Source organism: Sulfitobacter litoralis (assembly GCF_900103185.1).
In the GTDB taxonomy this organism is placed as follows: domain Bacteria; phylum Pseudomonadota; class Alphaproteobacteria; order Rhodobacterales; family Rhodobacteraceae; genus Sulfitobacter; species Sulfitobacter litoralis.
Map to the genome: position 1 here is coordinate 57,672 of NZ_FNJD01000007.1, position 98,745 is coordinate 156,416.

99 protein-coding genes and 1 pseudogene (1 of these 100 cut by a window edge) are annotated in these 98,745 nt (G+C 57.9%); 37 read left to right on the forward strand and 63 right to left on the reverse strand.

The genetic code is table 11. The features are described 5' to 3' along the window. A protein-coding gene (locus tag BLQ98_RS07590; protein WP_093732741.1) for a diacylglycerol/lipid kinase family protein crosses the window boundary here: on the forward strand, positions 1 to 158 show its final stretch. 766 nt of this gene lie to the left of the window's left edge; only the last 158 of its 924 coding nucleotides appear in the window; the start codon falls outside the window, past its left edge; its stop codon occupies positions 156 to 158. Next, positions 155 to 961: a metallophosphoesterase family protein gene (locus BLQ98_RS07595; RefSeq protein WP_093732742.1), complete on the forward strand. Its 807-nt coding sequence runs from the start codon at positions 155 to 157 to the stop codon at positions 959 to 961. The genes BLQ98_RS07590 and BLQ98_RS07595 overlap by 4 nt, the downstream gene beginning before the upstream one ends. A 1-nt stretch (position 962) precedes the next feature. Here BLQ98_RS07595 and infB read toward each other — a convergent pair whose 3' ends face one another. The 6 genes from infB to pip all read right to left on the reverse strand — a co-directional run bounded on the left by infB (position 963) and on the right by pip (position 8,286). Further along, entirely contained in the window at positions 963 to 3,446 is a 2,484-nt protein-coding gene (gene infB / locus BLQ98_RS07600; RefSeq protein WP_093732743.1) for a translation initiation factor IF-2, read from the reverse strand. 9 nt (positions 3,447 to 3,455) lie between these two features. Then, complete coding sequence (locus BLQ98_RS07605; protein ID WP_093732744.1) at positions 3,456 to 4,076, reverse strand: RNA-binding protein; 621 nt, start codon at positions 4,074 to 4,076, stop codon at positions 3,456 to 3,458. Positions 4,077 to 4,098: 22 nt separating this feature from the next. After that, positions 4,099 to 5,727, reverse strand: a complete 1,629-nt coding sequence (gene nusA / locus BLQ98_RS07610) for a transcription termination factor NusA (RefSeq protein WP_093732745.1) — start codon at positions 5,725 to 5,727, stop codon at positions 4,099 to 4,101. Further along, on the reverse strand, positions 5,728 to 6,306 hold the full coding sequence (gene rimP / locus BLQ98_RS07615; RefSeq protein WP_093732746.1) for a ribosome maturation factor RimP: 579 nt from the start codon (positions 6,304 to 6,306) through the stop codon (positions 5,728 to 5,730). It lies immediately after the preceding gene. Positions 6,307 to 6,469: 163 nt separating this feature from the next. Beyond that, entirely contained in the window at positions 6,470 to 7,318 is an 849-nt protein-coding gene (locus BLQ98_RS07620; protein ID WP_093732747.1) for an ABC transporter substrate-binding protein, read from the reverse strand. Continuing rightward, positions 7,315 to 8,286, reverse strand: a complete 972-nt coding sequence (pip, locus tag BLQ98_RS07625; protein WP_093732748.1) for a prolyl aminopeptidase — start codon at positions 8,284 to 8,286, stop codon at positions 7,315 to 7,317. The genes BLQ98_RS07620 and pip overlap by 4 nt, the downstream gene beginning before the upstream one ends. A 48-nt stretch (positions 8,287 to 8,334) precedes the next feature. Here pip and ubiG point away from each other — a divergent pair, with 48 nt between their 5' ends. Further along, complete coding sequence (ubiG, locus tag BLQ98_RS07630) at positions 8,335 to 9,081, forward strand: bifunctional 2-polyprenyl-6-hydroxyphenol methylase/3-demethylubiquinol 3-O-methyltransferase UbiG (RefSeq protein ID WP_093732749.1); 747 nt, start codon at positions 8,335 to 8,337, stop codon at positions 9,079 to 9,081. Positions 9,082 to 9,093: 12 nt separating this feature from the next. On the opposite strand, the gene BLQ98_RS07635 is transcribed toward ubiG, so the two are convergent. Genes BLQ98_RS07635 through BLQ98_RS07650 form a run of 4 tightly spaced genes read right to left on the reverse strand, consistent with a single transcriptional unit; the run spans position 9,094 to position 11,394 of the window. After that, a complete protein-coding gene (locus tag BLQ98_RS07635; RefSeq protein ID WP_093732750.1) occupies positions 9,094 to 9,531 on the reverse strand; it encodes a MarR family winged helix-turn-helix transcriptional regulator in 438 nt (145 codons plus the stop codon). A gap of 9 nt (positions 9,532 to 9,540) precedes the next feature. Continuing rightward, complete coding sequence (locus BLQ98_RS07640) at positions 9,541 to 10,371, reverse strand: carbon-nitrogen hydrolase family protein (RefSeq protein WP_093732751.1); 831 nt, start codon at positions 10,369 to 10,371, stop codon at positions 9,541 to 9,543. Beyond that, positions 10,371 to 10,628 carry a glutaredoxin 3 gene (gene grxC, locus BLQ98_RS07645; protein ID WP_093732752.1) on the reverse strand — a complete coding sequence of 86 codons (258 nt, stop codon included), beginning with the start codon at positions 10,626 to 10,628 and terminating at the stop codon, positions 10,371 to 10,373. The genes BLQ98_RS07640 and grxC overlap by 1 nt, the downstream gene beginning before the upstream one ends. Positions 10,629 to 10,665: 37 nt before the next feature. Then, a complete protein-coding gene (locus BLQ98_RS07650) occupies positions 10,666 to 11,394 on the reverse strand; it encodes a ComF family protein (protein WP_093732753.1) in 729 nt (242 codons plus the stop codon). Positions 11,395 to 11,411: 17 nt separating this feature from the next. On the opposite strand from BLQ98_RS07650, the gene BLQ98_RS07655 reads away from it, so the two are divergent. Both BLQ98_RS07655 and hemH read left to right on the forward strand, forming a co-directional pair. Then, on the forward strand, positions 11,412 to 12,230 hold the full coding sequence (locus tag BLQ98_RS07655) for a methyltransferase domain-containing protein (protein ID WP_093732754.1): 819 nt from the start codon (positions 11,412 to 11,414) through the stop codon (positions 12,228 to 12,230). 52 nt (positions 12,231 to 12,282) lie between these two features. Beyond that, positions 12,283 to 13,329 (forward strand): ferrochelatase, encoded by a 1,047-nt coding sequence (gene hemH / locus BLQ98_RS07660; RefSeq protein WP_093732755.1) that lies wholly within the window; start codon positions 12,283 to 12,285, stop codon positions 13,327 to 13,329. A 156-nt stretch (positions 13,330 to 13,485) separates the two neighbouring features. Here hemH and BLQ98_RS07665 read toward each other — a convergent pair whose 3' ends face one another. Together BLQ98_RS07665 and BLQ98_RS07670 are read right to left on the reverse strand one after the other, a co-directional pair. Continuing rightward, a complete protein-coding gene (locus tag BLQ98_RS07665; protein WP_093732756.1) occupies positions 13,486 to 13,668 on the reverse strand; it encodes a hypothetical protein in 183 nt (60 codons plus the stop codon). Positions 13,669 to 13,808: 140 nt separating this feature from the next. Further along, on the reverse strand, positions 13,809 to 14,414 hold the full coding sequence (locus BLQ98_RS07670; protein WP_093732757.1) for a L,D-transpeptidase: 606 nt from the start codon (positions 14,412 to 14,414) through the stop codon (positions 13,809 to 13,811). A 171-nt stretch (positions 14,415 to 14,585) separates the two neighbouring features. Here BLQ98_RS07670 and dalA point away from each other — a divergent pair, with 171 nt between their 5' ends. After that, complete coding sequence (gene dalA / locus BLQ98_RS07675; protein WP_093732758.1) at positions 14,586 to 15,095, forward strand: divisome-associated lipoprotein DalA; 510 nt, start codon at positions 14,586 to 14,588, stop codon at positions 15,093 to 15,095. Between the two features lie 32 nt (positions 15,096 to 15,127). Here the strand turns inward: dalA and BLQ98_RS07680 are convergent, their stop codons facing one another. The 8 genes from BLQ98_RS07680 to hslO all read right to left on the reverse strand — a co-directional run bounded on the left by BLQ98_RS07680 (position 15,128) and on the right by hslO (position 24,262). Then, positions 15,128 to 15,625: a L,D-transpeptidase family protein gene (locus tag BLQ98_RS07680; RefSeq protein ID WP_093732759.1), complete on the reverse strand. Its 498-nt coding sequence runs from the start codon at positions 15,623 to 15,625 to the stop codon at positions 15,128 to 15,130. Positions 15,626 to 15,711: 86 nt separating this feature from the next. After that, positions 15,712 to 16,485, reverse strand: a complete 774-nt coding sequence (locus tag BLQ98_RS07685) for an ion transporter (RefSeq protein WP_093732760.1) — start codon at positions 16,483 to 16,485, stop codon at positions 15,712 to 15,714. A 27-nt stretch (positions 16,486 to 16,512) separates the two neighbouring features. Further along, complete coding sequence (locus BLQ98_RS07690; protein ID WP_093732761.1) at positions 16,513 to 17,751, reverse strand: class I SAM-dependent RNA methyltransferase; 1,239 nt, start codon at positions 17,749 to 17,751, stop codon at positions 16,513 to 16,515. A gap of 38 nt (positions 17,752 to 17,789) precedes the next feature. Beyond that, on the reverse strand, positions 17,790 to 19,616 hold the full coding sequence (locus BLQ98_RS07695) for an ABC transporter ATP-binding protein (protein WP_093732762.1): 1,827 nt from the start codon (positions 19,614 to 19,616) through the stop codon (positions 17,790 to 17,792). Continuing rightward, positions 19,616 to 21,457 carry an ABC transporter ATP-binding protein gene (locus BLQ98_RS07700; protein WP_093732763.1) on the reverse strand — a complete coding sequence of 614 codons (1,842 nt, stop codon included), beginning with the start codon at positions 21,455 to 21,457 and terminating at the stop codon, positions 19,616 to 19,618. The genes BLQ98_RS07695 and BLQ98_RS07700 overlap by 1 nt, the downstream gene beginning before the upstream one ends. 69 nt (positions 21,458 to 21,526) lie before the next feature. Further along, positions 21,527 to 22,711 (reverse strand): CCA tRNA nucleotidyltransferase, encoded by a 1,185-nt coding sequence (locus tag BLQ98_RS07705; RefSeq protein WP_093732764.1) that lies wholly within the window; start codon positions 22,709 to 22,711, stop codon positions 21,527 to 21,529. Next, complete coding sequence (locus tag BLQ98_RS07710) at positions 22,690 to 23,286, reverse strand: CoA pyrophosphatase (RefSeq protein ID WP_093732765.1); 597 nt, start codon at positions 23,284 to 23,286, stop codon at positions 22,690 to 22,692. The genes BLQ98_RS07705 and BLQ98_RS07710 overlap by 22 nt, the downstream gene beginning before the upstream one ends. Beyond that, positions 23,276 to 24,262, reverse strand: a complete 987-nt coding sequence (gene hslO, locus BLQ98_RS07715) for an Hsp33 family molecular chaperone HslO (protein ID WP_093732766.1) — start codon at positions 24,260 to 24,262, stop codon at positions 23,276 to 23,278. The genes BLQ98_RS07710 and hslO overlap by 11 nt, the downstream gene beginning before the upstream one ends. A gap of 78 nt (positions 24,263 to 24,340) precedes the next feature. On the opposite strand from hslO, the gene BLQ98_RS07720 reads away from it, so the two are divergent. Then, on the forward strand, positions 24,341 to 24,787 hold the full coding sequence (locus tag BLQ98_RS07720; protein WP_093732767.1) for an NUDIX domain-containing protein: 447 nt from the start codon (positions 24,341 to 24,343) through the stop codon (positions 24,785 to 24,787). Positions 24,788 to 24,801: 14 nt separating this feature from the next. Here BLQ98_RS07720 and BLQ98_RS07725 read toward each other — a convergent pair. Continuing rightward, positions 24,802 to 26,046: pseudogene (locus BLQ98_RS07725) on the reverse strand (SpoIIE family protein phosphatase); the annotation flags it as partial. Positions 26,047 to 26,112: 66 nt separating this feature from the next. Between BLQ98_RS07725 and BLQ98_RS07730 the strand changes: the two are divergent. Beyond that, positions 26,113 to 26,679, forward strand: coding sequence for an Hpt domain-containing protein (locus BLQ98_RS07730; protein ID WP_141135310.1), 567 nt, complete (start codon positions 26,113 to 26,115; stop codon positions 26,677 to 26,679). Here the strand turns inward: BLQ98_RS07730 and ilvA are convergent. Next, positions 26,642 to 27,874: a threonine ammonia-lyase IlvA gene (gene ilvA / locus BLQ98_RS07735; protein WP_167354524.1), complete on the reverse strand. Its 1,233-nt coding sequence runs from the start codon at positions 27,872 to 27,874 to the stop codon at positions 26,642 to 26,644. The genes BLQ98_RS07730 and ilvA overlap by 38 nt on opposite strands. Positions 27,875 to 27,999: 125 nt before the next feature. Between ilvA and BLQ98_RS07740 the strand changes: the two genes are divergently transcribed. Beyond that, positions 28,000 to 29,220, forward strand: a complete 1,221-nt coding sequence (locus tag BLQ98_RS07740; RefSeq protein WP_093732770.1) for an argininosuccinate synthase — start codon at positions 28,000 to 28,002, stop codon at positions 29,218 to 29,220. 59 nt (positions 29,221 to 29,279) lie between these two features. Here the strand turns inward: BLQ98_RS07740 and BLQ98_RS07745 are convergent, their stop codons facing one another. The 3 genes from BLQ98_RS07745 to BLQ98_RS07755 all read right to left on the reverse strand — a co-directional run bounded on the left by BLQ98_RS07745 (position 29,280) and on the right by BLQ98_RS07755 (position 31,385). After that, the gene (locus BLQ98_RS07745) at positions 29,280 to 29,693 is read right to left on the reverse strand and encodes a DUF7282 domain-containing protein (RefSeq protein WP_093732771.1); all 414 of its coding nucleotides are present in this window, start codon (positions 29,691 to 29,693) and stop codon (positions 29,280 to 29,282) included. 91 nt (positions 29,694 to 29,784) lie between these two features. Beyond that, a complete protein-coding gene (locus BLQ98_RS07750; protein WP_093732772.1) occupies positions 29,785 to 30,477 on the reverse strand; it encodes a sulfotransferase-like domain-containing protein in 693 nt (230 codons plus the stop codon). Then, positions 30,477 to 31,385, reverse strand: a complete 909-nt coding sequence (locus BLQ98_RS07755; RefSeq protein ID WP_093732773.1) for a D-amino acid aminotransferase — start codon at positions 31,383 to 31,385, stop codon at positions 30,477 to 30,479. The genes BLQ98_RS07750 and BLQ98_RS07755 overlap by 1 nt, the downstream gene beginning before the upstream one ends. 151 nt (positions 31,386 to 31,536) lie before the next feature. On the opposite strand from BLQ98_RS07755, the gene msrA reads away from it, so the two are divergent. Next, positions 31,537 to 32,202: a peptide-methionine (S)-S-oxide reductase MsrA gene (msrA, locus tag BLQ98_RS07760; protein WP_093732774.1), complete on the forward strand. Its 666-nt coding sequence runs from the start codon at positions 31,537 to 31,539 to the stop codon at positions 32,200 to 32,202. A gap of 27 nt (positions 32,203 to 32,229) precedes the next feature. On the opposite strand, the gene BLQ98_RS07765 is transcribed toward msrA, so the two are convergent. Both BLQ98_RS07765 and BLQ98_RS07770 read right to left on the reverse strand, forming a co-directional pair. Then, positions 32,230 to 33,108: a ribokinase gene (locus BLQ98_RS07765; protein ID WP_093732775.1), complete on the reverse strand. Its 879-nt coding sequence runs from the start codon at positions 33,106 to 33,108 to the stop codon at positions 32,230 to 32,232. Continuing rightward, on the reverse strand, positions 33,105 to 35,363 hold the full coding sequence (locus tag BLQ98_RS07770) for an NADP-dependent malic enzyme (RefSeq protein WP_093732776.1): 2,259 nt from the start codon (positions 35,361 to 35,363) through the stop codon (positions 33,105 to 33,107). Before BLQ98_RS07770 ends, BLQ98_RS07765 begins: the two co-directional genes overlap by 4 nt. A 201-nt stretch (positions 35,364 to 35,564) precedes the next feature. Between BLQ98_RS07770 and mutS the strand changes: the two genes are divergently transcribed. Then, complete coding sequence (gene mutS / locus BLQ98_RS07775; protein WP_093732838.1) at positions 35,565 to 38,186, forward strand: DNA mismatch repair protein MutS; 2,622 nt, start codon at positions 35,565 to 35,567, stop codon at positions 38,184 to 38,186. 61 nt (positions 38,187 to 38,247) lie between these two features. Here the strand turns inward: mutS and BLQ98_RS07780 are convergent, their stop codons facing one another. Further along, positions 38,248 to 38,811, reverse strand: a complete 564-nt coding sequence (locus BLQ98_RS07780) for a nucleotide exchange factor GrpE (RefSeq protein ID WP_093732777.1) — start codon at positions 38,809 to 38,811, stop codon at positions 38,248 to 38,250. A gap of 9 nt (positions 38,812 to 38,820) precedes the next feature. Next, entirely contained in the window at positions 38,821 to 39,885 is a 1,065-nt protein-coding gene (hrcA, locus tag BLQ98_RS07785) for a heat-inducible transcriptional repressor HrcA (protein ID WP_208596033.1), read from the reverse strand. Positions 39,886 to 39,985: 100 nt separating this feature from the next. Between hrcA and rph the strand changes: the two genes are divergently transcribed. The 3 genes from rph to hemW are packed head-to-tail and all read left to right on the forward strand — an operon-like array spanning position 39,986 to position 42,457. Beyond that, positions 39,986 to 40,699 carry a ribonuclease PH gene (gene rph, locus BLQ98_RS07790; protein ID WP_093732779.1) on the forward strand — a complete coding sequence of 238 codons (714 nt, stop codon included), beginning with the start codon at positions 39,986 to 39,988 and terminating at the stop codon, positions 40,697 to 40,699. Continuing rightward, positions 40,696 to 41,307 (forward strand): RdgB/HAM1 family non-canonical purine NTP pyrophosphatase, encoded by a 612-nt coding sequence (rdgB, locus tag BLQ98_RS07795; RefSeq protein ID WP_093732780.1) that lies wholly within the window; start codon positions 40,696 to 40,698, stop codon positions 41,305 to 41,307. Before rph ends, rdgB begins: the two co-directional genes overlap by 4 nt. After that, positions 41,300 to 42,457: a radical SAM family heme chaperone HemW gene (gene hemW, locus BLQ98_RS07800; RefSeq protein WP_093732781.1), complete on the forward strand. Its 1,158-nt coding sequence runs from the start codon at positions 41,300 to 41,302 to the stop codon at positions 42,455 to 42,457. Before rdgB ends, hemW begins: the two co-directional genes overlap by 8 nt. Here hemW and BLQ98_RS07805 read toward each other — a convergent pair. From BLQ98_RS07805 to BLQ98_RS07835, 7 genes are all read right to left on the reverse strand, one after another. Beyond that, positions 42,454 to 43,341: a ParB/RepB/Spo0J family partition protein gene (locus BLQ98_RS07805; protein WP_093732782.1), complete on the reverse strand. Its 888-nt coding sequence runs from the start codon at positions 43,339 to 43,341 to the stop codon at positions 42,454 to 42,456. The genes hemW and BLQ98_RS07805 overlap by 4 nt on opposite strands. Before the next feature lie 15 nt (positions 43,342 to 43,356). Continuing rightward, positions 43,357 to 44,157: a ParA family protein gene (locus BLQ98_RS07810; RefSeq protein WP_093732783.1), complete on the reverse strand. Its 801-nt coding sequence runs from the start codon at positions 44,155 to 44,157 to the stop codon at positions 43,357 to 43,359. Further along, positions 44,150 to 44,755, reverse strand: coding sequence for a 16S rRNA (guanine(527)-N(7))-methyltransferase RsmG (gene rsmG, locus BLQ98_RS07815; RefSeq protein WP_093732784.1), 606 nt, complete (start codon positions 44,753 to 44,755; stop codon positions 44,150 to 44,152). The genes BLQ98_RS07810 and rsmG overlap by 8 nt, the downstream gene beginning before the upstream one ends. After that, on the reverse strand, positions 44,755 to 46,617 hold the full coding sequence (gene mnmG / locus BLQ98_RS07820) for a tRNA uridine-5-carboxymethylaminomethyl(34) synthesis enzyme MnmG (RefSeq protein WP_093732785.1): 1,863 nt from the start codon (positions 46,615 to 46,617) through the stop codon (positions 44,755 to 44,757). The genes rsmG and mnmG overlap by 1 nt, the downstream gene beginning before the upstream one ends. Positions 46,618 to 46,631: 14 nt before the next feature. Then, positions 46,632 to 47,918: a tRNA uridine-5-carboxymethylaminomethyl(34) synthesis GTPase MnmE gene (gene mnmE, locus BLQ98_RS07825; RefSeq protein WP_093732786.1), complete on the reverse strand. Its 1,287-nt coding sequence runs from the start codon at positions 47,916 to 47,918 to the stop codon at positions 46,632 to 46,634. Positions 47,919 to 47,948: 30 nt separating this feature from the next. After that, a complete protein-coding gene (rho, locus tag BLQ98_RS07830) occupies positions 47,949 to 49,220 on the reverse strand; it encodes a transcription termination factor Rho (RefSeq protein ID WP_093732787.1) in 1,272 nt (423 codons plus the stop codon). 123 nt (positions 49,221 to 49,343) lie between these two features. Beyond that, positions 49,344 to 49,793, reverse strand: a complete 450-nt coding sequence (locus tag BLQ98_RS07835) for a CopD family protein (RefSeq protein WP_093732788.1) — start codon at positions 49,791 to 49,793, stop codon at positions 49,344 to 49,346. A 404-nt stretch (positions 49,794 to 50,197) separates the two neighbouring features. On the opposite strand from BLQ98_RS07835, the gene BLQ98_RS07840 reads away from it, so the two are divergent. The 4 genes from BLQ98_RS07840 to dnaQ are packed head-to-tail and all read left to right on the forward strand — an operon-like array spanning position 50,198 to position 52,896. Further along, on the forward strand, positions 50,198 to 50,797 hold the full coding sequence (locus BLQ98_RS07840; protein WP_093732789.1) for a Maf family protein: 600 nt from the start codon (positions 50,198 to 50,200) through the stop codon (positions 50,795 to 50,797). Next, positions 50,794 to 51,627 carry a shikimate dehydrogenase gene (locus tag BLQ98_RS07845; protein ID WP_093732790.1) on the forward strand — a complete coding sequence of 278 codons (834 nt, stop codon included), beginning with the start codon at positions 50,794 to 50,796 and terminating at the stop codon, positions 51,625 to 51,627. The genes BLQ98_RS07840 and BLQ98_RS07845 overlap by 4 nt, the downstream gene beginning before the upstream one ends. Beyond that, a complete protein-coding gene (gene coaE / locus BLQ98_RS07850) occupies positions 51,627 to 52,217 on the forward strand; it encodes a dephospho-CoA kinase (RefSeq protein ID WP_093732791.1) in 591 nt (196 codons plus the stop codon). Before BLQ98_RS07845 ends, coaE begins: the two co-directional genes overlap by 1 nt. After that, a complete protein-coding gene (gene dnaQ, locus BLQ98_RS07855; RefSeq protein ID WP_093732792.1) occupies positions 52,210 to 52,896 on the forward strand; it encodes a DNA polymerase III subunit epsilon in 687 nt (228 codons plus the stop codon). The genes coaE and dnaQ overlap by 8 nt, the downstream gene beginning before the upstream one ends. Here dnaQ and secB read toward each other — a convergent pair. After that, positions 52,893 to 53,384 (reverse strand): protein-export chaperone SecB, encoded by a 492-nt coding sequence (gene secB / locus BLQ98_RS07860; protein WP_093732793.1) that lies wholly within the window; start codon positions 53,382 to 53,384, stop codon positions 52,893 to 52,895. The two genes, dnaQ and secB, sit on opposite strands and share 4 nt — an antisense overlap. Positions 53,385 to 53,458: 74 nt before the next feature. Then, a complete protein-coding gene (locus BLQ98_RS07865; RefSeq protein WP_093732794.1) occupies positions 53,459 to 53,953 on the reverse strand; it encodes an FxsA family protein in 495 nt (164 codons plus the stop codon). Between the two features lie 102 nt (positions 53,954 to 54,055). Here BLQ98_RS07865 and BLQ98_RS07870 point away from each other — a divergent pair, with 102 nt between their 5' ends. The 3 genes from BLQ98_RS07870 to BLQ98_RS07880 are packed head-to-tail and all read left to right on the forward strand — an operon-like array spanning position 54,056 to position 56,345. Next, positions 54,056 to 54,715, forward strand: a complete 660-nt coding sequence (locus tag BLQ98_RS07870) for a Tim44/TimA family putative adaptor protein (protein WP_093732795.1) — start codon at positions 54,056 to 54,058, stop codon at positions 54,713 to 54,715. A 38-nt stretch (positions 54,716 to 54,753) separates the two neighbouring features. Next, the gene (gene mltA / locus BLQ98_RS07875; protein ID WP_093732796.1) at positions 54,754 to 55,749 is read left to right on the forward strand and encodes a murein transglycosylase A; all 996 of its coding nucleotides are present in this window, start codon (positions 54,754 to 54,756) and stop codon (positions 55,747 to 55,749) included. Next, positions 55,746 to 56,345: a Smr/MutS family protein gene (locus tag BLQ98_RS07880; protein WP_093732797.1), complete on the forward strand. Its 600-nt coding sequence runs from the start codon at positions 55,746 to 55,748 to the stop codon at positions 56,343 to 56,345. Before mltA ends, BLQ98_RS07880 begins: the two co-directional genes overlap by 4 nt. Positions 56,346 to 56,351: 6 nt before the next feature. Here BLQ98_RS07880 and BLQ98_RS07885 read toward each other — a convergent pair whose 3' ends face one another. From BLQ98_RS07885 to hslV, 3 genes are read right to left on the reverse strand one after another with little or no spacing between them, the layout of a single operon-like run. Further along, a complete protein-coding gene (locus tag BLQ98_RS07885) occupies positions 56,352 to 57,572 on the reverse strand; it encodes an MFS transporter (RefSeq protein ID WP_093732798.1) in 1,221 nt (406 codons plus the stop codon). Positions 57,573 to 57,610: 38 nt separating this feature from the next. Beyond that, positions 57,611 to 58,918, reverse strand: a complete 1,308-nt coding sequence (gene hslU / locus BLQ98_RS07890; RefSeq protein ID WP_093732799.1) for an ATP-dependent protease ATPase subunit HslU — start codon at positions 58,916 to 58,918, stop codon at positions 57,611 to 57,613. Further along, positions 58,915 to 59,472, reverse strand: a complete 558-nt coding sequence (gene hslV, locus BLQ98_RS07895) for an ATP-dependent protease subunit HslV (RefSeq protein WP_093732800.1) — start codon at positions 59,470 to 59,472, stop codon at positions 58,915 to 58,917. The genes hslU and hslV overlap by 4 nt, the downstream gene beginning before the upstream one ends. A 113-nt stretch (positions 59,473 to 59,585) precedes the next feature. Here hslV and BLQ98_RS07900 point away from each other — a divergent pair, with 113 nt between their 5' ends. Next, positions 59,586 to 60,512, forward strand: a complete 927-nt coding sequence (locus BLQ98_RS07900) for a phosphotransferase (protein ID WP_237272538.1) — start codon at positions 59,586 to 59,588, stop codon at positions 60,510 to 60,512. A gap of 36 nt (positions 60,513 to 60,548) precedes the next feature. Here BLQ98_RS07900 and trxA read toward each other — a convergent pair whose 3' ends face one another. The 8 genes from trxA to regB form a co-directional block, all read right to left on the reverse strand. Next, positions 60,549 to 60,869: a thioredoxin gene (gene trxA, locus BLQ98_RS07905; protein ID WP_093732802.1), complete on the reverse strand. Its 321-nt coding sequence runs from the start codon at positions 60,867 to 60,869 to the stop codon at positions 60,549 to 60,551. Positions 60,870 to 60,907: 38 nt separating this feature from the next. Continuing rightward, a complete protein-coding gene (gene addA, locus BLQ98_RS07910; protein WP_093732803.1) occupies positions 60,908 to 64,285 on the reverse strand; it encodes a double-strand break repair helicase AddA in 3,378 nt (1,125 codons plus the stop codon). After that, entirely contained in the window at positions 64,282 to 67,245 is a 2,964-nt protein-coding gene (gene addB, locus BLQ98_RS07915; RefSeq protein WP_093732839.1) for a double-strand break repair protein AddB, read from the reverse strand. The genes addA and addB overlap by 4 nt, the downstream gene beginning before the upstream one ends. Further along, on the reverse strand, positions 67,238 to 67,930 hold the full coding sequence (locus tag BLQ98_RS07920) for a nucleotidyltransferase family protein (protein ID WP_093732804.1): 693 nt from the start codon (positions 67,928 to 67,930) through the stop codon (positions 67,238 to 67,240). The genes addB and BLQ98_RS07920 overlap by 8 nt, the downstream gene beginning before the upstream one ends. Then, positions 67,906 to 68,919, reverse strand: a complete 1,014-nt coding sequence (locus BLQ98_RS07925; RefSeq protein WP_093732805.1) for an aminoglycoside phosphotransferase family protein — start codon at positions 68,917 to 68,919, stop codon at positions 67,906 to 67,908. Before BLQ98_RS07925 ends, BLQ98_RS07920 begins: the two co-directional genes overlap by 25 nt. After that, positions 68,907 to 69,377: a tRNA (adenosine(37)-N6)-threonylcarbamoyltransferase complex ATPase subunit type 1 TsaE gene (gene tsaE, locus BLQ98_RS07930; protein ID WP_093732806.1), complete on the reverse strand. Its 471-nt coding sequence runs from the start codon at positions 69,375 to 69,377 to the stop codon at positions 68,907 to 68,909. Before tsaE ends, BLQ98_RS07925 begins: the two co-directional genes overlap by 13 nt. Positions 69,378 to 69,427: 50 nt before the next feature. Then, complete coding sequence (locus BLQ98_RS07935) at positions 69,428 to 70,939, reverse strand: PAS-domain containing protein (RefSeq protein ID WP_093732840.1); 1,512 nt, start codon at positions 70,937 to 70,939, stop codon at positions 69,428 to 69,430. Positions 70,940 to 71,062: 123 nt separating this feature from the next. Then, a complete protein-coding gene (gene regB / locus BLQ98_RS07940; RefSeq protein ID WP_093732807.1) occupies positions 71,063 to 72,463 on the reverse strand; it encodes a sensor histidine kinase RegB in 1,401 nt (466 codons plus the stop codon). A gap of 99 nt (positions 72,464 to 72,562) precedes the next feature. On the opposite strand from regB, the gene BLQ98_RS07945 reads away from it, so the two are divergent. Together BLQ98_RS07945 and BLQ98_RS07950 are read left to right on the forward strand one after the other, a co-directional pair. Beyond that, positions 72,563 to 73,183 carry an SCO family protein gene (locus BLQ98_RS07945; RefSeq protein WP_208596034.1) on the forward strand — a complete coding sequence of 207 codons (621 nt, stop codon included), beginning with the start codon at positions 72,563 to 72,565 and terminating at the stop codon, positions 73,181 to 73,183. Positions 73,184 to 73,258: 75 nt separating this feature from the next. Then, positions 73,259 to 73,813, forward strand: coding sequence for an ActR/PrrA/RegA family redox response regulator transcription factor (locus tag BLQ98_RS07950; RefSeq protein WP_093732809.1), 555 nt, complete (start codon positions 73,259 to 73,261; stop codon positions 73,811 to 73,813). Between the two features lie 4 nt (positions 73,814 to 73,817). On the opposite strand, the gene BLQ98_RS07955 is transcribed toward BLQ98_RS07950, so the two are convergent. Both BLQ98_RS07955 and BLQ98_RS07960 read right to left on the reverse strand, forming a co-directional pair. Next, complete coding sequence (locus BLQ98_RS07955) at positions 73,818 to 74,303, reverse strand: GNAT family N-acetyltransferase (protein WP_093732810.1); 486 nt, start codon at positions 74,301 to 74,303, stop codon at positions 73,818 to 73,820. Beyond that, entirely contained in the window at positions 74,303 to 74,896 is a 594-nt protein-coding gene (locus BLQ98_RS07960) for an HD domain-containing protein (RefSeq protein WP_093732811.1), read from the reverse strand. The genes BLQ98_RS07955 and BLQ98_RS07960 overlap by 1 nt, the downstream gene beginning before the upstream one ends. A 71-nt stretch (positions 74,897 to 74,967) precedes the next feature. On the opposite strand from BLQ98_RS07960, the gene BLQ98_RS07965 reads away from it, so the two are divergent. Both BLQ98_RS07965 and ahcY read left to right on the forward strand, forming a co-directional pair. Further along, positions 74,968 to 75,270 (forward strand): S-adenosyl-L-homocysteine hydrolase, encoded by a 303-nt coding sequence (locus BLQ98_RS07965; RefSeq protein ID WP_167354523.1) that lies wholly within the window; start codon positions 74,968 to 74,970, stop codon positions 75,268 to 75,270. Positions 75,271 to 75,378: 108 nt separating this feature from the next. Beyond that, positions 75,379 to 76,767: an adenosylhomocysteinase gene (ahcY, locus tag BLQ98_RS07970; protein WP_093732812.1), complete on the forward strand. Its 1,389-nt coding sequence runs from the start codon at positions 75,379 to 75,381 to the stop codon at positions 76,765 to 76,767. A 63-nt stretch (positions 76,768 to 76,830) separates the two neighbouring features. Here ahcY and BLQ98_RS07975 read toward each other — a convergent pair whose 3' ends face one another. Beyond that, on the reverse strand, positions 76,831 to 77,508 hold the full coding sequence (locus BLQ98_RS07975; RefSeq protein ID WP_093732813.1) for a DUF1045 domain-containing protein: 678 nt from the start codon (positions 77,506 to 77,508) through the stop codon (positions 76,831 to 76,833). Between the two features lie 249 nt (positions 77,509 to 77,757). On the opposite strand from BLQ98_RS07975, the gene BLQ98_RS07980 reads away from it, so the two are divergent. Further along, positions 77,758 to 78,099: a DUF2853 family protein gene (locus tag BLQ98_RS07980; RefSeq protein WP_093732814.1), complete on the forward strand. Its 342-nt coding sequence runs from the start codon at positions 77,758 to 77,760 to the stop codon at positions 78,097 to 78,099. Positions 78,100 to 78,174: 75 nt separating this feature from the next. On the opposite strand, the gene BLQ98_RS07985 is transcribed toward BLQ98_RS07980, so the two are convergent. Genes BLQ98_RS07985 through tsaD form a run of 4 tightly spaced genes read right to left on the reverse strand, consistent with a single transcriptional unit; the run spans position 78,175 to position 80,915 of the window. Continuing rightward, a complete protein-coding gene (locus BLQ98_RS07985; RefSeq protein ID WP_093732815.1) occupies positions 78,175 to 78,594 on the reverse strand; it encodes an EVE domain-containing protein in 420 nt (139 codons plus the stop codon). Further along, positions 78,594 to 78,866 carry a YciI family protein gene (locus tag BLQ98_RS07990; protein ID WP_093732816.1) on the reverse strand — a complete coding sequence of 91 codons (273 nt, stop codon included), beginning with the start codon at positions 78,864 to 78,866 and terminating at the stop codon, positions 78,594 to 78,596. The genes BLQ98_RS07985 and BLQ98_RS07990 overlap by 1 nt, the downstream gene beginning before the upstream one ends. 1 nt (position 78,867) lies before the next feature. Continuing rightward, complete coding sequence (locus tag BLQ98_RS07995) at positions 78,868 to 79,821, reverse strand: NAD(P)H-dependent glycerol-3-phosphate dehydrogenase (RefSeq protein ID WP_093732817.1); 954 nt, start codon at positions 79,819 to 79,821, stop codon at positions 78,868 to 78,870. Then, positions 79,818 to 80,915 carry a tRNA (adenosine(37)-N6)-threonylcarbamoyltransferase complex transferase subunit TsaD gene (gene tsaD / locus BLQ98_RS08000; RefSeq protein ID WP_093732842.1) on the reverse strand — a complete coding sequence of 366 codons (1,098 nt, stop codon included), beginning with the start codon at positions 80,913 to 80,915 and terminating at the stop codon, positions 79,818 to 79,820. The genes BLQ98_RS07995 and tsaD overlap by 4 nt, the downstream gene beginning before the upstream one ends. Positions 80,916 to 80,983: 68 nt before the next feature. On the opposite strand from tsaD, the gene BLQ98_RS08005 reads away from it, so the two are divergent. Then, positions 80,984 to 81,688, forward strand: coding sequence for a uroporphyrinogen-III synthase (locus BLQ98_RS08005; RefSeq protein ID WP_093732818.1), 705 nt, complete (start codon positions 80,984 to 80,986; stop codon positions 81,686 to 81,688). On the opposite strand, the gene BLQ98_RS08010 is transcribed toward BLQ98_RS08005, so the two are convergent. Further along, positions 81,680 to 82,432 carry a hypothetical protein gene (locus BLQ98_RS08010; RefSeq protein WP_093732819.1) on the reverse strand — a complete coding sequence of 251 codons (753 nt, stop codon included), beginning with the start codon at positions 82,430 to 82,432 and terminating at the stop codon, positions 81,680 to 81,682. The genes BLQ98_RS08005 and BLQ98_RS08010 overlap by 9 nt on opposite strands. Here BLQ98_RS08010 and BLQ98_RS08015 point away from each other — a divergent pair. From BLQ98_RS08015 to BLQ98_RS08030, 4 genes are all read left to right on the forward strand, one after another. After that, positions 82,431 to 83,330 carry a COG4223 family protein gene (locus BLQ98_RS08015; protein WP_093732820.1) on the forward strand — a complete coding sequence of 300 codons (900 nt, stop codon included), beginning with the start codon at positions 82,431 to 82,433 and terminating at the stop codon, positions 83,328 to 83,330. The two genes, BLQ98_RS08010 and BLQ98_RS08015, sit on opposite strands and share 2 nt — an antisense overlap. A 12-nt stretch (positions 83,331 to 83,342) precedes the next feature. After that, the gene (locus BLQ98_RS08020; RefSeq protein ID WP_093732821.1) at positions 83,343 to 84,854 is read left to right on the forward strand and encodes a heme biosynthesis protein HemY; all 1,512 of its coding nucleotides are present in this window, start codon (positions 83,343 to 83,345) and stop codon (positions 84,852 to 84,854) included. 160 nt (positions 84,855 to 85,014) lie between these two features. Continuing rightward, entirely contained in the window at positions 85,015 to 85,719 is a 705-nt protein-coding gene (locus BLQ98_RS08025) for a fumarylacetoacetate hydrolase family protein (RefSeq protein ID WP_093732822.1), read from the forward strand. A gap of 92 nt (positions 85,720 to 85,811) precedes the next feature. Further along, entirely contained in the window at positions 85,812 to 86,300 is a 489-nt protein-coding gene (locus BLQ98_RS08030; protein WP_093732823.1) for a c-type cytochrome, read from the forward strand. A 63-nt stretch (positions 86,301 to 86,363) separates the two neighbouring features. On the opposite strand, the gene BLQ98_RS08035 is transcribed toward BLQ98_RS08030, so the two are convergent. The 4 genes from BLQ98_RS08035 to BLQ98_RS08050 form a co-directional block, all read right to left on the reverse strand. Next, entirely contained in the window at positions 86,364 to 87,359 is a 996-nt protein-coding gene (locus tag BLQ98_RS08035) for a P1 family peptidase (protein WP_093732824.1), read from the reverse strand. Between the two features lie 68 nt (positions 87,360 to 87,427). Then, complete coding sequence (locus tag BLQ98_RS08040; RefSeq protein ID WP_093732825.1) at positions 87,428 to 89,014, reverse strand: ABC transporter ATP-binding protein; 1,587 nt, start codon at positions 89,012 to 89,014, stop codon at positions 87,428 to 87,430. Next, positions 89,011 to 89,826 carry an ABC transporter permease gene (locus BLQ98_RS08045; RefSeq protein ID WP_093732826.1) on the reverse strand — a complete coding sequence of 272 codons (816 nt, stop codon included), beginning with the start codon at positions 89,824 to 89,826 and terminating at the stop codon, positions 89,011 to 89,013. Before BLQ98_RS08045 ends, BLQ98_RS08040 begins: the two co-directional genes overlap by 4 nt. Continuing rightward, positions 89,823 to 90,770, reverse strand: a complete 948-nt coding sequence (locus BLQ98_RS08050; RefSeq protein ID WP_093732827.1) for an ABC transporter permease — start codon at positions 90,768 to 90,770, stop codon at positions 89,823 to 89,825. The genes BLQ98_RS08045 and BLQ98_RS08050 overlap by 4 nt, the downstream gene beginning before the upstream one ends. 172 nt (positions 90,771 to 90,942) lie before the next feature. On the opposite strand from BLQ98_RS08050, the gene BLQ98_RS08055 reads away from it, so the two are divergent. From BLQ98_RS08055 to BLQ98_RS08075, 5 genes are all read left to right on the forward strand, one after another. After that, a complete protein-coding gene (locus tag BLQ98_RS08055) occupies positions 90,943 to 91,395 on the forward strand; it encodes a hypothetical protein (RefSeq protein ID WP_093732828.1) in 453 nt (150 codons plus the stop codon). 620 nt (positions 91,396 to 92,015) lie between these two features. After that, the gene (locus tag BLQ98_RS08060) at positions 92,016 to 93,329 is read left to right on the forward strand and encodes an HlyD family type I secretion periplasmic adaptor subunit (RefSeq protein WP_093732829.1); all 1,314 of its coding nucleotides are present in this window, start codon (positions 92,016 to 92,018) and stop codon (positions 93,327 to 93,329) included. A gap of 51 nt (positions 93,330 to 93,380) precedes the next feature. Continuing rightward, complete coding sequence (locus BLQ98_RS08065; RefSeq protein WP_093732830.1) at positions 93,381 to 94,301, forward strand: glycosyltransferase family 2 protein; 921 nt, start codon at positions 93,381 to 93,383, stop codon at positions 94,299 to 94,301. Between the two features lie 28 nt (positions 94,302 to 94,329). Then, positions 94,330 to 95,787 carry an oligosaccharide flippase family protein gene (locus tag BLQ98_RS08070; RefSeq protein ID WP_093732831.1) on the forward strand — a complete coding sequence of 486 codons (1,458 nt, stop codon included), beginning with the start codon at positions 94,330 to 94,332 and terminating at the stop codon, positions 95,785 to 95,787. Between the two features lie 9 nt (positions 95,788 to 95,796). Then, a complete protein-coding gene (locus BLQ98_RS08075; RefSeq protein WP_093732832.1) occupies positions 95,797 to 96,975 on the forward strand; it encodes an acyltransferase family protein in 1,179 nt (392 codons plus the stop codon). Here the strand turns inward: BLQ98_RS08075 and BLQ98_RS08080 are convergent. Further along, positions 96,862 to 98,415, reverse strand: coding sequence for a hypothetical protein (locus BLQ98_RS08080; RefSeq protein ID WP_244148391.1), 1,554 nt, complete (start codon positions 98,413 to 98,415; stop codon positions 96,862 to 96,864). The genes BLQ98_RS08075 and BLQ98_RS08080 overlap by 114 nt on opposite strands. A gap of 52 nt (positions 98,416 to 98,467) precedes the next feature. Then, positions 98,468 to 98,745, reverse strand: a 278-nt coding sequence (locus BLQ98_RS08085) for an integrase core domain-containing protein (protein ID WP_141135311.1), incomplete at its 5' end; no start/stop codon positions are given.

The following is a 98,745-nucleotide window of genomic DNA, read 5'->3' on the forward strand; positions in this document are numbered from 1 at the left end:
ACTGCGGGAACGAGATCACGCTTGAGATGGCACATAAGTCACGCCCTGTCGCCCGCGACGGAGAGCTGAGCCGCATGAAAGGTCCGTTCAAGCTAGAGATGCAGCGCGAGGCGTTGCAATTGATCGTGCCCGCCGAATTCAACGAGGTTGTAAGATGAGCACATTGGTGCACCTATCCGATTTACACTTTGGCAAAGACCGACCGGATCTGCTGGAACCGCTGGTGTCCTGCGTAAACGCGCTTGAGCCGGATATCGTCGCCATTTCGGGCGATTTCACGCAACGCGCCCGGCGTAGCCAGTTTGAAGAAGCCCAAGACTTTATCCAGCGCCTCAATGCCCCCGTTCTAGGCGTGCCGGGTAACCATGATGTGCTGCTGGACCGCCCCTTTCAACGGTTCTTTATGCCGTGGCGCCGGTATCGCAAGTGGATCAACACCGACCTTACCCCACGGTTCGAGGATGACGATATGGTGGTGATCGGTATCAATTCGGTCGACCGGTTTTCGTGGCAGACAGGGAAGTTGACGGCGGGTCGGATTGCCCATGCCTGTAAAGCGATGGATGATACCGCCGCGCGCAAGGCACGCATTTTGGTGGTTCACCATCCGCTACAGCATCCCAACCACACCAAAAAGAAACCGATCCCCGGCGCGGACATTGCATTGGAAAAGCTGCTGTCTTGCGGGGCGAACCTGATCCTCTCGGGGCACTTACACACGTGGCACGCGGAAAACTTCACCGTCGAATCCGGCGGCACCACTGCGATCCAGTTGCACGCCGGGACAAGCTTGTCGTCGCGGGTCCGCGGAGAGCCGAATGACTTTAACCTCGTCAAAATCACGGACGACCAAGTCTGTGTCGACCGGCTGAGCTTTAATGAGGATAAACGGGCGTTTGAAACGACAGAAGCCCGGACATTTAACCGGGCTTCTGATCATCAAATATCGAACGAGGTTTAACTCACTCAAGCGTGCGGACGACTTCTTCACGTGTGAAGATCTCGATAACGTCGCCGGGACGGATGTCTTCGTAGTTCTCGAACGCCATACCACATTCCTGGCCTGACGGCACTTCGGAAACTTCGTCCTTGAAGCGCTTGAGCGTTTTCAGCGTGCCTTCGTGGATCACAACGTTCTCGCGAAGCAAGCGAACACCAGCAGCGCGGCTTGCTTTGCCTTCGGTCACAAGACAGCCCGCAACCTTGCCAACGCCGGTCACTTTGAACACTTCTTTGATCGACGCATAGCCGATGAAATGTTCGCGGATCTCGTTGCTCAGCAGGCCGCTCGCCGCCGCTTTCACATCATCAATCATGTCATAGATGACAGAGTAATAACGGATCTCGACGCCTTTTTGGTTCGCCGAGGCACGGGCAGACGCGTTTGCACGGACGTTGAAGCCAATGATCGGCGCGTTCGATGCTTCGGCAAGGCCGACATCGGTGTCTGTGATCGCACCGACACCCGAATGCAGAACCCGTACGCGTACTTCGTCGTTGCCGATTTTCTCCATCGCTTGCACGATCGCTTCGGCAGAGCCACGCACGTCTGCTTTGATCAACAAAGGCAGCTCGCTTACTGTCTCGTTCACCTTGGCATTCGCCATCAGCTGTTCCAGCGTCGTCGCCGCACCGGCGGCTGCGCGTTTATCCTTAGCGGCTTTTTCGCGATATTCTGCGATCTCACGCGCCTGCGCTTCGGTTTCGGTCACGTTCAACACGTCGCCCGCACCTGGTGTCCCGTTGAGGCCAAGCACCTCGACAGGCACCGACGGGCCGGCTTCTGTGACGCGTTCACCCATGTCGTTGATCAGCGCACGAACCTTACCGTACTGCTCGCCCACGACAAAGATGTCGCCTTGGCGCAGGGTACCATTCTGAATAAGCACAGTTGCGACAGGACCACGGCCCACGTCAAGCTGCGCTTCGATCACGGCACCAACCGCGGCACGGTTCGGGTTCGCTTTCAGTTCCAACAGTTCCGCCTGCAGCGCGATTGCTTCCAGCAGTTCGTCCAGACCTTGACCCGTTGCAGCCGACACTTCGACGTCCTGCGTTTCACCGGACATCTTTTCGACGATGACCTCGTGTTGCAGCAGATCGGTACGAACTTTGTCAGGGTTGGCTTCGTATTTGTCGATCTTGTTGATCGCCACGATCATCGGCACTTTTGCCGCTTTCGCGTGGTGGATCGCTTCGATCGTCTGAGGCATCACAGCGTCATCCGCAGCGACGACCAGCACAACGATGTCGGTGACTTGCGCACCGCGCGACCGCATCGAGGTAAAGGCAGCGTGGCCCGGTGTATCGAGGAAGCTCAGAACCTGACCGTTGTCGGTTGTGACCTGATAGGCACCGATGTGCTGCGTGATACCGCCCGCTTCACCAGTCTGAACCTTGGCCTTGCGGATCGCATCAAGCAGCGATGTTTTACCGTGGTCAACGTGGCCCATGATTGTGATGACCGGAGGACGCGAGACCAGATCTTTCGGATCGTCTTCGGCTTCTTTGATCACATCTTCGACGTCGGCGTCAGAGACGCGTACGACTTTGTGGCCGAATTCCTCGATGATCAGTTCGGCAGTATCCGCATCAATGGTTTCATTCTGCGTCACCATCATGCCGTTGGTCATCAAAGCTTTGACAACCGCGCCGACGCGTTCCGCCATACGGTTGGCCAGTTCAGATACAACAATCGCCGGGGGCAGATTGACATTGCGCACAATCTTTTCACGCTCGACCGAACCGCCCATGGCCTTCTGGCGCTGACGTTCCTGCTTGCGCTTCATCTGCGCCATAGAGCGCTGACGGCCACCTTCGCCACCGGACAGAGCCTGGTTCAGCGTCAGTTTGCCAGAACGGCGGCTGTCGTCGCCACCCTTGTTGCGCTTGTTGGTTTCCTCGCGGTCGCCTTCTTTCTTGCGTGCCACAGGTGTTGGCGCGCCAGATTTTACGTTTGGCGTACGCGGTGCGGCAGGAGCCGCTGCGGGTGCTGATGCAGCGACTGCCGCGGCTTCCGCTTCTTTTTTGCGACGCTCGTCCTCTTCGGCTTTCGCCTTCAGGCTTTCGATGCGCTCGCGTTCTTCGGCTTCTTTCGCGTCGATTTCGGCACGACGGCGCTCGCGGTCTTCCGCGCGGGCCTTTTCCTCGGCAGCACGTGCTTCGGCTTCTTCTGCCTCGCGGGCACGGGCAGCCTGAACCGCCTTCAGCCGGCGTTCCATTTCGGAATCCGTGATGCCTGCCGGACGCTTGGAGGGATCCCCGAGCGATGGATTGCTACCGCCGCCGGCTTTTGCGCCAGCAGGTTTGGGCACCACAACGCGCTTGCGCTTGGTCTCGACCACGACGTTTTTAGTCCGTCCGTGGCTAAAGCTTTGCTTTACGTTACCAGGGCGCGAAGGCGCACCCCGCAGGCCCAATGTCTTTTTGCCGTCACTATCGCTCATGAAGCTCGTCTATCCTTTCGGGTGACCGTTGCCACCCTCGTTTATGCGCACGCCTTTTAACCGCTGAGCTTCCTCTACAACACGAGAGGTAAGACCACCAGAGGCGAGCGCCCCATGTATCACAGTTTGGCGTCCGAATGCCAAACCCAATTCGTCTGCCGTCAGCCAGCCAATGTAATGACCGAAATGCGGCGTACTTAGTTTCGATTTGCCGCGGCCTGATCCATCTACTGCTTGGATCAACACTTCGGCTTCTTCCATTTGCAGCCAACCTTTGACTTTTTCGTAGCCCGCAACGGCCTTACCGGCCTTGCGTTGCAACGAAATCAGGTCAACCACACGGCGAACAAGCTGCTTTTCAACTTCTTCCACCAAATCATCGGCAACCTTTACAGGTTGCTTGGCCGAGCGGGCGAACAAGCCCTTCTTGGCCGCTTTTTCCAACGCATCCCGATCTGCCGACACATACATCCCCCGACCGGGCAGTTTTCCCAGAATATCCGGGAAAACATGCATGTCGGGACCAACAACAAAGCGGATCAGCCCGTTTTTGGGCTGCGCCTCGCCAGTGGCGATACACTTTCGTTCGGGACCGTCTTCCCGGTCTTTAGAAACGCCACCACGTGTCATATCGTTCCCCAAAGCCCCGCGATCAGGCCTCGGCCTCCTCGTCCGTGTCGATATCGGCATCAAGGTCTTCTTCAACCTCGTCCGCCTCAAGCTCTGCGGGATCGACCCAGCCCAGCAAGACGCGCGCCGTCATGATCAACTTTTGCGCATCTTCCAGCGAAAGGTCGAAAGGTTCAAGTGTCCCGTCATCCTTGGTGCGTTCGCCATTCACGGTCGTCCAGCCGCCAGCCAGTTCCCAATCCGCGCAAGTCGCGAAATCTTCGAGCGTTTTGACGTCGTCCTTGGCAAGTGCCTCAATCATTTGGGGCGTCAGGCCGTCGAATTCAATAAGCGTGTCGTCCACGCCCAAGGCACGGGCCGCATCAATCGCCGCTTTGTTCTGCGCTTCGATCACATCACGGGCACGGGCCTGCAGTTCGCTGGCCGTGTCTTCGTCAACGCCGTCGATGACCAACAGCTCGTCTACTTCGACATAAGCAACTTCTTCGAGGTTGCTGAACCCTTCGGAAACCAGAAGCTGGGCAAAGAATTCATCCAGATCCAGATTGTCCATGAACAGCTTGGTGCGCAGTTCGAACTCGGCCTGACGGCGCTGGCTCTCTTGCTCTTCTGTCATGATGTCGATGGCCAGACCGGTCAGCTGCGATGCCAGACGTACGTTCTGACCACGACGGCCAATCGCCAGCGACAGTTGCTCTTCGGGCACGACGACTTCGATTTTGCCGGCTTCTTCGTCCAGAACAACCTTGGAGACTTCAGCAGGCTGAAGCGCGTTGACCAAGAATGTTGGCTGGTCTTCGTTCCATGGAATAATGTCGATCTTCTCGCCCTGAAGCTCGTTCACGACGGCCTGAACACGGCTGCCGCGCATACCAACGCAGGCACCAACCGGATCGATCGAGTTATCATAGCTGATCACGGCAATCTTGGCACGCGAACCGGGGTCACGGGCAACGGCCTTAATCTCGATGATGCCGTCATAGATTTCGGGCACTTCCATTTTGAACAGTTCGGCCATGAATTCAGGCGCGGTACGGCTCAGGAAGATTTGCGGGCCACGCTGTTCGCGGCGCACGTCTTTGATGTACACGCGGATACGGTCGTTCGGACGGTAGCTTTCGCGGCCGATCTTTTCGTTACGACGCAGGATCGCTTCGCCAGCACCCACATCGACGATGACGTTGCCGTATTCCTCGCGCTTGACCAGACCATTGATGATTGTACCGGCGCGGTCTTTGAATTCTTCGTACTGGCGGTCACGCTCAGCTTCGCGGACCTTTTGCAAGATCACCTGTTTGGCGGATTGCGCCGCGATGCGACCCATCTCAACCGGTGGGACTTCTTCGCTGAATTCCTGACCGACTTCGGGGTTGGCCATATACTGCTTGGCCTGCTCAACCGTGAATTCTGCCTGATAGTTTTCAAACTCGTCGTCGGACACAACCGTACGGACACGGGTAAAGGTCGCGCGACCGGTCTTGCGGTCGATCGCGACGCGAATGTCCATTTCAGCGCCGTAGCGCGACTTGGCCGCCCGAGCGAGCGATTCTTCCATCGCTTCAACCACCAGATTGGGGTCGATCATCTTTTCGCGGGCCACAGCCTCGGCGGTTTGCAGCAGTTCCAGCTGGTTGGCAGATGTAATGGCCATTTAGTCGTCTCCCTCGGTGGACCCTTCGGTCTCGATGTCATCGAATTTGGTTTCGTCAATCGCACCAGACGCTTTACGCTGGCGCAGCATTTCTTTGATCAGGTCGTCGGTCAGAACCAGTTTCGCGTCGGTCAGCCAGTCGAACTTGAGCCCGATGGTGCCTTCTTCAACGTTGATGAGCACCTCGTCGCCCTCAACGCCCGCCAGTTCGCCCTTAAAGCGACGACGCCCATCGATCAGGTCTGCGGTTTCGATCTTGGCCTCATAGCCCTCGAACATCTCGAAGTCCTTGAGGCGCGTCAGCGGGCGGTCGATGCCGGGGCTGGAAACCTCAAGAGTATACTCTTCGATGATCGGGTCCTCGACGTCGAGAACGGCGCTGACAGACTGGCTGATCAAGGCCAGCTCGTCCACTTCGATGCCGCCGTCAGGACGGTCCGCCATAAGCTGTAAGGTGGTCGTTTTGCCTGACATCAGGCGCACGCGCACAAGTTCAAACCCCAGATCCTCGATCACCGGTGTGATGATCTCGGCCATGCGGCGATCAATGGCTGCTTTTGCAATCAGGTCGTTGTTCATATTCTCACTATCATCCTGCAGTTTTGAGCAGGCACAAAAAAACGGGCGCGCGGCCCGTGTTCAAGATCGGTGGAGCCTCAGGTGTGGACCCCGGTGCGCCGCTGTTATGACGTCATATACGCCTGTATATGTGAAACTGCAAGCCCCCGTCTGCCTGCCCCGCCTAGGCCAGCCACCATCGCTCGGCCGCACGCAGGTTATCCAGCGGTCGGTGTTGGCCGGTACGCAGGGGCATGGCGATGCTGCGCGACACCGCGTGCGTCACCCCCCGGGCATGGGGCAACAGGGCAATATCATCATAGGATTGAAGGGCTTCGCCATCGTTCAGGTCGGCAGCCTCGACCAGATATTCGGCCATCGCCTGAGCACGGACCTGCTGCGCGGGGATGGAAACCAGTTCCACCGTATCGAACCATCCGGCGCTGCGCCCTTTGTAATGATCTGCCACACGTTCGGCCAAAACCTGCTGACCCGGCGTAAATCTTCGCAGACGGTACAGGCCGGTGCCGATGCCGTCGTCCATCGCATGGGCCGCGCGAATAACATGGCGCGGGTCCGCCAGCGTAAAGGGCAAATCCATCGCAGGCATAGTCATCGTGATGCGCACCTGATGCGTTCCGGTCGCCTCCACCACACCGTCCAATGCCAAGGACGCGACAATATCGCGCGCAGTCATGGGACGTTGATCGTGAAACAGCACATCCTTGCGCAGATCAACCAGCCAGACGCGCCCGTTGTCGCTGCCCTGCCACGCGGTTGCCAGCTCTCCGCGCAATGTCCCGTCTGCAGCGATTTCGGTCAACGTGTCAAAGATCAGCCCCTGCCGCGCCACCTGCATGAACAGGCCATCGCCCTGCCCCCATGTATCGCTGCGCGCCGCCCCCGAGAGCGCCATCCGCAACCGTCCGCCCGCTTTGGGCATCGACGCCGCCGACACACCCGTCGCAGCCAACAAGGCAGCAGCGGCACCCGAGGCAAATAAAGCACGACGGTCCATCAAAGAGCGGGTCATTGCGCTGCAATCCGGTCCATCGTGCGCACCAGTTCGGCGCTGATCCCGGGTTCGGACAGCGCATGGCCCGCATTACGCACCATCTTGAGCTCGGCATTAGGCCAAGCCTGCGCCAGCTCATACGCGCTTGAAGGGGGGCAAATCATATCGTAGCGGCCTTGCACAATCACGCCAGGAATATGGGCAATGCGATCCACATGCGCAAGGATCTGGCCGTCAAACTCAAGAAAACCCGCGTTGGTGAAATAGTGATTCTCAAGCCGGGCAAAGGTGCGCGAATACTCTCCGGGTCCCTCATACGACCCGCCCGATGAATGGATCGACGCCAGCCCGTTTTCCCACGCGGCCCAGGCCTTGCCGTATTTCACTTCGGTCATGCGGTCGCCACAGAACAAGCGCCGGTGATAGGCCGCGATCAGATCGCCGTGCTCTGCCTCGGGGATCAGGCCGGTGAACCGCGCCCAAAGGTCAGGCCAGAACTTGCCCGCGCCACCGCCATAGAACCAGTCAAGCTCGGCCTGCGTCATCATAAAGACGCCGCGCAGGATGATGTTGCGGACCCGATCAGGGTGCGCTTCGGCATAGATCAACGCCAGCGTCGCCCCCCAGCTGCCGCCAAAGGCGATCCATTTCTCGATGCCAAGCGCTTCGCGGATATGTTCGATATCCGATACCAGATCCCACGTCGTGTTGTTGATGACCGACGCAAAAGGTTTGGACCGCCCGCACCCGCGTTGGTCAAACAGGATCACATGATACTTTGCCGGGTCGAAATAGCGCCGCATCGACGGGCTGCACCCGCCGCCGGGGCCACCATGCAGGACCACCACGGGGATGCCATCAGGGTTGCCGCATTGCTCGACATAGATCGAATGACCATCGCCTACGTCCATCATCCGCTGATCGAACGGATCGATCGGTGGGTGAAGATATTGCACTGCGCGCTTTTGGTCCGGGATTTTGTCCATTACAGCCCTATATAGTCATTGGACCCAAAAGAGCACAGAGAGATCAGAATGCAAGCGCCTCAAAGCACAGTTGACCCCGCCGAGATCGAAAAGTTTCAGGCCATGGCCGCTGAATGGTGGGACGAGAACGGCAAGTTCAAGCCGCTGCATATGCTCAACCCATGCCGATTGGATTACATCACCACCCAGATCGCCGGAGAGTTCGACCGCGATCTGAAATCGCCCGAACCGTTTCGTGGGCTGCGGATTCTGGACATCGGCTGCGGCGGCGGGCTGCTGTCTGAACCGATGGCGCGTTTGGGCGCGACTGTGATCGGTGCCGATGCCGCCGCGGGCAACATTCCGGTGGCGCAAGTCCATGCCCAGCAATCGGGGCTCGAGATCGACTATCGCCACACCACAGCCGAGGCACTGGCTGAAGCGGGTGAACAGTTCGACGTGGTGCTGAACATGGAGGTGGTCGAGCACGTCGCCTCGCCCATCGACTATCTGATCGCCTGCCGCACGCTGCTGAAACCCGGCGGGCTGCACCTTTGTTCGACACTGAACCGCAACCCAAAGTCGTTCATGATGGCGATTGTCGGCGCAGAGCATGTCATGCGCTGGCTGCCCAAAGGCACACATGACTGGTCAAAGTTCATCACACCTGACGAACTCTTTGACCTGCTGCATAAGGCAGGGCTAACGGCGGTAGATCGCAAGGGGTTCGTGTTTAACCCGATCGCATGGTCTTGGCGTCTGTCCGATCGTGACCTGAGCGTGAATTACGTCACCGCCAGCCTTAAGCCAGAGTGACCCAACCCGGCGTCAGCCTTCCAGCTGGCGCCGCAGAGCGCGTAGGGTTTCGAGCGTGGCACGCACCTGCGCCTCGCCCAGATCATCGGCCACGTCATTGATCAACGGCGAGATTTGCCGGATCGCATGGTCCCGCGCATTCCGGCCCGCAGGGCTGATCGCCACCATCTTGCGCCGTGCATCGTCCCAATCCGGGCGGATATGCACATAGCCCGCCCAAACCAGTTTGTTCAGCGTATTCGTCATCGCGCCGCGGGTCACGTTGAACGTTTCGGCCAGTTGCGCGGGGGTCTTTTCGCCGTCATGCCATGCCAGATTGTTCAGCACCGAAAAATGCGAAATCTCCATCCCTTTAGGCAGCGCCCGGGTCAGCCGGGTGCGCATCCGTTGATCAGCCGACAGCAATTCGCTGATCAAGGTGATCGCAAGTGAGTTTCGATTTTCCGTCATAGTCGTCTTCTAAGGTGCCCCAAATTCCCGCCGGTTGGCAAGACTGGGTACGCGGGTACGTGCCTCATGTACACGCGCCATGTCCAGCGTGAACGGGTAAATGCCCGGCGCGGTGCCGGCATCCAAAAGCACCTCTCCCCACGGGGCGACGACCAGCGAATGGCCAAAGGTGTCGCGGGTCTTGTGACGATCGCTGGGATGGGTGCCGGTTTGCGCGGGGGCCAACACGAAACACCCTGTCTCGATCGCGCGGGCGCGCAGCAGCGTATGCCAATGGGCCGCACCGGTCACGGGCGAGAACGCGGCAGGCATGGTCAGGATCGTGGCCCCTGCATCCGCCAGCGCCTGATAAAGCTTGGGAAAGCGCATATCGTAACAGATGCTCATCCCGATTTTGGCAAAAGGGGTCTGCGCCACAACGGCTTGATCGCCGGGACGGTAGCCAGCCGATTCGCGGTAGCTTTCGCCTTCGTCGATATCCACGTCGAACATGTGGATCTTGTCATAGCGGGCTTTGATCTGGCCCTGCGGATCAATCACAAACGACCGGTTGGCAAAGCGCCCGTCCGCATCCCCCGTCTTGAACCCCAGCGATCCGATCAACAACCAGATGCCAGCCTCTCGCGCCGCGTCGCGCAGCGCGGCTAGAGTGATGTCGTCTTCCTCGTACTGCAAGACGCTGCGCTGATGATCGCGGCTGGTGGACACGCAGTTCGTCACCTCGGGCGTAAGAATAAACTCCGCCCCCTGCGCTGCGGCATCCCGCACCATCTTTACCGTGCCCGCCAGATTGCGCGCCGGTGTGTCGCTGACATTCAGCTGGATCAGGGCCGCCTGCATCAGGCTGCCAACAACGCGTCCAGCTTGCCCGCACGTTCCAGTGCATACAGATCGTCACAGCCGCCGACATGGGTATCCCCGATAAAGATTTGCGGCACCGTGCGTCCGCCATTGGCACGCGTGATCATCTCGGACTTGCGCTCTGGCTGGGCCAACACGTCGACTTCGGCAAAGCTGATGCCTTTTTCATTCAGCAGACGTTTGGCAGCATGGCAAAAACCGCAAAGCGGCGATGTATAAATCTCGACAGGTTGCATGTTGCATGTCCTTTCAACAATTGGGTTGGATCAAGACTTAAGTATCTTTTGCCACTCTTGCCAGTGTCACAATGCAGATTGGACCTGCCCCGACCGCCAGACAGGCAGACGCTGCCGCCTGCAACGTCGCACCAGAGGTCATCACGTCATCCACCAACAGCACAGGTCGCCCCGCCATTACGTGGGCGCGGCGCGGGTGGGCCGTGATCGCACCGTCCAGATGGGCAAAGCGTTCGCCCCGCCCTTTGCCGTCCAGCGATTGCGTACGCCTGACCCTGCGCAGCGCATCGGGGCACCACCCGAGCCCCCGCTCGCGGGCAATCGCCTTGGCGAGCAGGGCCGACTGGTTGAACCGCCGTTTCCACAGCCGCGACCAATGTAGCGGTACCGGTATGACCAGCGTCGTGGGGGTGACGAACGGCACAATCACGCGTGCCATCCAGCGCCCTGCGGGTTTGGCGATGTCCTGACGGTCGCCATGCTTGAGCGCCAGAACCAGACGGCGGCCCGTCTCGCGGTATAGCAGCGCCGCCCGCCCATGATCCCACAAAGGCGGATGGGCCAGACAGGCATCGCATAAAGCATCCCCGTCGGCACCGTCGCCCAGCAATGGCACACCGCAGGTTTCACAAACAACGCCGTCAATAAACGCCGTATCCCGCCAGCACGGCCCGCATAGCCCGCCATCCCCGTCCACAGGTGCGCCGCACGCCAGACAGGACGGCGGGTAAATCAACGCAACAGCGGTTTGTAACTGGCCTCGCATGACCTTAGTATCCTCTCATGAACGCTTCACACACCCTGACAGATCGCGCGGCCCTGACCCGCAACCGCAGCCGCGCCACAGATGACGCCCTGTTTCTGCACCATGCCGCCTTTGAAGAAGTCGATGATCGGCTGGCTCTGGTTAACAGAGTCTTTAAATCTGCGGCGATTGTCACAGGTTTTCCGCAGGTCTGGGGCGCATTGCACCCGAATGCGACGCTGGTCAGCGATACGGACACGCTGGCGCTGACCCAAGGCGCGCATGATCTGGTGGTACATGCCATGGGGATGCATTGGGCGAATGATCCGGTGGGGCAGATCATCCAGTCGCGCCGTGCATTGCAACCTGACGGGCTGTTCCTCAGCGTCGGGTTCGGGGGGCAAACCCTGCATGAACTGCGCGCCTGTCTGGGGCAAGCCGAAGCCGCAATCACCGGCGGCCTGTCGCCGCGCATCGCCCCTATGGCCGAGTTGCGTGATATCGGCGGGCTGCTGCAACGCGCGGGACTTGCCCTGCCGGTGGCGGATTCCGTGACGCTAACCGTTGAATATACCGACATCTGGCACCTGATGCGCGATCTGCGCGCCATGGGCGAGGCCAACGCGATGGACAGCCGGTTGCGCCGCCCCAGTGGCCGCGCGATTTTTGACGCCGCGAGGCAGCTTTACCGTGACCACTACGCGACCCCAGAGGGGCGCATCAAAGCGACGTTTGAGCTGGTGTTTCTGGCGGGATGGGCACCGGCCGACAGCCAGCCGAAACCCTTGCGCCCCGGCTCTGCGCAGCAGCGGTTAGCGGATGCGCTGGCTACCGCAGAAACGCCGCTGCGCGATTGACGCCCGACCCAAACCGTTTATCTCAGCGATAAATGCTGAAAAGGAATGCCAGATGACGCCGCAGCGCCCAGCCCATGCACAACCTGACCACCCCACCGTGCCCGCCCCCAAAGTGGGTATCCTGCTGGCGAACCTCGGCACGCCGGACAACTATGATTATTGGTCAATGCGCCGTTATCTATCGGAATTTCTCTCTGATCGCCGCGTGATCGACTATAGCCCGTGGAAATGGCAACCGCTGCTTCAACTGGTGATTTTGTCGAAACGCCCGTTCACCAGCGGAGCCGCCTACAAGTCGATCTGGAACCATGACGCGGGGGAAAGTCCGCTGATGACCATCACCAAACAGCAAACCGCGAAGGTAAAAGACGCGATGCAGGCGCGGTATGGTGACGCAGTCATGGTCGATTACTGCATGCGCTATGGCAACCCGTCGACCCAATCCAAGGTGGCGGCGATGACCGCTGCGGGCTGTCAGAAGATCCTGTTCTTCCCGCTGTATCCGCACTACGCCGGTGCCACATCTGCGACGGCAAACGATGCGTTTTTTGCGGCGTTGGGAAAAGAGAAATGGCAGCCCGCTGCCCGCACGGTTGAACCCTATTTCGACCGCCCCGATTATATCGAAGCGCTCGCCACCTCGATCGAGAAGGCCTACGCCAAGATGGAGACGAAGCCCGACAAGTTGCTGTGCTCCTACCACGGTGTCCCGCTGCGCTATCTGATGGAGGGCGACCCCTATCACTGCCAGTGTCAGAAAACGACGCGCTTGTTGAAAGAACGGCTGGGCTGGGACGACACGCAGATCATGACCACCTTCCAGTCGAAGTTCGGCCCCGAAGAATGGCTACAGCCCTATACCGTGGAAGAGGTCGCGCGGCAGGCGGAAGCCGGCAACAAAAAGATCGCGGTCTGCGCGCCGGCCTTTTCAGCCGATTGCATCGAAACGTTGGAAGAGATCAACGAAGAGATCAAGGAAAGCTTTGAACACGCGGGCGGGGAGGAGTTTCACTATATCCCCTGCCTCAATGACGACGCCCTGCACATCAAGGCCCTGTCGAATGTGATCGAGGAAAACCTACAGGGCTGGATCGACTGATCCACCCTGCCCCGTCAAGCCCGGGTCTGGGAAACAAAGAAAGCGCCTGTTGCTACAGGCGCTTTTCTTTTGTCCGTATGACATCTGGCGCCGGCCATCAGGCATAAAAAAAGGCGGTGTAAAACACCGCCTTTTCTAACTGAAACTTCGACTAAATTAGTCGGAAGAAACTGCAGCAGCTACAACGGCCAGCAGCAGCAGAGGGATCAGGATGCCCGAGGAAGAAGAGGTGGACTCTTCAACGATTACGGGTGCTTCGATGATTGGCTCTGCGAGCGAACCAGCGAATGCTGTCGATGCGGCAGCTGTCAAAGCAGCGGCGAGAACAAGTTTCTTCATAACATAACCTCCAGAAAAGGCGTACTTCACAGGGTGATAGCACGCGCCCAAGACTTACCTCGTAAAAGTTTCTAAACAGCATCAGCGGGGAATTGCAAACACGGATTCAGCATTTCAGCACCACAATCGCTAAAAAGTTGTCAAATAAGCAACACTTGGGTGCCTACGTTTGCCATGCCGAAAAGTTCAGCGATATGTTCATTGTACAGGCCGACACAGCCATTCGACGAACGACGGCCGATCTTGCGCGTGTCATGCGTCCCATGGATACGATAATACGTCCAGCTGAGGTACAGCGCATGGGTGCCCAAGGGGTTGTCAGGGCCCGGCCCGATGACCGCAGGCCATTCCGGGTTGCGTTCCAGCATCGACGGTGTGGGGCGCCATGTAGGGCCGACAACCTTTTGGATAACGCTGGTACGACCACGGCGGGTCAGCTCTTCGGTCAGCGGCACGCTAGAGGGGTACAGCTTGTAGATCGACTGGTCTTCGGACCAGTAATGCACGGCGCGGCTGTCGATATCGACCAGAATGGCACCGTTTTTGGTATTGGTGAAATAGGGCTGCCAATCCAGCGTGCGGAAGCTAGAGGTGTTGCGGCGCACGCTTTCGGTCAGGTCACGCTCCGTCTCGGTCGTCGCGTCGCCGTTCACACTGCTTTGGGCCAAGGCAGGTGTTGCGAGCATCGCGGCGCTTCCTGCAAGGAAGGCACGGCGTGACGAAAGGGTAAATTTCTTATCAGACATCAAATGTCTCCTGAAGGTAGTTACAACCTAGTATAATATTGTCGTATATGGCTTGAAAGTCGCAGTTTCAAATCAAACAAGCGTTAACAGGCGCGCTCACGCTCATGTGCGTTTGATCTGCAACGCATCACGCTGTATGGCACAACAAAACCAATCGCGTGGAGTTGCGCCATGATCCGTCTGTTTTCAATCCTTATTTCCCTGACCGTGGCGCTGGCGGCTTGTACCCCTGCGCCGCAAACCATGGCATCTGACGGCCGCGCGGCCCCATCCGTGTACAAGATCGGCAGCAATGACACCGGCAAATTGCAGTTCCGCATGCTGGATTCCGTAAACGCACTGCGCGGTGCTTCGGGCCTTTCCCAAGTGCAACTGAACGCACAGCTTAACGCCGCCGCGGCAACCCATGCGCGTGATATGGCCGTACAGAACCGCCCTTGGCACTTTGGGTCGGACGGGTCGTCGCCCGTCGATCGTATTCAGCGCGTGGGCTATACCGGTGCGTTGGTCGGCGAAGTCATCTCGGAGACCTACGAGACAGAGCTGGAAACCCTCGCCGCCTGGATGGAACAACCAGATACCCGCCGCATCGTCATGTCAAAAGACGCTTTGAACATGGGCTTTTCCTGGCACCAGGAAGAAAACGGCAAGATCTGGTGGACGATGGTGATGGGAAAGTGACCATCACGGTCACTTTCTAAAGTTCTGACTACTCAGGGGTTCAGCGCGATGGGTGTATTATTGCCGACCATCGCGTAGATATCCTCCATCTCGTCATTCGTGACTGAGATACATCCCCACGTCCAATCCGTGCGATTCTTGTCCTTGGCAGTCTTTTGACCATGGATAAAGATATCGCCACCGGGGCTTTTACCCATCTCATTGGCGCGCGCGCGGTCCATCTCGTTGGGGTAATCGATCCCGATCGACAGGTGGAACCGACTGTTCGGATTGCGCCGGTCGATCCGATAGATTCCTTCGGGCGTACGGCCGTCCCCCTCATAGACCTTATGGCCTACGGGTGCGAATCCCAGTTTGATATCATATGATTCCAGCACCTTATCGTGGTGCATCAGGTACATCCGTCGGTCGCCTTTATTGACGATCACATAAGTGACCTGTGGCCCGTTGTACCGTTTGAATTTACTGCTGCTGCAAGCCCCAAGCGCCACAAGCGCGGTGCCACCCAGAATCAGATTTCTGCGTTTCATGTTCACAATGCCTCGTTCCCGCGGCCTTTTCGGCCCTTATGTGGATGCCCTACCATGTAGCAAATATCGATGCGGTCAAAAAGCCGTTACTGGCGGGTGGTCTCTGCCAGCCTCTTTTCGATCGCTTCCAGCTTCTCCATCACCTCAAGCCGGTAGGCATCGGTGCGCACGGTTTCTTCTTCGTTATGCGCATCCTGCATCGAGTTCACGATCAGACCGACCAGCAAGTTCACGACGGCAAAGGTCGTGACCAGAATAAACGGCACGAAAAACACCCACGCATAAGGGTACACTTCCATCACGGGCCGCACGATGCCCATCGACCAGCTTTCCAACGTCATGATCTGGAACAGGCTATAGGCGCTGGCGGGTAGCGATCCGAACCATTCGGGGAACTGGTCGCTGAACAGTTTGGTCGCGATCACCGAACCGATATAAAAGATGATTGTCATCAGTAAGAACACCGACCCCATACCGGGCAACGCGGTGATAAACCCTTCGACAACGCGGCGCAGACGGGGGGCGACAGATAGCACGCGCAACACCCGCAAAATACGCAATGCGCGCAGTACCGACAGGCCTTGCACGGCAGGCACCAGCGCGATGGCAACGACGGTAAAGTCGAAGACATTCCAACCGTTGCGAAAGAACCCGATCCCGCGCGCAAAGATCTTGAGCGTGATTTCAGCGATGAAAATGAACAGACATACGCGGTCGAGAAACAGGATTACCACGCCATATTTCTCCATCAAGGACGGCGCGGTTTCCATGCCCAGCAGGGCAGCGTTGAACACAATGACACCGATGATGAAATTGCTGACGGCCCGTCCTTCGACCCATCTTCCCAGACGTTCCCGCATGTTTGTCGTGCCCACCTTAGCTGTGCGTTATTTGCGCTTGCGTTGTACTTCCGGCGCAGTGAACTGCGCTGCCAGCTCCACATGGGATGACCAGCGGAATTGATCAACGACTTGCACCCAATTCAACGTATAACCGGCGGCAATCAGCACGGCGGCATCTCGCGCAAAGGTGACCGGGTTGCACGAAACATAAGCTAGAACGGGCGGCATCGCTTTGACGATCTCGGCAATCTGCGCCTCTGCGCCGGCACGTGGCGGGTCGATTACGACCGCGTTGGTCTTGGCCAGTTCATCGGGCAGCAAGGGACGGCGGAACAGGTCGCGCGCTTCCGTCGTGACGGGCTTTAGGCCGGTCGACATGCGCCACCCGTGGTCCAGCGCCGCGGTCATAGCGGCGTCACCCTCGACAGCATGTACCTCTGCACGATCAGCCAAGGGCAGACTGAACGTGCCAGATCCCGCAAACAGATCAATCACGTGGCGCGCTTCGCCAACAGCCTCGCGCACAGCAGTGATCAATGCAGCCTCGCCATGGGGGGTGGCTTGCAGGAACGCGCCGGGCGGGGGCGCCACCATGGCCGCGCCGAACCGCTGTACCGGCGGCGTGCGCATGGCGATCACTTCGCCATCCCACGTCAGACGCGCCAGTCCCAGACTGTCACACAAATGCGCCAGCTCTTGCCGCAGCGGGCCATCAAGCTCCTTGCCGTTCTGGACCGAAATATCGAGCCCGCCGCGTGAAGCGGTCACCGTCACGGCAAGTGGTGCCTTGCGGCTGGTCCCGATCACGGCCAGCTTTTCGGCAATTGGCAATGCGCCCAGTACGGCAGGGTCCAACAACTGACACCCTGGAATTTCGATCACGACATCGGACCCGCGCCCGTGAAACCCCGCCATAGCGCCCTTTTTGGTGCGTTTTGCCGCAAAGGTCGCACGACGGCGCGATTGCGCTGGCGAGGTTTGCAGCGGCTTGAAAATAGTCTCTATTCCATGGGCATCCAGCGACGCTTTGACCACGCCCAGCTTGAATTCCGCAACGAAATCGTCTGACGCATGCTGCAACTGACATCCGCCACAGGCTTTGAAGTGACGGCACGGGGGTGCGACCCGGTTTTCAGACGGTCTGACGATACGAATATCGGTCAGGGTCTGGCCGTCAGGCGTGCCTGTGACCACCTCGCCCGGCAGGGTCATCGGTGCAAATAAAGGGCCGGACGCAATGCCGTCGCCCAGGTGGCCAAGTCGCTGGATTGGATATTCTGTCATGCGCAGGGCTTACCGCGAAGCACTGCGCAGCAAAAGCCTTATTCTGCGGCCTTCATATCCAAAAACCCACCTGACTGCCGCTGCCAGTACCGCGCATAAAGCCCGTCTTTGGCCAGCAAGGCCTCGTGGGTGCCTATCTCTACGATGCGGCCAGCGTCCATCACAGCGATCCGGTCCATTTCGGTCAAGGTCGACAGACGATGCGCGATGGCTATCACGGTCTTGCCCTCCATTACGCGGGTCAAAGCGCTTTGGATGGATGCTTCAACCTCGCTATCAAGCGCGCTGGTTGCCTCGTCCAATATCAGGATTGGCGCGTCTTTCAGGATCGCCCGTGCCAGCGCGATGCGTTGACGTTGCCCGCCCGACAGCTTCACACCACGTTCGCCCAAATGCGCGTCATAGCCGCTGCGGCCCGTGTGGTCCTGCATACTTTCGATGAACGCATGCGCTTCGGCTTTGCGGGCGGCGGCGATCACCTCGGCTTGGGTCGCATCGGGCTCGCCGTAGCGTATGTTGTCGAACGCCGACCGGTTGAACATAGCGGTTTCCTGCGTGACCATCCCGATCTGACGCCGCAGGCTTTGCTTGGTGACTTGGCTCACATCCTGCCCGTCGATCAAAATGTGACCCTGCTCCGCAGGATAGAGCCGCAACAGCAATGAAACCAAGGTCGATTTACCCGCGCCAGAGGCACCTACAATCCCGAGTTTTTCGCCCGGCTTGATCGACAGATTCAGTTCTTCGATGCCGCCTGTGTCGCGGCCATAGGTAAAGCGCAGCCCCTCAAACTGGATCGCCCCTTCGTGCACATTCAAATCCGCGGCACCATCCGCATCACGCAGCTGCTGCGGGGCCGCGAGGGTGCGCATCCCGTCCTCGACCTCGCCCATATTCGCATAAAGCGCCATGAGCGTGAAACTGACCCAGCCAGTCATTTGCGCCAGCCGTAACGACACCGCCCCCGTTGCCGCGATATCGCCCGCCGTCACCAACCCAAGTGACCAATACCAGAGCGCGCCACCCACCAGCAGCACCGGCAGAACCCCCGCAATCGCCATCAACCAGAACCGGAAAGAGACACTAACCCGCCCAAAATCGAGGCTCGTATCCAGAAATTTGCGCATCGCACCTAAGGCGGCGCGGTCTTCGTGGTCGGCATGGGCGAACAGTTTCACGGTCTTGATGTTGGTGATCGTATCGACCACCTGCCCCGTCACCATCGCGCGCGCGCCTGCCCGCGCCTTTGAAAATTTGCGCACCCGAGGCATGAAATGGCGGATCAAAAAGACATACCCCACCATCCACAACACCAAACCAGCAGCGATACGCCAGTCCACCGTCCCGAGCAGCATCACCGCCCCGATAAAGGACGCCGCCGCGAACAGCACCGTGTGCAGCACCTCGGTCACAACATCAGTCAGCGCACGGCTGGTCTGCATTTCTTTTTGGGAGATTCGGCCGGCGAAATCATTGTCGAAAAACGTGACCGCTTGCCCCAGCGTGTAGCGATGCAGCCGCGACAGCACGAGGTTGAAGACATTGGGTGCCACGACGATCGACTGCATATACGAACTGACGCCAAACAGCGCCGGACGCAGCAGCAAAAAGAACGCCAGTCCCGCCAACAGCAGCCCCGTATGGTCCGCAAAAACGGCCCCCGCTTCTGCCGCAAGTGCTGCGTCAACAACCCAGCCAAGGACCAATGCGGCCATGACTTCGATCACGCCAGCGCAGATAGAAAGCACCCCCGCCACACAAAGCGCGGCACCGCTGCCCTTTAAAGCCCAGCGAAAGAAAGCCGCCAGACGGCGCGGCGGCGCGGTATCGGCGGGGGAAAACGGGTCGATCCATTTGAACGGCATTACGATGTCGGCTCTTCTGTGCGTAGGAACCCGCCGGATTGCCGGTTCCAGAGATCTGAATATAGCCCGCCCTTGGACAAAAGCACCTCGTGGGTGCCTTCTTCGACAATACGCCCCCCGTCCATCACCAAAATGCGGTCCATCTCGGCGATGGTGGACAGGCGATGCGCGATGGCGATCACGGTCTTGCCCTCCATCATGCCATAAAGCGTCTTCTGGATTTTGGCCTCTACCTCGCTGTCCAGCGCGCTTGTGGCTTCGTCCAGCAAAAGGATCGGCGCGTTCTTCAAGATAACACGCGCCAAGGCGATACGTTGCCGCTGTCCGCCAGACAGTTTCACGCCCCGTTCCCCGACCTGTGCATCATATCCAGACCGGCCCCCTTGATCGTTCAAATCCTGAATGAAATCATGGGCCTGGGCCTGTTTTGCGGCCGCGATCACCTCTGCTTCGGTGGCGGAGGGGCGCCCATAAAGGATGTTCTCGCGGATCGACCGGTGCAACAAAGCATTGTCCTGCTGCACCATTCCGATTGCTTGCCGCAGACTGTCCTGACGAACGGTCGTGATATCCTGCCCATCAATCAGAATACGGCCGCCTTCAGGATCGTAAAAGCGCAACAGCAGCTTCACCAAGGTCGATTTACCCGCGCCCGACCGCCCAATCAGGCCAATTTTTTCGCCCGGGCGCACTGTGATATCGATGTAATCCAACCCGCCTGACCTGCGCCCATAGTGATGGGTCAGGCCTCGCATTTCCACGCAGCCGTCGGTCAACACCAACGGCTGCGCGTCGCGTTCGTCCACAAGTGTGATCGGCTGCGCAATCGTCTCAAGCCCCTCAGCAACCACGCCAAGCTGCTGAAAGAATGTCGAAAGTGCCCACATGATCCACGCGGTCATAGAATTCAGCCGAAGTGTCAGCGCCGTCGCCGCCGTCACCACACCCACGGTGGCATTGCCCGTGGACCACAGGTAGAACGCCCACCCTACGACTCCAACGATTAACAAACCGTTCAAGCTGACCAGACAGATATCCATGATGGTGAATATCCGCATTTCCTTTTGGAACGTGACGCGCGCATTCTCTATCGCGCCCTTGGCATATTCAATTTCGCGGTCATGATGGGCGAACATCTTGACCGAATGGATGTTGCTATAGCTGTCGACCACACGGCCCGTCACCTCGGACCGCGCATCCGACGCCGCTTGCGAGGCGACCGCAACACGTTTGATAGTCCATCGGGTGAGCAGCGCATAAAGCGCAAACCACGCCACCAACGGGATCAACAGCTGCCAGTCCGAGGTGGTTAACAGGATCGCCGCGCCTATAAGATAAGCAAGCGCATAGGAAATCGCGTCGAACACCTGAAAAACGACCTCTCCCGCGGCGGGAGGCGTTTGCATGGTCCGGTTGGCAATGCGTCCGGCGAAGTCGTCTTCAAACCAGCCTACCGATTGACGCAACACTTGCCGATGCCCGCGCCAGCGGAACAGTGTGCCGTAGTTCGGCAATACGGCGTTGTTCAACAGCAACACATGCGCGGCTTGGACAGCTGGGCGCGCGATTAGGATCAGCAACGCCACGACGATAAACTCCGCCCCATAGCTACGCCACACCTCGGCGGGGCTGCTCTCCATCAGATCGACGAGGCGACCCATGTAGTAAATTAGACCGATCTCGATCGCGGCGACCACAATCGACAATACGCCTGTCACCCAGAATACCGTTTTGAACGGCCCACTGTAGCTTCGGAAAAAGGGCCACAGCCGCGTGGGTGGCGTGTCTTGTTCGGCGTAATCTGCGTAGGGATCGACAAGATTTTCGAAAAATCGAAACATATTTCACCTGTAGGCCGTGTGTTCGCCGCCACTATAGGAAGAGCCGCGTCTGAATGGCCACAGGGTGCGTTAGCTTTTCGGCGTGTCCAACAGGCTATCCCGTGTTGCAGCGAACCCCGAAGCAATCCAAAGCGCTTTTAACGCGGCCAACCGTTTGCCCAATTCAGGGCCCCGATATCGCGGCATCAAATCAGCGGCTTTCACTGGAAACACAGCATTTTCCGCTTGAAGAATATCCTCAAGAACGGCGGGATCGGGCGGCGCTTCAGAAAGACAGGCCCGCAGGATAACAACCGCGCGCGCAATATCCCCGCCATCCAGATAGGCAATTGCGGCTACGGTCTCGGCTCCGAAGGCGGCCTCCCTTAGCCGATGAAGGTATTTCGCGTCTGCCTTGCTCAGCCGTAACCGTTGGTCCACGTCTTCGCCGCCAACCGCTGCCAAACGCGTGCGCCAATCTGGGGCCAGCTGCAAAAGATGTTCAAAATGTACGACCATTGCGAGCCAGCGATCGTCGCTGCCGGGCAGGATGACCCCCAACACACCGGTTTGGCGCATCGCTGCCACCGCTGGCGCAGGGTCCGGCGCGGCCAATAGTTTCGCAAGTTCCGCCCCGATACGTTCGGCCGACAGGCTTTCCAAGCCATCCGTATGCGCCGCAATCGCGGCCAAAGCATCTGGATTAAACCCCTCTGCCGGGTCGGCATACCACGCGCAAAACCGGAAATATCGCAATGTGCGCAGGTAATCCTCACGGATACGTTGCGCCGCATCCTCGATAAATCGTACCCGCCGCGCCCGCAGATCAGGCAGACCTTCAAGCGGATCAATCACCCGACCCTGCGCGTCCGCATAAAGAGCATTCATGGTGAAATCGCGGCGCAACGCGTCGTCAATGATATTGTCAGAGAACGCTACCACAGCGCGCCGGCCATCCGTTTCTACATCGCGCCGGAAGGTCGTTACCTCGAACCCTTTGCCGCCACTGACCACAGTGACCGTTCCATGTTCCACCCCCGTCGGCACGGCTTTGAGCCCAGCGCGCGCTGCGAGCGCCATCACCCTTTCCGGCAATGCATTCGTCGACATATCGACATCGCTGTCGGCCACGCCCAGCAGCGCATTGCGTACACAACCGCCGACGAAGTAGATCACATGCCCCCCATCTGTCACCGCATTGCACACAGCTTGGGCGTCAGGGTCAGCAAGCCAGCGGGTACTCGCGGGAAGGGTCACATCATACGTTCGGTCCATGCCCGCAACATACGCGCGGTTGCCCCCCAAATGTAATAGGGACCGTAAGGAACCGTGTAATAATACCGCCGTTGCCCCTGCCATCGTCGTGACTGAACCACATAATTGGCAGCGTCCAGGACATGATCCAACGGAACGGTAAAGACTTCCTCAACTTCGCCCGGTTCAGCGACGATTTTGAACTTTTCTTTCACAAAGGCGATCACCGGGGTCACTAGAAAGTTGGTCACGGTTTCATGTGCGGGCAACGTGCCCAACACCTCAACCAGATGCGACGGCAAACCGATCTCTTCTCGTGCCTCACGCAACGCTGCCGCCACCACGTCAGCATCGTCACCATCTTGTTTGCCGCCAGGAAAGGAAATTTGTCCTGGATGGTGCTTTAGAGCCGAGGACCGCTTGGTCAAGATAAGCTCAAAACGGCCGTTATGCTCGATAATCGGGGCCAGCACGCCGGCAGGACGCAGGGTGCGATTGGCCGGCAGCACCGTCTCTTTGTTCAGGTCAAAATCAGACGACGTGACACCAGTTTGCGCCAACGCCGTCCGAAAATGGGCAAGTTGATCAGCTGCCACTGTTATCTTCAGCCTCGAACCCGACAGTTTTCGGGTCCAGATCGTAATGCGCGCCACAGAACTGACAATCTGCGGTGACCCGACCGTCGTCAGTTGTCATCGTTTTAATATCGCCCGCTGAATAGATAGACAGGCTTTGCCGCACCCGATCTTCCGAGCAGGTGCAGCCAAATCGAACAGCCTGCGCGTCGAATACCCGCGGCACTTCCTCGTGAAACAGGCGTTTCAGCAAGTCGGTCGGTGGCAGACTTGGCCCGATCAGTTCAAGCTCGTCTACTGTATCCAGCAGCACATTCACACGGCGCCAGTTATCGCCCTCTTCGCCGTCCACGAGGTCGGAGGCAAGAAGCACGTCACCGCTGCCTTCGCCCTGCGCGGCAAAGGGCGACGCTTTGGGCATATGTTGCAGCATAACACCGCCAGCACGCCAATGTTCATCCTGACCAGGCGTTGTGGATTTGCCAAAGCTCAACTCGAACCGGGTTGGTAGCTGCTCGGACTGCGCGAAATACGCCTCTGCACATTCGGAAAGGGATTTTCCAGTAAGCGGCGTAATCCCCTGATAGGGTGTCATACCGTTCCCCTGATCGATCATAATGGCGAAATATCCTTCGCCGACCTGATCAAAAGCTGGCCCATCGGTGATCCGGTCAGCATCATAACTGGCGTAGGCACGGATACGCGCAGGTTCGCCATCGTCCGTCGGACCATAATAGTCCGTTGCAATCATCCGTACGGGCCCTTTTGACTGGACCTGCAGTTGCAGCTTCCAACGCAGTTTGATCGTCTGGCCGATCAACGCTGTAAGCAAGGCCATTTCCGCGACCAGTGCTTCGACCTTTTCGGGATAATCATGCTGACGCAAGATCCCTTCCAGCACGCCATCCAGACGGGCGACGCGCCCCCGGATATCAGAGGCATCGAGTTGAAAGGGTAGAACGGTATCGTCCCACGCGATTTTGTTTCCTTGGGTCATTTGACTTTCCTTACCGGCAGACGGTTGGCATACCGCGTCTATATAAGCGCAACAACCCGTGCGAAAAGGGGGTATCAAATGATGCGACGTGTAGGGAAGCCGCCCGTGCCCGGCAAAACATATCGATCACGCCCCGGTGTCTATGCGATCCTGCCCCTTAAGGGGCGGTTTTTGTTGACTGCCCAGTTGCGCCCCGAGGTCGATGTTCAACTCCCTGGCGGTGGCGTTGACCTTGGTGAATCGCCGCTTCAAACGCTCCACCGCGAGGTAATGGAGGAAATCGGGTGGACCATCGCCCGCCCCCGGCGTTTGGGGGCGTTCCGGCGGTTCGCCTATATGCCCGAATATGACATGTGGGCCGAGAAAATCTGCCAGGTATATGTTGCCCATCCAGTCCATCAGGTTGCCCCGCCGATCGAGCCGGACCACGCCACGGTTGTTATGTCGGGGGAAGAAGCCATTTCTGTGCTAGGGAACGACGGAGACAGGTTTTTCCTTGATCGATTTTTGGCGATGCGACCCTGATAATCGAAGCAAATTCCCGACACATCATCCGGGAAATCTACACCGCCTGCATAGTCCTCCAGATGGGTGGAAAGCGCGTCGAAAAACTGCGCACCTCGAGCGGAATATAGGTCATGCAGAACGCGAGCCACCCCATCGTCGTCTAGCATTTGCCCCGATGCGTCGGGACATTCCGTTACACCATCGGATAAAATGATAAATCGATCGCCTGGTTCAAGCTGTGTGACAATCGTCTCATACTGCGCACCTGCTATCAGACCGACAGGCAGCCCCCCCCGCCCTAACTGTACCAAATCGCCATTTTTCCTTTGTATATATGGGTGAGGATGGCCGGCCTGCGTTGCTTGAATATGACCGGTATCAAGGTCAATTTTAGCTAAAAAGATCGTGAAATATTGCTCCGTCTCTATATCAGAAAGGACCAAGCTGTTCAGGTCCGCCACCACTTGATCGGGCGAGCGCATCCTGTACGCCCCGTTCGGTTGGCGCACCAAAGCAATGTTATGATCCGGCGCGACAGCAGATAAGGTTCCGGCAAGACGCGCCGCCATCAGGGCGGAGCTGACACCATGTCCAGAAACGTCCAACCCATAGACGCCCAGGTGCCGGCCGGCTGCGAAATATCCCACCAAGTCGCCACCCACGTGACCACTTGATCGCAGCATCAGGGAAATTGTTCCTTCGTTAAAGTCGTGCAGCGGATCCTGCAGCAAAGATTCCTGAAATTTTCGCGCCTCATCGAGATCACGATCAAGCGCGCTATGTACCGCCTGAAGTGCAGACAGTGCTTCACTGATAACGCGATTTTTCGATGACAGTTCGCGTTGCATGGTCAGGATTCTTTCACCCGCCATGATGCGAGCGCGAAGTTCGTCCACGTTAACCGGCTTGCTCACGAAATCATCCGCGCCGCTATCGAGCCCCCTGACCACCTCTGATTTATCGGTTTTTGCATTCAGTAGAATGAAATATCCGTAGCGCCCCTTAGAGAGTTCGCGGAACGCCCGACAGAATTGTAACCCCGACATGCCGGGCATAATCCAGTCGCTGATGATCAAATCTGGTAGATGATTTCGGCACATTTTTAGCGCGTCCTTTGCCGAAGACGCCTCCTGAATGGTAAACCCCCATCGGGTCAAGGTTGCCGTTAATATGCGCCGTTGTAGCGCGCTGTCGTCCACAACCATGACCGTTTTTATCGCACGAAACCGCGACGATTCAGGTGGTATCTGTGTTATTCCAGTTGTCTGCGACAGCATTTTAAAAGCTTTCGATATCTCTTATCGGAAACCTAGGCGATGTCAGATTAAGATACGGTGAATCCTGTGAAATATTTCGGAGCAAAGCCGTTAATGGGCTTCGCGCAAACGGACGATTGTCCCTGCGGTGGGATCTTCCTCGTCTCCAAGGCCATCATTCATCAGACCCAGCGGCCGGCGCCAAAAGATCGCAACGAACAGATAAGCAGACGGAACTATTTGTTAAGGTTTTCGCGTCAGGGTGAACGCAGAAAAGGAGGCGAATCGTTGATCGACTGGGAGCAAATCACTTTGCTGAACGATGCTGTTGGACCCAACGCATTCGAAGAAATTATTGTGGTGTTTTTTTTGGAGGTAGAAGAAGCGAAATACAAACTTCGGGATAGCAGGCCTACTAAAACCACTCGAGACACTCTTCATTTCGTTAAAGGAAGTGCCCTGAGCCTAGGTTTTATCGCGTTTTCGGAATATTGCCTGCGCGCTGAAAAAGAACTCGCATTAGGCAATCCTATGCAACCCGTCCTGGAGGACCTTTTCATGATATACGAAGAATCCAAGCTGCAGTTTTCAACCAGGTATGGGTGGAAATCCCGCACTATAGCACAAATTGCGCCAGCGTTTCATCATTCGTGATGTCGGTATAGGTAAACCCAGCTGCGTTTAGCTGTGACAAGAAAGGAGCGAAACTATCGGAACTGCGTGTTTCGATCCCGATAAGTACTGACCCAAAGTTACGTGCTGATTTTTTCAAATATTCGAAACGACAGATGTCATCGTCAGGCCCTAGAATGCCCAAAAACTCCTTCAGCGCACCGGGCCGCTGCGGCATCCGCAGGATGAAGTATTTCTTGACCCCAGAATATCGCTGAGCCCGCTCTTTAACCTCAGGGAGACGTTCAAAATCGAAGTTCCCGCCTGATGCGACACAGACGACGGTCTTGCCCTTTATCAGTTCAGAAACCTCACCCAAGGCTTCGATTGAAAGAGCGCCGGCAGGCTCAAGAACGATGCCTTCGACGTTCAACAATTCAGCGATCGTCACGCAGATACGATCTTCGGCCAAGTGGATCACGCTCTCAACGGGCACAGTACGCAAACGCTTAAAATTACGCCCACCAATTTTTGCAACGGCGGCACCGTCAACAAAACTATTGATAGGAGAAACATCAACAGGAGCGCCAGCCACCAATGCCCGAGCTAGACTAGGCGCACCTTTAGGTTCAACGAAGCTATATCGACATGTATCTTGGAAATAACTGTAGATCCCCGACGACAATCCGCCGCCACCGACGGGCAGCATGATGTGGTCGGGAACACGGCCCAACTGCTCTTCTATTTCAACCGCAACAGAGGCTTGTCCCTCAATGACATCTTCATCATCGAAAGGAGACAGAAAATGTGCACCCTTTTCCGTGCAATATTGCTGCGCGGCTTGTAGGGTTTTATCGAAATAGTCCCCAACCAGACGCACCTCCACTTGAGGCCCGCCAAAGATCTTCGTTTTCTGGATCTTCTGCTGAGGGGTCGTTACGGGCATAAATATAACGCCCTTCACACCAAAATGACTGCACATAAATGCAACACCTTGGGCATGATTTCCTGCGCTTGCACACACAAAAACCGCCTGTTCGGGGATCACCTTGCGCATCGCGTTGAACGCGCCGCGCAGTTTGTATGATCTGACCGGGCTAAGGTCTTCCCGCTTCAACCAAATATCTGCGTTATATTTTTCGGACAAATGTTCGTTGCGCATCAATGGGGTGGCAGGAAACACCTCGCGCATCGAGAGCGTCGCGCTGCGTGCCGCATTTTTGAACAGATCCGTCATTTCATTGACCTTTGCGTTGGATACCTTTCGATACGATCCCGCGCCGGTGCGGTCAACGCAGCCTTCAATCTTGCTCATACCATGGAAAACAGGTACTTCGCGTTGCAAACCGAAAAGGAAACATCATGTCCGCGCCCAAAAAAGTTGTGCTCGCCTATTCTGGTGGGCTTGATACCTCGATTATCCTAAAATGGCTGCAAACCGAATACGGCTGCGAAGTGGTCACCTTTACCGCTGATCTTGGCCAAGGCGAAGAACTTGAGCCTGCCCGCGCCAAAGCCGAAATGATGGGCGCGTCGGAAATCTATGTCGAAGATGTGCGCGAAGAATTCGTGCGCGATTTCGTCTTTCCGATGTTTCGCGCCAATGCCGTCTACGAAGGGCTATACCTGTTGGGCACATCGATCGCTCGGCCGTTGATTTCTAAACGCTTGGTTGAAATTGCCGCCGAAACTGGTGCCGATGCGGTTGCGCATGGTGCAACCGGTAAGGGCAACGATCAGGTCCGTTTCGAATTGGCGGCCTATGCTTTGAACCCTGACATCAAAGTAATCGCGCCTTGGCGTGAGTGGGATCTGACCAGCCGGACGAAACTGATCGAATTTGCTGAAAAACACCAGATCCCCGTGGCAAAAGACAAACGTGGCGAAGCACCCTTTAGCGTGGACGCAAATCTGCTTCACACCTCTTCCGAAGGAAAAGTGCTAGAAGATCCGGCCGTCGATGCACCCGAATATGTTTATCAACGTACGGTTTCGCCAGAGCAGGCACCTGACACCCCCGAATATGTCGAAGTCGGATTTGAATGTGGTGATGCGGTCAGCATCAATGGCGAAAACATGTCGCCAGCGACACTTTTGGCTAAATTGAACGAACTTGGCGGCAAGCACGGCTGCGGCCGCCTTGATCTTGTTGAGGGGCGCTTTGTCGGTATGAAGTCTCGTGGGATCTATGAGACCCCCGGCGGGACATTGTTGCTCGAAGCACACCGCGGCATCGAATCGATCACCCTCGACCGCGGCGCGATGCACCTAAAAGACGAGCTGATGCCGCGTTATGCAGAGCTGATCTATAATGGTTTTTGGTACAGCCCCGAACGCACCATGCTGCAAGCCGCGATTGATGCCTCTCAGACACATGTAACCGGTACAGTTAGATTGAAATTGTACAAAGGCCATGTCCGCACTGTTGGCCGCTGGTCGGAGCATTCGCTTTATTCCGAAGCGCATGTCACCTTCGAAGATGACGCTGGTGCCTATGATCAAAAAGACGCTGCGGGCTTCATTCAATTGAACGCGCTTCGCCTAAAGCTTTTGGCGGCACGTGACAAACGTCTCAAAGGTTAAGGTAAAAAGGCCCGGACAGAGCATAATCTCTCCGAGCCTTTTCTTTAATTTAAAACGGTTTATTCGGCAGTGATGACCGTCATCACCAACTTACCATCCGGCTTGATAGGACCGTCTTCCTTGGCGCCCAAAGTGTATTCAAAGCCCCCGGTTTTCATGCCGCCCTCTTCGGAGTGGACCATAAGCATCAGCATATCGCCGGATTTAACGTCTTCTTGCAGAATGGCGCTGACGTCGATGTTTTCACCGGCACGCAACGGGGCGTAGCCGACGACCGGGCCCGGCTTCATCTCTGCATCAGTGCGGTGCACGACCATCCAGCCATTTTCCGATGCCATCACCTTATCGGCGCTGACGACGCCGTTGGATACATCTTGATCCATCGCTTCTACCATAGCGTTGCTGTGCGCTGCGGCGAAAGCCGTGCCCGCGACGAGCGTGAGGGACAGTGCGGTTGCTGCAAACATCTTCATGTTAAATCTCCTGGTTGTGTTGAACTTGTCTGATAGACACGCCAACCACCGAGATTTAGTTTCGATGCTCCGGTTTTTTTCTAGCCATCACTCACCTAAGCCGTTGATCATAAAGCTTTTGGTAATGGGGCATTGCCTGCGCGCACAGCGTTTCCGCCTTACCGGTGAGCGTGGGCAGAGGCTCTTCGGCCCCGGCGAACCCGGTGCTTTTATGAACGGCACCGTACCAATGCGCTGCCCAAATCCCGTCTTCAGCGCGGGGACCGGCGGCCCAAGACAGCATAGCGGGATCGAAACGCAGGTCGATTGCGCAGCAAAGTTTGCGCAGCATCTGTTCCGGATTCGCCCTGATATCTGCTGAATCAATCACCATTCCGCCAATTTGATCGAAAAGCGCGGTTTGTTGACCATAGCCGATATCGTTAAAATTCGGTGCTTCTCGCTTTGCAGTATAGCTGGCAATTACGTGCGCAGGATGGCGTATCAGATGGACATGGACACAGCCTTTGGCCCAATCCATCGGAAAGCCGTCAATCATGTGATGCGGCATATGCTTCATATAGCGGTGTGGGGTGCCGGCGAGCGCGCACTGCGCCGCGACTTTGGCAGGGTCACATTCATGGTGCGCGATGATTTCTTCGTGCATCGGATGGTTAATGCCGGTTTGTTTGAGATAGGGGGCATAGAACGGTTCATCCATCGCCGAAAAATCAGCGCGATTGCCGAAACTATACATCATTGCCGTGCTTAAATTGCGCGGGCCGGACCACATGGCGATACGCATCAGGCACATTCCTTTGCGATGAGATCCTTGTACAAGCCGCGCAGCTTTTCGGTCACCGGCCCCATTTCTCCCGTGCCAATCTGCCGGCCATCAATCGTCGCGACGGGGGTTTGCGCCCCAAATGTGCCGGTCAAGAACGCCTCATCGGCACCATAGGTATCGACCAGTGAATAATTCCTTTCGAAACACGGGATATCATTGGTGTGGCACAGGTCGATTACCTTCTGGCGGGTGATCCCATTCATGCAGTAGTCGCCGGTGCTGGTCCAAACCTCCCCCTTGCGGACGATGAAAAAGTTACAGGCGTTTGTTGTATTCACGAACCCGTTAATATCCAGCATCAAACCTTCGTCGGCGCCGGCTTTTTCCGCGGCAATACACGCGAGAATACAGTTTAATTTGGAATGACTATTCAGCTTCGGGTCCTGCGTCATCGGCAGCCCCCGCAAATGCGGCACGGTAGCCAGCCGGATAGGACGCGGCATATTCGGGCGGGAATGTTCCATAATGATCGCGATTGTGGGCCCGGATTGCGACAGAGACGGGTGCTGGAACGGACGCGTTTTAGGGCCACGGGTGATCATCAATCGCGCGTGGGCGTCGGTGGTCATTCCATTGGCTTTTTGCGTCTCTAACAAGCCGGAGATCAATGCTTCACGTGTCATCCCGATGTCCAGATCGATCGCTTTTGCGGCTTCGAACAGGCGGTCGAAATGATCGCTTAGGAAGGCCCATGTACCGTCATACAGCCGCAGCCCCTCCCAGATACCGTCCCCCAACATGAAACCGCTGTCGTAGACGCTGACGACCGCCTGTGCCTTGGGGACAATCCGGCCATTTAAATAGATCAAAATGTCTTCGTTACGGGAATCTTCTTGGGCTTGGTGTGTGGTGACGTGATCTTGCATCAAATTGCTCCTTCTTTGCGGCTGACGCTAAGAACTTCAGGTCACGGGGCCAAGGGTGAAACCTACATCACTAGGGCGTGACATCACGGGCACCTGAGTTGCCTCGCGGCGTTATTGGCGTCACGGTTTGAAAAAATGATGGAGAGTATTCATGAGTATTGCCACAAATATGCGCCTGATCGTGCTGAGCGCCGCCATCGGTCTGGGCCTCGCGGCACAGGCGACAACCGCAAAAGCCGCCGGAACAGAGACGCTTTTGGTTGCTGGAGGCTGCTTTTGGTGCGTCGAATCCGATTTCGAAGCCGTGAAGGGCGTCAAAGAAGTTGTATCCGGTTTCGCGGGCGGAAATGTGAAGAACCCGACGTACAAGCAGGTCGTCGCGGGCGGAACGGGCCATTATGAAGCGGCGCAGATCCAGTATGATCCTGCAGTTGTTTCTGCCGACCAATTGCTGGCGATGTTCTTCCGCTCGGTCGATCCGACCGATGCCGGTGGGCAGTTCTGCGACCGCGGCGACAGTTATCGCACTGCGATCTTTGCAGATGGTGCCGGCCAGAAAGCCGCTGCAGAGAACGCAAAATCACAGGCTCAGGCCGCTTTAGGGAAAACCGTGGTCACCCCGATCTTGGGGAAAACTGCGTTCTATCCCGCCGATGCCTATCATCAGGACTATTACAAAAGCGATGAACGCCTTGCCTTTACCAGCGTCGGGTTGGGTGTGAAAAAATCCGTCGCATATAAACGCTATCGTAACGGCTGCGGGCGCGACCAGCGCGTGAAACAGCTTTGGGGTAGTGCTGCTCCGTTCGCAAATTAAGTATTAACCCAGCGTTAATTGCTGGGTTCAATCACCGTCGAAACCGTGGTCCTGGATGTCTTTAAGGTCCGGGATCACGTCGGCTGTTCCCTGACGCGTCACCATCAAGGCGCCCGCCTGCATCGCCAGTATAATCGCATCCTGCATTGAAAGTTTGCGATCCAATGCGGCTATCAAATAACCGGTAAACGTGTCTCCGGCGCCTGTCGTATCGACGACATTCACCGGATAGGCTGGGAAATTCATCACCGATTTTGCCTGTTTAGAGACCCATTTGCACCCCTCAGCGCCCAAGGTCACGATAATATCGTCGATCGGCAGCGCGTCTATGCGGGTGCCTGTGGTTTTTTCAAGCGCCTCTGCCTCGACCTCGTTCAACACCAGCAGATCGATGTCGGGCAGAACCTGCGCCACGATTTCAGCATCAAAGGGCGCGGCGGCATAAGCGACGCGCAGGCCCAGAGTATGCGCGGTCTGCGCGGCAAAGCGTTGGCCCAGGGTTTCGTTTTGCATCAGTAGAAAATCACCGGGCGATGCTTCTGCCAAGGCGGCTCCGATCATCTGGGTGGTGATCTGGTGATTGGCTCCTGAAAACAACACGATAGAGTTTTCGCCATCGTCCGCCACACAGATATTCGCGTGACCGGTGGCCGTGTCGATCCTGCTGATATGCTGCGTTTCGACGCCGTATTCCAGCAAGCGGTCCACGGCCCATTTACCATCCGGCCCCACGGCACCGATATGCATGACGCGCGTTCCGGCGCGGGCGGCGGCGACCGACATATTGGCCCCCTTCCCGCCCAACCCTTGCCGGAAATCATGCGCGGCAATCGTTTCCCCCGGCGCCGGCAGATGCCGCAGATAGTAGAAATTATCCGCGTTGATAGAGCCGAGGTTCCAGATCATTCGCCGACCTTGCAGGCCGCCAGAATAGCCATGTTTAGAATGTCATTCGCGGTGGATGTGGTCGAACAGATCTGGATCGACTTGTCCAAACCGGTCAAAATCGGCCCGATCACTGTGGCGCCCGCCATTTCCTGCATCAGCTTGACCGAGATACTGGCCGAATGGCGCGCCGGCACGACGAGGATATTCGCAGGCCCTGTCAACCGCGAGAACGGATAGTTCTTTTGGCTTTCGGTATTCAGCGCCACATCGACGGTCATTTCGCCTTCGTATTCGAAATCGACGCCGCGTGCGTCCAGCACATCGGGGGCACGCTGCATCTTTTCTGCCCGCTCGGACACGGGGTAGCCGAATGTCGAAAAGCTAACGAAGGCAACCCGTGGTTCAAGCCCCATGTGGCGTGCGACCTTGGCCCCTTTTTCAGCAATATTCGCAAGGTCTTCCTCGTTCGGCCATTCATGCACCAGCGTATCGCCGATGAACACAATCCGCCCCTTGTGCAGCAGCGCCGTGATCCCGACGGCACCGTGTCGTGCATTGGCATCGAACACGTGGTTCAGCCGTTCAAGCACATGGGCGGATTTGCGGGTTGCACCGGTCACCAGACCATCGCCATGCCCATGCGCCAACATCAGCGCAGCAAAGACGTGCCGGTCACGGGCGGCCAGACGGTGGATATCCTTACTGTCCGACCCTTTTCGCTGCAAACGGTTGTAAAGGAAGGACTTATACGTATCCAAATGCTGGGTATTGGCCGCGTTCACGACCGCAAGCTCGCGGTAGGCATCCTCCATCCCCGCCGCCGTCAGCTTGGCCTTTACGTCATCGGCACGCCCGACCACCAGCGCCTTGCCCAGACCGGAGCGTTGATACATCACCGCAGCACGCAGAACCTTGGGGTCATCCCCTTCGGCAAAGATCATCCGCGCCTGATTGGCCCGCGCACGGGCGTTGATCCCGCGCAGGATATTCGCCGTCGGGTCCATCCGCGACTTCAGGCTCAGCTCGTAGGCATCCATATCAATGATCGGGCGCCGCGCGGCGCCGGTGTCCATGCCTGCACGCGCAACAGCAGGCGGAATACGATGGATCAGACGCGGATCGAACGGCGTCGGGATGATGTAATCACGCCCAAAGCTCAGGTTCTTGCCATAGGCCAGCGCCACTTCGTCCGGCACATCCTCGCGCGCAAGATTAGCCAAAGCGTGAGCGCAGGCGATCTTCATCTCGTCGTTGATGGCGCGGGCGTGGATATCCAATGCGCCGCGGAACAGGTAAGGGAAGCCCAAAACGTTGTTCACCTGATTGGGGTAATCGCTGCGGCCCGTGGCGACAATCGCATCGGGGCGCACCTCGTGCGCTTCTTCCGGCGTGATTTCAGGATCGGGGTTCGCCATCGCGAAGATCACCGGATTATCCGCCATGCTGGCGACCATCGCGGGCGTCACTGCCCCCTTGACCGACACACCCAGGAATACATCCGCGTTCTTCATCGCCTCTTCCAGCGTGCGCAGTTCTGTCTGCGCGGCATGGGCCGACTTCCACTGATTCATACCCTCGGTACGGCCCTGATAGATCACACCTTTCGTATCGCACATGATACAGTTGTTATGCTTGGCACCCATCGCCTTGAGCAGTTCAAGACAGGCGATCCCTGCCGCCCCCGCACCGTTCAACACGATCTGCACATCTTCGATCTTCTTGCCCGAAATGCGCAACGCGTTCAGCAGACCGGCGGCACAGATCACCGCGGTGCCGTGCTGGTCATCGTGAAAAACGGGAATATCCATCTCTTCTTTCAGACGCTGCTCGATGATGAAACATTCCGGCGCCTTGATATCCTCAAGGTTGATCCCGCCGAACGTCGGCCCCATCAGCTTGACCGCATTGATGAACGCTTCGGGGTCTTCGGTGTCCAATTCAATATCGATCGAATTCACGTCAGCGAAGCGTTTGAACAGGACCGACTTGCCCTCCATCACCGGTTTCGACGCCAGCGCCCCAAGGTTGCCCAAGCCCAAAACGGCTGTCCCGTTGGAGATTACCGCGACCATATTGCCCTTGTTGGTATAGTCATATGCCAGCTCGGGATTATCAGCGATCGCTTCACACGGGACGGCAACACCGGGGGAATAGGCGAGGCTCAGGTCCCGCTGGGTCGTCATCGGGACGGTTGCGGTGATTTCGAACTTGCCCGGCGTGGGTTCAAGGTGAAAGGCGAGCGCCTCTTCGGACGTGATGCGGTTTTTGGTCACTAGAACGGCTTTCCTCATGGTTTCCCGCTTGATATCGCCGATCGGCCCCTCACACAATCATGATGGCGCTCACGGTTTGCGCGACGTCGCGGCGATGCCTCGCGTGCAAAGCCGGTCCGCCCTTTCGTCCGGAGGCGCGGTTTTGTACACAACGTTAACTCGAACCGGGGGCGCAGGGTGACCGAAGAAAAAATCACGCCAATGATGGCGCAATATCTAGAGCTTAAATCCCAGTACGCCGAAGCGCTGCTATTCTACCGCATGGGCGATTTCTACGAGATGTTCTTTGACGATGCCGTCAATGCGGCTGAAGCGTTGGATATCGCGCTGACCAAACGCGGCAAACACGGGGGCGAAGACATCCCCATGTGCGGCGTTCCGGTGCATGCCGCCGAAGGGTATTTGCTGACGCTGATCCGCAAAGGTTTCCGCGTGGCGGTCTGCGAACAGATGGAAAGCCCGGCGGAGGCGAAGAAACGCGGCTATAAATCCGTGGTCAAACGCGATGTCGTGCGGCTGGTCACGCCCGGCACATTGACCGAGGAATCCCTGCTCGAAGCGCGGCGCCACAACTATCTGGCCGCCTTCGCTGAGGTCCGCGATGGCCATGCGTTGGCGTGGGTTGATATCTCTACCGGTGCGTTTCACGTGATGCCCCTGACCCTGTCGCGTCTCGGCCCCGAACTGGCACGTCTGGCCCCGTCAGAGCTGATCGTGTCAGAGGCCAAAGAGGCCGATTTGCGTGATTTAGTATCTGATTTTGATATCTCACTTACCCCAATCGCCCGTTCCGCCTTTGATAGCAGCGGGGCAGAAAAACGGGTCTGCGATCTGTTCGGTATCGGATCTCTGGATGCGTTCGGCAGTTTTGAGCGCGCCGATATCTCTGCCATGGGCGCGATCATTGACTACCTTGAGATCACACAAAAAGGCAAACTCCCCCTCCTGCGCCCGCCGCAGAAAGAGGCCGAGGCCCGCAGCGTGCAAATCGACGCCGCCACACGTCGCAATCTTGAACTGACACATGCGCTGACTGGTGGTCGTTCGGGCACGCTGCTGTCGGTGATGGACAAGTCTGTAACCGCAGGTGGTGCGCGTCTGCTGGAACGGCGCATTTCGTCGCCTTCGCGTGTGTTAGAGACGATTCAATCCCGTCTGGACGCGATCAGCTTTGCCTATGACACACCGTCGATCCGCAATGACATCCGCCAGCATTTGCGCAACGTGCCTGATCTGGACCGCGCCCTGTCGCGCCTGTCGCTGGACCGCGGCGGCCCCCGTGACCTTGCCGCCATCCGCAACGGCCTGACCGAAGCCGGCCATCTGGCCGACAAGATGCAAGCCGCCGCCCTGCCCGATCTGCTGGCCCAGGCCGCCAAAGGGCTTACCGGCCATGACAGCCTGATTGATCTGCTCGACGATGCGCTAATCGCCGAACCACCCCTGCTGGCCCGCGACGGCGGCTTTATCGCGCCCGGTTACAACAGCGAGCTCGACGAAGTGCGCACCCTACGCGACGAAGGCCGCAGCGTCATCGCGCAGATGCAACAGGATTTCATCTCGCTCACTGGGATCTCGACGCTCAAGATCAAACACAACAACGTGCTTGGCTATTTCGCCGAGGTCACAGCGACCCATGCCGAAAAGATGCTGTCGGCACCGCTGTCCGATACCTTTATCCACCGTCAGACCACCGCCAATCAGGTCCGTTTCACAACCGTGGAACTGTCAGAGATGGAGACAAAGATCCTCAACGCGGGCAACCATGCGTTAGAGATTGAAAAGCGGCTCTATGAAACACTGAAATGTTCAATTTTGGACCACTCCGGCCCCATCGGCGTCGCCTCGGCCGGACTGGCAGAAATTGATTTGGCCACCGGTCTGGCCGAGCTTGCGCAGTCTGAGAACTGGGTGAAACCCCGCGTCGATAATTCACGTGCTTTCGACATTCAGGGGGGTCGTCATCCGGTCGTGGAACGCGCCTTAGCCCAGCAATCGGGCAGCCCGTTTATTGCCAACGATTGTACCCTGTCGGCCGATGGCGACAACGCGAACATCTGGCTGCTGACCGGTCCCAACATGGCAGGTAAGTCGACCTTCCTGCGGCAGAATGCGATCATCGCCCTGATGGCGCAAATGGGCAGCTACGTGCCTGCCGCCACCGCGCACATCGGCCTGATCAGCCAGATTTTCAGCCGTGTCGGCGCCTCTGACGATCTGGCACGAGGCCGTTCCACGTTTATGGTCGAAATGGTCGAAACCGCCGCGATCCTCAATCAGGCAGACGACCGCGCGCTGGTGATCCTGGATGAAATCGGGCGCGGCACCGCGACCTATGACGGCTTGTCCATCGCGTGGGCCACGCTGGAACATCTGCACGACATCAACCGTTCGCGTGCGCTCTTTGCCACGCACTACCACGAAATGACCGCGCTTTCGAACAAATTGGGCGGGGTCGATAATGCCACTGTCGCAGTTAAGGAGTGGGACGGAGAGGTGATTTTCCTGCACGAAGTCAAGAAAGGCGCGGCCGATCGGTCTTATGGCGTGCAGGTTGCGCAGCTTGCCGGATTGCCGGCCTCCGTCATTGCCCGCGCTCGTGTCGTGCTTGAAGCGTTGGAAAAAGGCGAACGCGAAGGCGGCGCGACGCAGAAAACACTGATCGACGACCTCCCCTTGTTTGCCGTGGCGCCGGCACCTGCGCCTCAACCCAAACAGAGCTCCAAGCTCGAAGAAACGCTGGCCGAGATTATCCCCGACGAGCTCTCTCCACGTGAAGCGCTCGACCTGCTCTACAAACTAAAAGAGGCGGCCAAAACCTGACCGCCTCTCTCATTTCCAAATGGATAAAATCCTCCCCGAAGGGCCGCTCTATCCCGGGCGTTTACCCTGCGGGGGTAGAGGATACGCCGACCTGCGCCGGACGCAGCAGACGGTCGTGCAACATGAAGCCTTCGGCGGCAACCTGAATGATATCGCCTGCTTTGGTGTCTGGCACCGGGGCCTCGAACATCGCTTGGTGGTGCTGCGGATCAAATTTTTCGCCCACTTCCGGGGCAATCACTTCGATACCGTGTTTCTTGAACACGCTCAGCAACTCGCGCATCGTCAGCTCGATACCTTCCAGCAACGGGCCGGAAATTGTGCGCTGCTCTTCCGTCGCGGCCTCCAATGCGCGTTTCATATTGTCGTAAACTGGCAACATGTCTCGGGCCAGCTTTGACCCGCCATAGTTCTCTGCCTCGCGACGGTCTTTGTCAGACCGTTTGCGCGCGTTCTCTGCGTCGGCCAAGGCGCGCATAAAGCGGTCTTTCAGCTGATCGCGTTCGGCACGCAATTCGTCCAGTTCCAGCGCTTCGTCGTCAATCTCGGACATCTCGTCCGCATATGCCTCGGCCTCTGCGTCATCGATATCATCCAGAAATTCGTTCTCTTTCGGCTCTGCCATAATTCACCTCTAGCTGCGGTTCGAAATCAGCTTTCCAACCAGCTGCGCCGTGTAATTCACAATCGGCACGATACGTCCATAATTCAGGCGCGTGGGGCCGATCACACCGACCGCCCCGATCACCTTACGATCAGCGTTCATATAAGGGGAAACCACCAGAGAGGAACCCGAAAGTGAAAAAAGTTTATTCTCAGAACCAATAAAAATGCGCACACCGTCGCCCGCATCGGCCAATTCGAGGAATTCGGCGATGTCCCGCTTGCGTTCAAGGTCGTCAAACAGCTGGCGGATCAATTCAATGTTCTCTGCCTCGCCTTCGGCGTTGATCAGATTCGACCGCCCGCGCACGATCAATCGCTCGGGTGTCTCGCCCTCACCCTGCCATAAGGCCAGCCCGCTTTCGACGAGTTGCTGCGCCAGAATGTCGATCTGCTGGCGTCGCTGGCTGATCTCATGCGCGATGGTGCGCTGCAATTCCGAGATGGTTTTCCCCTCGACCAGCGCGTTCAGGAAATTCGCAGCCTCGCGCATGCTGCTGGGGGTCTGGCCCGGCGGGGGCGCAAACAAGCGGTTTTCCACGTGACCGTCTGAGAATACCAGAACCACCAGCGCCCTGTCGTGAGACAGTGAAACAAATTCGATATGCTTGATCGGCGCTTCGTGCTTTGGCGTCAGCACCAGTGAGGCGCCTTGTGTCACGCCAGACAGCGCCGACCCTACGCGATCTAGGATACCACTGACATCCGCGTTGTTGCTGCCAACCGTCGCGTCGATCTTTTCGCGGTCCGTTTCTGTCGGATCGCCGATCTCGATCATGCCGTCGACGAACATCCGCAGGCCCATCTGCGTCGGGATACGGCCCGCGCTGACATGGGGGCTGCCAAGCAGGCCCATATATTCAAGATCCTGCATCACATTGCGAATGGTGGCCGCGCTGACCTTTTCGCTGAAATCCCGGGTCAGCGTGCGCGACCCTACAGGGTCCCCATTGGCCAGATAGCCTTCGACCACGCGGCGGAACACCTCGCGCGAGCGGTCGTTCATTTCATCTAAAACTGTTGGTACTTTGTCCATGTAGGCAGAAGTATGTGCGTCGGGGGGCAAACGTCAATCGGGGTTGCATCGCGCCGCAACGCAGAGTTATCCCCAAAGACAAATGGAAAAGGAACACCCTATGCGCCCCTCTGGTCGGAAACTTGATGAACTGCGTGCCGTGTCGATTGAAACCGGCTTTACCAAACACGCCGAAGGATCGGCCCTGATCAAGATGGGTGACACCCACGTGCTGTGTACAGCAACGATCGAAGACCGCGTGCCGCCGTTTATCAAAGGCTCCAGTTTGGGATGGGTTACCGCCGAATACGGTATGCTGCCGCGCGCCACCAACACCCGCATGCGCCGCGAGGCCGCGATGGGCAAACAAGGCGGACGCACCGTCGAAATTCAGCGCCTCATCGGTCGCGCCCTGCGTGCCGGCGTGGATCGCAGCGCTTTGGGCGAACGTCAAATCACTATCGACTGCGACGTGCTGCAGGCAGACGGTGGCACACGTTGCGCGTCTATAACGGGCGGTTGGGTCGCATTGAAGCTCGCCGTAAATAAGCTCATGAAGGCCGGCGATGTCATCAGCGACCCGCTGGTTGATCCGGTCGCCGCGATTAGCTGCGGCATCTATGCGGGCCAGCCGGTGCTGGACCTTGATTACCCCGAGGATTCCGAAGCGGGCGTTGACGGTAACTTTATCATGACCGGCAGCGGCAAATTGATAGAGATCCAGATGAGCGCCGAAGGCTCCACCTATTCGCGCGACCAGATGAACCAGCTGATGGACCTCGCCGAAAAGGGCGTGGCAGAGCTGGTCGAGAAGCAAAAGGCAGCCACCGCATGACCCGTAAACTCACCGGCGACCAGATCCTGGTCGCCACCCACAACGCTGGCAAGTTGCAGGAAATGGCAGAGCTTTTCGCCCCCTTCGGCGTCACCGTCAAAGGCGCCGCTGAGATGAACCTGGCAGAGCCGGAAGAAACTGAAAGCACCTTCGTCGGCAATGCCCGCATCAAAGCACTGGCAGCGGTCGAGGCAACAGGCCTTCCCGCGCTAGCAGATGATTCCGGGATCGAAGTCGAAGCGCTGGACAATGCACCCGGCGTCTATACCGCCGATTGGTCCGAAACGCCCAACGGCCGCGATTTCGTCATGGCGATGACCAAGACCCACAATCTGTTGGAAGAGGCGAACGCCCCCCACCCGCGCCGCGCGCGGTTCTGCGCGACATTGGTTTTGGTCTGGCCTGACGGCCACGAAGAGATTTTCGAAGGCCGCGTGAATGGCACTCTCGTCTGGCCCATCCGAGGCGACATCGGTCATGGCTATGACCCGATGTTCCAACCCGACGGGCATGACCAGACCTTTGGCGAAATGTCTGCCGATGCCAAGAACGCAATCAGCCACCGTGCGGATGCTTTCGCCAAAATGATCTCTGCCTGCTTTGACTGAGGATTGGCGTCAGGGCGGCTTTGGCCTTTATATTCATTGGCCTTTCTGCGAGGCTAAATGCCCCTATTGTGACTTTAACAGCCATGTTAGTCGCTCAATTGACCAACGCGCTTGGCGTGACGCCTATCTGTCAGAGCTGGAACGCGGCGCGGCCGAAACCCAAGGGCGTGTGTTGAACGCTGTCTTTTTCGGCGGCGGCACCCCAAGCCTGATGGACCCTGACGTCGTCGCGGACGTCATCGCCGCAATCCGGCGCCTTTGGCCAACAGCTAATGACTTGGAAATTACACTTGAAGCGAACCCAGGCTCGGTTGAGGCCGATCGCTTCGCCGCCTTCCGACAGGCCGGCGTTAACCGTATTTCTATGGGGATACAGGCGCTGAACGACGCTGACCTGAAACGGCTTGGGCGTATTCATACTATAGCAGAGGGGCTGGCAGCGTTCGATATTGCCCGCACGACATTTGACCGCGTCAGCTTTGATTTGATCTATGGACGCCAGAATCAGACTTTAGCTGACTGGCAGACCGAGCTAAAGCAGGCCCTATCCCTCGCGATAGACCATATGTCTTTGTACCAATTGACGATCGAACAAGGCACCGCCTTTGGGGATCGCTATGCGGTCGGAAAACTTCGCGGGCTTCCGACCGATGACCTTGGCGCCGATATGTATGCTGCAACCCAGGACATTTGCGGAGAGATGGGTATGCCATCTTACGAGGTGTCTAACCATGCGCGCGACGGTGCCCAATCGCGGCATAACCTCATCTACTGGCGGTACGGCGATTACCTAGGCATTGGTCCCGGGGCGCATGGGCGTTTAACCCAGAATGGTAATCGGTTTGCGACCGAATGCTTCAGCAATCCTAAACGCTGGCTTGATGCAAGCGTAAGTGGAGCCACAGAAAAACCCCGCGAGCTGCTTACCACCGAGGATCAAGGCAGCGAGTTTTTGATGATGGGTCTGCGCTTGAAAGAAGGTGTCGACCTTCGACGTTACGAGGCCCTCGCGGGTGCCCCCCTATCAACAAAGAAAATCACCCAGATGCAGGACATCGGGATGATTTCTAGCGTTCAAGATCAGCTTTTCGTCACGGATCAGGGCTTTATGGTGCTGAACGCTATCCTGGCCGAGCTATTGTCTGACTAAGAAGCCGACAAACGTTGGCAGAGCTCGTCCAGCTCATCCATCGTTGTGTAATGCAATACCATCTGGCCGGCTTCCTGCCCGGGTTTATGGTTAAGCGTTACCTTTAGGCCCAGATTAGCCGACAGATCCCCCTCAAGTGCGCGGGTGTCTGCATCTTTCTCACCTGTCGGACGCGCAGTGCGCTTTTCGGAGCCTCCGTTTTCGGCCTGATGCTCTTTCTTGATCAAAGCCTCGGCAGCCCGTACTGACAAGCCACCTGCAATAATCTGCTTCGCCAACTTTTCAGGGTTCTTTGACGGCACCAAGGTCCGTGCGTGTCCGGCCGTCAGATCACCCTGCCGTACCAGTTCCAGCACATCTTCGGGCAGGTTCAAAAGCCGCAGCAAGTTCGCAATATGGCTTCGACTTTTACCCAAGGCTTCAGCCATTTTTTCCTGCGTGTGCCCGAAACGATCCATCAGCTGCCGATACCCTGCAGCTTCTTCAATCGAGTTGAGGTCCGCGCGCTGAATGTTTTCGATAATCGCGACTTCAAGAACTTCAACGTCGGTAAATTCGCGAACAATGATCGGCAGCTCGTGCAGCTGCGCCATCTGTGACGCACGCCAGCGCCGTTCACCGGCAACAATCTCGAAGGTTCCGTCGTCGCGGCGGCGCACGATCAGCGGCTGGATAACGCCCTTTTCGCGGATCGAATTTGCGAGGTCATCCAGATCCTGCGGATCAAACCGCTTGCGTGGCTGCTCCGGGTTAGGAGAAATTTTTTCAATCGGAACATATTGTTCCGCTGCGCCTTCTGATGCCACCGTTTGTGTCTCCGCTACATCTGCCATCAACGCCGACAATCCGCGGCCCAAACCGCGTCGTTTGTCTCTATCTGCCATTGTCTGACCCCTTATTTATATAACACTATTTGCCAGTACTTCTTGCGCAAGATCGCGATATGCTTTCGCTCCCTTCGATCCACTGTCATAGCTCAAAACCGGCATCGCATAGCTCGGTGCCTCGCTAACACGGACATTCCGCGGAATCACAGTTTTATATACCAGCTCACCCAAATTGCTCCGGGCGTCCTGTTCAACCTGCTGAGACAGATTATTCCGCCGATCATACATCGTCAGAAGAACTCCCTCGATACGCAGGTCTTTATTTCCGTTCTGCCGCACCTCTCGAATTGTAAGCATCAGCTGCGAGAGACCTTCCAAAGCAAAAAATTCGCTTTGTAGTGGCACCAGAACTGAATGCGCCGCAATCATCGCGTTCACTGTCAGCAAGTTCAGCGATGGGGGGCAGTCGATCAATATATAGTCAAATGCGTAGCTGTCCATTTGGGTCTGACGCAAAGCATCATGCAAAAGAAAGCTGCGCTTCTCATTGGAGATAAGCTCCATATCTGCCGAGCTCAGGTCAACCGTCGCAGCAACGATATGCAAACCCTTCGTCTCGGTCGACATGATAACCTGGTCTAGATCAATATCTTCGAGCAATAATTCGTAAGTTGTGAATTCTCTATCATCAAGCTCGATGCCCAAACCCGTCGATGCATTCCCCTGCGGGTCTAAGTCTATCACAAGAACACGTTGCTTTTGCTCGACCAATGCGGCAGCCAAATTAATCGTCGTTGTGGTTTTGCCCACCCCACCCTTCTGGTTCGCAATTGCGATAATCTTTGGTCCTGATGGCCGAGACAGGTCAGACATGTTTGATTTCCTTGATCTTAAGGATTGCGGCAGCGCTGTTCGTCTTACTCGGGATCGCCTCGCAGGTATAGGCCCACTTCAATTTTGCCACGCTATGCTCTTCACGCCAATTTCCGCCCTTCGGAAAGAGTGCAGTTCCAGATGGGCTCATATGAAGGCTCGCAAATCCCATGAGGGTAGATAGATCGGCGAGTGCCCGTGCGCTAAGCACATCTGCAGACAATGGCTCGATGGACTCAATCCGATGATTTACCACCAGCGCGCTGAGATTAAGTTCGCGAATGGCCGTGCGCAGAAATACACACTTTCTCTGATCGCTCTCGACTAGGGTGAATCTGGTATCTCTTCCCTCTTGCTCTGCCATTAGGGCAAGTATTATTGCAGGGAAGCCGCCCCCACTGCCTAAATCGACCCAATGGTCCGCCTTTGGTGCGTGGGCATAAAGCTGCATAGAATCCCGAATATGCCGATCCCACAGTTCGGAGACGCTAGACTTGGAAACGAGATTAATCTTCGCCGTCCATTTTTCTACGAGATCTGAAAAAAGCTCGAGCTTTTTTAATGTTTCACGTGAAACATCGCCCTCTGGTACCGTCATTATGCTGACTTCTTTCGGCTGTCACGTTTGAGATGTGACAGTAGCAGCGTCAGAGCAGATGGAGTCATGCCATCAATTCGGGCTGCTTGGGACAGATTTCCTGGCCGAGAAATCGATAGTTTCGATTTGAGTTCGTTCGACAGGCCATCAATTGAATTATAGTCGAACTCAGTTGGAATAATATGTGCTTCGTCCTTCCGTAAAAGGTCTATATCCCTTTTTTGGCGCACAATATAATGTGCGTACAGTGCGTCCCGCTCGACCTGACGCCGAATTTCCGGCTCGATGATCTCAAGCTCCGGGTTGATATTAATGAGATGTTCGAACGTCACATCTGGAAAAGCTAAAAGTTCGAATCCTGTTCGCTTTGACCCATCCTGGCTTACCTTAATCCCAGCAGCCTCTATAGCCTTTGAGGCATAAGCATCTTTGGTAAGTATCGCCATAGCGTCATCGATTTTAGACATCTTGGCCTGAAAGCGCTCAATCCGCTTCGTACCAGCCACACCCAGTGCGATGGCAATCGGCGTCAACCTTTGGTCGGCATTATCTGCGCGAAGCGAAAGACGGAACTCAGCGCGCGATGTAAACATCCGATAAGGTTCGGTTACGCCCCGCGTTGTAAGATCATCGATCATTACGCCGATGTAGCTTTCTGACCGGCTAAAAGTAATTGATTCCTTACCTTGTGCCAGCAGTCCCGCATTCAATCCTGCGACCAAACCTTGAGCTGCAGCCTCTTCGTACCCCGTCGTGCCGTTAATCTGGCCCGCCAAAAAAAGTCCCGGTACGCTTCGCACGGAAAGCGTGAGATCGAGGGCCCGGGGGTCTACGTAGTCGTATTCAATCGCATAACCAGGCTGAATGATCTCAACCCGCTCTAATCCAACCATAGAACGCACATATTCAAGCTGCACTTCCTCGGGTAAAGATGTAGAAATACCGTTCGGATAAATGGTGTGATCGTCGGCGCCCTCGGGCTCTAGAAAAACCTGGTGCGAGGTTTTATCCGCAAACCTTACCACCTTATCTTCAATTGAGGGGCAATAGCGCGGTCCAACACCGTCAATATGACCGCCATACATCGCAGAACGCGTCAGATTGTTGCGAATAATGTCGTGCGTTTTCTCATTAGTATGCGTGATACCGCAGGAAATTTGACTTGCCGATGTCGCTTCAGACAAAAACGAAAAAAGTACTGGCTCTGCATCCCCCGGCTGCGATTCAAGTTTCTCCCAGTCAATGGTTCGCCCATCTAGCCGTGGTGGCGTTCCGGTCTTCAATCGTCCAAGAGGTAAGTCAAATGAATCGATCCGGTTTGCAAGGTCGACTGAAGCTCTGTCGCCCATACGACCCCCAGATCGTGCTCTATCACCGATATGAATAACGCCGCGAAGGAACGTGCCTGTTGTCAAAACAACCGCCGCTGCGGAGATTTCCATCCCATCGGACAGTATAGCACCGGCTACGCTGCCTTTTTTAACGATAAAGTCGGTGACTTCGCCCTCAATTATCTCGAGATTGGCTCGCTGTTCGGTCTCTGAAAGCATTTCGCGACGATATATAGCACGGTCTGCCTGGGCGCGCGGCCCTTGTACGGCTGGGCCCTTGCGGCGATTTAGAAGGCGAAATTGAATGCCGGCCTTATCTGCGACACGGCCCATTACGCCATCCATCGCATCAATTTCACGCACAAGATGACCTTTACCCAATCCGCCTATTGCGGGATTGCAGGACATCACCCCGATTCCATCGCGCGACATTGTTATCAAAGCGGTACTTGCACCTAATCGAGCTGACGCATGCGCAGCCTCGGCCCCGGCATGTCCCCCACCGATAACAATGACATCAAAATGTTTCACGTGAAACACTCCATCTATTTACCCAAGCAAAAGCTTGAAAAGATTACATCTAGCAAGTTCTCAACGTCAATCCGACCAACCAATGCCTCAAGCGCGCGAATCGAATGGCGCAACTCTTCTGACGCTATATCATATTGATCAGGTCCATGATCCAGAACCAACATCGCAGTTGCCAAACCTTCGGCTGATCTTTGCAACGCAACACGATGACGTTCATGTGTTGCCAAACCAGCATTTAAGCTACGAATACTTAGAACTTCTTGAATTCTATTAATAAGTTGCTTTACGCCCTGCCCAGTAACACCTGAAATTGCGCCCTCTGGATTCTCCAACAGATCCGCTTTTGGTCGCAGAATGATATCATCGGGCATAACGGAGACCGGAAGCTCTTCGTATTTATCAACTAAAAAGACCCGAAGGTCGGCCTGTTCAGCGCGGATCTTAGCACGGTCAATTCCGATTGCTTCGACTTCGTCGGCGCCCTCTCGTAGGCCGGCAGTATCAAGGAGTGTGACGGGCAATCCGCCTAGATCCATTCGGACCTCAATGATATCACGCGTTGTGCCAGCTACAGCCGAGGTGATCGCTGCGTCGCGGCCCGCCAGAGAATTTAATAAAGTCGATTTGCCAGCATTCGGCCGGCCGATAATAGCGACTTCGAACCCCGTTCTGATCCGTTCGGCACTGTGAGTACCTGCGATTTCTTCTAAAATATCGGAATTTACCGCAGTAAGAAGCGTATTCACTTCAGGCGAAACGTCCACAGGGACATCCTCGTCAGCGAAATCGATGGTGACTTCAAGCAGAGCAGCAGCGCGTACTAGTTTTTCGCGCCAGCTGTCAACTTTGTGGCCCAAGTGACCGGACAAGACGCGCAAAGCTTGTTTGCGCTGCGCCTCAGTCTCAGCCTCGATCAAATCCCCCAAGCCTTCGACCTGAGTAAGATCAAGTTTACCGTTCTCCATCGCTCGACGCGTAAATTCTCCAGGTTCCGCGAGGCGAGCATTATCGAAACCGGAGAGTAATCGTAGCACAGCCCGCACGACCGCAATACTGCCGTGGAGGTGCAACTCTACCGTGTCTTCGCCAGTAAAACTGTTAGGCCCCTCAAACGAGAGCACTAATGCACGATCGAGGATTTGCCCTTCGGCGTCGCGAACTGCGCGAACCGCAGCCAACCGCACTGCCGGCAACGGCGATGCGATCGTATTTGCGATTAAAAAAGCCTGCGGGCCCGAGATACGAATGACGCAAACACCGGCCCGCCCCTGCGCTGTGGCTTGGGCGAATATCGTATCCATATCATATAACCCACTGAATTAAGTGAATATTTAGCTGTTCATCGAGTCGAAGAAATCGGAATTTGACTTCGTTTGCTTCAATTTTCCGATCAGGAATTCGATTGCATCCGTGGTACCCATCGGGTTCAGGATACGACGCAAGACAAAGGTCTTTTGGAGATCAGTTTTATCAACCAACAGATCTTCTTTTCGTGTGCCGGACTTGAGGATATCCATCGCAGGGAAGACGCGTTTGTCTGCGATCTTGCGATCGAGGACGATTTCGGAGTTACCGGTCCCTTTGAATTCCTCAAAGATGACTTCGTCCATGCGGCTGCCGGTGTCGATCAGGGCGGTCGCGATAATGGTCAGCGACCCACCCTCTTCGATATTACGCGCGGCGCCAAAGAATCGTTTAGGACGTTGTAGCGCATTCGCATCAACCCCACCGGTCAGGACTTTACCCGATGATGGTACAACAGTGTTAAAGGCGCGGCCCAAACGGGTGATCGAGTCTAGCAAGATTACGACGTCGCGCTTGTGTTCAACGAGACGTTTTGCCTTTTCAATGACCATTTCGGACACGGCAACGTGACGGGTTGCAGGCTCGTCGAAAGTCGAGGAGACGACCTCCCCTTTGACACTACGCTGCATATCAGTGACTTCTTCGGGACGTTCATCGATCAGCAAAACGATCAAATAGCACTCTGGGTGGTTCTTTTCGATCGAATTGGCGATATTTTGCAGCAGAACGGTTTTACCAGTCCGTGGCGGCGCCACGATCAAACAACGTTGGCCTTTACCAATGGGCGACACCAGATCGATGATACGTGCCGAGCGGTCCTTGATCGTCGGATCATCCACCTCCATCGTGAGACGTTCGTCGGGATAGAGCGGCGTAAGGTTTTCAAATGCAACCTTGTGCCGTGCTTTTTCGGGCGCCTCAAAGTTGATTTTGGTCACTTCAGTCAGTGCAAAGTAACGTTCGGTATCATCCGGCGCCTTGATCAAACCTTCGATCGTGTCCCCCGTGCGCAGCGAATGCTGGCGGATCATCTCGGGCGAAACATAAATATCATCGGGGCCTGGCAGGTAGTTTGCCTCGGGCGAGCGCAGGAACCCGAAGCCGTCCTGCAATACTTCCAGCACACCATCGCCAGAGATTTCCCACCCTTCATCCGCGCGTTCGCGCAGGATCTGGAACATCATCTCGCCTTTACGCATCGTAGATGCGTTTTCGATCTCAAGCTCTTCGGCCATCGCCAAAAGATTCTTAGGCGTCTGCGCCTTTAGATCGGCAAGGTTAAGTGTTTCAGTTGTCATGGAAATATCCTGTTCCGGTCCCGGAATACGGGCGGGTCGTGTCATAAAAATGGGCAGATTAATACAAACCCCGGACGGGGTGCAGCAAACACATACTCAGATTTGCCGGTTTCGTCAATCAGCTTAGAATTTCACGACGACCGAGAACACTATGATGATCATCAGCAGCGTCGGTACTTCGTTCATGATCCGGTAACGTTTACCGCTTAGGCTGTTCTCACCGGCTGCAAAGGCCCGCACACGCCCGACAAGCCACCCGTGAAAGCCCGTCATCGCAAACACGCTGGCGCCCTTCGTCCACGGCCAGACAGCGGCCCAATCAACGATGCCGGGCGTCAGAACCAGCGCCAGCCCAAAGATCCACGTGCCGATCATCGCAGGACGCATGATGACTGTGGCCAGCTTGTACTCCATCATTTTGAAAAGATCATGGGTTTGGCCAGTTTGGCCTACCTGCTCTGTATGATGCACGAGAAGGCGCGGCAGATAAAATAGCGCTGCCATCCACGAAATGACCGAAATGATATGAAGCGATTTTACCCAAGGATAGGCGATGGCAAGCAGGTCGGTCATGTCAGACTCCGGTTTGGGCCTTCTTACTAATATAAATAAGAAAAGAAGAAAGATGATGATGTAAGTAGGGAGACCATTTTCTGTGGATTACTGTTTTGTACCTCGATTTATCCACCTGTGTACTTCGTAAATCCTCTGACAGTGATAAGTCACAGGATGCCAAATTAAAATTATTATTTTCAGTGGGTTATTCGAAAAAAAATCGGGGGATAAACTGTGTAGGTCTGTGGATAAGCTTGGGATTAACTCCGTTCAGGGGAATTCGGATTTATCCTTATGCCTGCCCGTATAAAACGGGAAATTCCGGCTGGAGGGCATGGGTTTTCCCGACGGTTTTGCGGACCCTCGCCATTCGGGGGAAAAATCCCTAAGAACTTCCTAGCGTCGCACACAGGTTTATCCCCATGCCCCAACGTCTCATTCTCGCCTCCGGCTCGTCGATCCGGTCACAGTTGCTGCAACAGGCTTGCGTCCCTCACGAGGTGAGCGTCGCCCAAATTGATGAACAAATGATTAAGATGGCCCTGCTGTCAGAGCAGGCGCCCCCACGCGACATCGCCGATACACTGGCAGAGATGAAAGCCCGCAAGGTCAGCGACAAGACCCCCGGCGCGCTGGTACTAGGCTGCGATCAAGTGCTCGACCATCGCGGCACGCTGCTGTCGAAACCCGCCACGCCCGACGAAGCGATCGCGCAGCTGAAATCCCTGCGGGGTGATCGCCATAGTTTGTTGTCCGCTGCGGTTATCGTCGAAGACGGCAAACCGATCTGGCGCCACGTGGGTCAGGTACGGTTGCGGATGCGCGATGCTTCGGATGACTATATACAAGACTACGTCGCGCGAAACTGGGACAGTATTAGCCACGCGGTTGGAGCCTATAAGCTGGAGGAAGAAGGCGTCAGGCTGTTCAGCGGCATTGAAGGGGATTACTTTAATGTCCTAGGGTTACCCCTGCTTGAATTGTTGAATTATCTGACGCTACGGGGGGATTTATCCGCATGAGCTTGGCAAAAATACCGCTAGCAGGTGTGATCGGGTCGCCGATTGCCCATTCAAAATCCCCGCAGATCCATGGCCATTGGCTGAAAACGCATGGCCTGCAGGGGGCCTATATCCCGCTACACGTCGAACCCGACGATTTGCGCCAAACGCTTGAGGTGATGCCGAAAATGGGGTTCGTTGGGGCCAATGTCACGATCCCTCATAAGGAAGCTGTGATCGAGATCGCGGACATCATAACGGATCGTGCTGCGATGATTGGTGCGGTGAACACGATTACCTTTCGCGCCGATGGAAAAATCCAGGGCGATAATACGGACGGCTACGGGTTTATTGAAAACCTGAAAGCCGGTGCACCGGATTGGGTGCCATCGGCTGGGCCCGCATGCGTGTTTGGCGCCGGTGGCGCTGCGCGGGCCGTGATCTGGTCGTTGCTGGATGCGGGCGTGCCTGAAATTCTGCTTTCTAACCGCACCCGAGAGCGGGCCGAGCGCTTACGCTCGGTGTTTGGAAACCGGGTGACCGTCTATGATTGGTCGCAGGCTGGCACGATGGTGGGCCATGCCGCTTTGGTGGTGAACACCACGTCGCTTGGGATGATCGGCAAGTCAGAGCTGCGCGTGCCGCTGAGCGGGCTGCGCGCAGACACGGTCGTTACGGATCTCGTCTATGCGCCGCTAAAGACAAGCCTATTGGCGGCGGCCGAAGCGGCGGGATGCGTCACTGTTGATGGTTTAGGCATGCTTTTGCATCAGGCGGTGCCGGGGTTCGAACGGTGGTTTGGCGCGCGTCCTATCGTGGATCACGAAACACGCTTGGCGGCGTTGCGCTGATGTTTCTACTGGGTCTGACCGGGTCGATCGGCATGGGGAAATCGACCACCGCAAAAATGTTCGCTGAACTGGGCTGTGCCGTTTGGGACGCCGATGCCGCTGTGCATCGTCTTTATGCCAAAGAGGGCGCCGCAGTTGCTGCCTTTCAAAAGGAGTTGCCCGTTGCCGTCGTCGCGGGCGAAGTATCACGACCCGCGCTGAAAAACTTGATTGATGCGGACTCGACCGTATTGAAAAAGATCGAAGCCATTGTGCACCCGCTGGTTGGCGAAGATCGCGCGGCTTTTCTGGCCGATACCAAGGCAGAGATTGTTGTGCTTGATATCCCGTTGATTTTTGAAACCGGCGGCAACAAACGCATGGATGCGGTTGCCTGCGTTACCGTTTCGGGGGAAATCCAGCAAAGGCGGGTGATGGAACGCGGCACAATGACGCTTGAACAGTTCGAAAACATGCGCGCCAAACAGATGCCAAACGATGAAAAATGCGCTTTGGCCGACTATGTGATTGAAACAGACACCCTGCCCCATGCCCGCGCGCAGGTGCAGGCCGTTATCGACGATATCAAAGGAAAGCTGTCCCATGCGTGAGATTGTGCTGGATACGGAAACCACCGGATTCGACCCTCAAAGCGGCGATAGGATCGTAGAAATCGGCGCGGTTGAACTGATCGGGCATGTGGCGACGGGCAATACCTATCACCAGTATATCAATCCCGAGCGCAGCATGCCCGCCGAGGCATTCGAGGTGCACGGGCTAGGCGACGAGTTCCTGCGCGATAAACCCAAGTTTGCGCAGATCGGGCAGGAATTTCTGGATTTCATCGGCGATTCAAAGCTGGTGATCCACAATGCGGCCTTTGACATCAAATTCCTGAATGCTGAACTCAAGTGGATGGGCCTGCCCCAGATCCCATGGGAACAGGCGCTGGATACGCTTGCCATCGCACGCAAACGCTTTCCTGGGTCGCCGGCGTCGCTGGATGCGCTCTGCCGTCGTTTCGGCATCGACAACGCATCGCGCACGCTGCACGGGGCTTTGCTTGATAGTGAAATTCTCGCGGAGGTGTATCTTGAACTGATTGGCGGGCGGCAGCCTGATTTCGGTCTGTCGACCAAGCCAGAGCGCAAAGAAGGTGATACCACCCCTGACTGGACACCCAAACCGCGCCCGACGCCCCTGCCCTCGCGGATTACCCCGCAAGAGACTGCCGCCCATACCGAATTTGTCGATAAACTGGGCGACAGCGCTGTGTGGAAGACGCTTTAGGCGTCTGCTTTTTGTGTATTCTCGGTCTGACGGCGCGCGATTTCGTTGCGATACAGCGCGACAAAGTCGATGTTTTCGAGGTTCAGCGGCGGGAAGCCACCGTCGCGGGTCACATCGCTTACAACACGGCGCAGGAACGGGAAAATCATCCGTGGGCATTCGATCAGCAAGAACGGGTGCATCTGATCTTCTGGCACGTTTTCGACGTGGAAAATCCCGACATAGTCGATTTCAAGCAAGAACAGCGTCGCGTCGCCGCCTTTGGCCTTTGATGTCACCTTGAGCTTGATCGCGGATTCATACTGGTTGTCAGCAGACCGCTTTTTCGCATCCAGATTGACCTGAACCTGCACGTCTGGCTGCACATCCGTTGGCGCGCCTTTTTGTGCCATGATGTTTTCAAACGACATATCGCGGATGAATTGACCCAGAATGCGCATCTGCGGCTGTGCGGCTTGGGTCGGTTGTGTTGCTTCTTCTTCAGCCATTCAAAGGCTCCTTAAGACAATAAACTCATTTCGTAAGGGTTATCAGATCGCTTGGTCGCGCTCAATGGCCCGCCTTAATGGTCCGTCCAACCCGACGGGCGCTTGGGCCCGCGGTCCTGCTCTGACAGCTCGTGATATTCTCCGTCAATCACATCGCCCTGCATCGGACGATGGGGCTGCGGGCGCCGTGGCCCTGTGGTGCCGCCCATTTGAACGCCAGAAACCTTAACCTTGCTCCGGACCGCTTTGAAGGCTGCTGTGCGCACGCCTGGGACCAAAAGGGCAAAGCCGATAGCATCAGTGAAAAAACCCGGTGTCAGCAGCAGGGCGCCAGCAAACAGGATCATCGCGCCATGCACCAGCGGTTCGGTCGGGTCGCGGACTTCGGACAGGGAGGATTTAATCTGTCCAAGCGCCAGGGCCCCCTGTGCACGCATCAAATACGTCCCGATGATTGCAGTCGTCACAACAATCGCCAAGGTCCAGCCGAGGCCAATCGCCCCACCCACTTGAATGAACAACGTTATTTCTATCAGCGGTACGGCAATAAAAGCTAAAAACAGCCACATGGCAGGCGTCCTTTCCTATGGGCCAGAGTGGACTTGGCCCTGTTCACACCCTACATAGGGGCACTAGACCGACGTTTCCATGTTTCTTAGCACGAGGTACCTATGAATTCGCCCATGATACAGCTTCTGGTACTGGCCGCTATTGCCGTGTTCCTGATCCTGCGGCTCAAGAATGTGCTTGGCACACGCACCGGTTTTGAAAAGCCGGCCGAGGTCAGCGAGAAACCCGAACGCCCCAGCGGCCCCGCGTTCGAAGTCATCGAAGGTGGCCCTGATCTGGATATTACCGATCACGCGCCCGAAGGGTCCGACACCGCGCTCGCACTGGCAGAGATGAAACGCGTCGAGCCGTCCTTTGGCGTCAGCGATTTTCTGGGCGGCGCCCGCGGCGCCTATGAGATGATCGTGATGGGCTACGAGCATGGCAACCTCGACGACATCAAACCCTTCCTGTCGGAAGAGATCTACGAAAGCTTTGTCGAAGGCGTCGCTGCACGCGAAGATCAAGGCCTGACCGTGGAAAGCCACTTTATCGGCATCCGCGAGATGGAGCTTGAGAGCGCCACGATGGACAAAACCACCAACGAGGCGGAGCTGACGATCCGTTTCGTGGCCGAGCTGACGTCGGTCGTGAAAGACAGAGACGGTGAAGTCGTCGAAGGCAGCACGACAGAGGTCAATCGTCAAAAAGACACTTGGGTGTTTGCCCGTGTCATGGGCTCGGATGATCCAAATTGGCTGCTTGTTTCTACAGACGGTTAAAAAGTGCCTGTGCGGGTGCATTTCTGTGGGCGGGCCTGATGGCACCGCCCGCTTCTGCGACCGATGTGTCCTATAGCATCCTGTCGTTTGACCAGCTTGACGGCTGGCAAACCGACGACCATGCCGCAGCGTTGCGCACCTTTGTAAACACCTGCGGCGATATGAAGAGCGTGGATTGGCGCAACATCTGTGCCTATGCCAAGTCCGATCCCGACCCGCGCCAGTTCTTTGAACTGCTGTTCCGGCCCGTGTTGATCGAAGACGGTGCCGAGGCGATGTTCACCGGCTATTTCGAACCCGAACTTGATGGTGATCTCTACCCGTCTGACCGCTATCGCTATCCGGTATATGCCATGCCGCCAGAGGCAAAAGAGAATAACCCATGGCTGCCGCGCCGCGATATTCTGGACACCGATGTGATGAAGGGGCGCGGCCTTGAAATCGCCTATGTCGACGACCCGGTCGAACTTTTCTTTCTTCAAATTCAAGGGTCTGGCCGGATCAAATTGCCCGACGGCAGCTATCGGCGTGTGGGCTATCGTGGTGCGAACGGCCACCCGTACCGGTCGATCGGCGTCGAACTGGTACGCCGTGGTGTCTATGATCCGCATCAGGTCAGCGCCGAGGTGATCAAGAATTGGGTCCGCCGGAACCCCGAAGACGGGCGCGAACTGCTGTACCACAATCCGTCCTATGTGTTTTTCCGCGAGGTCAGTCAGGTACCTGCCGACCAAGGGCCGCTTGGCGCGATGAACCGGTCCGTGACAACCCTGCGCACCATCGCCGTTGACCCCAAATTTGTACCTCTCGGGGCGCCTGTCTGGATCGAAAAACAGGGGAAGGAACCCATGCACCGCTTGATGATCGCGCAAGATACCGGGTCGGCGATCAAGGGCGCGCAGCGGGCGGATGTGTTCTTTGGCACTGGTGACGAGGCAGGCCGTGCGGCCGGAAAGCTGCGCGACCCTGGCCGGATGATGGTCCTGATGCCGATCCAGCGGGCTTACGCCCTTCTGCCGGAGCCGCTGCTATGACCCGAAAACGCTTGAACAAGGATGATCTTTCCCTTTGGAAAAAGGTGGCAGAGCGGACAGAGAAGCTCGACGTTGACAAGCTATTCCGCGCCGAAATCGACGGCGCCGCTGCTCTCAAGGGCCCTGCCCCGACGCCGCCGCAGATCCGCAAGACGACCTCTGTCCTGCTGGGCAAGCCCAATCCCAAACCACGGCGCAACACCCATGATCTGGTGCCTTCGTTGCCTGAACAAATGCGCCAGTCGCCGGTTCAGATGGATTCAAAAGCCTTCGGCAAGCTCAAGCGCGGCAAGATGCGCCCCGAAGGGCGGATCGACCTGCACGGCATGACGCTGGACCGCGCCCATCCTGCCCTGACCAAATTCATCCTCGGGTCTCACGCTAAGGGGCGGCGCCTTGTGTTGGTGATCACCGGCAAGGGCAAGATGCGCGACGAAGGCGGCCCGATCCCCGTGCGCCACGGCGTGCTGCGCCATCAGGTGCCGCAATGGCTGTCGATGCCGCCGCTCTCGTCTGCGGTGTTGCAGGTCAGCCAGGCGCACATTAGCCACGGCGGCGGCGGCGCCTACTACGTTTACCTGCGTCGCCACCGGTAACGATCCCTAGGGGGTTACCAACCGCTTGCGATACAGCAGTACGCCGGCGGTCGCCATGATCGCTGCGATGACATAATAAATTGCGATCGGGATCATCTGCTGTGGAAAATCAACGCCCAGATCAATGAAAAGCCCCGTCACGCCCGGCCCAATGGCCGATCCAAAGACCATCAGCGCGGCCCCCACGGCCTTGATCGACCCGATATAGCGTGTGCCATAAAATTCGGCCCAGAACACAGAGGTCGCAGTCGCCTGCATGCCCTGCCCCACGCCAAAGATCATCAACCCCACACCCGCCATTGCGATGGTATCGGCAAAGGCCAGAACCGCGAATGACACGGCAAAAGGCAGCATCTGCACAGGTGTCACCCGCGTCACGCCGAACCGGTCAATGGCCCAGCCCGACACAAAGGTGGCGATCACTGATGTCACTGTATAAAGCGGCATCAGCGCGACAAAGCTGACCAGTGTCCAGCCTTTCACCTCTGTCAGGTGGACTTGCTGAAAGAACAGCGCCGTGCCCCACGCGGCAGGCCCGATGACTAAGGGGATCATCAGCCAGAACAGCCCGTGCTGGAACATCTGCATCCGTGTCCAGTGTTGGCCGTCCATCCCCGCCGATTGCGTGCTTTGCGCCATGGATTGCGGTGTGCGTTCTTGCTGCAGCAATAGCAGCATGACAGGCATGGTGATCACCACCAGTACAGCTGCCAGCACCCAGAGGCTGCGCCAGTGGAAACTGGCAAAAAGGGCGACGAACACAACGGGCAAGATCGCCTGACCCGCTGCAAACCCCATTGACGACAGGGACAAGGCCTTGCCGCGTGCGGCCTCGAACCAGCGGACCATGGCAACGGCACTCAGCTGGGACATCATCCCCTGACCCGACAACCGCAGCGCATAGATGACAAAGATCAGCGCGATCCAGTTCGGCACGGCAGCCATCGCCAGACAGGCCCCCGCCAACGCGACCATCACCCAGAACGACAAACGGCGTACCCGAAACCTGTCAGTAAGCACACCGGCCCAGACCATCGTGATCTCCGAGAGCGTCGTGCCGATGGTATAGATCCCGCCCCATTGACCGTCAGACAGGCCAAAGCTGCCCTTAATCTCGCCTGCGAAAAGCGAGATGAAATAGGTTTGCCCATAGGCCGACGTGAATGTCAGTAGGAAACCCGCCAACAAGAACACCCAATTGGCGCGGATAAATCTGAAGTATGCCATGCGCCATCCTTCTCAGGCGCATGGCATATTGAAAAGCCCTAAAGAACGTAGCGCGACAGATCGGTGGATCGCGTCAGCTCGCCCAGATTCTTTTCGACGAAGTCGCCGTCGACGGTGATCTTTTCGCCGGTGCGATCCGGTGCGCTGAACGACAGCTCTTCAAAGACGCGCTCCATCACGGTGTACAGGCGCCGTGCCCCGATGTTTTCGATGGACTGGTTCACATCGGCCGCAATCTTGGCCAGTGCCTTGATGCCTTCGTCGGTGAACGTGACCTCGACTTCTTCGGTGCCCATCAGCGCGGTATATTGCAGCGTCAGCGCGTTATCGGTTTCGGTCAGGATGCGAACGAAATCATCTTCCGTCAGCGCACGCAGTTCAACTCGGATCGGCAAACGACCCTGTAGTTCGGGCAACAGATCCGACGGTTTGGCAATGTGGAAGGCACCCGAGGCGATAAACAGGATATGATCCGTTTTCACCGGCCCGTGTTTGGTCGATACGGTAGTGCCTTCGATCAGGGGCAGCAGGTCGCGCTGCACGCCTTCACGGCTGACATCGCCGCCACGCGCATCAGAGCGGGCGCACACCTTGTCGATCTCGTCCAGAAACACGATGCCGTTCTGCTCCACAGACTCGATTGCCGCGCGGTTGACGGTTTCGTCATCCAGCAGCTTGTCGGCCTCTTCGCTGATCAGCACCTCGTAACTTTCGGACACCGAAAGACGCTTCTTGACCGTCCGACCGCCCATGGCTTTGCCAAACAGGTCGCCAATGTTCATCATCCCCATGCCACCGCCGGGTTGCCCGGGGATATCCATGGTGGGAAACGGGCTAGAGGTGTCGGCGACTTCAAGTTCGATCATCGTGTCGTCCAGCTCGCCCGCTTTCAGCTTTTTGCGGAACATGTCACGGGTGCCTTCGCGGGCATCTTTGCCAGCAATCGCGTCCACCACGCGTTCTTCGGCGGCCTTATGGGCGCTGACCTTTACGTCTTCGCGCATGTGTTCGCGGGTCATCACAATGGCACTATCGATCAGATCGCGAATGATCTGTTCGACATCGCGCCCGACATAGCCGACTTCGGTGAACTTTGTAGCTTCCACCTTGAGGAACGGCGCGCGCGCCAGTTTTGCCAAGCGGCGGCTGATTTCGGTTTTACCGACGCCGGTAGGCCCGATCATCAGGATGTTTTTGGGGTATACTTCGTCGCGCAGATCATCGCCCAACTGCTTGCGGCGCCAGCGGTTGCGCAGGGCCACGGCCACGGCGCGTTTGGCGTCGTTCTGGCCGATGATAAAACGATCAAGTTCGGATACGATTTCGCGGGGGGTAAGATCGGTCATTGTGAGATTTTCTCCACCGTGAGGTTGCCATTGGTATAAACACAGATGTCAGACGCGATCTTCATCGCGTCGCGTGCGACGGTTTCGGCGTCGCGGTCGCTGTCCATCATGCCGCGCGCGGCGGCCAGTGCATAATTCCCGCCCGATCCGATGGCCGCGACAGAATGTTCAGGCTCCAGCACGTCACCCGCGCCAGTGATCACCAGCAGTTCACGCCCGTCTGACACGATCAGCATCGCTTCGAGCTTTTGCAAGTATTTGTCGGTGCGCCAGTCCTTGGCAAGCTCGACACTGGCCAGGGCCAACTGCCCCGGCGTGGCTTCCAGCTTGGCTTCAAGCCGTTCCAGCAGCGTGAAAGCATCAGCGGTCGATCCGGCAAAGCCCGCCACAACGTCAAACCCGCCGGGGCTGAGACGGCGCACCTTGCGCGCGGTTCCTTTGATCACGGTCTGGCCAAGGCTAACCTGACCGTCGCCCGCGATCACGACTTCGCCGTCTTTCTTCACACCGATGATGGTGGTCCCGTGCCAGCCGGGGAATTCTTGCTTTGACATGTAGCCTCCATAGTTCAAACCTATATGAAAACCCCGCCGCTGTTTCGCAAGGCTATTGTCCGGAAAGGATTTGAATGCCACCGGTAGACGACCTTAAAGTCGAGGCTTTTCAAATGTTTGGCAGATTGGCCGCAAAGGCAGGTCTTGCGGCAGAAACCTATGTTTGTGGCGCGGAGTGGATCAAGCACGATCAGAACCAACGCCAGATCGTGCAGCGGTATGACGGGCGCGATAGTGCTGCAGTTGTATTAAAATACGTGGCACGCCCTGCGGATACCGACGGGTTCACCGCGATGCTGGGGGCGCATCAGGCGGCCTGTGACGCGCTGGACGCGATACCCGCCTATACGGTGCCGCAGATATTAGCGGCGGATAGCGAGGCGCAGGCCTATCTGATGCGTTTTGCCAAGGGCGACACGTTTCTGGACCTGTGTCGCCAGACAGACGATCACGCGCCCTTGCTGCGCCGTGCGGGTGGCTGGCTGGCGGCGTTTCACGGGGCCACGGTGCAGGGCACACGCCCGTTCCAGCCGCACTTTATGGTCAATCACCTGCAGCGGTTGGTGGCGCGTGTCGAAAGTGGCCAGCGTCGCATCAATGGCAAGCAGCGCTTTGCAGCTTATGTGGACCGTATTGCCGATTATGCACCGCAAGCCCAAGGGCACGCGGGCAGCATCGCGGCCAAACATGGTGATCTTAACGGGCTTAATCTGGTGATGTCAGTGGATGAAACTGCTGCGTTCGACTTTTCAGCGACCACACCATCGCCTGTGGGATATGACATCGCGCGATTGCTGCAAAGCTATACCCAGATGGCAGGTGACCTTGACGCATTGCCCAAGGGATACGCCGTACCCCCCGCCGCATGGGAGGCATTTTTCCAAGGATACACCCTTGTGCCGCCCGATGATCCCACGGTGCAATTTCTAACGCGGGTGCAAATTTTAACCGACTGGAACCGCATTCAGGAACATGCCTCGCTCGCCAATGTGATGCGGTTCGAGCGGATCAAAAAAATAGCGCGCCAAGCTTTTGCCTGACGCGCCAAATAATGTGCTTGCTGCAGGTGTGGCAGCTTAGATCGACTCTTCGATCCAGCCTTGCAGTGCCGCCTTGGGGCGGGCGCCGGCCAGGTTTGATACGACTTCGCCGTTCTTGAAAATGAACAGGGCAGGGATACCGCGCACACCCATTTGGGCGGGGCTGTTGGGGTTTTCGTCAACGTTGACTTTGACGATCTTTACCTTGCCATCCATCTCGGCGGAGAGTTCCTCCAGCGCGGGGCCGATTTGCTTACAGGGGCCGCACCATTCAGCCCAGAAATCCACCACGACGGGGATATCGGAATTCTTAACTTCTGCGTCGAATGTTGCGTCTGTGACTGCGACGGTTGCCATTTTGCTGCTCCTGCACGGGGGTTGGTTAGAGTGGGAACCTATGTAGCCCCATGCGTCCCGTCAAGATCACGCACCCGCGATAGGGCGTTTGTGATCAGTGCATCGGGCAGTTCCATCAGTGCAGCAGTACGCGTCCATAAAATAGCAGTGCGAATACGGTGGTCGGGAAACACCTGCGCCAGTGCTGCGGCATAGGCCCCCATCTGGCGCAAAATCCCTTCGGGACAGCGATCCGGCGTGTCTGGCACCACGCGGTTGGTTTTGTAATCCACCAGCAACACATCCGTATCGGATACGAGCAGCCGGTCGATTGTGCCATGCAGGCGCGCGCTGCCCAACGGCGCGGTAATCGGCACCTCGGCTAATGCATCCTTGCCAAAGACATGCGCAATGGCGGGCGTATCCAAGACGGCAATCGCCTCTTTCAAGGCAGCCTGAGCTGTCACATCATCATACCCTTGCGCCAAGGTTTGCAGCACGCCGTTCCACCGGTCGCTTTGCATCATCGGCAGTGTTTCCAGCATCTTATGGACCAGATTGCCGTATGACTTCGCCTCTGCCTCTGACTGGCCATCGTCACCGGGAAGGGCTTTGGCACCACCCAGGTCTGAAGGGGCCAGCGTCTTGGCGCGTTCGGGGATATTGGTGAGGGGCGTCCTGAAAATAGGCTCTAATACAGGATTAATGTCGGTTTTTGATGCAGTATCAACCACCGGCAGCGCATCCCAGTCGCCATGTTCAAAGCGCATTCCGCCCGAGCTGCCTACCGGTTTTGCACCGGCCTGACCCATGGCAGCGCCGACCATCTGATACCAGCTATTGCCATCTTTGGGCAGATCACCTGCTGCGGCGACGATCAGCCATTTTTCGGCGCGCGTCATCGCCACGTAAAGCAGCCGCAGCCGTTCCGCCATTTCGCGCGCTTTGCGGTCGTCCAGCGCACCGCGCATCGCGGCCGGCATGTCACCTTCGGACAGTTTCCACACAGGCGTGTCGTCGATTTTGATGATCTCGTCGCGGATCACCAAAGGGCGCTTGCCCGTGTCCGGCAGGATTACAATCGGCGCCTCAAGCCCCTTGGCCCCGTGCACGGTCATCACGCGCACCTGATCTGACGCGTTATCAATCTGGCGCTTGATCTCGAGGTCGTCGGTCTGCATCCACACCAGAAAACCCGTGAGGCTCGGGATCGCGCCGCGTTCATACGACAGCGCCTGCGAGAGCATGGCGTTGATCCCGTCTTCCGCCTCTGATCCCAGCCGCGCCAGCAGCTTGCGGCGCCCGTCGTGGCGGGTGAGGATGCGTTCAATCAGGTCATAGGGCCGCAGGAAATCGACCTGCGCCCGCAAATCCCGCAAGATCGCGACGGTTTCAGGATATGCGTCGCTGCTGCGCAACGCCTGCCACAGGTGATCTTCCTTGCGGTAGTGGGACAGGGTGAACAACATCTGCTCTGTCCAGCCAAACAGAGGCGATTTCAGCGCCGTCGCCAGCGACAGGCTATCTTCGGGCGTGGCAAGAAACGACAGCAGCGCCGCCAGATCCTTGACCGCCAGTTCGGCCCCGACCTTCAACCGGTCAGCGCCCGCAATAGGGACACCGGCGGTCTTGCAGGCGCGAATGATTTCTGAAAACAGATCGCTGCGCCGCTGCACAAGGATCAGGAAATCGCCCGCACGGATGCGTCGTCGGACAAAGACACCGGGGGTGTCGGTATCGACGGGAAGGTAATGTTCGCCCTCGGTCAGTTCCTTAATCTGCGACGCGACCTGATCGGCCAGAACGACCGTATGGTGATGCGCAGACTTTTGATCCACTGGATCAGACCATTCACGGTCATCGGGCTCGTCGGTTTTCTCGACCACGGGCCAAAGATCAACACGGCCGGGCAGGGCGGATTTGAACGCCTTATGCGCCGCATCGGCCTGAAACCCTGCATCCGTATGGGGGGCCAGCGTCGTATCCACCAGTTGCAGGATCGCCGAGGACGATCGGAACGAATACTCAAGGCTGCGCCGCTGGAAAGTCTGGCCGGCTTGAGTGATTTTTTGCTCGAACAGGTCCTGTTTGTGGTCGAATTCACGCGGGTCGGCGCCCTGAAAGGAATAGATCGACTGCTTTTTATCACCGACGACAAACAGCGTGCGGTCTTCTTCTTCGCGGGCACCATCGCCGCTATAGAACTCATCGGCCAGCCGTTCGATTACATCCCATTGGCGCGGGCTGGTGTCCTGCGCTTCATCTACCAGAATATGATCAATGCCACCGTCGATCCGGTAAAGCACCCATGCCGCAACCGCCGGATTGGTCAGCAACGCCCGTGCCTTGAGGATCAGATCATCAAAATCCAGCCAGCCGCGTTTTTGTTTCTCGCGGGCATAAATCTCGAGGAACCGCTGCGCAAATTGGTGCAGCACATGGGTCTTCTGCGCAGCCCGCAGTGCCAGCCGCGCGTCCCGGGCATCTTCGACCCGTCGCATCAGATCATCGACCTGCGGCATCAGATCAAACAGCAGCTTTTGGGTCGGTTTGGTGGGCAGGGTGCCGACCTTGGCGGTAAAGGGTTCCTTGGCACCCGCACCGGTCAGCATCACGTCTTCCAGAACGGGCAGGGCGGTGATGTCCATCGTCTGAATCGTGGCCAGCTTTTCCGCAGCCTTTCCATCCAGCCCCCGCTTAGCCCGCATCGGCGGGATCATCTGTTCAAGGATCATCGCCTCTGACCCTAGGAACACCGAGCCCGTGATCTTGTCTTCAGTCAGATCGGCGGGTTGGTCGAACAGCGCCAGCACCTCTTCCCACGACAATACGTCGGTAAACCCTTCGCGTTGGCCGACGATACTGCGGGTGAGCTTGCTGAAATCCTCGCCCGTGTACATTCGTGCCAGCGTGGTAATCAGGGCGGCATCGTGGCCCTCGGCCATGGTATCCACAATCTCAGCCCGCAACAGATCGGCGGCGCGGTCTTCGATCTCGGTGAACTGGGGGCTCACCCCTGCCTCTAGCGGAAAGCGCCGTAATAGAGACGCACAAAAAGAGTGGATGGTCTGAATTTTCAGTCCGCCGGGGGTTTCGATCGCGCGGGCAAACAGCGTGCGGGCCATGCGCAGCTTTTCAGGGCTAAAACCGTCTTCGACGCCCAGTTCAGACAGCGAATGGCGCAGGTCAGCGTCGGTCAGCATTGCCCAGGCACCGAGCCGTTTGAATAGCCGGTTCTGCATCTCGGAGGCGGCGGCCTTGGTATAGGTCAGACACAGGATATGCTGCGGCTCAACCCCGTTCAGCAACAGCCGTGCCACGCGGTCGGTCAGCACGCGGGTCTTGCCCGACCCCGCATTCGCCCCCAACCACGTAGAGGCATCGGGCCGCGCCGCGTCGATCTGGGCGCGGGTGGCGTCGTCAAAGGGGGCGGTCATGTCAGATCCTCCGGCGTGGGTTCGGTCGTGGCATCCCATTCACCAAATCGCGCCAACTGATCATAATCGCCTTCAAAGTCTGTGGTTTTAACCATCCGGCGCGCGGTAAAACCCTGTTCATCCGACAGATAGCTAGTGATCAGCGCGTGCAGCTTGGCCAGAACCTCTGCCGGTGGTTCGTCTTCCAGAGGCGCAGGACGTTCCACCGGTTTGCTCCCCAACCCGATATAGGCGGCTTGGGCGACGGGGGCAGGGCCGATCTCCTTGAAGCCGCCTTCTTCGACCATCGCGGCCTCTAGCAGCAATTGCTTATCAAAGGCCTTCTGTTCGGCCACACTGGGCGGCGTGCCGGTCTTGTAATCATAGATCAGAATGTCGCCATCTTCCGTCCGGTCGATCCGGTCGGCAAAGCCCGTAAGGGTAAAGCCCAGATCGGGGAAATCGTGACTGCCCTTCGCGGCTTTTTCAAACGCGGCAGGGGTGGAATAGCTTTGTCGCTGCGTCTCGTTTTCGATGAACCAATCGGCGATGCGTTCGATCTTGGTCAGCCACATGACACGGGCGGCGGGCCAGGGGGCTTCGGTCTCTAACACGGTTTTGGCAGTCTCTAACAGATGGCTTTTCGTCAAAAGCGCCGGGTCCGCTGTCACCGACTTAATGAACCGTTCCATGATCTCGTGCACAATGATGCCGCGCACAGGCGCATCGGGCGACTGCACCAGCGGGTTCAATGCACGCAGTTTCAGGCAGTGTTTGGCGTAGATCGCATAGGGGTCGCGGATCAGGCGTTTGATCTCTGTCACCGACAGCGCATGGGGGCGCGCGGCACGGGGCGGGCGCGGGGACGGGCGCGGCGCGGGGGCCACACGGGTCACGGTTTCCAGCGCGCGCGCCTGATCCAGCCAGTGATTGCCGCGTTTGATCATCGCTTTCCACGCCGCATCACCGCCCTGTGCGGGCAAGCCGTTCAGCAGGTTGCCCAATCGGTTGAGCCAACGCGAAGGCACGGTTTCCGCCTCGTCCGACCGGATCGCGCGGGTCAAACAGACCTCGGGCGCGGCGATGGATTGTTGATAGTCATGCGCAGACAGGCCGATCCGCCGTTCTGGCAGCAGCAATCCGGCTTTCAGGCGCATCTGGCGGTTCAGCCAAGGGTCCGGCGGCGGCGCTTCGGGCCAGACGCTGTCGTTGAGCCCGCCAAGGATCACCAGATCGGCGCCCTGCACGCGGGCCTCTAGTGTGCCCCAGATCATGACGTTTGGATGCGGCGCGTCGCGGTCGCGGATTTCGCCTTGTTGCAGAAGCGCACCGACCAGATCAGTGTAGTCCGACGCCGACATTTCGCCGCCATAGGGCGCATTTTCGGCAAGGTCGTTCATCACCTTTGCTGCCTCTTCGCCGGCGTGGTGCTGCCACAACCCGTTGGGCTGGCTTGGCGCGGCACCGTCGGCGATGGCATCGGCCAGCGCCATATGCAGGGCGACCCAATCTTCCAGCGGCCGGTCGCCAGTCAGTTCGCAATCGGTCAGATGGGTGCCGACCCAATCGGCCCAGACATCCATCTGCGCGGGGTCTTTCGACCGCGACACCGTCTTGCGTGCCAGTTTCAACACGCCTTCCGCATCCGGATAGGGCAGCCCGTCGCGGCGCAGTTGCAGTTCAAGCCGCTGGGTGTTGAGCTGGTGAATATTGCGATCCCCGCCACTATGGGTCAGCGGGTGCTTCAGCAGGGTTAACAACGCCTCTGAATCGAGCTTACGCAGGAACAGATCGCCCACGTGACGCAAGAAACGACCCGGAGGCGACAGGTGCAGCGGCAGGCCCGCGCTGTCGTCGGGCAGGATATTCCAGCGGTCCAACGCCGATGTCACCTGCCGCGACAGCATCCGGTCGGGGGTGATCAGCGCGGCGGTTTTACCGTCCTCGACCGCTTGTCGCAGACGCAGGGCAATGGCAAGCGCTTCGGCGCGCGGGGTGGGGGCTTGTATCAGGGTTAACCCTGCGGTGGCCTGATGCAAATCGGGCAGCTTCGGCCCTTCGGTCAGCCAGACGTGGGTCACTGGGGCAGGGCGCAACGACAGCGACACCAAAGCGTTCCGCGCGGCAGAGGGCGGCGGCGTGTCGGTCCAGGCCTCGATCTTGCTGCGCGACATTTCAAGCTGGCGCAGCAGGTCGCGGAAGCGGTATTGTGGATGATCCTGCGCGATCTTTTCCTGATCCTCGCCCAGATCGGTCCAGACCGCTTGCGGCATGTCGAAACAGAAACCCGGCAGCACAAGCGCGCCTTGCGGCAGCTTTGCCACCGCCTCCATTAACAGGGCCGAGGTCCCCCGTGATCCGGTCGAGCCGGCGACAATTACCGGATGCTGGGGCGGGTTTTCTTGCCAGTCCGCAATCAGTCTTAACGCGACTTGCCTTTGGCGTGCGCGCGGATCAGGACGGGTAACGCTTTCGCCCAGATAGTGGTGCGCGATGGCGAGAAATTGTTTCGCGCGTTCCCAATGACCAGACTGGTCGCTGACATCCAACTCGGTCACGGCCTCGACCGGCACGCCTTCGCCCTGCATTTCATCGATCAACTGCGCCAAACTGTCCGAGAGGTCATAAAGCGACGCTCGCGGGGCCAGCTCGGGTGCTTGATCCAGTAGTTTCGACACCAGCGTAATCAGCTCTAACCTGCGGCGGAGAGCCGGACCGGGGCGCGGCAGGTCAACGCCGCTGCCAAGGGTATCAAGGTTATCGATCAGATGGATGCGCGGCAGCAGGCTGGGCGGGCCCGCGTCAAAAATGTCGCGCAGGCGGCGTTGCATCCGGCGGGTGTTCACCACCAGATCGATCCGCCCGATGGCATGGGCCGGCTGCCCTTCCAGCCGGGAAAGCAAACCACGCACCAGTTCCTTGGGAAAGTCGACGCCGGGGGCCAGCCCGAAAACACGCGGTTCGTCCTGCGGTTCAAACATCGGCGGCATCCAACATGTCTTCGGCAAGGGTAATCCCGCCGGGATGGCCAACATCGCACCAGCGCCCGGGGTATGCCAACCCGTACATCCGCCCACAGTCTAGCATCACGTCCCACAAGAGGTTAAGCGAGAAGGCACGCTCTGAAATCGTCTCTATCAGGTCGGTTTTGATGATCTGCACTCCGCCATAGACGACACCCGGCCCGCGTTTCAGCTGACCGTCGGCATCCATCGTAAAGTCGCCGTTACCGGCGTGACCCACAGCTTGCGCCACGGGCACACCCATCAGAAGTGCGTCCATCTTCGCAGGGTCCCATGCATCCGCCAGCAGGGACAGTGGGTTGGGGCCGGCCCAGATCGCATCGGTGTTCATGGTAAAGACGGGCCCGTTGCCCAGCAGTGGCAGCGCATTGCGCAGCCCGCCGCCGGTTTCCAGAATATCGGGCTGTTCCACAATCGTCTGCACGTCGCGCCCTGCCAGATGATCCAGCAATGCCTGAGGCTTATAATGCAGGTTTACGATAATGCGTTCCGGCGCGATACCGCGCGCCAGATCTAACGCATGGTCGATCAGGGGGCGCCCCGCGACGGGGATCATCGGCTTGGGCTGGTCTTTGGTCAGATGCTGCATCCGCGTACCAAATCCGGCGGCAAACATCATTACGGCTTTGGGGGCGTTGCGCATCTGGCTTTTAAATCCTCTAGAAAATCGGGGGACGGCACGGGAAGCGCGGCATGCAGCACCTCGGCCAGCGGTTCAAGCGCCGGATTATCAAGGTTGCGCTGCACATAACCCCAAACACGAGGGATAAAGTCGACATAATGCGCCTTGCCATCGCGCAGGCATAGCCGTGCAAATATTCCCAGAATCCGCAGGTTTCGTTGCAGCCCGAGCAGCGCATAGGCGCTGCGGAAGGCGGCGTCGTTTTGCCCGCTGTACTGGATATAATGCGCGATCATTGCCGCTTCGATCTGCGGGGCCACATCGCGCCGCGCGTCTTGCAGGATCGACACCAGATCATAGGCGGGATGGCCTTGCAGTGCGTCTTGAAAATCCAGCAGCCCGACGCGGGCAGAACCGGAACGTTCGGGAAGCCACAGTAGGTTTTCAGCGTGGTAGTCGCGTAAGATGTTGACGCGGGGAGTATTGTCGAGCGCGCGGGCCAGCGGGGTGAACAGGGCGTTAAACTCTGCCGCGGCACGGCTGTCGGGGGCATACCAGTCAAACACCATCTGCGCCGCCTCTGTCAGCCAGTCCGCATCGCAAAGCGGCAGATCGGGCGGCGGTGCTTTGTGCAGGTGCAGCAGGCAATCTGTCGCAGCAATATACAGCGTATGTGTCATCGCGGGCGTCTGGATCATCAACCGTGCGAACAGGTCATCGCCCAGATCCTCGATCAGCAGCAAACCGTTATCGATATCTTCGGCATATACCTCGGGCGCGCTGGCACCTTGTGTGCGCAGCCAGTTGGCAATGCGGATGAAGGGGCGCACATCTTCGCCTTTTTCGGCGGGGGCGTCCATCAGCACAGCGGTGCTGCCGTCGGTCTTTGTCAAACGGTCATACCGGCGGTTCGACGCGTCGCCGGCGAGCAGATCACGCCGCGCCTGCGCCCATCCAGCATCGGCAAGGAAGCTCTGGATCGTGGTCTTACGGTCGTTCATTTGCGCCATGCCCCCAGCTTTTCGGGCCATTTATCGTCGTTCCACGTGGCAGACAGCCGCCGCGTGTCGTCGCCGGTGACCGTCAATGTCAGATCAAGCGCGTCTTCGGGGCGCAGATCGCCCAGCCTGTCGGGCCATTCCACAAGGCAGATGGCATCGCTGAACGCATCGGTCAGCCCCAGCTCTTCGATCTCGTAGACAGAGGTCAGCCGATACAGATCCGCATGCCAGATCGCGGCATCTCGGGTGTCATAGGTCTGCACGAGCGTGAACGTGGGCGAGGGAACGTCTTCGGGCACGTCGAGCAAGGACTGGATCAATGCGCGGGCGAAATGCGTTTTGCCGGCGCCGACGTCGCCGGTCAATAAAACAACGTCGCCCGCTGTCAGCACGCGCCCTAATGTCACGGCCAAGCGGGCGGTTTGGTCTGCGTCCTGCAGCGTAAGATCAAATGCGTGTGATGCCATGCGCCAAGGTTACTTGGCTGCGGTGGTGCGCCGCAAGGCGAAAGCGGGGATCAGGTATCTTGTGGCGCTTTCGCGCGGTCGAAATATTCGATTTCTGCGGGATGTTTTCTCGGTTGGTGAAAACGGATCAGCGTGGCTCCGTCGAGGATCGGTGAGAACAGACAGGTCAGCTCGGTCCCATCGACGAGATACAGCGGCATGCTCCAATTCAGGCGATCGTCCCTGTTTTCCACAAAGCCCTGTATCTGCTCCCACGGCAGGTTGGGCGCGGACCGCCGTTTCCAGACCTGAATTGCATCATGGATGGTGATATCGGCAAAGGCCGCATCCGGTTCGACCTTCCAGAGCTCTTGGTAGGCTCTGTTCGAGAACGTCAAAACCCCCGAGGATGAGAATACGCCGATGGCGTCATCCAATGTATCCAGCATGGCTTGGCCCTGTTCCAGTTCGGCCCTGAAGCTGCGGGTCTGGGTGACCTGCGCGCTGATGTCTTCGATCAGAAAGGCCGTGGCACCGTCGGGATGGGGGCGGCCTTTGACGCGAAACGTCTGACCGGACTCCAGCGACCAGATTTCTTCGTAGCGGCCATCATGCGCGGCGCTTATCAATTCCGATACGGTATTGAGCCATGAGGCATAATTTTTGGGTTCGGGAATTTTGCGTGTTTCGCGCAGTTTGTCAAAAAAGGTCTGGATTTCGGGGCGGGCACTCAGGAACTGCGCCCCAAGGCCGGTGAGGTCGATGAGGGCTGGATTGAATAGGACAAGCTGGTTCTTGCGATCAAATATAGCGAGCCCGATCGACAGTTGGGCAAAGGTCTTGGTCAAGGTCTGGACAAAGTTACGCTGTGCTTCCTCGGCGCGGATCAGGGGTGTGATGCAAATCGCTTGGTAACAATTGGTGGTGCGTGACTGGCTATGGGTCACGGCATACCAGTTTTTCGCGCCGGTTGTCTGATCGCGCAGCGCAAGGCGGTGTGTCGTATTGCTGAAGTCCGCAGGAAACAGCGCCCTGCTTTCGATAGCCAGCGTCGGGTGGGAGACGTTAAAAAGCTTGTGGTAGGCATCATTGTACCACAGCAGTCGGTGGTGTTGATCCGTGTGCCAAAGCGGCACAGAAACATCAGAGCGCACCCGCGACAGCGTGACCTCTGCCTCTGACCGCAGGTCAACGCCGACGTCTTTGGGATCTAGCACAACGACCCGACACAGGTGTTTGTCCCAGTTGATACGCAGCATTGTCTGGATTTTGGGATCAGTCGCCGCGACAATCATTTGGCCTTCGCCGGTGGAAGGGGGCTTGTCCGGGAATAGCCCGAAACGCGGCAAGATATTGTGATATAAATCGGGCCATTCATGGTGCCCTGCTTCCAGCGGGCAGAACTGTTGCGCCGCGCTAGAGGCATGCTGCAACACGCCGTGGTCGAACAGGTATGACAGCTCGGGTTCGCCCTGCAGGACGGGCTTATCCTTGCGTTCAGGGCTATTGAGCCACAGATAGGCGACATAGCCACTGGGTAGGATGGCCATTATCACAAGCGCGATGTCAAATGTGGAAGCCACGGCGAGACTCATTTCCTTAGGGTTCTGCTAAGTTAAGCGCCAAAAGAGTTAATGGTTTATTAACCGATCCAGAGATCGGCGGGTTTTGTCCCAGAGCGCGCTGACACTCTATTCGCGAAAGATTTACCATGAAAATTGTGTATTTTCCCCCGTCGCGCGCGGCGTGTCACCGCGGTCGGCATCAATCTTCGCCCGTGGCCAAGTCACTTTGACCACAGCCCCAACAGGCGTCTCGGAGTGCGGTGCGGTTTCGGGCCCATTGGCAAAGCGCAGCTCCGCACCGGATCGTTCCAGCAGGGTTTTTGCGATGAACAGCCCCAGCCCCATACCTTCATATTCGGGCCGCTGCGCAGCCTTTGGGTCAGACCGCCGCCGACGCATGAACGGGTCTCCGATACGGCCAAGGATATCTGGCGGGAAACCGGCACCATCGTCAAATATACGAACCGAGATCACGGTATCGGTCCAGTTGGCTTCGACCCAGACTGTCGTTGCGGCAAAATCGACTGCGTTCTGCATCAGGTTACGCAGCCCGTGAATAACCTCGGGCCGGCGCAGGATCGCGGGCTGGTCGGAGACATCACCCGCATCAGGGCCAAGGGTAAAGGTAAAGGTTTTGCCACGCATACGGTGCGGTTCGGCGGCTTCTTCCAGAACAGTCATCAACGGGGCTTGTCGCAGGTGCAGATCGTCTTTGCCTGCACGCCCCATATTACGCAAAATATCGCGGCACCGGTCCGCTTGATCGCGGATCAAGGCCGCGTCTTCTGCCAGTTCAGGCTGGTCTTGCAGTTCGTTCCAAAGCTCGCCACTGGCAAGCTTGATCGTGGCAAGGGGCGTCCCCAGTTCATGTGCAGCGGCAGCCACCACGCCGCCAAGGTCGGTCAACTTTTGTTCCCGCGCCAGCGCCATTTGCGTCGCGGCCAAGGCGTCGGCCATCGAATGGATTTCCGTCGTAACGCGGCGCGAATAGGCGGTAGAGAACAAAATCGCGATTACCAGTGCAATCCAGATGCCAAAGATAAAGATGCTTGGCAGTTCCAGCCGCCCGCCGTTAGCTGTAATCAGTGGCAGGTGGAAAAGTGCCAGCAGTGTCGCCAGCACAATCGCCGTACCGCACAGCACAATGGTCGACCGCAGGCTTAGCGCCGTCGCAGAGATGGTCACAGGCCCCAGCAGCAGCAGCGAAAACGGATTATGCAGCCCGCCGGTCAGGAACAGCAGAAACGCCAGCTGCACCAGATCGAACAGCACCATCAGCAGGTTTTCGTATTCAGACAGACGTTTGTTTTCGGGAAAGACAAGAATGGCGATCAGGTTCCCGAGGACCGACACACCGATGGCCAAATAACACAGCCCTAGTTCCAACTGCAGGCCAAAGATGCGTTGCGCCACAGTGATCGCCGTCAGCTGTCCCGCAATCGCCACCCACCGCAGCACAATCATGGTGCGTAGCCTGATCCAGTTGGCGCGGGCACCCTTGCCCAAGCCTCTCCCCACGGGAATGTCAGCGGCCTGCGTCATCGGCGCACCTTTTCAAAATGTAGATTACGTTGATAGAGGGAAAGCGTAGGTCTGTGTCCGACCGGGATCAAGAGCGCCTAACCGCGCAGGAGAATGAATATGAGAAGAGTAATGGCAATTGGTGCGGTGCTGGTCGTTCTGGCCTTTTTGGCGGTGTCCTTGATGCTCGTCTACCGGTCCGATGGCGACAGCGACAAATACGCGCAGTGCAAAAACTCTGCCGTGGCCGGTGGTGCCGAATTGGGCGGCCCGTTCGAGCTGGTGAATGCGCAAGGCCAGACCGTGACGGACGCGGATGTGATCACCGAACCCAGCCTCGTTTACTTTGGTTATACCTTCTGCCCTGATGTTTGCCCGCTGGACGTAGACCGGAACGCCCGCGCCGTCGATGAACTGGAAGCGCGCGGTATTTCTGCAACGCCGGTGTTCATCTCGGTCGATCCCGCCCGAGATACCCCTGAAGTTGTTGGGGATTTCGCCGCCAACATGCACCCCAAGATGATCGGCCTGACCGGATCGCCCGCACAGGTCAAAGCGGCAAGCGATGCCTACCGCACCTATTACAAGGCGCATGAGGATGAAGGGGAAGACTACCTCGTGGATCATTCGACCTTTAGCTATCTGGTGATGCCCGAAGACGGTTTCGTCGACTTCTTTCGCCGCGATGTCCCGCCAGAGCAGTTGGCCGACAAGGTCGCGTGCTTTGTGGACAACCAGTAGAAAATTTGACCTCCCTATGCTCGCGCCACATATCTGGATAAAGTCGGGTACAACATTCAACCAGCGGAGCATGATATGGTTCAGGAAAATACGCTCGACCTAGGCGAGGATCGGTCCCTCCTTCTGGTGGACGACGACGAACCATTTCTGCGCCGTCTGGCCAAAGCGATGGAAAAACGGGGTTTCGAGGTAGAGACCGCGGGCTCTGTCGCCGCTGGCGTTGCGATCGCGACTGCACGGCCCACGGCCTATGCGGTGGTTGATCTGCGGTTGCAGGACGGTAACGGGTTGGATGTGGTCGAGGTGTTGCGCGACAAGCGCCCCGATGCGCGGGTTGTGGTGCTGACGGGATACGGGGCCATCGCCACCGCCGTCGCCGCAGTCAAAATCGGCGCGACGGATTATCTGTCAAAACCCGCTGACGCCAATGACATCGTGAACGCGCTGTTGGCCACGGGCGATGACTTGCCGCCGCCACCGGAAAACCCCATGAGCGCGGATCGTGTGCGGTGGGAACATATCCAGCGTGTCTACGAGCTTTGCGATAGAAACGTATCCGAAACCGCGCGGCGGCTGAATATGCACCGCCGGACCTTGCAGCGCATTCTGGCAAAACGGTCACCGCAATAGGGCGCTAGACGTCGTACCGTTTGCTGATCTTGTCCACGACCTGACCCGAGGCAAGCGTGACACCTTGGTCAAAGTGCCAATCGCGAAACCCGCGGCTTTGGTAATAGGTCAGCCCGCCGTCGTTGTCAGCGCGGATCGTGGCGTTGATCCAGACATAGCCCAGCCGTTCCGCCGCCTGTGCCGTGGCATTAAACAGCGCGGACCCGACGCCAAGACCTGTGCGACCGACCTGCACAAAGCTCGCGATATCGCAGGCCTCGGGCGGCAGGTTAGGGTGTGGGCTGATCCATTGAAAACCGACGACGTTCTCTTGGTCATCCAGCGCCACATGCCATGCGCTTTGGTCGGCATTGGTGGCCATCCATTCGGTCAGATCCTTACCGGTGACCGGGCGCGTCATCGCGGTGGTGCCGCCAATGGTGACAATCTCGTTTAACAGCTGCGCCATGCTGGACGCATCCAGCGCGATAGGGGGGCGGACCTTGACCATTACAGCGCGCCCAGCAAATCCAGATGCCGCGCGGTGAAGTCATTGCGCGTTTCCACCGGCGGGCGCAGCACGATGGACAGCCCCTCCATCACCTCGGGCTTGGGCCGGCCAAAGAACTTGGACGCCTCTGCCTCCGAGAAACCGGCGATCTGCGTCGCCTCCATCCAAGCGCTGACCTTATCGGCACGTTTGATCTGCTGCTTGACCGATTTGGGCAGCGCTGCGGGCAGACCAAAGCGGATGTGGATCGCGGACATCAACCGGTCATCCAGTGCGCCATATTCCGGCCCGACTGCAGCTTTCACCGGAGAGATCATATCCCCGATCACATATTCCGGCGCATCATGCAGCAAGGCGGCCAATCGCCATTTCGCCGGAGCCTTGGGGTTCATCCGCCCGTAAAGGGTTTCGACCAGCAGGGCATGTTCAGCCACGGAATAGGCGAAATCCCCCCGCGTCTGACCATTCCAACGCGCCACAAAGGCCAGCCCATGGGCGATATCCTCGATCTCTATATCGACCGGCGTCGGGTCCAGCAGATCAAGCCTGCGACCGGATAACATGCGTTGCCATGCACGCGATTGCTGCGCCATTGTGTTATTCTGCCTTTTTTCACGTGGAACATTTGCGGGTTCATCGTGTTCTTCCCACGAAGGAGACGATCATGAAACCTGTAATTTCCGCTCTCACACTTGCCCTTGGCCTCGGGGCTGTTGCCGCGCCGGCCTTGGCCAGCGACGTCTGTATGCCCGCGCAAGAGCTCAAGGCGTCATTGGTGGACTGGTACGGCGAAACACCGGTCGAAGGACAGGATGACAGCGCCGTTCAAATCTGGGCGTCGGACAATACTGGTACATGGTCTGCCGTGAAAACCCTGTCGAACGGGATGGCGTGCGTGACGGCGCAGGGTCAAAACTGGATGGCGGGCATGAAGACCGATCAAATGGTCGTCGCCTCGGCAGAGTAACCGTTTCGTGTGACGGCGAACCACCACCGTTGAGATCACTCCCCCAAAGTGCTACGGCCCTTTTCAAATATAGAAACATTGCCGATCTTTTGAAAAGGGATGCCCCCGATGGCCAACGATTACATCGTTAAAGACATAAGCCTTGCTGCCTTTGGCCGCAAAGAGCTTGATATTGCGGAAACCGAAATGCCCGGCCTGATGGCGCTGCGTGCCGAATATGGCGAAAGCAAACCGCTGTCCGGTTCACGCATCGTGGGCTCGCTGCACATGACGATCCAGACCGCCGTGCTAATCGAAACGCTTGTCGTGCTTGGTGCGGATGTGCGCTGGGCGTCCTGCAATATCTTCTCTACCCAAGACCACGCCGCTGCGGCCATCGCTGAAAGCGGCACGCCCGTGTTCGCGATCAAGGGCCAGTCGCTGGAAGAGCACTGGGACTATCTGGATAAATCCTTCCAGTTCCCCGAAGGCCCGAACCTGATCCTCGACGATGGTGGCGACGCGACGCTTTACATCCTGTTGGGTGCCCGCGCAGAAGCTGGCGAAGACGTGATCTCTGTCCCGACATCGGAAGAAGAAATCGCGATTAAGGCACAGATCAAAAAGCGGATGGCGCAATCCCCCGGCTGGTTCACCAAGATGCGCGACCAGATCAAGGGCGTCTCCGAGGAAACCACCACAGGCGTGCACCGTCTGTACGATCTGGTGAAGCAAGGCCAGCTGCCCTTCCCTGCGATCAACGTGAATGACAGCGTCACCAAGTCGAAGTTCGACAACAAATACGGCTGCCGTGAATCGCTGGTCGATGGCATCCGCCGTGCCACCGACGTGATGATGGCCGGCAAGGTTGCCGTTGTTTGCGGCTATGGCGACGTTGGCAAAGGCTCTGCCGCATCGCTGGCCGGTGCCGGTGCCCGCGTAAAAGTGACCGAAGCCGACCCGATTTGCGCGCTGCAAGCCGCGATGGATGGGTTCGAAGTCGTCCTGCTGGAAGACGTGCTCGACACCGCCGATATCTTCATCACCACCACCGGCAACAAAGACGTGATCCGCATCGAGCATATGCGCGAGATGAAGGACATGGCGATCGTTGGCAACATCGGCCACTTTGATAACGAAATCCAGGTCGCCGCGCTGAAGAACCACAAGTGGACGAACATCAAAGAACAGGTCGACATGATCGAGATGCCTTCGGGCAACCGTCTGATCCTGCTGTCCGAAGGCCGTCTGCTGAACCTTGGCAACGCGACCGGTCACCCGTCTTTTGTCATGTCGGCTTCCTTCACCAACCAAGTGTTGGCGCAGATCGAACTGTGGGAAAACACCGGCAAATACGAAAATCAGGTCTACATCCTGCCCAAGCATCTGGACGAGAAAGTCGCACGCCTGCACTTGGACCGTATTGGTGTGAAGCTAACCCAATTGACCAGCGAACAAGCCGCCTATATCGGCGTAACACCCGAAGGCCCGTTCAAGCCGGAACACTACCGCTACTAAACCAGCGTATTGCATTCGATGAAACGCCGTCTGAATATTTGTTCAGGCGGCGTTTTTCATTTGTCATCCCCCAAGGGTAAAGCGTTCAATTTTGTGGAAACGCCCATCGGCATCTTCGCCACATAGGGTCAGGCTGTCGATGATAAAGGGGGCGGGAATATCTGTCCCTAAATAGCGCTGCAGAGCCGTTTTGACGGGCGTTAACTGGTCGGACGCAAGCGGGCCCGTAAGGGTGATGTGAAACCGGAAATACTCCATAATATGCGGGTATCCGTAGTTTTTAAGGTAAATCCGCTGCTGATCGGTGAGGTGGGGCGCATTCTTGCGGGTAAACTCTGCCTCGGACAAAGGCGCACGGAACGCATCCAGCACGACATTGGTCGTGGCCGCAAGACTGCCAAGCGCGGTGGTATCCCCCTGCGGCACCAGCGCCAGAAACCGCCCGATCTGCGACAACGCTAACCCGTCAAGCTGCACCGGTGCCTGACCTTTGCAGAAGGTCGCAACGCCCGCGATGAGCTGCGCTTCGGTCGACGCTTTTGTCAGCTCAAACGGGGCTTTGACCGTCCCGTGCAGCCCGTATTTTCGTGGCCGGTCGGTCAATTTGGCAATGTCCATATTTTCAACGGCGGGATGTGCGACCGGTATCCCCGCCTGCAGGTCCCAGCCCAACCACGCAGCACCCCGCTGGGCAAAATCCCCCGTGCGCGGCGTATAATAGATGGCATATCGCTTAAACATTCTCGGTCCCTCCGCTCGCTTAGCCTATGCGTCTAACAGCGCAGTATGACACCTTAAAGTGAGGGGCGGTCCGATTTTTTGGCAACTTTTTGAAGGTTCCTGAACAGCTAAATGACGGGGGCACAGGTTGCGCCGGAAACGGCGCAGGACCAGTGTTGCGGGAAAAATTTCTTTCGAACGCGCCAAAACCGCTCTAGGCTTTGACCCAAGGCCGGAGCTACCGGTCACATCAACGGTTGGAGACACCCTATGGGCAAGAGAGACGAATGGATCGAAAAATACGCTGACGATCTGAAAACGAAATGCGGCATGACACCAGACATGGACCTGCTGACAAAAGTGACCATCGGCTGCGGTCCGTCGATCTATAACGCCGACGCCCAAACCATCGCCGCGTCACAAGAAAGCGAGCTTGAATTGGTAAAAGCCAACTTTCTGATGAAAAAGCTCGGCCTCTCTGACAGCCCTGACCTGATGGACGGTATTCACAAAGCCGTGGAAACCTACGGAAAGTCCGAGCGAAACAAATACCGCGCCGTGGTCTATTATATGCTGACCAAACACTTTGGCAAAGAATCCGTTTACGGGTAAATTCTAGTGCATTGAATATGAGACGCCCGCTTTGCCAAGCGGGCGTTTTTCCGTATCGAAATCTCTTGATAGGGTCTAACTTTGGGTGTTCCCCATCGCGCAGATCGCGGTCCATTGTTCCGGCGTGACAGGTTGCACTGACAGGCGCGGGCTTTTGACCAAGGGCATATCGTCGAACCGGCCATCGGCCTTGATATCGTCCAGTGTCACAGGTGCCTCGAACGGGCGCAGGGCTTTGATATCAACACATTCCCACCGCGCATCCTCGGTCGAACTGTCCTGATGCGCTGCGGCACAGACTTCGACGATGCCGACAATCGCGCGTTCCCCTTGCGAATGGTAAAAGAACCCCAGATCGCCGACTGCCATCTCGCGCATAAAGTTGCGCGCCTGATAGTTGCGCACGCCGTCCCATTCCTCGCCTGCCGCGCCTTTGGCGACCTGATCCTTCCAGCCCCAGGTCGAGGGTTCGGATTTGAACAGCCAGTAGGCCATTAGCCGATCACCCGGTTCCACGGGATCAGCTGCACATCGGCGAACAGTCCTGCTTTGGCATAGGGATCATTGTCGGCCCATTCCTGTGCTGCGGCTTTATCTGCCACATCTAGAATGACCAAAGACCCGATCATATCACCGGCATCATCCAGCAGCGGGCCTGCTTGGGCAACGACGCCAGTGGATTTCAGATAGTCGACATGGGCGGGGCGGTTTTCCTGACGCACTGAAAGCGCGCCAGCTTTGTCTTTGGCAATAAGGGCAACCAACATGTTATTCTTCCTTTAAGGGGCGGGTCAAAAGCGCTTTCATCGCGCTTGCCACATCTAAGCGGTTCTCGACCAGACCTGCAACGGCGGCGGTGATAGGCAGGTCCAGCCCGTTGTCTTGCGCCAGCGTATCCACGGCGCGCGCGGTGGCGGCCCCTTCGACGGTGGTGGCGCTGTCAAAGGGTTCCCCCCGGCCCAATGCAAGCCCCAAACGGTAGTTCCGCGACTGGGTCGATGTACAGGTCAGTGTCAGATCGCCAAAGCCGGAAAGCCCCGCCAGTGTCACGGGATCGGCATGGTGATGCGCGGCAAGCCGCTGCATCTCGGCAAAGCCGCGGGTCATCACGGCGGCGCGGGCGCTTTCGCCCAGACCGGCCCCGATTGCGGCACCGCAGGCGATCGCCACGACGTTCTTGAGCGCCCCGCCCAGTTCGGCACCCACAGTGTCAGAGGTGCGATAAAGGCGCAGGTTTGCCGTTGTTAGGCTCTGTTGTAGAGCAGCACAGGTAGGCTTGTCGGCACAGGCAATCGTCAACGCCGTGGGTAACCCCCGTGCGATATCGGCGGCAAAGCTGGGTCCGGTGAGGATCGCAGCCGTGGCATTCGGCAGCACCTCGCGGATCACGGCGACAGGGCCTAGACCGGTGTTCAGCTCGATCCCCTTGCAGCAGGCGACGATGGTCTTGCCATCCAGCGCTGTGGCGTTCTCGGTCAGGAAACCACGCAGCTTTTGCATCGGCACCGCCGCCAGCAAGGTCTGGGCCTTGGCGGCTTCTGCCAGATCCTCGGTGACGAACAATCCCTTTGGCAGGGGGCAACCGGGCAGGCGGGCGGTGTTTTCACGGCTTTGCCCCATGCCGTGCGCATCCCGTGCCCACAGCGTGACCGCGCCCTTTCCAGCCAAAGAAATCGCCAACGCGGTGCCAAAGGCGCCAGCGCCGAGAACAGCAATGCTCATGCTTTCGCTCCTTTTTTGCCGCTGCCCAACATGGCGGGCTGCCTTGTGTCCAGCGGCCAGCGCGGTCGGGCCGACAGGGTCAGATCATCGGGGCCGCGGAGATGGCTTTGTTCAATCGCGGCAAAGGCGATCATCGCGGCATTATCGGTACACAGCGACAGCGGCGGCGCGATAAAGGCACAGTCTACTTCACGCGCAACAGTCTCTAATCCGTGGCCTATTGCCTTGTTCGCAGCGACCCCACCCGCGACACAAAGACTGCGCACAGCAGGCGCATGGTCCAGATATTTCCGCAAGGCGCGGCGGGTCTTTTCGGCCAGCACATCGGTGACGGCAGCCTGGAAACCGGCAGCCAGATCGGCCTGATCCTGAACGCTCAACCCGCCTTTTTCGTCAATCACCTTGTACCGCGTGCGCAGCACCGCCGTTTTCAGCCCCGAGAATGACATATCGCAATCCGGCCGATCCAATAGGGGGCGCGGTAGGGCAAAGCGTTTGGGGTCCCCCGCCTTGGCCGCCTGTTCAATCGCAGGCCCGCCCGGTTGCGGCAGCGATATCAGGCGTGCAACCTTGTCAAAAGCCTCGCCCGGCGCGTCATCGATGGTGCCCCCCAGTCGTTCAAACCGGTCCGGCCCATGCACCAGCAGAAACTGGCAATGCCCGCCCGACACCAGCAGCATCAAATAGGGATAGGGCACATCATTGGTCAGCCGTGGCGTCAGCGCGTGGCCGGCCAGATGGTTCACCCCGTACAGCGGCTTGCCCGTCGCCGCCGACAGCCCCTTGGCGCACATCACCCCCGACAGAACGCCGCCAATCAGGCCCGGTCCCGCAGTCACGGCAAAACCGTCAACATCTGCCAAAGACAGCTCGGCCTCGGCCAGCGCTTTTTCGACGCAGAGGTCCAGTTTTTCAGCATGGGCACGTGCTGCGATTTCAGGGACGACACCGCCAAAAGAGGCATGCAATTCGGTTTGCCCCACAACGACGGAGGACAGCACTTGGGCGCGCTGACCCGGCATCTGGCGTACCAGCGCGGCGGCGGTATCGTCGCAGCTGCTTTCCAATCCAAGAAGTAACATGGCTGTTTCCATTGCAAGGGTGACAGGGGGCAAGTAACACCTCGGGGCATGTGGAACAATCCTTGGGGCCATACCGAAAGATGACAAAACCAGCGTTGATCCTGACCCGCCCTCGCTTGGCCTGCACTCGCTTTGCGCAAAGCCTGTCGCCCAAGCTGCTGTCCCGGGTGACGCTGGTGATCAGTCCTTTGCTCCAGATCGAACCGGTTGATACGCCTGTTGACCTTGACGGGGTCGGTGGGGTGATTTTCACCTCGGCCAATGGTGTGATGCATGGGCCTGATGGGGACGGGGTCACGGCCTATTGTGTGGGCGAGATCACGGCAGAGGCCGCCATAGCACGCGGATGGCGGGTGCAATTTCATGCCCCGGATGCAGCGCGGTTGGTGCCTATGTTGGTTCAGCATGGCCCAGCGACGCCTCTGCTGCATTTGCGCGGTACCCATCAACGCGGCGATGTTGCCGATAAGCTCACGCAGTCCGGTCTGCTGACGCATGTTGTGGTGCTGTATGATCAAAAGGCGCTGCCGCTGACCGACGCCGCCCAAGCTGCACTGGTGAGCGGGGCTCCGGCCATCGTGCCCCTATTTTCCCCACGCACCGCCGCCCAATTTGCCGATCAGGTACCCGATATGGCGAATGCGATCATCATAGCCCTCAGCGATGCAGTGGCCGAGGCGTTGGGGTCCAAGGAGGTTCGACAATTGTTGGTCGCAGCTGAACCAACTGCCACGTCACTGCGTTTTACGCTTGAAACTGCGGTGGATTGGAACAGGTTAGCTTGAAGGTCGGCCTATATGCCGTCTAAGGTTCAGGAATACGTCTGATATCAGGTCAGAATCGGAAAGGTTTTTAAGCGTGGCGAAAGCGAAAACACCAAATTCAGGTGACTCCCCGAAGACATCTTCGACATCGCGGGCGTCTGCTGCCGCCGCTAAGCCGAAGACGACTGCCAAAAAAACCGGATCACCCGCCGTAGCGAAGACGACGGCATCCACATCGACATCTTCGACAGCCAAACCCAAGCCCGCGGTCAAACCATCGCCGGCCAGCGCGGCGACGCCTGATAAAACGACGCCTGGTAAAACGGCGACAGCTAATACGGCGACAGCTAATACGGCTAAGGACACATCGACAGGCAAGGCGGCGGGCGTGACAGCGATGCCTGACGACAAACCGTCGACCTCTGCAAACACAACATCCACCAAGGATGTAACCACACCCCCCCCTGCGACAACAAAAGCGAGCGACACACCCTCCAAGGCGTCCTCGGCCACCGCTGCAGCGTCCAGTTCTACAAGTTCTACCAAATCCGAAACGACGCCCAGCGATACAAAACTCGATCTGAAAGACGTGAAGCCGGACACAGCAGCAACCAAACCCGCGACACCCGCGTCAAAGCCCGAGAGTGCAAAACCTACAACCCCCTCCAGCGCTGCAACAGTTAAGCCTGCTGAAACGACCAAGACGCCGCCGCCCGCGTCCCCCAAGGCAGAGCCTGAAAAGCGTGGTAGTGTCTTTTGGCCCATGCTCTTTGGCGGGATCATCGCCGGCGGGATCGGCTTTGCCGTGGCGGAATATGATGTACTGGATCAAGCTGGTTTGCGCCCCGTAGATACCACGCAATCTACCCTGACAGAGACGCTCGCCACGCAAGAGGCCCGGATCAAGGCGCTGGAAGAAGCCCGCCCCGCCCCTGCGCCTGCCGATGACGCCGCGCTGCAAGAGGTTCAAGCGCAGGTCGCTGAACTGGCAACACGTGTTGAAGCGCTTGGCAATCGTCCTGCGGCAGAGGCACCGGCCCCCGTCGATACTTCGGGCTTTGAACAGGAACTGGCCGCGCTGAAATCCTCGGTCGAGACACAGCGCGACGAAATCGAACGCTTGCTGGACAACGCACTTAGTGTGGAAGAAGCGACCGCGCAGGCCGCACAGGCTGCGACGTTGCAATCTGCTTTGGGACGGATCGTATCGGCTGTTACCACAGGCCAACCGTTTGAAGCCGAGATCGCAGCGCTTCAGGAGAATGGCATTCAGGACATTCCCGCCGCACTTGCAGACAACGCCGCGACAGGGGTTGTCACGGGTGCCAACCTACAAGACCGCTTTCCTGATGTGGCCCGCGCGACGCTTGCAGCGGCACGTGCCGCGACCCCAGAGGCAGACGGCGGCGGTATTGGTGGCTTCTTTAAGCAACAGTTGGGCGCGCGGTCGGTAGCACCCCGTGACGGGGACGACGCTGATGCCATTCTGTCCCGTGCCGAAGCTGCCATTCGCGACGGTCGCCTAGACGAGGCGCTGGCCGAGGTGAAAACCCTGCCGCCCGAGGCCCAGGACCCCATGTCCGATTGGCTCGCCGATGCGCAAGCGCGCCACGATGCCCAAGACGCCGTACAGACATTGACACAACGCCTGACGGCGAACTGAGGAACCTGATTTATGCTTTGGTCACTGATTAAGATCGTTGTGTTCGTTGCGGTGATTGCCGCCATCACATGGGGCGCATCGTTCCTGCTGGAAAGCTCGGGCGGGTTGCAAGTGACTGTGATGGGCACCGAATACAGCTTTGGCCCGCTGCAATCTGTGATCGCGGTGGTGCTGTTGGTTGTCGCCGTTTGGATCTTGCTCAAGATTTTTGCGCTGCTCGTTGCGGTTTGGCATTTCTTGAACGGGGACGAAACGGCGCTGTCGCGTTATTTCGACCGCAACCGCGAACGCAAGGGATACGAGGCCCTTTCCGAAGGCTTGATGGCGCTGGCCAGTGGCGAAGGGCGTCTGGCAATGGCCAAGGCCGCAAAGGCAGACAAATATCTTGAACGTCCTGACCTGACAAACTTGCTGATTGCGCAAGCTGCTGAACTGGCAGGTGACCACCGCAAGGCGGAAGAAACCTATCGCAAGCTGGTGACCAATGAACGCACCCGTTTCGTCGGTGTGCGCGGGATCATGAAACAGAAGCTGGCCGAAGGCGACACGGAAACCGCGCTGAAGCTGGCCGAGAAAGCCTTTGCCATCAAACCGAAGCATGCGGAAACCGGCGATGTACTGCTTAAGCTGCAAGCAGAGAAGGAGGATTGGGCCGGCGCACGTCAAACGCTGAACACCAAACTCAAGAACGGCCAGATGCCGCGTGACGTGCACAAACGCCGCGATGCCGTGCTTGCCCTCTCTGAGGCGAAAGACGTCGTTGCCGAAGGCAACAGCATCGAAGCGCGCGAAGCCGCGATCGAAGCGAACCGTCTGTCGCCCGATTTGATCCCTGCGGCCGTGATGGCCGCGCATGGGTACATTGATCAGGGCAAACCGAAATACGCGGCCCGCGTGCTGAAAAAGGCATGGAGCGTGCAGCCGCATCCCGATCTTGCCGGTGCTTTCGCCGCGATCCAGCCGGATGAAACGCCGAAAGAGCGGCTGAAACGCTTTACCGCGCTGACACGCGTGCAGCCGGACCATCCAGAAACCAAGATGCTGCTGGCAGAGCTGAACATCGCCGCCGAGGATTTCCCGCAGGCGCGCCGGTCTTTGGGTGATCTCGTCGAAACTGATCCGACGGCCCGCTCGGTCACCCTGATGGCCGCCATCGAACGGGGCGAAGGCGCGTCGGACACGGTCGTCAAAGGCTGGCTGGCACGGGCACTGACGGTGTCGCGCGGCCCGCAGTGGATCTGTGAAAACTGCCACCACATCCACGCAAACTGGAAACCGATCTGCGAAAACTGCCACAGCTTCGATACGCTGGCGTGGAAAACGCCGCCCATGTCCGAAGTCGCGATGCCCGGCGGCGTGCAGATGCTGCCACTGATTGTGGGCGCGCTGGAAGACAACTCCGGTGCCGATGCAAAGCCAGCAGTCGCCACCCGCGCCGATATCGAGGACGCAGAGCTGATCGACGACGCGCCCGAGGGCACCGTCGATCCGGTTGAAAAGCCAGCGATCCAGCCCGAGAAATAGCCGTTATCTACAGGTGAACAAAAACAAAGGCCGGCACGCACTGTGTCGGCCTTTTGCTTGGGGACAGGCCCTATCGGGCGTTTTGGTGTCTTATCTGGTGACGGCGCCTGCGCAGGGGCGTATGCAGGGTAGTAACACGATAAAGCAAAGGATATGCCCCATGCCCGCTGATGAATTCGTATTTCCCCCTGCCCCTCAGGCCAGTCTGGCGGTGCAGGGCACAGACGCCCGCTTTCCCATTCGTCGGATTTTTTGCGTCGGCCGCAACTACGAGGCGCACGCCCGCGAGATGGGCAATGACCCGACCCGCGAGGCACCGTTCTTTTTCACAAAACCCGCCGATGCCGCGCTGGATACGCCCTTCACGATCCCCTATCCGCCTCAGACAGAGGATCTGCACCACGAGATTGAACTGGTCATTGCCATAGGCAAAGGCGGGCGCAACATCGCCGAGGAAGACGTGATGGATCACGTCTGGGGCGCCTCTGTCGGGATCGACCTGACACGCCGCGATCTGCAGGCCGAGGCAAAGAAAGCAGGGCGCCCATGGGATTGGGGCAAAGCGTTCGACAACTCCGCCCCGATTGCGCCGCTAAAACCCATCGCCGATGTGCCATCGGTTGAACAAGGACGCATCTGGCTGGCTGTGAACGGTACGGTACGTCAGGACGCCGATCTGGCAGATCTGATCTGGTCGGTGCGCGAACACGTGGCGATCTTGTCGCATTCCATGTCGCTTGCACCGGGTGATATCATCATGACGGGCACACCAGCCGGCGTTGCGGCCCTTGTCGAAGGGGATGTCGTGACCGGCGGTGTGGACGGGATCGCGACACTTGAGGTCACGATAGGCCCTCGCGCCTGAGACCCCAACATCGCCCCGCGAAAACAGGCCCCCGTTGACATATGGGAGCCTGAGCTAGGTTAAACGATGATGAATGAATATGGGAAATCGCAATGAAATATCTTTATAGCGCACTACTCGCCACCGTGATCGCGGGTCCGGCACTGGCAGACAGCCACAGCATGGGCGACGCCGAAGCTGGCGAAAAGCAGTTCGGCAAATGCAAAGCCTGCCACATGATCGTCGACGACGCAGGCGAAACGTTCCAGCGGGGCGGCAAGGTCGGTCCGAACCTTTTCGGGATCATCGGCAAACAAGCGGGCACCGTCGAAGACTATCGCTACGGCGATGATCTGGTTGCGGCCGGCGAAGCGGGTCTGGTCTGGGACGAAGCCAATATGGCCGAATATCTGGTCAACCCTACCGATTTCCTGCGCACCACACTGGATGATAAAAAGGCACGTTCGAAGATGTCGTTCAGAATGCGCAAAGGCGGCGAAGACGTCGCGGCCTATCTTGCAACTTTCTCACCCGAAGCTGAGGCAGAAGCAGAAGCAGATGCGCCAATGGCCAAGGATGCCGAGGCCGAGAAAACTGAATAAGCGGCTCTAACCCGCGTAAAAGGCCCGCGTTTCCAAATGGAGACGCGGGTTTTTTTATGCGTATCAGCTGTTGAGGTCCGACCAGCAGGGCAACAGATCGCCCGCTGCTGGCGTGGCAAAATAGGCTGCTCGCGCAATGGCCCGCGCCAGGCACAGCGACGCGGCATGGCCGATCAACGGCAGGATGCTCTCGGCGACCTCATGTGCCGCCGTGCTTAGGCCAAAGACGAGATCACCGTCATAAGGCGTGTGGGCAGGCACCGTCGCACGCCCGATCCCGTCATGGGCGGCAACAGATATGCGTTGGCATTGTGCCTTTGTTAGAGTCGCATTTGTGGCAACAATCGCGATGGTGGTATTTTCACGCGGGGACATGGAGGCCATCTTGCGGCTATCCATTGTCATCCCAAGTCCCGTTGCAGGGTCCGTGCCCCTACCGCCAAATTCGCCATTCACCTCGAAGGGGGCGGCATAGAAATACTTGTCGCCCGGCGTGGTGACCGCGCCCACCGGATTGGCCGCGACCAGCGCGCCCACTATCGTGCCATCGGGTAACTCTAGCGAAGCTGATCCAAGCCCGCCCTTGACCATCGCACTCAGCGCACCGGTGCCGGCACCAATGGTGCCAAGGTTGAAGTCCTCGGTCGCGGCGTCATAGGCCGCACGCCCCAAGGCGCGGTAGGGGTTGTGCTCCCAATTCTTGTCACCGCCGTTGAGCAGGTCAAACAGGATCGCCCCCGGCACCAGCGGGATCGTGGCATCGCCCAGCCAAAACCCGCGCCCGGCAGCACGCAGCGCGTCAACCACGCCCGAACAGGCATCCAGCCCGTAGGCCGACCCGCCCGACAGCACCAGCGCATCTACTGTGGCGACCGATTTGTCGGGGGCGAGCAAATCCGTCTCGCGCGTGCCGGGGGCACCGCCCATCACATGGACAGAGGCGGTAAAAGGCGCATCCGCCAGCAGCACCGTCGTACCTGATTTCAGCGCATCGTCCTGCGCATTACCCACACGCAGGCCGGGCACATCGGTGATCAGGTTTCTGGGTCCGGGTCTCATAGGGCAGTGCCTTTGGTTAGTGCGGGACGCGCCGCGGGGAGTTTATTTGGCAAAATGAAGCTGGGGCATCACAGGTCCGGCAAACGTGGCGCGGCGGCGAGGAGTTTTTGAGTGTAGGGGTGCTGAGGCTGGTCGAAAACCTCTGCGGTGGCACCTTGTTCAACGATCTGCCCGGATTTCATCACCAGCACGCGATCCGTGATCGTGCGCACCACAGTCAGGTCATGGGAAATGAACAAGTACGTCAGGTCATAGGCGCTGCACAGCTCAGCCAGCAGATCAAGAATTTGCGCCCGCACGGAAACGTCCAGCGCGCTGACCGCTTCGTCAAAGAGGATCAGGTCAGGGCGGATAATCAACGCACGGGCAATGGCGATCCGCTGGCGCTGGCCACCCGAGAATTCGTGGATATATTTGGTCGCATCATCGGGGGACAGGCCCACGGCGATCAATGCGTCGGCGATGGCATCGGTACGGGCGCTGCCGCTTGGGGGGGCTGGCAGCAGGTGGAAAGGTTCGCTGATCAGCCGGTCGACACGGTGGCGCGGGTTGAAGCTGCCGAACGGGTCTTGAAACACCACCTGCATTTTGCGGCGCACATCAAGGTTGGGTTTGGTGCCGCTAAAGACTGCGGTGCCGTCGAGTGTGATGCTGCCCGATTGCACCGGCTCCAGACCCAAAAGCGCCCGTGTCAGGGTCGATTTTCCGCAGCCGCTTTCACCCACGAGGCCCAGGCGTTCGCCCCGTTGCAGGGTGAAGGATACGTTATCGACGGCGCGGAACCGACCGGGTTTGCCAAAGAGCGTCCGGCGCGGCAGGGCATAGTCGCGGCTGACATTTTCTACTGTCAGCAGCGGTTGTGGAGGCGGGGCCTTGGGCAGCGCCACGCTGTGGTTCGAGGCGGCAAAAAGCATCTGTGTATAGGGGTGGCGCATGGTTCGCAGCAGGGATTGTGTCTGCCCCTGTTCGACGATCTCTCCCTTGCGCATGACGATGATGCGGTCGGCCATATCGGCGACCACCGCCAGATCATGGGTGATCATCAGCAGCCCCATCCCGTCGTCCCGCGCCAGCGATTTTAGTAGATCAAGGATCTGCGCCTGCGTCGTGACATCCAGCGCGGTGGTCGGTTCATCGGCGATCAGCAATCGCGGCCGCAGCGCGATGGCCATGGCGATCACTACCCGTTGGCGTTGCCCGCCCGACAGCTCGTGTGGGTAGCGGGTCAGCGGAAAGCGATCGTTGGGCAAGCCGACCCTTTCAAGCGTTTCGGCCGCCCGCTTGGCAGCGGCTTGGCGAGACACGGTTTTGTCATGGATGCGAATGGTTTCAGCGACCTGATGCCCGATGGTCTGCACGGGGTTCAACGCGGTCATCGGTTCTTGAAACACCATGCCGATGTCATTGCCGCGGATGGCGCAGAGCTCGGATTCAGGCAGGGCCAGCAGGTCTTGATCCCCCAGCATGATATGACCGCGCGCCTGCGTCCCCTTCGGCAGCAGTTGCATCGCCGCCAGCGCGGTCATGGATTTGCCAGAGCCGCTTTCGCCGGTCACGGCCACGATCTCTCCGGCATCGACGGACAGGGTGACATCATGCAGGATGTCGAACCGGTGGATCGCCAGCGACAGGTTGGTGATACTCAGCAAGGTCATTTACGGGTCACCCGCAGCCGTGGGTCCAGTGCATCGCGCAGCCCGTCGCCCATCAGGTTCAGCCCCAGCACCGTCAGGATAATCGCAAAGCCGGGCACCAGCGCCATATGCGGCGCGATGCTTACCATGGTTTGCGCGTCGGCCAGCATGCGGCCCCAGGAAGGTGTCGGCGGTTGCGCACCAAGCCCGACATAGGACAGCCCTGCCTCGGCCAGAATACCAAGGCTGAACTGGATCGTGCCCTGCACGATCAGTAGGTTTGTCACATTGGGCAGGATATGTTCGACCGAGATCCGCGCCGCCGATTTGCCCGCGACCCGCGCGGCAAGGATGAACTCACGCTCCCACAGGCTGAGCGCGGCGCCGCGGGTGATGCGCGCAAAGACGGGAATGTTGAAAATGCCGATGGCGATGATCGCGTTGATCGCGCTGGCCCCGAAGATCGCCGTGATCAGGATCGCGATCACCAGCGAGGGGAAGGCAAAGACAAGATCATTCCCGCGCATGATGATTTCATCCACCAGCGACCCGCGTTTGGCTGCGGCCCACAGACCAAGCGGCACGCCAAGGCCCATGCCGATGCCCACGGCCACCAGCGCCACGGCGATAGAGGTGCGCGCGCCGACCATGATCATGCTCAGGATATCGCGGCCAAAGTGATCGGTGCCCAGCAGATGAGCGCCGCCGACCCCTTGCAGCTTGTTCGGGATATCCATCGCCGTATGGGAAAACGGCGTCCAGACAAAGGACACAAGCGCGGACAGCAGAAAGACGGATGTCAGCAGCGCGCCAAGGATCAGGTTCCGGTTCAAGCGCGCGCCCTCAGACGCGGGTCAACCGCCGCATAGGCCAGATCCACAAGGAAGTTCACCAAGATAACCGAAAACACCAGAAGCATGACCACGGATTCCACCACGATCAAATCCCGCGCCGAGATGGATTGAAACACCAGCCGTCCGAGCCCCGGCAGATAGAACACCTGTTCAATGATGATCGACCCCGCCAGCAGGAACGAAAATTGTAGCCCGATGATCGTCAGCACCGGGATCAGCGCATTGCGCAACCCGTGACGCCACAGCGCTTGTCTTTCGGTCAGCCCTTTGGCGCGGGCCGTGCGCATGTAGTCTTCGCCCAAGACATCAAGCAGCGCAGACCGCATGACCCGCGCTAGGATCGCAGCTTGCGGCAGGGCCAGTGCGATGGCGGGCAGGGTCAGGGCATGCAGCCCCGTCAGCACGCCTTGTTCCCAGCCGACAAAACCGCCGGCGGCGAACCAGCGCAAATTGATCGCAAAGATCAGCACGAGGATCATGGCGAACCAGAAATTCGGCACCGCGACACCCAGCTGCGTGGCTCCCATGACACCGACATCGCCTGCTTTGCCACGCCGCGCCGCCGCGTAGATACCCGCTGGAAACGCGATCAGCGTCGACAGCCCAAGTGCATAGAGCGCCAGCGGCATGGATACCCAAAGTCGCGCGGCAATCATGTCGGAGACCGGGGTGCGGTAGGTGTAGGAGGTGCCGAAATCCCCCTGCAGCAGCCCACCGACCCACGCAAGATAGCGTGCTGGTTTCGATACATCGAGCCCAAGCTCACTGCGCAGCGCGGCAAGGGTTTCAGGCTGGGCGTTCATCCCCAACATAAAGGAGGCAGGGTCACCGGGGGCAATTTCGATAACGGTAAAGATCACCAGCGATGCAACAGCCAGGCTGATACAAAGCGAGAGCAAACGTTTGAGCAGATACCGGATCATGAGGCCGAAGGTAGGCGTGCAAATCAACAGCGTCCAGCGCAGAAAAACCTTTTTAAGGCGAACGGGTTACCGCGTGCTCTCTTTTTGGTGAAGCGAATTGATCTCTGACTGCGGAACCAATGCGCGCAATGCGGAGTTGGTCAGGCAGAAACGAGAATTTAGGAGATTAACGATGACCAATACATTTAAAACCCTCGTCATCGCCGCCCTCATGGGTACCGTATCTGCTCCAGCATTCGCAGCTGCACACGCCAGTTCTTCTATGACTTGCGCTGAATTCAATGAGCTGTCGAAAGACGATCAGATGATGGTGGCCTCCGCCGCGATCGCAGAGATCGACGATGGTGACAATGGTGGCTCCATGGGCAACTCTGGCCGTGACACAGGTGATACAACCACCACCACAACTGTAACAGCTGCTGAAGCAACCGACGATGAATCTGAAGAAGGTTCACTCGAAGGTGACCTGCAAGCTGTTGAAGACACAGGTGGCAACACCGCTGAATCCAACATGACGGCTGAGCCAATGGACGAAGCCGCGATGGAAAGCTTCTTGGTTGTATGTAACCAGAACCTTGACGCAACAGTCGGCGAAGCCGCTGCTGGTCTGCCAGGCGACAAATAAAACATAGGCCCTTAGGGTGTTTTCCAAGGCGGGTGCAGTGATGTGCCCGCCTTTTGCGTGTCTGGCGTAGGTATCAGGAGACAGGCCGAGCCGCGGGTTTGCTCAGGCATTGTATCGATGCCGACCTTGTCGGGGTTCTAGCGAGCAAGTGAACCGAGGTCGGTCTTGGATAGATTTGGGGTAATGCGTCCCTGAGGCGTGGATTAAATCCAAATCGGAAACAATGATACCGAGCCATGCCGCGAGTATACATGCCGAGCCTAGCGCCTAAAATTCGCCTAAAAAGCGCGGTGTTTGGCGGTATGACCGGATTGGACAAAGAATAGGGCAACTTCCTGCCGTGCAAGCCTGGTCTGCCTTGCTGATATTGTCACAGCGAGAAATCGGCTAACGATCTGAAATTCTTATATTTTGCATATAAACTCTGCACGAAAACGGGCGAACTTCACGGCTATGCAATGCCAAATCGCTGCTACTCCTTGCCTTCCCCCGAACCTCTGACCTCACATCTGCCGTCACATTCCCGCCGCAAGTACGCCGCCGTCGGGCCCTAAGTCGCAGCCCATGATGCAGGACAGCCTCGACACCCACGTTGGGCCTGTCACGACAAGGAGCCTACCATGCAACATCCTGAAACCACCTCTCCCAAGACGGGCCTTTGGCACCTGACCGCCGGCGTGACTGCGGCAATCTTCTGCTTGGCGGGGGTGCTCGGAGGATGGGCCGCGACGACGCAGATTGCGGGGGCGGTGATTGCGACGGGTCAGATTGATGTGGCAGGAAAACCCAAGGTGATCCAGACGGTCGATGGCGGCGTGCTGGCAGAACTGACGGTTCAGAGCGGCGATATCGTAAAGGCGGGTCAGGTGCTCGCGCGGTTTGACGCGGCTGCCTTGCAAATCGATTTGCGCATGGCCCGCGCCCGGCTCGCCGATGCGATCGGGCTGCGTGCCCGGCTCGAAGCAGAGCGGGATGGCAGCGCTGTGCCGGGGTTCGATACGATCGAGTTGCCCGATAGCATTCGCCCGCTGGATATGACCCAAGCGCGGGCAGGGCAGAGCGCAATATTCAAAGCGCGCGCCCAGATGCGTGCTGGTATGCTTGATCGTATCTCCAGCAATCTTGACGCTGTCGACATGCAGGTCACTGGCATCAACGGGCAGATTTTTGCTTCAGAGCAGCAGCTTGCGATCCTTTCGGATGAGCTGACCAGCCTGTCGGTCTTGGTTGCAAAAGGGCTGGCACCGCAGGTGCGGCTGTCACAGTTGCAATCCTCTCAGGCGGGATTGCGCGGTGATCTGGCCGCCCGTCGGGCAGAGCTCGCCCAATTGATCCACCAGCGCGGGACCCTCAAACTGGAACGCCTGCAAGCGGACCGTCGCTTTCAGGAAGAGGTTGCGCTCGAACTGCGCGAGGTGAACGCCGCTGTACAACAGCTTGTTCTGGCCACCATCACCCGCCAAGCGCAGATGGACCGTATCGTCATTCGCGCGCCTGCGGATGGCATGGTGCATGAGCTGCGGGCGACGACAGTCGGGGGGGTCGTGGCAGCGGGCGCAACCTTGATGGATATTGTGCCGCAACGCGAGATGTTCGAATTCGAGGTACGTGTCGACCCGCGCTCTATCAATCTGGTGCGCTATGAGCAGCCCGCAACCATTGTGCTCTCTGCGTTTGATCCGCACACGACGCCGCGCTTGACCGGTACCGTGCGGGGTATCTCTCCGAAGGTGGTGATTGATTCAAACACCGGCGAGAGTTTCTACCGGATCAGCCTCGAAATCCCGAACACCGAGCTTAGCCGTCTGCCCGCATCTGCCCGTCTGGTACCCGGCATGCCGATCGAGGCATTCTTGAAAACAGGGGACCGAACCGTGCTCAGCTATCTGGCCGAACCTATCAGCAGCCAGCTTCGGCGGGGGTTCCGCGGCTGATCCTCCACCAGCTTTAGCGAAATATTTACTATCTTCCGGTCTTAAAGGAGGATGCACCCCGCGCCCGCCTTGCCCAGCATCACTGTTGTGATTCCACATCTGAACCAACCCGATGCCCTTGCACGCTGCCTCGCTGCGCTTGCGGGGGGCACGATTGAACCGGCCGAGGTTATCGTCGTCGACAATGGCTCTGTAAGATTGCCGAAAGAGATTGTTAACGATTACCCATGGGTATCCCTGATCAAACAGACGATCCCCGGCCCCGGCCCAGCCCGTAATCTTGGTGCGGCACGGGCGCAGGGTGCAGTTCTTGCCTTTTTGGACGCAGATTGCCAGCCCGATCCCCCCTGGCTAGAGCGTGCTGCACAACGCCTGCAGCGGGACCCCGATACGATTCTCGGCGGGGATGTTCGCATCGCGTGTGGGCCGGGTGACAAATTGGACGCAACGACAGCCTACCAAGCGATTTTTGCCTACCGAATGGACCACTACATCGCACGTCAGGGGTTTACGGGGACCGGGAATCTGATCGTGCATCGCAAGGTGTTTCTTGCAGTCGGGCCGTTCAAGGGGCTGCGCTTTGCCGAGGATCGCGACTGGGGGCAGCGTGCCACAGCCGCGGGGCATCGCATGGCTTTTGCGCCCGAGTTGATTGTCCATCACCCGCCCCACACGGCTTCAGGGTTGCGAGCGAAATGGGACCGGCAGCTTGCCCATGACTGGGTGCGATGCAGCCGACACAGGGACAAGATCTGGTGGGCAGCTAAGTCGCTGCTGCTCATTGCTTCGCCTCTAGGTGCCGTGCCGCAGATTTTTATCAGCGCCCGGATCAACGGCAGGCGTAACCGCGTAATGGCGTTCATCGGTCTAGCCTCTGTTCGCCTATATCGTGCCAAGCGCATGTTGCATCTGCTGTATGGAAACGACCCGAACCGGCTGTTGCAGCGGTGGAACCGTTTTGATCTGCCATGATGTTCCCCCAAGTCCGACGCGGGCGGCAATGATCCGCGCCTTCAGCTTTCTTCTGTCGGGTAACGCCTGCGCCGCCGGAATTTTACTCCTGCGAACGGTGCTAATCTCGCACCTCATCAACCTAGAGAATTTCGGCATCGGCGCGAGCCTTGTTCTCTCACTAACATTGATAGAGATGCTGACCGCTCTCGGGTTCCAGCAACAAATTGTAAACGCGCCACATGGGGATGACCCAAACTATCACAGCGCTCTGCACGGTGTGGCGATGATACGTGGTGTGTTCGGTGCGGGGGTGATTTTGGTGTTCGCCCCTCCTATGGCCGATGCCTTCGGACTTTCGCATCTGGTGTGGGCGTTTCAACTGATGGCGGTGGTGCCACTGATGCAGGGGGGGGTGCACCTTGATGTTTACCGCCAGACCCGCCAGCACAAACATCGCGCTGCAGTATGGATCGCACTGGCCCCACCGCTTGGCTCGTTGATTGCGGTAATGCCGCTGTCGGTTCTCTTCGATGATTTCCGGATCATGCTCGGTGCGCTTCTGGTTCATATGGCGCTGGGCACCCTCGTGCACCATGCAGTCGCAAAGCGCCCCTACCGGCTGCGGCTCAACCTCGCTATCACGCTGCACAGTTTGCACTTCGGGTGGCCCCTAATGGCCAGCGGCGCAGTGATGTTTCTTGTGTTCAACGGAGAACGTGCCATCGTCGGTCGGTTCTTGGGGCTAGAGCCATTGGCCCTTTTCTCAATGGCGGTATCCCTGACGCTGGTGCCGTCGCTGGTCCTGATGCGCAGCACGATGAGCTTTTTCCTGCCGCGTCTAACGGCTTGTGGCGGGCCCAATGCGTTTGCGGACTGTGCGGTCAACACGCTCCGCGGCCATATCGTACTTGCGGGCGCGATGGTGGCGTTGGTCAGCCTGCTTGGTGCGCCATTCGTGCAGTACGTCTTGGACGACACATACCGCGCGGCCCTACCGCTGCTCACACTTATGTCGGTGGCGCAGGCCCTACGGGTTGTCAAAGGCGGTTGCGCAATCGTGGCGCTGGGCAAAGGGTTTCGCAAGACCGAGCTGATGACCGATCTTTTGCGTATCGCGTTTCTACCCTTAGCCGCATGGAGCGTCATACAGGGCGCAAGCCTGGTCCGCGTGGTGCAAATCGCGGCGCTGGGCGAAGGCGCTGGGATGGTGATTGCGCTGCTATGGATGAATCGGGTGCAACATGTGCCGCTGCGCCCGCTTGGGCCACCCATGCTCTGGTTGGCAGGCACGCTAATTTGGGCGGTTCTTACGCATGAAGATCCTCTTGGCTACCGGATTGCGGGCTTCATGATGCTGTTCGCGTGGATGGCTATGACGTTGATCGGGATACGCAAAATTTTAACGAGAAAAGGAACAGATGATGGGATGGAGCCTCCTGCGGTCCCGGGTTGTTTGGGCAATAACAACGGTCTGCATATCAGGCTGTGGTCGAAAAATTCTTAACCCTTTTTCATGACAACAAGTATCAAACGGGCAAGATTGTCCGACCTTGCCGTCGGGCGCGAAAACCATTTCAACCTGATCCGCTTTTTCGCGGCAGGGGCGGTGCTGGTCTCTCATGCGTGGCCGCTCGCCCTTGGGCGGGGTACGGTAGAACCATTGAAAGACGCGCTTGGGTACTCCTTGGGTGAGCTCGCGGTTTTTGTCTTCTTTGGCCTTTCCGGTTTCTTTATCGCGGGCAGCTTTGCACGGCAGTCATCTGTTTTTGCTTTCATTTTGGCGCGCGCGTCCCGTCTTTTGCCGGGGTTGGCTGTATCGATCCTTTTCGTTGCGTTAATCATCGGCCCGCTGGTCAGCACGCTTGACCTCGCAAGCTACTTTTCCCACCCGGACACGGGGCGGTTCGTTGTCCAAAATATCCTGATTTTCAAGCCAGTATATACGTTGCCAGGCGTGTTCACGGATAACCCTTACCCTGCCGTTGAAGGGTCCATCTGGACCCTTGCGCATGAGGTCGCCTGCTATGCGTTGATCCTGCTGCTCGGCCTCGCGGGGGTACTGCAGCGAAAGTCGATGACGGCGGGGCTGGCGGTGCTATACCTTCTGAGTTGGATCGCCATGCCAACCCTTCAAGAGTTCGTTCATCCGCGTATACAGCAGACGCAGGAGCTTTCATTCCCTTTTGTGATTGGCGCAGCATGCTGGATCTGGCGCGCACATATCTTCTTGTGGTGGCCCATCGTGCTCGTATCAATTGGGCTGGCATGGGCCACGCAAGGCACAGTTCTCGCTTTCCCGATGTTGGCATTAACCGTGACTTATAGCTGTTTATGGGCGGGCTACTGCAGGGTACCGCCTCTGCTTATGTTCAATAGAGTCGGTGATTATTCATACGGTATATATGTTTACGCGATGCCCCTACAGGGTTTGACCGTTTGGCTATGGGGCGACGTGACGCCGGTTGCAAACATAGCTATGGCGCTCCCGTTAACCTTGATCTGCGCCATCATATCTTGGCATTGGGTCGAAAACCCCGCGCTGACTTTTGGCGGAAAAGCAGTCAGCGCGGGCAACAGCTTAGGCGGCCGAAAACACAGCCCCGATAAAGGCCCCTTCGGCCACCGGCGTGTTGCCAAACAGATCGGTCGAATAGGGCATGTTTTCAGGCGCAACCTTGGGGAGCGAAGATGACGCGGCAGGCACATAGCTGCCCCCGCCTGTATTATCTCCACTGTGAGAGCGATCATGAACCCAAGGTGTCGCGATATGAGCAACCTCCCGAACCGAAGGGAACTCCCCCAACCATGATGACGCGCCATACCCGGGTTCATTGCTCGATCCGGCGATAGCGACATTGTCGGCCCATCCGACTTTGTACCTCGCAGGCCAGTTTCCGGTATTTGAAGTTTGAGCGGAAAATATGTCGCTTTTTATGTTTATGCGGTGAAATAAATTATTTCGGAAGGAGCCCGACTTAGGGACGTTTACCGCACCATCCAGATACAGCAAATTTGCGCGTTCTCCCGCGATGGTATTGTTGTGAAAGACAATATTCTGCGCCGGATTTTCATCGCTATCCGCATTCAGTCGCAACGCGGCATTGGTAGACGTGCCCCAGCTTTCGATTATATTCCCGACGAATGCAAAACCGCGCTGGCCGATTTCGGTTCTTATGGCGACAATAGCGTTTGTTGCGCTGCCGTTGCTAAACTTATTCCAACCTAGGAAGGTCCCAACCATCGCAGGCCGGTCGCCAACCGGCGCACGCAACGTAAATTCGTCAAGGTCACAACAGCCTACCGCATTATACGTAATGGTGCCGGCGCAGCCCTTGCAGCCGATCGCGCTGACCATGATTGCCTCTGTCGAGAAAGAGTTTCCCTGACGGGGATCATTTCCTTCGCTTGCCGTGCAGTTGATCTGCACAAAACGTCCGACGCGATAGACCCAAGCCCCATAACTTCCCATTTCATTTGCATCCCAAGCGCAATTTTCAGCGATTAACAGATTTTCAGCCGACGCCGCTCCGCTGTCTAGAAAGACGGAGTTCGGCCCGCCCTTTCGCAAAGTTAAGTCACGCAACCTCAGGCGCGTTGGGATCCCGTTGAACCGATTGACGCCACCATCCGTCAGGACCGTGGTATCACGTTTGGCAGGATCAGACGCCGCAATGCACAAAGGGATGTCGGACGAGTGGCCCTCGGTTTTGAAAGGGGTAAGCGCATGTACCCCTTCGGCCAATAGGATAACTCCGCCACCGGCGTCATCTACCCGCCCGTGGTGCGCAGCGTTCAGGTCCTTTATTGCCCCAGCGGCTGCAACGATGGTCGCGAAGGGCGAAGTTGCGGAATCTACCCGAGCTGTTGCCACTTGGCCCGTTGCGTCATCGCCAGTCGTTGAGTCTACCAGTGCATAAAAGGCTCCATATCCTCCATTCGTGTCATTTAACAAACGTAGTATCGTGAGGTTCGGGGACGGGTAGGGATCGGCCCCAATTGAAAGTGTAAAAGCCTCCCCCACCCAAGGGTAGATCGTAGCGTCGACCGTCAGCAGCACCCCCTGAGCAAGGCTGGATAAATCAACATTGGCCGCGAAATGTGGGATTTGCAGACCTGAGGCTTCAAACCTCAAACTGCTTTGCATTGGTAATCCCCCCATTTTTAATGGGGTCCAACCGTAGAATTCAGGCGGCTGTTTTCAGTTTCATGGCGGGTGTCATGCCGCCGATACCCATGTTGGGTCGCTCGTTGTTGTAAGTCCAGAGCCATTCAGTTGCTTGGTCTTGTGCCTCCTCAATGGTTTCGAAGATGTATTGCCCGAGCCATTCGCCGCGAACGGTGCGGTTATAGCGCTCAATGTAGGCATTCTGTTGTGGCTTGCCCGGCTGGATGTATTCCAGTCGAACATTGCGTTTCTCTGCCCACTCCATCAGCTTACCACTGATATATTCTGGGCCATTAT

Excerpts from the sequence above, each read along its gene's own strand:
- BLQ98_RS07595 (WP_093732742.1), top strand. The coding sequence starts at position 155 with ATGAGCACATTGGTGCACCTATCCGATTTACACTTTGGCAAAGACCGA.
- infB (WP_093732743.1), bottom strand. The coding sequence starts at position 3,446 with ATGAGCGATAGTGACGGCAAAAAGACATTGGGCCTGCGGGGTGCGCCT.
- BLQ98_RS07605 (WP_093732744.1), bottom strand. The coding sequence starts at position 4,076 with ATGACACGTGGTGGCGTTTCTAAAGACCGGGAAGACGGTCCCGAACGA.
- nusA (WP_093732745.1), bottom strand. The coding sequence starts at position 5,727 with ATGGCCATTACATCTGCCAACCAGCTGGAACTGCTGCAAACCGCCGAG.
- rimP (WP_093732746.1), bottom strand. The coding sequence starts at position 6,306 with ATGAACAACGACCTGATTGCAAAAGCAGCCATTGATCGCCGCATGGCC.
- BLQ98_RS07620 (WP_093732747.1), bottom strand. The coding sequence starts at position 7,318 with ATGACCCGCTCTTTGATGGACCGTCGTGCTTTATTTGCCTCGGGTGCC.
- pip (WP_093732748.1), bottom strand. The coding sequence starts at position 8,286 with ATGGACAAAATCCCGGACCAAAAGCGCGCAGTGCAATATCTTCACCCA.
- ubiG (WP_093732749.1), top strand. The coding sequence starts at position 8,335 with ATGCAAGCGCCTCAAAGCACAGTTGACCCCGCCGAGATCGAAAAGTTT.
- BLQ98_RS07635 (WP_093732750.1), bottom strand. The coding sequence starts at position 9,531 with ATGACGGAAAATCGAAACTCACTTGCGATCACCTTGATCAGCGAATTG.
- BLQ98_RS07640 (WP_093732751.1), bottom strand. The coding sequence starts at position 10,371 with ATGCAGGCGGCCCTGATCCAGCTGAATGTCAGCGACACACCGGCGCGC.
- grxC (WP_093732752.1), bottom strand. The coding sequence starts at position 10,628 with ATGCAACCTGTCGAGATTTATACATCGCCGCTTTGCGGTTTTTGCCAT.
- BLQ98_RS07650 (WP_093732753.1), bottom strand. The coding sequence starts at position 11,394 with ATGCGAGGCCAGTTACAAACCGCTGTTGCGTTGATTTACCCGCCGTCC.
- BLQ98_RS07655 (WP_093732754.1), top strand. The coding sequence starts at position 11,412 with ATGAACGCTTCACACACCCTGACAGATCGCGCGGCCCTGACCCGCAAC.
- hemH (WP_093732755.1), top strand. The coding sequence starts at position 12,283 with ATGACGCCGCAGCGCCCAGCCCATGCACAACCTGACCACCCCACCGTG.
- BLQ98_RS07665 (WP_093732756.1), bottom strand. The coding sequence starts at position 13,668 with ATGAAGAAACTTGTTCTCGCCGCTGCTTTGACAGCTGCCGCATCGACA.
- BLQ98_RS07670 (WP_093732757.1), bottom strand. The coding sequence starts at position 14,414 with ATGTCTGATAAGAAATTTACCCTTTCGTCACGCCGTGCCTTCCTTGCA.
- dalA (WP_093732758.1), top strand. The coding sequence starts at position 14,586 with ATGATCCGTCTGTTTTCAATCCTTATTTCCCTGACCGTGGCGCTGGCG.
- BLQ98_RS07680 (WP_093732759.1), bottom strand. The coding sequence starts at position 15,625 with ATGAAACGCAGAAATCTGATTCTGGGTGGCACCGCGCTTGTGGCGCTT.
- BLQ98_RS07685 (WP_093732760.1), bottom strand. The coding sequence starts at position 16,485 with ATGCGGGAACGTCTGGGAAGATGGGTCGAAGGACGGGCCGTCAGCAAT.
- BLQ98_RS07690 (WP_093732761.1), bottom strand. The coding sequence starts at position 17,751 with ATGACAGAATATCCAATCCAGCGACTTGGCCACCTGGGCGACGGCATT.
- BLQ98_RS07695 (WP_093732762.1), bottom strand. The coding sequence starts at position 19,616 with ATGCCGTTCAAATGGATCGACCCGTTTTCCCCCGCCGATACCGCGCCG.
- BLQ98_RS07700 (WP_093732763.1), bottom strand. The coding sequence starts at position 21,457 with ATGTTTCGATTTTTCGAAAATCTTGTCGATCCCTACGCAGATTACGCC.
- BLQ98_RS07705 (WP_093732764.1), bottom strand. The coding sequence starts at position 22,711 with ATGGACCGAACGTATGATGTGACCCTTCCCGCGAGTACCCGCTGGCTT.
- hslO (WP_093732766.1), bottom strand. The coding sequence starts at position 24,262 with ATGACCCAAGGAAACAAAATCGCGTGGGACGATACCGTTCTACCCTTT.
- BLQ98_RS07720 (WP_093732767.1), top strand. The coding sequence starts at position 24,341 with ATGATGCGACGTGTAGGGAAGCCGCCCGTGCCCGGCAAAACATATCGA.
- ilvA (WP_167354524.1), bottom strand. The coding sequence starts at position 27,874 with ATGACGGATCTGTTCAAAAATGCGGCACGCAGCGCGACGCTCTCGATG.
- BLQ98_RS07740 (WP_093732770.1), top strand. The coding sequence starts at position 28,000 with ATGTCCGCGCCCAAAAAAGTTGTGCTCGCCTATTCTGGTGGGCTTGAT.
- BLQ98_RS07745 (WP_093732771.1), bottom strand. The coding sequence starts at position 29,693 with ATGAAGATGTTTGCAGCAACCGCACTGTCCCTCACGCTCGTCGCGGGC.
- BLQ98_RS07750 (WP_093732772.1), bottom strand. The coding sequence starts at position 30,477 with ATGCGTATCGCCATGTGGTCCGGCCCGCGCAATTTAAGCACGGCAATG.
- BLQ98_RS07755 (WP_093732773.1), bottom strand. The coding sequence starts at position 31,385 with ATGCAAGATCACGTCACCACACACCAAGCCCAAGAAGATTCCCGTAAC.
- msrA (WP_093732774.1), top strand. The coding sequence starts at position 31,537 with ATGAGTATTGCCACAAATATGCGCCTGATCGTGCTGAGCGCCGCCATC.
- BLQ98_RS07765 (WP_093732775.1), bottom strand. The coding sequence starts at position 33,108 with ATGATCTGGAACCTCGGCTCTATCAACGCGGATAATTTCTACTATCTG.
- mutS (WP_093732838.1), top strand. The coding sequence starts at position 35,565 with ATGATGGCGCAATATCTAGAGCTTAAATCCCAGTACGCCGAAGCGCTG.
- BLQ98_RS07780 (WP_093732777.1), bottom strand. The coding sequence starts at position 38,811 with ATGGCAGAGCCGAAAGAGAACGAATTTCTGGATGATATCGATGACGCA.
- hrcA (WP_208596033.1), bottom strand. The coding sequence starts at position 39,885 with ATGGACAAAGTACCAACAGTTTTAGATGAAATGAACGACCGCTCGCGC.
- rph (WP_093732779.1), top strand. The coding sequence starts at position 39,986 with ATGCGCCCCTCTGGTCGGAAACTTGATGAACTGCGTGCCGTGTCGATT.
- rdgB (WP_093732780.1), top strand. The coding sequence starts at position 40,696 with ATGACCCGTAAACTCACCGGCGACCAGATCCTGGTCGCCACCCACAAC.
- BLQ98_RS07805 (WP_093732782.1), bottom strand. The coding sequence starts at position 43,341 with ATGGCAGATAGAGACAAACGACGCGGTTTGGGCCGCGGATTGTCGGCG.
- BLQ98_RS07810 (WP_093732783.1), bottom strand. The coding sequence starts at position 44,157 with ATGTCTGACCTGTCTCGGCCATCAGGACCAAAGATTATCGCAATTGCG.
- rsmG (WP_093732784.1), bottom strand. The coding sequence starts at position 44,755 with ATGACGGTACCAGAGGGCGATGTTTCACGTGAAACATTAAAAAAGCTC.
- mnmE (WP_093732786.1), bottom strand. The coding sequence starts at position 47,918 with ATGGATACGATATTCGCCCAAGCCACAGCGCAGGGGCGGGCCGGTGTT.
- rho (WP_093732787.1), bottom strand. The coding sequence starts at position 49,220 with ATGACAACTGAAACACTTAACCTTGCCGATCTAAAGGCGCAGACGCCT.
- BLQ98_RS07835 (WP_093732788.1), bottom strand. The coding sequence starts at position 49,793 with ATGACCGACCTGCTTGCCATCGCCTATCCTTGGGTAAAATCGCTTCAT.
- BLQ98_RS07840 (WP_093732789.1), top strand. The coding sequence starts at position 50,198 with ATGCCCCAACGTCTCATTCTCGCCTCCGGCTCGTCGATCCGGTCACAG.
- BLQ98_RS07845 (WP_093732790.1), top strand. The coding sequence starts at position 50,794 with ATGAGCTTGGCAAAAATACCGCTAGCAGGTGTGATCGGGTCGCCGATT.
- coaE (WP_093732791.1), top strand. The coding sequence starts at position 51,627 with ATGTTTCTACTGGGTCTGACCGGGTCGATCGGCATGGGGAAATCGACC.
- dnaQ (WP_093732792.1), top strand. The coding sequence starts at position 52,210 with ATGCGTGAGATTGTGCTGGATACGGAAACCACCGGATTCGACCCTCAA.
- secB (WP_093732793.1), bottom strand. The coding sequence starts at position 53,384 with ATGGCTGAAGAAGAAGCAACACAACCGACCCAAGCCGCACAGCCGCAG.
- BLQ98_RS07865 (WP_093732794.1), bottom strand. The coding sequence starts at position 53,953 with ATGTGGCTGTTTTTAGCTTTTATTGCCGTACCGCTGATAGAAATAACG.
- BLQ98_RS07870 (WP_093732795.1), top strand. The coding sequence starts at position 54,056 with ATGAATTCGCCCATGATACAGCTTCTGGTACTGGCCGCTATTGCCGTG.
- mltA (WP_093732796.1), top strand. The coding sequence starts at position 54,754 with ATGGCACCGCCCGCTTCTGCGACCGATGTGTCCTATAGCATCCTGTCG.
- BLQ98_RS07880 (WP_093732797.1), top strand. The coding sequence starts at position 55,746 with ATGACCCGAAAACGCTTGAACAAGGATGATCTTTCCCTTTGGAAAAAG.
- BLQ98_RS07885 (WP_093732798.1), bottom strand. The coding sequence starts at position 57,572 with ATGGCATACTTCAGATTTATCCGCGCCAATTGGGTGTTCTTGTTGGCG.
- hslU (WP_093732799.1), bottom strand. The coding sequence starts at position 58,918 with ATGACCGATCTTACCCCCCGCGAAATCGTATCCGAACTTGATCGTTTT.
- hslV (WP_093732800.1), bottom strand. The coding sequence starts at position 59,472 with ATGTCAAAGCAAGAATTCCCCGGCTGGCACGGGACCACCATCATCGGT.
- BLQ98_RS07900 (WP_237272538.1), top strand. The coding sequence starts at position 59,586 with ATGTTTGGCAGATTGGCCGCAAAGGCAGGTCTTGCGGCAGAAACCTAT.
- trxA (WP_093732802.1), bottom strand. The coding sequence starts at position 60,869 with ATGGCAACCGTCGCAGTCACAGACGCAACATTCGACGCAGAAGTTAAG.
- addA (WP_093732803.1), bottom strand. The coding sequence starts at position 64,285 with ATGACCGCCCCCTTTGACGACGCCACCCGCGCCCAGATCGACGCGGCG.
- addB (WP_093732839.1), bottom strand. The coding sequence starts at position 67,245 with ATGTTTGAACCGCAGGACGAACCGCGTGTTTTCGGGCTGGCCCCCGGC.
- BLQ98_RS07920 (WP_093732804.1), bottom strand. The coding sequence starts at position 67,930 with ATGCGCAACGCCCCCAAAGCCGTAATGATGTTTGCCGCCGGATTTGGT.
- BLQ98_RS07925 (WP_093732805.1), bottom strand. The coding sequence starts at position 68,919 with ATGGCGCAAATGAACGACCGTAAGACCACGATCCAGAGCTTCCTTGCC.
- tsaE (WP_093732806.1), bottom strand. The coding sequence starts at position 69,377 with ATGGCATCACACGCATTTGATCTTACGCTGCAGGACGCAGACCAAACC.
- regB (WP_093732807.1), bottom strand. The coding sequence starts at position 72,463 with ATGACGCAGGCCGCTGACATTCCCGTGGGGAGAGGCTTGGGCAAGGGT.
- BLQ98_RS07945 (WP_208596034.1), top strand. The coding sequence starts at position 72,563 with ATGAGAAGAGTAATGGCAATTGGTGCGGTGCTGGTCGTTCTGGCCTTT.
- BLQ98_RS07950 (WP_093732809.1), top strand. The coding sequence starts at position 73,259 with ATGGTTCAGGAAAATACGCTCGACCTAGGCGAGGATCGGTCCCTCCTT.
- BLQ98_RS07955 (WP_093732810.1), bottom strand. The coding sequence starts at position 74,303 with ATGGTCAAGGTCCGCCCCCCTATCGCGCTGGATGCGTCCAGCATGGCG.
- BLQ98_RS07960 (WP_093732811.1), bottom strand. The coding sequence starts at position 74,896 with ATGGCGCAGCAATCGCGTGCATGGCAACGCATGTTATCCGGTCGCAGG.
- BLQ98_RS07965 (WP_167354523.1), top strand. The coding sequence starts at position 74,968 with ATGAAACCTGTAATTTCCGCTCTCACACTTGCCCTTGGCCTCGGGGCT.
- ahcY (WP_093732812.1), top strand. The coding sequence starts at position 75,379 with ATGGCCAACGATTACATCGTTAAAGACATAAGCCTTGCTGCCTTTGGC.
- BLQ98_RS07975 (WP_093732813.1), bottom strand. The coding sequence starts at position 77,508 with ATGTTTAAGCGATATGCCATCTATTATACGCCGCGCACGGGGGATTTT.
- BLQ98_RS07980 (WP_093732814.1), top strand. The coding sequence starts at position 77,758 with ATGGGCAAGAGAGACGAATGGATCGAAAAATACGCTGACGATCTGAAA.
- BLQ98_RS07985 (WP_093732815.1), bottom strand. The coding sequence starts at position 78,594 with ATGGCCTACTGGCTGTTCAAATCCGAACCCTCGACCTGGGGCTGGAAG.
- BLQ98_RS07990 (WP_093732816.1), bottom strand. The coding sequence starts at position 78,866 with ATGTTGGTTGCCCTTATTGCCAAAGACAAAGCTGGCGCGCTTTCAGTG.
- BLQ98_RS07995 (WP_093732817.1), bottom strand. The coding sequence starts at position 79,821 with ATGAGCATTGCTGTTCTCGGCGCTGGCGCCTTTGGCACCGCGTTGGCG.
- tsaD (WP_093732842.1), bottom strand. The coding sequence starts at position 80,915 with ATGGAAACAGCCATGTTACTTCTTGGATTGGAAAGCAGCTGCGACGAT.
- BLQ98_RS08005 (WP_093732818.1), top strand. The coding sequence starts at position 80,984 with ATGACAAAACCAGCGTTGATCCTGACCCGCCCTCGCTTGGCCTGCACT.
- BLQ98_RS08015 (WP_093732820.1), top strand. The coding sequence starts at position 82,431 with ATGCTCTTTGGCGGGATCATCGCCGGCGGGATCGGCTTTGCCGTGGCG.
- BLQ98_RS08010 (WP_093732819.1), bottom strand. The coding sequence starts at position 82,432 with ATGGGCCAAAAGACACTACCACGCTTTTCAGGCTCTGCCTTGGGGGAC.
- BLQ98_RS08020 (WP_093732821.1), top strand. The coding sequence starts at position 83,343 with ATGCTTTGGTCACTGATTAAGATCGTTGTGTTCGTTGCGGTGATTGCC.
- BLQ98_RS08025 (WP_093732822.1), top strand. The coding sequence starts at position 85,015 with ATGCCCGCTGATGAATTCGTATTTCCCCCTGCCCCTCAGGCCAGTCTG.
- BLQ98_RS08030 (WP_093732823.1), top strand. The coding sequence starts at position 85,812 with ATGAAATATCTTTATAGCGCACTACTCGCCACCGTGATCGCGGGTCCG.
- BLQ98_RS08035 (WP_093732824.1), bottom strand. The coding sequence starts at position 87,359 with ATGAGACCCGGACCCAGAAACCTGATCACCGATGTGCCCGGCCTGCGT.
- BLQ98_RS08040 (WP_093732825.1), bottom strand. The coding sequence starts at position 89,014 with ATGACCTTGCTGAGTATCACCAACCTGTCGCTGGCGATCCACCGGTTC.
- BLQ98_RS08050 (WP_093732827.1), bottom strand. The coding sequence starts at position 90,770 with ATGATCCGGTATCTGCTCAAACGTTTGCTCTCGCTTTGTATCAGCCTG.
- BLQ98_RS08055 (WP_093732828.1), top strand. The coding sequence starts at position 90,943 with ATGACCAATACATTTAAAACCCTCGTCATCGCCGCCCTCATGGGTACC.
- BLQ98_RS08060 (WP_093732829.1), top strand. The coding sequence starts at position 92,016 with ATGCAACATCCTGAAACCACCTCTCCCAAGACGGGCCTTTGGCACCTG.
- BLQ98_RS08065 (WP_093732830.1), top strand. The coding sequence starts at position 93,381 with ATGCACCCCGCGCCCGCCTTGCCCAGCATCACTGTTGTGATTCCACAT.
- BLQ98_RS08070 (WP_093732831.1), top strand. The coding sequence starts at position 94,330 with ATGATCCGCGCCTTCAGCTTTCTTCTGTCGGGTAACGCCTGCGCCGCC.
- BLQ98_RS08075 (WP_093732832.1), top strand. The coding sequence starts at position 95,797 with ATGACAACAAGTATCAAACGGGCAAGATTGTCCGACCTTGCCGTCGGG.